Annotated in this window: 103 protein-coding genes and 5 pseudogenes (2 of these 108 cut by a window edge); 66 read left to right on the forward strand and 42 right to left on the reverse strand. The window is 61.9% G+C overall.

Annotated elements, in window-relative coordinates; all coding sequences use genetic code 11:
- On the forward strand, nt 1-290 hold the 3' end of the coding sequence (locus PverR02_RS10365) for a flavin monoamine oxidase family protein (protein ID WP_079443261.1). Its footprint begins 946 nt before the window's first position; 290 of the gene's 1,236 nt are visible here — the last part of the coding sequence; the start codon falls outside the window, past its left edge; it ends in the stop codon at nt 288-290.
- Between the two features lie 130 nt (nt 291-420).
- On the forward strand, nt 421-1,005 hold the full coding sequence (locus PverR02_RS10370; RefSeq protein WP_079443262.1) for a DUF4174 domain-containing protein: 585 nt from the start codon (nt 421-423) through the stop codon (nt 1,003-1,005).
- 3 nt (nt 1,006-1,008) lie between these two features.
- Here the strand turns inward: PverR02_RS10370 and PverR02_RS10375 are convergent, their stop codons facing one another.
- Together PverR02_RS10375 and inhA are read right to left on the reverse strand one after the other, a co-directional pair.
- A complete protein-coding gene (locus tag PverR02_RS10375) occupies nt 1,009-2,463 on the reverse strand; it encodes a mannose-1-phosphate guanylyltransferase/mannose-6-phosphate isomerase (protein ID WP_079443263.1) in 1,455 nt (484 codons plus the stop codon).
- Nucleotides 2,464-2,577: 114 nt separating this feature from the next.
- A complete protein-coding gene (gene inhA, locus PverR02_RS10380) occupies nt 2,578-3,258 on the reverse strand; it encodes an isonitrile hydratase (protein ID WP_017846925.1) in 681 nt (226 codons plus the stop codon).
- Nucleotides 3,259-3,347: 89 nt separating this feature from the next.
- On the opposite strand from inhA, the gene PverR02_RS10385 reads away from it, so the two are divergent.
- Complete coding sequence (locus PverR02_RS10385; protein ID WP_017846926.1) at nt 3,348-4,316, forward strand: GlxA family transcriptional regulator; 969 nt, start codon at nt 3,348-3,350, stop codon at nt 4,314-4,316.
- On the opposite strand, the gene PverR02_RS10390 is transcribed toward PverR02_RS10385, so the two are convergent.
- From PverR02_RS10390 to PverR02_RS10400, 3 genes are all read right to left on the reverse strand, one after another.
- Nucleotides 4,313-5,212 carry an alpha/beta fold hydrolase gene (locus PverR02_RS10390; RefSeq protein ID WP_046483289.1) on the reverse strand — a complete coding sequence of 300 codons (900 nt, stop codon included), beginning with the start codon at nt 5,210-5,212 and terminating at the stop codon, nt 4,313-4,315. The two genes, PverR02_RS10385 and PverR02_RS10390, sit on opposite strands and share 4 nt — an antisense overlap.
- Before the next feature lie 155 nt (nt 5,213-5,367).
- Nucleotides 5,368-7,191 carry a glycoside hydrolase family 15 protein gene (locus tag PverR02_RS10395; protein ID WP_079443264.1) on the reverse strand — a complete coding sequence of 608 codons (1,824 nt, stop codon included), beginning with the start codon at nt 7,189-7,191 and terminating at the stop codon, nt 5,368-5,370.
- Nucleotides 7,192-7,365: 174 nt separating this feature from the next.
- Entirely contained in the window at nt 7,366-8,256 is an 891-nt protein-coding gene (locus PverR02_RS10400; protein ID WP_017846929.1) for a LysR family transcriptional regulator, read from the reverse strand.
- A 167-nt stretch (nt 8,257-8,423) separates the two neighbouring features.
- On the opposite strand from PverR02_RS10400, the gene PverR02_RS10405 reads away from it, so the two are divergent.
- The 5 genes from PverR02_RS10405 to PverR02_RS10425 all read left to right on the forward strand — a co-directional run bounded on the left by PverR02_RS10405 (nt 8,424) and on the right by PverR02_RS10425 (nt 15,433).
- Entirely contained in the window at nt 8,424-9,506 is a 1,083-nt protein-coding gene (locus PverR02_RS10405; RefSeq protein WP_046384115.1) for a 4-oxalomesaconate tautomerase, read from the forward strand.
- A gap of 44 nt (nt 9,507-9,550) precedes the next feature.
- Nucleotides 9,551-10,882 (forward strand): C4-dicarboxylate transporter DctA, encoded by a 1,332-nt coding sequence (gene dctA / locus PverR02_RS10410; protein ID WP_046384114.1) that lies wholly within the window; start codon nt 9,551-9,553, stop codon nt 10,880-10,882.
- 129 nt (nt 10,883-11,011) lie between these two features.
- Nucleotides 11,012-12,316, forward strand: coding sequence for a CitMHS family transporter (locus PverR02_RS10415; protein ID WP_017846932.1), 1,305 nt, complete (start codon nt 11,012-11,014; stop codon nt 12,314-12,316).
- Between the two features lie 91 nt (nt 12,317-12,407).
- Nucleotides 12,408-13,661 (forward strand): OprD family porin, encoded by a 1,254-nt coding sequence (locus PverR02_RS10420; RefSeq protein WP_079443265.1) that lies wholly within the window; start codon nt 12,408-12,410, stop codon nt 13,659-13,661.
- A 98-nt stretch (nt 13,662-13,759) separates the two neighbouring features.
- Entirely contained in the window at nt 13,760-15,433 is a 1,674-nt protein-coding gene (locus tag PverR02_RS10425) for a methyl-accepting chemotaxis protein (protein WP_079443266.1), read from the forward strand.
- A 27-nt stretch (nt 15,434-15,460) separates the two neighbouring features.
- On the opposite strand, the gene tcuC is transcribed toward PverR02_RS10425, so the two are convergent.
- From tcuC to PverR02_RS10455, 6 genes are all read right to left on the reverse strand, one after another.
- Nucleotides 15,461-16,756, reverse strand: a complete 1,296-nt coding sequence (gene tcuC / locus PverR02_RS10430; RefSeq protein WP_104903574.1) for an MFS transporter — start codon at nt 16,754-16,756, stop codon at nt 15,461-15,463.
- Nucleotides 16,757-16,806: 50 nt separating this feature from the next.
- Nucleotides 16,807-17,964: a tricarballylate utilization 4Fe-4S protein TcuB gene (tcuB, locus tag PverR02_RS10435; RefSeq protein WP_046483275.1), complete on the reverse strand. Its 1,158-nt coding sequence runs from the start codon at nt 17,962-17,964 to the stop codon at nt 16,807-16,809.
- Nucleotides 17,951-19,402, reverse strand: coding sequence for an FAD-dependent tricarballylate dehydrogenase TcuA (gene tcuA / locus PverR02_RS10440; RefSeq protein WP_079443267.1), 1,452 nt, complete (start codon nt 19,400-19,402; stop codon nt 17,951-17,953). Before tcuA ends, tcuB begins: the two co-directional genes overlap by 14 nt.
- A 171-nt stretch (nt 19,403-19,573) precedes the next feature.
- A complete protein-coding gene (locus PverR02_RS10445) occupies nt 19,574-20,509 on the reverse strand; it encodes a LysR family transcriptional regulator (protein ID WP_017846943.1) in 936 nt (311 codons plus the stop codon).
- A gap of 175 nt (nt 20,510-20,684) precedes the next feature.
- On the reverse strand, nt 20,685-21,248 hold the full coding sequence (locus PverR02_RS10450) for a cytochrome b (RefSeq protein ID WP_046384104.1): 564 nt from the start codon (nt 21,246-21,248) through the stop codon (nt 20,685-20,687).
- 62 nt (nt 21,249-21,310) lie between these two features.
- Nucleotides 21,311-22,765: an aldehyde dehydrogenase family protein gene (locus PverR02_RS10455; protein WP_079443268.1), complete on the reverse strand. Its 1,455-nt coding sequence runs from the start codon at nt 22,763-22,765 to the stop codon at nt 21,311-21,313.
- 283 nt (nt 22,766-23,048) lie between these two features.
- Between PverR02_RS10455 and PverR02_RS10460 the strand changes: the two genes are divergently transcribed.
- From PverR02_RS10460 to PverR02_RS10485, 6 genes are all read left to right on the forward strand, one after another.
- A complete protein-coding gene (locus PverR02_RS10460) occupies nt 23,049-24,023 on the forward strand; it encodes a helix-turn-helix domain-containing protein (protein WP_046384102.1) in 975 nt (324 codons plus the stop codon).
- Between the two features lie 218 nt (nt 24,024-24,241).
- Nucleotides 24,242-24,910, forward strand: a complete 669-nt coding sequence (locus PverR02_RS10465; protein WP_046384101.1) for a GntR family transcriptional regulator — start codon at nt 24,242-24,244, stop codon at nt 24,908-24,910.
- Nucleotides 24,911-24,984: 74 nt separating this feature from the next.
- Nucleotides 24,985-25,791, forward strand: coding sequence for an ABC transporter substrate-binding protein (locus PverR02_RS10470; RefSeq protein WP_046384100.1), 807 nt, complete (start codon nt 24,985-24,987; stop codon nt 25,789-25,791).
- 12 nt (nt 25,792-25,803) lie between these two features.
- Nucleotides 25,804-26,580: an amino acid ABC transporter permease gene (locus PverR02_RS10475; RefSeq protein ID WP_046384099.1), complete on the forward strand. Its 777-nt coding sequence runs from the start codon at nt 25,804-25,806 to the stop codon at nt 26,578-26,580.
- A gap of 2 nt (nt 26,581-26,582) precedes the next feature.
- Nucleotides 26,583-27,362, forward strand: a complete 780-nt coding sequence (locus PverR02_RS10480) for an amino acid ABC transporter ATP-binding protein (RefSeq protein ID WP_046384098.1) — start codon at nt 26,583-26,585, stop codon at nt 27,360-27,362.
- Nucleotides 27,363-27,384: 22 nt separating this feature from the next.
- A complete protein-coding gene (locus PverR02_RS10485; RefSeq protein WP_079443269.1) occupies nt 27,385-28,995 on the forward strand; it encodes a gamma-glutamyltransferase family protein in 1,611 nt (536 codons plus the stop codon).
- 28 nt (nt 28,996-29,023) lie between these two features.
- Here PverR02_RS10485 and PverR02_RS10490 read toward each other — a convergent pair whose 3' ends face one another.
- The 3 genes and pseudogenes from PverR02_RS10490 to PverR02_RS33065 all read right to left on the reverse strand — a co-directional run.
- Nucleotides 29,024-30,505, reverse strand: coding sequence for an MFS transporter (locus PverR02_RS10490; protein WP_079443270.1), 1,482 nt, complete (start codon nt 30,503-30,505; stop codon nt 29,024-29,026).
- A 66-nt stretch (nt 30,506-30,571) separates the two neighbouring features.
- Nucleotides 30,572-31,327: a methyl-accepting chemotaxis protein gene (locus PverR02_RS33060; protein WP_370737511.1), complete on the reverse strand. Its 756-nt coding sequence runs from the start codon at nt 31,325-31,327 to the stop codon at nt 30,572-30,574.
- Between the two features lie 102 nt (nt 31,328-31,429).
- Nucleotides 31,430-32,623 (reverse strand): annotated as a pseudogene (locus tag PverR02_RS33065) (PDC sensor domain-containing protein); the annotation flags it as partial.
- A 344-nt stretch (nt 32,624-32,967) separates the two neighbouring features.
- Here PverR02_RS33065 and PverR02_RS10500 point away from each other — a divergent pair.
- From PverR02_RS10500 to PverR02_RS10515, 4 genes are all read left to right on the forward strand, one after another.
- Complete coding sequence (locus PverR02_RS10500) at nt 32,968-34,416, forward strand: APC family permease (protein WP_046384094.1); 1,449 nt, start codon at nt 32,968-32,970, stop codon at nt 34,414-34,416.
- Nucleotides 34,417-34,500: 84 nt separating this feature from the next.
- Entirely contained in the window at nt 34,501-35,922 is a 1,422-nt protein-coding gene (locus PverR02_RS10505) for an aldehyde dehydrogenase family protein (protein ID WP_057004876.1), read from the forward strand.
- 11 nt (nt 35,923-35,933) lie between these two features.
- On the forward strand, nt 35,934-37,283 hold the full coding sequence (locus tag PverR02_RS10510) for an aminotransferase class III-fold pyridoxal phosphate-dependent enzyme (protein WP_079443272.1): 1,350 nt from the start codon (nt 35,934-35,936) through the stop codon (nt 37,281-37,283).
- An 89-nt stretch (nt 37,284-37,372) separates the two neighbouring features.
- Nucleotides 37,373-38,695 carry an alginate export family protein gene (locus tag PverR02_RS10515; protein ID WP_174630465.1) on the forward strand — a complete coding sequence of 441 codons (1,323 nt, stop codon included), beginning with the start codon at nt 37,373-37,375 and terminating at the stop codon, nt 38,693-38,695.
- 27 nt (nt 38,696-38,722) lie between these two features.
- On the opposite strand, the gene PverR02_RS10520 is transcribed toward PverR02_RS10515, so the two are convergent.
- Nucleotides 38,723-39,481 carry an IclR family transcriptional regulator gene (locus PverR02_RS10520; RefSeq protein ID WP_046384091.1) on the reverse strand — a complete coding sequence of 253 codons (759 nt, stop codon included), beginning with the start codon at nt 39,479-39,481 and terminating at the stop codon, nt 38,723-38,725.
- Nucleotides 39,482-39,743: 262 nt separating this feature from the next.
- Here PverR02_RS10520 and PverR02_RS10525 point away from each other — a divergent pair, with 262 nt between their 5' ends.
- The 9 genes from PverR02_RS10525 to PverR02_RS10565 all read left to right on the forward strand — a co-directional run bounded on the left by PverR02_RS10525 (nt 39,744) and on the right by PverR02_RS10565 (nt 49,205).
- Complete coding sequence (locus PverR02_RS10525) at nt 39,744-41,285, forward strand: acetolactate synthase large subunit (protein WP_057004878.1); 1,542 nt, start codon at nt 39,744-39,746, stop codon at nt 41,283-41,285.
- Between the two features lie 11 nt (nt 41,286-41,296).
- Nucleotides 41,297-42,787, forward strand: a complete 1,491-nt coding sequence (locus tag PverR02_RS10530) for an aldehyde dehydrogenase family protein (RefSeq protein ID WP_046384089.1) — start codon at nt 41,297-41,299, stop codon at nt 42,785-42,787.
- A 26-nt stretch (nt 42,788-42,813) separates the two neighbouring features.
- Nucleotides 42,814-43,608, forward strand: a complete 795-nt coding sequence (locus tag PverR02_RS10535; RefSeq protein WP_079443273.1) for an SDR family NAD(P)-dependent oxidoreductase — start codon at nt 42,814-42,816, stop codon at nt 43,606-43,608.
- Between the two features lie 12 nt (nt 43,609-43,620).
- Nucleotides 43,621-44,661 (forward strand): WD40/YVTN/BNR-like repeat-containing protein, encoded by a 1,041-nt coding sequence (locus PverR02_RS10540; RefSeq protein WP_046384088.1) that lies wholly within the window; start codon nt 43,621-43,623, stop codon nt 44,659-44,661.
- An 11-nt stretch (nt 44,662-44,672) separates the two neighbouring features.
- Nucleotides 44,673-45,122 (forward strand): VOC family protein, encoded by a 450-nt coding sequence (locus PverR02_RS10545; protein ID WP_026140020.1) that lies wholly within the window; start codon nt 44,673-44,675, stop codon nt 45,120-45,122.
- Nucleotides 45,123-45,137: 15 nt separating this feature from the next.
- The gene (locus tag PverR02_RS10550; RefSeq protein ID WP_046384086.1) at nt 45,138-45,740 is read left to right on the forward strand and encodes an amino acid synthesis family protein; all 603 of its coding nucleotides are present in this window, start codon (nt 45,138-45,140) and stop codon (nt 45,738-45,740) included.
- A gap of 63 nt (nt 45,741-45,803) precedes the next feature.
- Nucleotides 45,804-47,411, forward strand: a complete 1,608-nt coding sequence (locus PverR02_RS10555; protein WP_046384085.1) for a bifunctional 3-(3-hydroxy-phenyl)propionate/3-hydroxycinnamic acid hydroxylase — start codon at nt 45,804-45,806, stop codon at nt 47,409-47,411.
- Entirely contained in the window at nt 47,408-48,187 is a 780-nt protein-coding gene (locus PverR02_RS10560; RefSeq protein ID WP_079443274.1) for a 2-keto-4-pentenoate hydratase, read from the forward strand. The genes PverR02_RS10555 and PverR02_RS10560 overlap by 4 nt, the downstream gene beginning before the upstream one ends.
- Before the next feature lie 76 nt (nt 48,188-48,263).
- On the forward strand, nt 48,264-49,205 hold the full coding sequence (locus PverR02_RS10565) for a helix-turn-helix domain-containing protein (protein ID WP_046384083.1): 942 nt from the start codon (nt 48,264-48,266) through the stop codon (nt 49,203-49,205).
- A gap of 7 nt (nt 49,206-49,212) precedes the next feature.
- Here the strand turns inward: PverR02_RS10565 and PverR02_RS10570 are convergent, their stop codons facing one another.
- The 5 genes from PverR02_RS10570 to PverR02_RS10595 all read right to left on the reverse strand — a co-directional run bounded on the left by PverR02_RS10570 (nt 49,213) and on the right by PverR02_RS10595 (nt 53,622).
- Entirely contained in the window at nt 49,213-50,133 is a 921-nt protein-coding gene (locus PverR02_RS10570; RefSeq protein WP_046384082.1) for an ABC transporter six-transmembrane domain-containing protein, read from the reverse strand.
- The gene (locus tag PverR02_RS10575) at nt 50,121-50,483 is read right to left on the reverse strand and encodes a hypothetical protein (RefSeq protein ID WP_046384081.1); all 363 of its coding nucleotides are present in this window, start codon (nt 50,481-50,483) and stop codon (nt 50,121-50,123) included. Before PverR02_RS10575 ends, PverR02_RS10570 begins: the two co-directional genes overlap by 13 nt.
- A 293-nt stretch (nt 50,484-50,776) precedes the next feature.
- Entirely contained in the window at nt 50,777-51,880 is a 1,104-nt protein-coding gene (locus tag PverR02_RS10585) for an ATP-binding protein (RefSeq protein WP_079443276.1), read from the reverse strand.
- Nucleotides 51,877-52,605, reverse strand: coding sequence for a response regulator (locus PverR02_RS10590; RefSeq protein WP_046384079.1), 729 nt, complete (start codon nt 52,603-52,605; stop codon nt 51,877-51,879). Before PverR02_RS10590 ends, PverR02_RS10585 begins: the two co-directional genes overlap by 4 nt.
- A gap of 189 nt (nt 52,606-52,794) precedes the next feature.
- A complete protein-coding gene (locus PverR02_RS10595; RefSeq protein WP_026140022.1) occupies nt 52,795-53,622 on the reverse strand; it encodes an AraC family transcriptional regulator in 828 nt (275 codons plus the stop codon).
- Nucleotides 53,623-53,807: 185 nt separating this feature from the next.
- On the opposite strand from PverR02_RS10595, the gene PverR02_RS10600 reads away from it, so the two are divergent.
- From PverR02_RS10600 to PverR02_RS10640, 9 genes are all read left to right on the forward strand, one after another.
- Nucleotides 53,808-54,947, forward strand: coding sequence for a tyramine oxidase subunit B (locus PverR02_RS10600; protein ID WP_026140023.1), 1,140 nt, complete (start codon nt 53,808-53,810; stop codon nt 54,945-54,947).
- Nucleotides 54,948-54,978: 31 nt separating this feature from the next.
- On the forward strand, nt 54,979-55,401 hold the full coding sequence (locus PverR02_RS10605; RefSeq protein ID WP_017846980.1) for a RidA family protein: 423 nt from the start codon (nt 54,979-54,981) through the stop codon (nt 55,399-55,401).
- Nucleotides 55,402-55,458: 57 nt separating this feature from the next.
- A complete protein-coding gene (locus PverR02_RS10610; RefSeq protein ID WP_079443277.1) occupies nt 55,459-56,751 on the forward strand; it encodes an NAD(P)/FAD-dependent oxidoreductase in 1,293 nt (430 codons plus the stop codon).
- 34 nt (nt 56,752-56,785) lie between these two features.
- The gene (locus PverR02_RS10615; protein ID WP_079443278.1) at nt 56,786-57,634 is read left to right on the forward strand and encodes an alpha/beta fold hydrolase; all 849 of its coding nucleotides are present in this window, start codon (nt 56,786-56,788) and stop codon (nt 57,632-57,634) included.
- Between the two features lie 221 nt (nt 57,635-57,855).
- Nucleotides 57,856-59,991: a TonB-dependent siderophore receptor gene (locus PverR02_RS10620; RefSeq protein WP_079443279.1), complete on the forward strand. Its 2,136-nt coding sequence runs from the start codon at nt 57,856-57,858 to the stop codon at nt 59,989-59,991.
- Nucleotides 59,992-60,242: 251 nt separating this feature from the next.
- Nucleotides 60,243-60,602 (forward strand): response regulator, encoded by a 360-nt coding sequence (locus tag PverR02_RS10625; RefSeq protein WP_017846984.1) that lies wholly within the window; start codon nt 60,243-60,245, stop codon nt 60,600-60,602.
- Nucleotides 60,602-61,213, forward strand: a complete 612-nt coding sequence (locus PverR02_RS10630; RefSeq protein WP_046384059.1) for a chemotaxis protein CheC — start codon at nt 60,602-60,604, stop codon at nt 61,211-61,213. The genes PverR02_RS10625 and PverR02_RS10630 overlap by 1 nt, the downstream gene beginning before the upstream one ends.
- A 12-nt stretch (nt 61,214-61,225) precedes the next feature.
- On the forward strand, nt 61,226-62,554 hold the full coding sequence (locus tag PverR02_RS10635) for an ATP-binding protein (protein ID WP_017846986.1): 1,329 nt from the start codon (nt 61,226-61,228) through the stop codon (nt 62,552-62,554).
- Nucleotides 62,555-62,556: 2 nt separating this feature from the next.
- The gene (locus PverR02_RS10640) at nt 62,557-62,994 is read left to right on the forward strand and encodes a response regulator (RefSeq protein ID WP_017846987.1); all 438 of its coding nucleotides are present in this window, start codon (nt 62,557-62,559) and stop codon (nt 62,992-62,994) included.
- A gap of 21 nt (nt 62,995-63,015) precedes the next feature.
- On the opposite strand, the gene PverR02_RS10645 is transcribed toward PverR02_RS10640, so the two are convergent.
- From PverR02_RS10645 to PverR02_RS10660, 5 genes are all read right to left on the reverse strand, one after another.
- Nucleotides 63,016-63,822, reverse strand: a complete 807-nt coding sequence (locus tag PverR02_RS10645; protein ID WP_017846988.1) for a CheR family methyltransferase — start codon at nt 63,820-63,822, stop codon at nt 63,016-63,018.
- Between the two features lie 21 nt (nt 63,823-63,843).
- Nucleotides 63,844-64,377 carry a chemotaxis protein CheW gene (locus tag PverR02_RS10650; RefSeq protein WP_017846989.1) on the reverse strand — a complete coding sequence of 178 codons (534 nt, stop codon included), beginning with the start codon at nt 64,375-64,377 and terminating at the stop codon, nt 63,844-63,846.
- A gap of 42 nt (nt 64,378-64,419) precedes the next feature.
- The gene (locus tag PverR02_RS10655) at nt 64,420-66,075 is read right to left on the reverse strand and encodes a methyl-accepting chemotaxis protein (RefSeq protein WP_079443280.1); all 1,656 of its coding nucleotides are present in this window, start codon (nt 66,073-66,075) and stop codon (nt 64,420-64,422) included.
- A gap of 260 nt (nt 66,076-66,335) precedes the next feature.
- Complete coding sequence (locus PverR02_RS31770) at nt 66,336-66,554, reverse strand: hypothetical protein (RefSeq protein ID WP_152031996.1); 219 nt, start codon at nt 66,552-66,554, stop codon at nt 66,336-66,338.
- A gap of 95 nt (nt 66,555-66,649) precedes the next feature.
- Nucleotides 66,650-67,273 carry a hypothetical protein gene (locus PverR02_RS10660; protein ID WP_227778817.1) on the reverse strand — a complete coding sequence of 208 codons (624 nt, stop codon included), beginning with the start codon at nt 67,271-67,273 and terminating at the stop codon, nt 66,650-66,652.
- A 432-nt stretch (nt 67,274-67,705) separates the two neighbouring features.
- On the opposite strand from PverR02_RS10660, the gene PverR02_RS10665 reads away from it, so the two are divergent.
- The 15 genes and pseudogenes from PverR02_RS10665 (at nt 67,706) to PverR02_RS32530 (ending at nt 82,975) form a co-directional block, all read left to right on the forward strand.
- The gene (locus PverR02_RS10665) at nt 67,706-70,603 is read left to right on the forward strand and encodes a PAS domain-containing sensor histidine kinase (RefSeq protein WP_079443281.1); all 2,898 of its coding nucleotides are present in this window, start codon (nt 67,706-67,708) and stop codon (nt 70,601-70,603) included.
- The gene (locus PverR02_RS10670; RefSeq protein WP_017846992.1) at nt 70,603-71,232 is read left to right on the forward strand and encodes a response regulator; all 630 of its coding nucleotides are present in this window, start codon (nt 70,603-70,605) and stop codon (nt 71,230-71,232) included. Before PverR02_RS10665 ends, PverR02_RS10670 begins: the two co-directional genes overlap by 1 nt.
- A gap of 70 nt (nt 71,233-71,302) precedes the next feature.
- Nucleotides 71,303-72,580 carry a methyl-accepting chemotaxis protein gene (locus tag PverR02_RS10675; RefSeq protein WP_372340280.1) on the forward strand — a complete coding sequence of 426 codons (1,278 nt, stop codon included), beginning with the start codon at nt 71,303-71,305 and terminating at the stop codon, nt 72,578-72,580.
- Nucleotides 72,581-72,593: 13 nt separating this feature from the next.
- Complete coding sequence (locus PverR02_RS10680; RefSeq protein WP_017846994.1) at nt 72,594-72,962, forward strand: response regulator; 369 nt, start codon at nt 72,594-72,596, stop codon at nt 72,960-72,962.
- A gap of 33 nt (nt 72,963-72,995) precedes the next feature.
- On the forward strand, nt 72,996-73,313 hold the full coding sequence (locus PverR02_RS10685; RefSeq protein WP_017846995.1) for an STAS domain-containing protein: 318 nt from the start codon (nt 72,996-72,998) through the stop codon (nt 73,311-73,313).
- Between the two features lie 4 nt (nt 73,314-73,317).
- On the forward strand, nt 73,318-75,459 hold the full coding sequence (locus PverR02_RS10690) for a chemotaxis protein CheA (RefSeq protein ID WP_079443282.1): 2,142 nt from the start codon (nt 73,318-73,320) through the stop codon (nt 75,457-75,459).
- 46 nt (nt 75,460-75,505) lie between these two features.
- Nucleotides 75,506-77,002 (forward strand): annotated as a pseudogene (locus tag PverR02_RS33230) (MCP four helix bundle domain-containing protein); the annotation flags it as partial.
- A 60-nt stretch (nt 77,003-77,062) separates the two neighbouring features.
- Nucleotides 77,063-77,902 (forward strand): annotated as a pseudogene (locus PverR02_RS33235) (methyl-accepting chemotaxis protein); the annotation flags it as partial.
- Between the two features lie 3 nt (nt 77,903-77,905).
- Nucleotides 77,906-78,418, forward strand: coding sequence for a chemotaxis protein CheW (locus tag PverR02_RS10700; protein ID WP_227778821.1), 513 nt, complete (start codon nt 77,906-77,908; stop codon nt 78,416-78,418).
- Nucleotides 78,419-78,473: 55 nt separating this feature from the next.
- A complete protein-coding gene (locus PverR02_RS10705; RefSeq protein ID WP_026140027.1) occupies nt 78,474-78,998 on the forward strand; it encodes a chemotaxis protein CheW in 525 nt (174 codons plus the stop codon).
- 21 nt (nt 78,999-79,019) lie between these two features.
- Nucleotides 79,020-79,823, forward strand: a complete 804-nt coding sequence (locus PverR02_RS10710; protein WP_017847000.1) for a CheR family methyltransferase — start codon at nt 79,020-79,022, stop codon at nt 79,821-79,823.
- On the forward strand, nt 79,816-80,337 hold the full coding sequence (locus PverR02_RS10715; protein ID WP_079443284.1) for a chemotaxis protein CheD: 522 nt from the start codon (nt 79,816-79,818) through the stop codon (nt 80,335-80,337). Before PverR02_RS10710 ends, PverR02_RS10715 begins: the two co-directional genes overlap by 8 nt.
- Entirely contained in the window at nt 80,334-81,404 is a 1,071-nt protein-coding gene (locus PverR02_RS10720) for a protein-glutamate methylesterase/protein-glutamine glutaminase (RefSeq protein WP_046384049.1), read from the forward strand. The genes PverR02_RS10715 and PverR02_RS10720 overlap by 4 nt, the downstream gene beginning before the upstream one ends.
- A gap of 371 nt (nt 81,405-81,775) precedes the next feature.
- A complete protein-coding gene (locus PverR02_RS10725) occupies nt 81,776-82,528 on the forward strand; it encodes a hypothetical protein (RefSeq protein WP_079443285.1) in 753 nt (250 codons plus the stop codon).
- Between the two features lie 276 nt (nt 82,529-82,804).
- A complete protein-coding gene (locus tag PverR02_RS32530; RefSeq protein ID WP_226926067.1) occupies nt 82,805-82,975 on the forward strand; it encodes a hypothetical protein in 171 nt (56 codons plus the stop codon).
- A 114-nt stretch (nt 82,976-83,089) separates the two neighbouring features.
- On the opposite strand, the gene PverR02_RS10735 is transcribed toward PverR02_RS32530, so the two are convergent.
- Complete coding sequence (locus PverR02_RS10735; RefSeq protein ID WP_079443287.1) at nt 83,090-84,241, reverse strand: MFS transporter; 1,152 nt, start codon at nt 84,239-84,241, stop codon at nt 83,090-83,092.
- Nucleotides 84,242-84,593: 352 nt separating this feature from the next.
- Between PverR02_RS10735 and PverR02_RS10740 the strand changes: the two genes are divergently transcribed.
- Nucleotides 84,594-85,589, forward strand: coding sequence for a diaminopimelate epimerase (locus PverR02_RS10740; protein ID WP_079444998.1), 996 nt, complete (start codon nt 84,594-84,596; stop codon nt 85,587-85,589).
- A gap of 43 nt (nt 85,590-85,632) precedes the next feature.
- Here PverR02_RS10740 and codA read toward each other — a convergent pair whose 3' ends face one another.
- The 6 genes from codA to PverR02_RS10770 form a co-directional block, all read right to left on the reverse strand.
- Entirely contained in the window at nt 85,633-86,868 is a 1,236-nt protein-coding gene (gene codA / locus PverR02_RS10745; RefSeq protein ID WP_079443288.1) for a cytosine deaminase, read from the reverse strand.
- A gap of 27 nt (nt 86,869-86,895) precedes the next feature.
- A complete protein-coding gene (locus PverR02_RS10750; RefSeq protein ID WP_046384045.1) occupies nt 86,896-88,101 on the reverse strand; it encodes a PucR family transcriptional regulator in 1,206 nt (401 codons plus the stop codon).
- Nucleotides 88,098-89,366, reverse strand: coding sequence for a cytosine permease (gene codB, locus PverR02_RS10755; RefSeq protein ID WP_017847008.1), 1,269 nt, complete (start codon nt 89,364-89,366; stop codon nt 88,098-88,100). The genes PverR02_RS10750 and codB overlap by 4 nt, the downstream gene beginning before the upstream one ends.
- Nucleotides 89,367-89,557: 191 nt before the next feature.
- Nucleotides 89,558-90,181 carry an NUDIX hydrolase gene (locus PverR02_RS10760; protein WP_017847009.1) on the reverse strand — a complete coding sequence of 208 codons (624 nt, stop codon included), beginning with the start codon at nt 90,179-90,181 and terminating at the stop codon, nt 89,558-89,560.
- Nucleotides 90,182-90,212: 31 nt separating this feature from the next.
- Nucleotides 90,213-90,569 carry a 6-carboxytetrahydropterin synthase QueD gene (gene queD, locus PverR02_RS10765; RefSeq protein WP_017736453.1) on the reverse strand — a complete coding sequence of 119 codons (357 nt, stop codon included), beginning with the start codon at nt 90,567-90,569 and terminating at the stop codon, nt 90,213-90,215.
- Nucleotides 90,570-90,646: 77 nt separating this feature from the next.
- Nucleotides 90,647-91,726: a patatin-like phospholipase domain-containing protein gene (locus PverR02_RS10770; RefSeq protein ID WP_079443289.1), complete on the reverse strand. Its 1,080-nt coding sequence runs from the start codon at nt 91,724-91,726 to the stop codon at nt 90,647-90,649.
- A 159-nt stretch (nt 91,727-91,885) separates the two neighbouring features.
- On the opposite strand from PverR02_RS10770, the gene PverR02_RS10775 reads away from it, so the two are divergent.
- From PverR02_RS10775 to PverR02_RS10790, 4 genes are read left to right on the forward strand one after another with little or no spacing between them, the layout of a single operon-like run.
- Entirely contained in the window at nt 91,886-92,188 is a 303-nt protein-coding gene (locus PverR02_RS10775; protein ID WP_057004898.1) for a PepSY domain-containing protein, read from the forward strand.
- Complete coding sequence (locus tag PverR02_RS10780; RefSeq protein ID WP_017847012.1) at nt 92,188-92,499, forward strand: PepSY domain-containing protein; 312 nt, start codon at nt 92,188-92,190, stop codon at nt 92,497-92,499. Before PverR02_RS10775 ends, PverR02_RS10780 begins: the two co-directional genes overlap by 1 nt.
- A complete protein-coding gene (locus PverR02_RS10785; protein WP_046384042.1) occupies nt 92,499-93,167 on the forward strand; it encodes a response regulator transcription factor in 669 nt (222 codons plus the stop codon). Before PverR02_RS10780 ends, PverR02_RS10785 begins: the two co-directional genes overlap by 1 nt.
- Nucleotides 93,164-94,477, forward strand: a complete 1,314-nt coding sequence (locus PverR02_RS10790) for a sensor histidine kinase (protein ID WP_079443290.1) — start codon at nt 93,164-93,166, stop codon at nt 94,475-94,477. The genes PverR02_RS10785 and PverR02_RS10790 overlap by 4 nt, the downstream gene beginning before the upstream one ends.
- A 246-nt stretch (nt 94,478-94,723) precedes the next feature.
- Here the strand turns inward: PverR02_RS10790 and PverR02_RS33075 are convergent, their stop codons facing one another.
- Both PverR02_RS33075 and PverR02_RS33080 read right to left on the reverse strand, forming a co-directional pair.
- Nucleotides 94,724-95,479 (reverse strand): methyl-accepting chemotaxis protein, encoded by a 756-nt coding sequence (locus tag PverR02_RS33075; RefSeq protein WP_370737510.1) that lies wholly within the window; start codon nt 95,477-95,479, stop codon nt 94,724-94,726.
- Between the two features lie 102 nt (nt 95,480-95,581).
- Nucleotides 95,582-96,898: pseudogene (locus tag PverR02_RS33080) on the reverse strand (HAMP domain-containing protein); the annotation flags it as partial.
- Nucleotides 96,899-97,100: 202 nt separating this feature from the next.
- On the opposite strand from PverR02_RS33080, the gene PverR02_RS10800 reads away from it, so the two are divergent.
- From PverR02_RS10800 to PverR02_RS33090, 3 genes and pseudogenes are all read left to right on the forward strand, one after another.
- Complete coding sequence (locus PverR02_RS10800) at nt 97,101-98,420, forward strand: Na+/H+ antiporter family protein (protein WP_164887027.1); 1,320 nt, start codon at nt 97,101-97,103, stop codon at nt 98,418-98,420.
- A 72-nt stretch (nt 98,421-98,492) separates the two neighbouring features.
- Nucleotides 98,493-99,314 (forward strand): annotated as a pseudogene (locus PverR02_RS33085) (cache domain-containing protein); the annotation flags it as partial.
- A 102-nt stretch (nt 99,315-99,416) separates the two neighbouring features.
- Complete coding sequence (locus tag PverR02_RS33090) at nt 99,417-100,172, forward strand: methyl-accepting chemotaxis protein (RefSeq protein WP_371918425.1); 756 nt, start codon at nt 99,417-99,419, stop codon at nt 100,170-100,172.
- 5 nt (nt 100,173-100,177) lie between these two features.
- On the opposite strand, the gene trhP is transcribed toward PverR02_RS33090, so the two are convergent.
- Nucleotides 100,178-101,500, reverse strand: a complete 1,323-nt coding sequence (trhP, locus tag PverR02_RS10810; RefSeq protein WP_079443293.1) for a prephenate-dependent tRNA uridine(34) hydroxylase TrhP — start codon at nt 101,498-101,500, stop codon at nt 100,178-100,180.
- Between the two features lie 160 nt (nt 101,501-101,660).
- Here trhP and PverR02_RS10815 point away from each other — a divergent pair, with 160 nt between their 5' ends.
- Nucleotides 101,661-102,728: an AI-2E family transporter gene (locus PverR02_RS10815; protein WP_079443294.1), complete on the forward strand. Its 1,068-nt coding sequence runs from the start codon at nt 101,661-101,663 to the stop codon at nt 102,726-102,728.
- Nucleotides 102,729-102,731: 3 nt separating this feature from the next.
- Here the strand turns inward: PverR02_RS10815 and PverR02_RS32280 are convergent, their stop codons facing one another.
- The 3 genes from PverR02_RS32280 to PverR02_RS10825 all read right to left on the reverse strand — a co-directional run bounded on the left by PverR02_RS32280 (nt 102,732) and on the right by PverR02_RS10825 (nt 103,790).
- A complete protein-coding gene (locus PverR02_RS32280) occupies nt 102,732-102,905 on the reverse strand; it encodes a hypothetical protein (RefSeq protein WP_046384036.1) in 174 nt (57 codons plus the stop codon).
- A gap of 91 nt (nt 102,906-102,996) precedes the next feature.
- Nucleotides 102,997-103,191: a hypothetical protein gene (locus PverR02_RS10820; RefSeq protein ID WP_017847021.1), complete on the reverse strand. Its 195-nt coding sequence runs from the start codon at nt 103,189-103,191 to the stop codon at nt 102,997-102,999.
- Nucleotides 103,192-103,436: 245 nt separating this feature from the next.
- Nucleotides 103,437-103,790, reverse strand: a complete 354-nt coding sequence (locus PverR02_RS10825) for a hypothetical protein (RefSeq protein ID WP_046384035.1) — start codon at nt 103,788-103,790, stop codon at nt 103,437-103,439.
- Nucleotides 103,791-103,946: 156 nt separating this feature from the next.
- On the opposite strand from PverR02_RS10825, the gene PverR02_RS10830 reads away from it, so the two are divergent.
- Nucleotides 103,947-104,765, forward strand: coding sequence for a shikimate 5-dehydrogenase (locus tag PverR02_RS10830; RefSeq protein WP_046384034.1), 819 nt, complete (start codon nt 103,947-103,949; stop codon nt 104,763-104,765).
- Nucleotides 104,766-104,825: 60 nt separating this feature from the next.
- Here PverR02_RS10830 and PverR02_RS10835 read toward each other — a convergent pair whose 3' ends face one another.
- Nucleotides 104,826-105,476, reverse strand: coding sequence for a YceH family protein (locus PverR02_RS10835; protein ID WP_079443295.1), 651 nt, complete (start codon nt 105,474-105,476; stop codon nt 104,826-104,828).
- 116 nt (nt 105,477-105,592) lie between these two features.
- Between PverR02_RS10835 and PverR02_RS10840 the strand changes: the two genes are divergently transcribed.
- A complete protein-coding gene (locus tag PverR02_RS10840) occupies nt 105,593-106,102 on the forward strand; it encodes a DUF1993 domain-containing protein (RefSeq protein ID WP_017847025.1) in 510 nt (169 codons plus the stop codon).
- 53 nt (nt 106,103-106,155) lie between these two features.
- On the opposite strand, the gene PverR02_RS10845 is transcribed toward PverR02_RS10840, so the two are convergent.
- A protein-coding gene (locus tag PverR02_RS10845; RefSeq protein ID WP_167379478.1) for an IS3 family transposase occupies nt 106,156-107,378 on the reverse strand; the annotation gives its coding sequence in 2 pieces (ribosomal slippage) (nt 106,156-107,027 and nt 107,027-107,378; 1,224 coding nt in all).
- Between the two features lie 118 nt (nt 107,379-107,496).
- Nucleotides 107,497-108,717: a serine/threonine transporter SstT gene (gene sstT / locus PverR02_RS10850; RefSeq protein ID WP_079443296.1), complete on the reverse strand. Its 1,221-nt coding sequence runs from the start codon at nt 108,715-108,717 to the stop codon at nt 107,497-107,499.
- 230 nt (nt 108,718-108,947) lie between these two features.
- Here sstT and PverR02_RS10855 point away from each other — a divergent pair, with 230 nt between their 5' ends.
- Complete coding sequence (locus tag PverR02_RS10855; protein WP_046483161.1) at nt 108,948-110,102, forward strand: MFS transporter; 1,155 nt, start codon at nt 108,948-108,950, stop codon at nt 110,100-110,102.
- Between the two features lie 4 nt (nt 110,103-110,106).
- On the opposite strand, the gene nhaR is transcribed toward PverR02_RS10855, so the two are convergent.
- Nucleotides 110,107-111,009, reverse strand: a complete 903-nt coding sequence (nhaR, locus tag PverR02_RS10860; protein WP_017847030.1) for a transcriptional activator NhaR — start codon at nt 111,007-111,009, stop codon at nt 110,107-110,109.
- A 134-nt stretch (nt 111,010-111,143) separates the two neighbouring features.
- Between nhaR and PverR02_RS10865 the strand changes: the two genes are divergently transcribed.
- From PverR02_RS10865 to selD, 3 genes are all read left to right on the forward strand, one after another.
- Nucleotides 111,144-111,395 (forward strand): hypothetical protein, encoded by a 252-nt coding sequence (locus PverR02_RS10865; protein WP_017847031.1) that lies wholly within the window; start codon nt 111,144-111,146, stop codon nt 111,393-111,395.
- 28 nt (nt 111,396-111,423) lie between these two features.
- Nucleotides 111,424-112,173, forward strand: a complete 750-nt coding sequence (locus PverR02_RS10870) for a TerC family protein (protein WP_017847032.1) — start codon at nt 111,424-111,426, stop codon at nt 112,171-112,173.
- A gap of 96 nt (nt 112,174-112,269) precedes the next feature.
- Nucleotides 112,270-113,215, forward strand: partial view of a selenide, water dikinase SelD gene (gene selD, locus PverR02_RS10875; RefSeq protein WP_079443297.1) — the 5' portion only. Its footprint extends 89 nt past the window's final position; the window shows 946 of its 1,035 coding nt (coding positions 1-946); the start codon lies at nt 112,270-112,272; its stop codon lies beyond the right edge, outside the window.

Consider the following 113,215-nt stretch of genomic DNA (forward strand, 5'->3'; position numbering starts at 1 on the left):
CCCTGGCGTTTTTCACCATGGGCCGCCTGGAAAAGGTCGTGCTGCAATTCGACCAGCGCTGGTGGCCGGTTTCCCGCGATGGTTATCTGCGTTGGTACGATCACCCCGCCAATTGGGGGGAGTGGCTGGATTTGACCGATGCCGTGGGTGCGCCGCTGATTGCCGGGTTGATCGCCGGTGATGCGGTGGACCGGCACTATCGAGGCAAGCTTGACGAGCAAATCGCACTGCAAGCCTGCGAAAAACTTGCGGCCTGGGCCTGCGCAATCAAAGGAAACAATGACTGCTAGCACTCGTCACCCCTTGCGTAGCCGGCGTCCTGACCTACGCTTTCTCAAGGCGGTGTAGGAATCATCCTTGAATTTGGCTGTCGCAGACATGAAACTCAAGAACCCTGCATGGAATTCAAAGGAGGTACGCATGCTCATCCGGTCGCTGACCCTGGCTACCTTGATGGCTTTTACGGGGCCGTTGTTGGCTGCTGATGATATCAACCCGCTCAAGCAGGATTTGGGCAAGGCCCGGCCGCTGGTGGTGGTGGAGCTTGATTCCGGCAATGACACACTGGCCAAGCTCAAGAAACAGCTGGACGAGCCTGCCACCAAGCAGTCCTTTGAAGAGCGCGGCATGGTGTTGTACACCGTGAAGTTCGGCAGCATCGGTGCCGAAGGGGAGAAGTTCGCCAAGGACCCCAAGGACAACAAGAAGCTTGCTCCGCCTGAAACCAACGCGCTGATCCGCGCCCTCAAATTAGGCGCCGGCAGCGGCACCAAAGTGATCCTGGTCGGCAAGGACGGCGAGAAGAAAGTCGAGAAGACCGTGCCGCCGGATACCCTCAACTTAAGCGATTTTTTCAGCGCCATCGACCAGATGCCGATGGCCGAGAAAGAAGCGGCTGCCGTTGCGGAACCCGAACCTGTCGCCCCCGCGCCAGGCAAGAACGCCAAGCCCGCCAAACCGGCGAAACCCGGCAGCAAACCGGCCCCTCAGCCATTGGATGACTGAGGCTTATCCTTCGGCGGGCGCGCGCCCATAGATATCATCGAAGCGCACAATGTCGTCTTCGCCCAGGTACTCGCCGCTCTGCACCTCGATCATCACCAGCTCGATGCTGCCGGGGTTGGTCAGGCGGTGTTTGTGCCCGGCCGGAATGTAGGTGGACTCGTTGGCGTTGATCTGCAATTCCCGCTCGCCATTGGTGATCTGCGCGGTACCGCTGACCACCACCCAGTGTTCGCTGCGGTGGTGATGCATCTGCAGCGACAGTGACGCCAGCGGCTTGACCACAATGCGCTTGATCTTGAAGCGCGCACTTTCCTCCAGCACCGTGTAGGTGCCCCATGGCCGCGTCACCGTGCGGTGCAGGTTGTACGCCGGATGGTTCTGGCGCTTGAGCTCGGCCACGATGTGGCGCACATCCTGGCTGCGGTGGGCATCGGCGATCAGCAGGGCGTCGGCGGTGTCGACGATGATCAGGTCGCGCACGCCCACCACGCCCAATACCCGCCTGGGCGAGTCGATGTAGCAGTTGTGGACGTCATGCAGAATCGCTTCGCCATTGACCTGATTGCCCTGGGCATCGCTGGGGGTGAGCTGGCGCAGGGTTTCCCAGGAGCCGATATCGCTCCAGCCGATATCGCAGGGCACCACGGCCACCTGCGTGGACTTCTCCATCAGCGCCACGTCGATGGACAGGTTCGGCGCGCCGCCGAAGCCATCGGCATCCAGTTCGCGCTGGCGCGAGGTTGTATTCTGCAGGCTCTGGCTGTGCGCCAGCGCGGCCTTGGCGGCCGCCAGCACCTGCGGGGCGTGGGTGGTCAGCTCGTTCACCAGGGTGCTGGCCTTGAAGCAGAATATGCCGGCGTTCCACAGGTGCTGGCCGCCGTCGAGGTAGCCTTGCGCGGTGGCCAGGTCGGGTTTTTCGACAAAGCGTTTGACCCGGTTTCCCGCACTCAACGCGGCGCCTTGTTCGATGTAGCCGAAGCCGGTTTCCGGGCGATCAGGCTCAATACCGAAGGTCACCAGGTAGCCGGCTGCGGCCAGCTCGCGGGCCTGGCTTACGGCCGCGGCGAACGCGCTTTCATTGAGGATCAAGTGGTCGGCGGGCATCACCAGCAACGGTGCGTCGTCGCCGAAGTGCTCCAGCACATGCAGCGCCGCCACCGCCATCGCCGCTGCCGTGTTGCGGCCGAAGGGCTCCAGCAACAAGTCCAGGGGCAGGCGGGCTGTGTTCACCAGGCGGTAGTCATCCAGCGTGCGAAACAGCAGGTCACGGTTGGTGACCGTCAGCACGTTTTCCACCCCGGGCAGGCGGCTGGCGCGCAGGAAGGTTTTCTGCAGCAGGCTCTGGCCATCGCGCATACGCATGAACGGCTTGGGCATGTTCTGCCGGGAGACTGGCCACAGTCGGGTACCCGAACCGCCGGAAATGATGCAGGGAATTAATCCGTCGTGGGTATTCATCAATAAACTTCTTGGGGGGGAAAGGGCAGCCCGCGCTTCGGAATCGAGCTTCGTCGCAATCGCGCTGCCCCGTATCATCGGCGACCCGCCGCGCAGCGGCAACTGCGACGCGTATCAACCCAGGCGCGCTGCCGCCCGCGCAGTGATTTCTGCGCGGACCTTGCGCGACTCTGCCGTGCGTTTGTTGGCCTCTTCCAGCACAGCCTTCGGCGCGGTATCCGGCCGGCCGGCATTGAACGGTGGCGCCGGGGCGTATTCGATCTGCAACTGCACCAATTGCGCTGTTGCTTCGTCGTACAGCTCAGCGGCCAGGGTCAGGGCGAAGTCGATCCCCGCAGTGATCCCGCCGCCGGTGAGCAGGTTGCCGTCACGCACCACGCGCGCCTGAACCGGAATGGCGCCGAGCGGGGCGAGCAGGTCGTGGTAGGCCCAATGGGTGGTGGCCTTGCGCCCGCGCAGCAAACCGGCCGCACCGAGCACCAGCGAACCGGTGCATACCGAGGTGACATAACGCGCGGTGAGCGCCTGGGCCCTGAGGAAGTCGAGGGTCTGCGGGTCTTCCATCAACGGGCCGACGCCGCTTCCGCCAGGGACGCAGAGCACATCCAGGTGTGGGCAATCGGCGTAGGTCATGGTCGGCGTGAACACCAGCCCGGTGCTGGAGGTGACCGGCGAAAGGTCTTTCCACACCAGGTGCAACTTCACATCCGGTAGTGAGCCCAAGACGTCATAGGGGCCGGTGAGGTCCAGTTGCTGGATGCCGGGGAACAACAGAAAGCCGATCTGCAAGGTCATGAATGAAGCTCCGATAAGGGGTGGACGGTTTCACTCTAGAGGCCTAGGCTTTGGCGAATACGCCATTGAACCCACGAATCACGCCAAACATGCCGCGCATCATTCATGTACTCGCTTTTGATAATGCCCAAGTGCTCGACGTGACCGGGCCCTTGCAGGTGTTCGCCTCGGCCAACGACCTTGCGCGCCAGCGCGGTGCGCCGTTGCCCTACGCGGTTTCGGTGATCGCCGCCCAGGCGGCGCCGGTGATGACCTCCGCCGGCCTGGCGCTGGTGGCCGAGCCGTTGCCCGCCGTCGACACGCCTTGCGACACCCTGCTCATCGCCGGCGGCTGGGGTGTCTACGGCGCCGCCGAAGACCTGGCGCTGGTGGACTGGGTGCGCGAAAAAGCCCGGCACACCCGGCGCATGGCCTCGGTGTGTACCGGGGCTTTTCTGCTGGCGGCCAGTGGCTTGCTCGACGGCTGTCGCGTGGCGACGCACTGGACACGCTGTGAAGAGCTGGCGCGCAAGTTCCCGGCGCTGACGGTGGAGGCCAACCCGATTTTCATCCAGCAGGGCACCGTGTGGACGTCGGCCGGTGTAACCGCCGGGATCGACCTGTGCCTGGCCTTGGTGGAACAAGACCTGGGCCGCGCCGTGGCCCTGGAAGTCGCGCGGCACCTGGTGGTTTTCCTCAAACGCCCCGGTGGCCAATCGCAGTTCAGCGTGACCTTGTCATTGCAAAAAGGCGACAGCCGCTTTGCCGAGTTGCACGCGTGGATCGCGGAGCACCTGACCCTCGACCTGACCCTCGCCACCCTGGCCGCCCAGGCCGGCATGAGCGAGCGCAGCTTCGTGCGTCACTACCGCGCCGAAACCGGCCAGACCCCCGCGCGCGCGGTCGAGCTGATCCGCGTCGAAACCGCCCGCCGGCAACTGGCGGACAGCAGCACATCGATCAAACGCATCGCCGTGCAGTGCGGGTTTGGTTGTGAAGAGACCTTGCGGCGCAGCTTCCTGCGGGTCTTGTCAGTCACGCCGCAGGCTTATCGCGAGCGCTTTTCGCCAGCGGCCTAGGCGAGCAATTCCAGGAGTGCCTCAAGGGTCGCTTGCGGCGCTTCCTGAGGGATATTGTGGCCGACGCCGGGCAACACCTGCCGCCGATAGAAGCCGCTGAAGTGCTGTGCGTCGTCATCCTCCAGCGGCGGCGGGCCCACGCCATCATCTGCGCCGCACAGCGAAATCGTCGGCACCGTGATCGGCGGTTGCAGCGCCAGCGCCTGTTCGATGGGCGCCAGTGCGGGATCGCCCGGTGCATACATGAAGCGGTGACGGTAGGAATGAATCACCACGTCGACAAAGTCCGGGTTATCGAACGATGGCGCGCTCTGGCCATAGAGGCTGGGGCCTGCCGCCCAGGAGGGCGACCACAGTGACCACAGCAATTGGCAAAACGCCCGGCGATTGGCGGTCAACCCATCCACGCCACGCTGGGTGTGGAAATAGTACTGGTACCACAACCGATGCTCCGTCTCTGGCGGCCTGGGCTCGAGCGACTTGGCAATGTCCTGGATGTTGTAGCCGTCCCCGCTCACCAACCCGCGCACGCGCTCCGGCCACAGTGCCGCGACAATACAGGCGGCACGCCCACCCCAGTCGTAGCCCGCCAGGGTGGCCCGCGGGATACACAGCGCATCCATGAACTCCAGCAGGTCCTTGGCCAGCGCGGCCTGTTGCCCGGAGCGCATCACCTGCGCGTTGATAAACCGCGTCGGGCCATAACCACGCAGGTACGGCACCCACACCCGACAGCCGCGCTCGGCCAGGGCCGGGGCGATATCGTCATAGCCGCGAGGGTCGTAGGGGAAACCGTGCAGCAGGATCACCGGTTCACCGTCGACGGGGCCGTGGGCTTCATACGCCACATCGAGCATCGAGGTGCGTACATAAAACAGCGCAGGGGCGATGGGCATGATGGGCTCCTATCGGGTGGGCGATGACTGCCGATGACACTACCGCCGATCCGTTAACGCCACAAGGCTGAGAGCGTCGAGGGCCAAGAGTGTCCGGCGTTCAAGTTGCCCGACCCACCGTCATCGCGGCCTCGCTGACCCTCGACGGGTGGCGTTCAAGGCTGCCACACCGTCTTCGCGCCGCTCAACTTGCGGTCCAGAAACGTTGCCGCGCTGATCAGTGCCAAATGGCTCAACGCCTGCGGCGTATTGCCCAGGTGGCGCGCCTGGTTGTCGAACTCTTCGGCGTACAACCCCAGCGGGTTGGCGTAGCGCAGCAACTGCTCAAACTCCAGATGCGCCTTTTCGACCTGCCCGGCGCGGGCCAGGCATTCGACGTACCAGAACGAGCAGGCGGCAAACGCGCCTTCGGTGCCTGGCAGGCCGTCGATCCGGCTGTCGTCGTTGCGATAGCGATAGACCATACCGTCGCGCACCAGGCTTTTCTGGATCGCTGCCAGCGTCGAGAGCCAGCGCGGGTCGGTGGCGGCGACGAAGCGCACCAGCGGCATGAGCAGCATCGAACCGTCCAGCGCGGTGCTGCCGGTATGCTGCACAAAGTGCCCGCGTTCTTCGTTCCAGAAATTGCCCCAGATATCCGCGTAGATCGCCTGGCGCGTCTGGTCCCAGCGCGCGAACGGCGCCGGCAGCGAGCGTTTGGACGCCAGGCGGATCGCACGGTCCAGCGCCACCCAGCACATCAGCCGCGAGTGCAGGAAGTGATGCTGCTCGCCGCGCATTTCCCAGATACCCACGTCTTTGCGGTTCCAGATATCACAGACCTGATCCGCGAGTTCGACCGTGTGTTTCCAGCCGTCGTGGGAAATGGCTTCGCCGTATTTGTTGACCAGATAAATCGCGTCCATCAACTCGCCGTAGATGTCCAGTTGGACCTGGTCGAACGCCTCATTGCCGATACGCACCGGCGTCGCGCCGCCATGCCCGCGCAAGTGCGTCAGCTGAGTTTCGGGCAGTTGCTGGCGGCCGTCGATGCCATACAGGATGTTGATCTTGACGGGCTGGTCGCTGCAGTCGCTGACCCGCCCTCTGAGCCAACGCATGTAGTGATTGGCTTCGTCGACAAAACCCAGGCGCATGAACGCGTAGACCGTGAACGAGGCGTCACGGATCCAGGTGTAACGGTAGTCCCAGTTGCGCTCGCCGCCGGGCGATTCGGGCAGGCCGAAGGTGGCGGCGGCGATGATCGCGCCATGTTTGCGCGAGGTCAAAAGCTTCAGGGCCAGGGCCGAGCGGTTGACCATTTCGCGCCAGCGCCCGCGGTAGTTCGATTGCGCAATCCAGCCGCGCCAGAACGCCACGGTGTGCGTCAACGCCAGGTCGGTGCAGCTGCTGTCGACGCGCGGGTCGTCCTGCCCGCCGAGGACGAATTCGGCGCCTTCCTCCTGGGCCAGGACGAAGCTGGCCACTGCGGCGTTGTCTTCGACCTGCAGTGCGTGGCTGCTCGACAAGCGCAGAGCGGGCTGGCCGTGGGCGGCGAAACACACCGTGCCGTTGTCGAGGCCGGCGTGGGTGGGCGCGCGCGCATAGTCATGACGCACGGCGCAGCGCAGGTGGATCGTCACCTGGCCGCTGACCGCACGCACGCGGCGAATCAACAGGGGCAGGTCGTCCTCCTCACCGATGGTCAACAGGTCAGTGATTTCCACCACGGCGTCATCGCTGAGCCAGCGGGTCTGCAGCACGTTGGTGTCGGGCAGGTAGATCTGTTCGCGGCGGGCGTTGGGCAGGTCTGGCGTGAGCTGGAAAATGCCGGCGTCGGGCGTGTCGAGCAGCGCGCAGAAGATCGACGGGCTGTCGAATTCCGGCCAGCAGAAAAAGTCGATGCTGCCCTTGTCGTTCACCAGGGCGGCGCTGCGCATGTCGCCGATGATGCCGTGGGCGTCGATGGCGCTCTGTGGCTCGTGCTTGAAATCAACCATTGCCGCCGCCGGTCACCAAGGCTACTTGTTGCTGCCGCGAGAGATGCATCCGTTACCCACCGTTGAGTTGCGTTCAGTTAGCTGACTGGCGGGGCAGGGCACAAGTTCACCGAAAACACCACAACTTGGCTGGCGCTCGCGGTAAATGACACACCGCTCGCCAGCAGAACCCATTCACTTCTCCCATTGCTCAAGCAGAATCGAAACAAATTTCTCCGCCGCTGGGGATAACGAGGCTCCCCGGCGGTAAACCAGTCCCAATGAACGGTTCACAATGGGCTCTATCAACGGGATGCTGACCAACGTCGGATGATCCACGGCAGGCATCGCCAGGCTCGGCACGGCCGAGACGCCGAGGCCGGCTTCCACCAGGCCCAGCGACGTCGAAAGGTGTTGCACCTCATAGAACCACTGCGGGCGCCAGCTCAAGCCCGACAAGGCATGGTCGAGCAACATCCGGTTGCCGCTCAGGCGTCCGACGCCGATCAAGCGGTAGTTGCTGAGTTCAGACCAGGTCACCGCGCTACGTTCCGCCAGTTCATGATCGCGTCGACACGCCAATACAAAAGGCTCGTCGACCAATGGCACAAATTCTATGTCGGGGTGCTGGCCGCTCATCATGTTGATGCCGAAGTCGGCTTCTCCGCGCAGCACGGCCTCCAGGCCTTCGTTGGCGCTGAGATCGAGCAGGCGGATACGGATTTGCGGATAGCGCTCGTTGTAGAGGCGGATGACCGAAGGCAGGAAGTAAAAGGCTGCGGTCGGGATGCAGGCAAGGGTGACCCGTCCGCTCTGTCGCTCTGCCAGCTCTCGGATGTTGAGTATCGAGTCGTCGAAGTCGTCCAGCAGGCGGCGTGCCTTGGGTAGAAAGTCCCGACCAACGCTCGTGAGACTCACCCTTCTGGTGGTGCGATCGAGAAGGGCGGTCCCCAAGCCTTCCTCCAGTTTTTTCATCCTCCGGCTCAGCGCCGGCTGGGACAGGTGCAATGCATCGGCAGCCTCGTGGAAGCTCCCGAGTTCGGCGATTTTCACGAACGATCGTATGTCATTTAGCTCATATTGCATTTTTTATAACTCGATGGAAGAGGGCGGCGGCGTTCAATCATCCTAGGTTTGTCATTCGTTAAACGCAATAATCAGGCTGATATTTGCATTGGAAACATTTTTTAAAGCCTGCGACTCTTGCCTCAAGAGCATTAATCAACCCGATTGATCAATAAGAGTCAGTGGTCATGCAACGAATTCCTTGTGTGCTTATGCGCGGCGGTACGTCCAAGGGGCCAGTATTTCTCGCCTGGGACCTGCCTGATGCGATCGAACAGCGTGATGAGCTGCTGCTCAACCTGATGGGCTCCGGCCATGAGCTGGAAATTGACGGCATTGGCGGTGGGAGCCCGCAAACCAGCAAGGTCGCCATCGTCAGCCCATCGCTGCACCCGGACGCGGATGTCGACTATTTGTTCGTGCAGGTCATGGTTTCCCAGCGTCGAGTCGATACCGCACCCAATTGCGGCAATATGCTTTGCGCCGTTGGCCCGTTTGCGGTCGAGCAGGGGCTGGTCAAGGCGTCTAAAGGCCTGACGCGTGTGCGTATTCGCAACCTCAACACGGGGACGTTTGTGAACGCAGACGTACACACTCCCGAGGGGACCGTCAGCTATGAAGGCGACACCGCCATTGATGGCGTGCCGGGGACTGCCGCTCCCGTGCAGCTGACCTTCCTGGATGCCGCGGGCAGCAAAACCGGCAAGCTGTTCCCGACGGGGCAGACTCAGGACCTGATCGACGGTGTCCCGATGACCTGCATCGACATGGCGATGCCGATGATGATCATCGAGGCTGGCCAATTGGGTAAACGTGGGGATGAAAGCCCTGCTGAACTGGATGCCGACAAAGCCTTCCTGGGGCGCCTGGAGTCTCTGCGGCTGCAAGCCGGCCTGGCCATGGGGTTGGGCGACGTCAGTGATAAAGTGATCCCCAAGCCCGTACTGGTGTCGCCGGCCAAGGCGGGCGGCACCCTTCAGGTGCGCTATTTCATGCCGCACAACTGCCACCGGGCACTGGCGATTACCGGCTCTATCGGCTTGGCCACCGCGTGCGTCAGCGAAGGCAGCGTGATTGCTCAATTGCTTGGCGGGGTGAGTGAGCCGCGCTTGAAACACGTTCGAATTGAACATCCCAGTGGCGCAATAGACGTTGTACTGTCCTACACCGGGGCTCAGGGTGAGACAATTCGCGCTTCGGTAGTGCGAACATCGCGCAGGCTGTTCTCCGGTTATGTCTACGCCGCGGCTTCCCAACGACTTGCCGGATAACGTCCTTTAGTCATTGTCGTTTCTGCATCAGCACAATTCTAAAAATGGGTGATGCCATGAAGTTTGTAAAATCGCTCTACGTCCAGATTCTCTTCGCCGTGCTGTTGGGCGTGCTGGTCGGGCATTTCTGGTCACAACAGGCCATAGCCTTGAAGCCGCTGGGTGATGCCTTCATCAAGCTGATCAAGATGATGATCGCTCCCGTGGTGTTCTGCACCATCGTCACCGGTATCGCCGGCATGAGCGACAAGCGCTCCCTCGGGCGTTTGTTGAGCAAGACCCTGTTGCTGTTCCTGGGCCTGACCGTGATCAGCCTGATCATCGGCCTAGTGGCGGTCTATCTGTTCAAGCCCGGTGTGGGCATGAACATCGACCCTACCCAGTTGAGCACCAAGGGGCTGTCGCACTACACCGATTCTGCGGCGAAGCTGGGCGTGGTCGAGTTTTTCATGCACATCATCCCCGACACGTTCATCGGTGCTTTCAATAAAGGTGAGGTGCTGCCGGTTCTATTCATTGCGGTGCTGTGCGGGTTTGCGCTTTCGGCCATTGGCGAGCGCGGCAAGCCGCTACTGGATGTACTGGAGTCCGCTTCGCACATGGTCTTCAAGATCTTCTCCTACCTGATGCGCTTCGCGCCGATCGGTGCCTTTGGTGCCTTGGCGTTCACGGTCGGGCAGTACGGCATTACCTCGTTGGGCTCGTTGGCCAAGCTGATCATGACGCTGTACATCGCCTGCGCATTTTTCGTGTTTGTGGTGCTGGGGAGCATCTGCCGCGCGCATGGCTTCAGTCTGTGGAAGTTGCTGCGCTACTTGCGCGAAGAGTTCCTGGTGGTCCTCGGCACGTCGTCCACCGAGCCGGTAATGCCGCGGATGTTGGAAAAACTCCAGGCCCTGGGTTGCAACAAAGGCGTGGTCGGGCTGGTGCTGCCCACGGGTTACTCGTTCAACCTCGACGGTACGGCGATCTACCTCTCGCTGGCGGCGGTGTTCATTGCCCAGGCCTGCAACATCGATCTGAGCCTGACCCAGACCGTGACCATGCTGGCAATCATGCTGCTGTCCTCGAAAGGCGCCGCCGGTGTCACCGGCTCCGGTTTTGTCGCACTGGCGTCAACGTTGACGGTCATTCACGACATTCCCTTGGCCGGCCTTGCCCTGCTGATCGGTATCGACCGCTTCATGTCGGAAGCCCGGGCCTTGACCAGCCTGGCCAGTAATGCGGTGGCGACCGTGGTGATGTCCCTCTCGGAAAATGCCTGCGATCGCGAAGTACTGATGCGGACGCTGGACGGCAAACCTTCCCCCATTGCCATCTCGGCCCAGGCCCAGAACCCGGACTGGGATGGTGTGACGGTCACGGACCGCGTCTGACCGGTCGCGGCTGCGCCCAGACACCTTAAACACCTCAAATAAACACTCCCCGCCAGGCACAACTGGCGGGCGCGGAGTCGTGCGCCTGTGCATCGGCCCCGTTACTTATAAGAACAAGAGAACTGACTTATGCTCGCATTGCTTGGCTTGGCCATGGTGGTGGTTTTCACCTTCCTGATAATGACTAAACGGCTGTCGCCGATTGTCGCCCTGACGCTGGTTCCGATAGTGTTTGCCGTGATTGGCGGTTTCGGCGGCACTACCGGCAAGATGATGCTCGACGGCTTGAAAATGGTCGCACCGTCGGCCGCGCTCCTGCTGTTCGCGATCCTGTTTTTCGGCTTGATGATCGACGCCGGCCTGTTTGACCCGCTGATTCGCAAGATCCTCAAGCGCGTCAACGGCGACCCGATGAAAATCGCTGTCGGCACCGCGTTGCTTTCGCTGGTGGTGGCATTGGACGGTGACGGCACCACCACCTACATGATCACCTGCGCAGCCATGCTTCCGCTGTATAAGCGCATCGGCATGAACCCGATGATTCTGGCGACCATTTCCATGCTTTCGCTGAGCATCATGAGCGGCATGACCCCCTGGGGAGGGCCCGCGACCCGCGCGATCGCGGCACTGGGCCTGGATGCCGGGGCCTACTTCGTACCCTTGCTGCCGACCATGATCGGCGGCGCGATGTGGGTGGTGTTCACCGCGTTCCTGCTGGGCCGCGCCGAGCGCAAGCGCATCGGTAACATTCAATTGGAGAGCGGCGGCGGTAACTGCTACATCAACGCAATACTCGAGGACACGCCGCACAAGCGCCCGAAACTGGCCTACGTCAACCTGCTGCTGGTCATCGCGGTGATGGTCGCGCTGGTGATGGGGATCATGCATTCCGCGATCCTGTTCCTGATCGGGTTCGTCCTGGCGCTGATGATCAACTATCCGCAACTGGATATTCAGAAGGAACGCATCCTTGCCCATTCGGGCAACGCCATGACGGTCGTATTGTTGGTGTTTGCCGCGGGCATCTTTGCCGGGATTTTCTCTGGCACGAAGATGGTCGATTCTCTCGCGCAGACACTGGTTGACTGGATTCCGCCGTCCTGGGGGCACCTGTTCCCGCTGGTCGTGGCCGTTACCAGCATGCCGCTGACGTTCGTCCTGTCCAACGATGCCTACTACTTCGGCGTGGTGCCTATCCTGGCCAACGCCGCCGCGGCCTACGGCATTGATCCGCTGGAGATCGCCCGCGCATCGATTCTGGGGCAGCCGGTGCATCTGATGAGCCCGTTGGTCGCCTCGACCCTGTTGTTGGTCGGGATGGTCGATCGCGATATCGGCGATTTCCAGAAAGCCACCGTCAAGTGGGCCGTGCTCACCTCATTGGTCATCACGGCGCTGGCTTTGTTGACCGGGGCGATCAGTCTCTTCACCTGATTCAACCCAACCTCCTGTTTTTCACTGACGCGCCTCACCCGCGAGGCGCGCGATCTCCTGCACGCCAAATAACAACAATGAGTAGTTTGCTATGAACACTGTACATACCCAACGGGTGCTGTTTTCACTGCTTGGTTTGTTGCCGCTGGCCAGTGCCAGCGCCGAAGGATTTATCGATGACAGCAAGCTCAAGCTGCAATTGCGCAACGTCTATTTCAATGAAAACTTTCGCGACGAGCATGGCTTGAGTGCCCGATCGGCCAGGACCGCCAAGAGCGAACGCACCGAATGGGCCCAGGGATTCCTGCTGGATTACCAGTCGGGATTCACCCCAGGCACCGTTGGGTTTGGGGTGGATGCCCTGGGCCTGCTTGGGGTCAAGCTCGACTCCGGACGTGGCCGCAGCGGTACAGGCTTGTTGCCGGTTCACGCTGACGGGCGTGCGGCCGACGAGTTCGCCAGCCTGGGCATGACCGCCAAGGCCCGACTGGCCAAGACCACGCTCAAATACGGGACCTTGCTGCCCAAGACACCGGTACTGATCTACAACGATGCGCGTCTGATGCCGCAAACCTACCAAGGCGCACAGATCAACAGCCTCGACATCGAGAACCTCAGCCTCACCGGGGGCCACCTCGATCGATTCAAGCTGCGTGACTCCACCGACAGCATGCCGATTGTGCCCGACGGCTATAGCGGCGCTGAATCCGGAGACTTCAGTTATGCCGGCGGAGAATACAAGCTGGGGAAAAACATTCGCCTGAGTTACTTCTACGGCGAACTGGAGAACTTCTACCGGCAGCATTTTGCCGGCATCCAGCACGATCTACCCTTGGGCGGCGGCGTGCTGACCAGTGATTTGCGCTACTTCAACAGTGTCGATAGCGGCTCTGCCTACGGCGGCAAGATCGATAACAACATGCTCAGTGGGCAACTGTCCTACGCCATTTCCGGGCATACCTTCGGTGGCGGGTATCAGACCCTCAGCGGGGATGCCGGGTTGCCATACATCAGTGGCGCGACCGTCTATTCGTTCAGTAACGCCGGTATCGGTAAGTTTATCGAAGAGGACGAGAAGACCTGGATGCTCAACTACGGCTTCAACTTCGCCGCCCTGGGTGTCCCTGGCCTGACCTTTTCCACGCGTTACCTGAGCGGTAACGACGGTAAGTCCAACACCACGGTCAAGGAATGGGAACGCGATGCCGAACTGGCCTACGTGGTGCAGCAAGGCACCTTCAAAGGCCTGGGAGTGAAGCTGCGCAATTACGTCTACCGCTCGGATTTCTCCCGTGGTCGTGACAGTAATCGGATCTACTTCACCTACGACATCGCGCTCTGGTGATCCACTGCTCGCGGCCACGCGACATTCGCGGCCACGCGACATTCGCGGGCCGCTTTTGCATCGGCGGCTTCATAGGATCGGGGTGAAGGAATCAAATAATGTCGTTCAAAACCAAAATACTGTTGCTGACCTTATTGCCGGTGCTGTTGTTTGCGCTGGTTTTAGGGTTGAGCGCGCGCAGCACGTTGCAGGCCCAGGCCGAGCAGGAAGTCGCACAGACCCGTGAGCGGCTGCTCGAGGAAAGCCGCACCCGACTCAAGGATTACGCGAGCATCGCTCAGACGTCCATCACCGAACTGTATGAGCGGGCGGCTGCCGGGGACCTTTCCGGGCGAGCCTTGGCAATCAGCCGACTGTCCAACGTGAAGTATGGCGATGACGGGTATTTCATCGGCTATGACAGTCAGGTCGTGCGCCTGTTTCGCGGTGACAGCAGCGAAGGCGTCGGCACCAACATGAGTGATCGCAAAGACATCAACGGGAAGTACCTGAACCGCGAGATGGTCGAAGCGGCCAAAAACCAAACGCACTTCGTCACCTATTCGGGTGGGGTCGTCAACACCGATAAGGTGGTGCCCAAGCTCGCTTACAGTTTCTATTTGCCCAAGTGGGACATGGTTGTCGTCACCGCGGTCAATCTGGACAGCATTGAAACCCAGGTCGCCAACGTGCGGGCCGATGTCGAGCTGCGCATACACCACTTGATGCTCAGCATTGCGCTTATCGCTGCCGCGCTGATCGGCATCATCGGGGCACTCGCGCTTCTGCTGGTCAAGCGCAGCTTACGGCCCTTGACCTTGATCCGCGCTCACCTCGATGAAATCGCCGCGGGCGAGGGGGATCTGACGCGGCGGCTGCCGCTTGTGAGTCGCGACGAACTGGGGCAACTGGCCGGTTCGTTCAATGCCTTTATCGAAAAGATTCACAGCCTGGTCAGCCAGATCGTCGCGATGAGCGAACAGTTGACCGGGTCTGTCAGCCATGTGGCCGAGCAGAGCCGGCAGATTGACCGGGCCATGGATCGGCAGCGCCTGGAAACCGACCAAGTGGCCGCGGCGATAAACCAGATGTCATCGGCGGCGCAGGAAGTCTCGGCCAGCGCGCACAATGCGGCAAACGCAGCGGTCGAGACCGACAGGCAGTCCCGTCACGCCAGGCAGATCGTCAACGGCAGTATTGCGCGCATTCAGGCACTGACGGTCGAGCTGGATGAGAGTGGCCTGTCGATGCAGAATCTGCAAAACGACGTGACGTCTATCGTCACCGTGCTGGACGTCATTCGCTCGATTGCCGAACAGACCAACCTTTTAGCCCTCAATGCGGCCATCGAAGCCGCGCGTGCCGGTGCGGCCGGGCGCGGGTTTGCCGTGGTTGCCGATGAAGTGAGGGCGTTAGCCAGTCGCACTCAGCGCAGTACCCAGGAAATCCAAGCGATGGTCGAGCGTCTGGAGAGCGCTACCGGCGGGGTGGTCACGGCCATGCACCAATCCACCGAAGCCGCCCAGGGCGCTAACGCCGAGGCCGACCAGGCGGGTGAGTTTCTGGGCAACACGGTCGAGCTGATCGCCACGATCAATGCAATGAACGCGCAAATCGCAAGTGCCGCGGAAGAGCAAACCGCGGTGGCTGAAGAGATCAACCGCGGAGTGCATCAGATCGCACGCGCCATCGACGCGGTTGCCAACCAGACGCAGCAGGGCGTCCAGACCGTCGATGAGTTGTATGCGATCGGCAGCCGCCTGCAAGGCTTGCTGGGGCAATTCAGAATCTGAGGCCTCCCTGCAGGGATACCGCGCTTATCAGGCGTTGACCGTCACCGCGTTTTGCTTGCGATACAAGATCGTCGTCGCGGTGAACCCGCACAACGCCGCAAACATCAGCCAGTAGGCCGGTGATGCCTTATCGCCGGTTACTTGCACCAAAAGGGTGGATACGGCGGGTGTAAAGCCGCCAAACACTGCGGTCGCCAAGCTGAACGCCAGGGAGAACCCGACGACCCTGACGTTCTGCGGCATCACCTCAGTCAGCGCGGCAACCATTGCGCCGTTGTAAATGCCAAAGAAGAACGAGAAGTACAGCAGCACGCTGAGGAGTCGTTCGAAGCTGGCCGCGGCGGCCAGCCAATGCATGGCGGGGTAAGCGGTGCATAGGCACAACAAAGAGATCGCCAGCAATAACGGGCGCCGGCCGATACGGTCGGAGAGTGTGCCGCCGATGGGCAACCAAATGAAGTTGCTCAGGCCGACGAAGAGCGTGACCACCAGGCTGTCGGTGGTGCTCAGGTTCAGTACCGAACGGCCGAAAGTCGGGGTGTAGACGGTGATCAGGTAGAACGTGGTGGTGGTCATCGACGCCAACAGACCGCCAGCCAGTACCGTGCGCCAGTTGTCGCGCATTGAGCGGAACACTTCATTGGCCGTTGGGTGATGCTTGCGTGCTTTGAACGCCTCGGTTTCCTGCAACGAACGGCGAATGATGAAGATGAACGGGATGATCACGCAGCCGATAAAGAACGGGATGCGCCAGCCCCAGGCAGCTACCTCGGCGGCTGCCATGGACGCGTTGATCGTGTAACCCAGCGCTGCCGCAAGAATGATCGCCACTTGTTGGCTGGCCGATTGCCAACTGGTGTAGAACCCGCAGCGGCCCGGCGTGGCGATTTCAGCCAGGTACACCGAAACGCCCCCCATCTCCGCCCCGGCGGAGAAGCCCTGCAACAGTCGTCCCATCAACACCAATACCGGTGCTGCCACTCCGATGCTGGCGTAGCCGGGCACGAGTGCAATCAATACCGTCCCGGCCGCCATGATCGACAGCGTTACGATCAGGCCCTTGCGCCGTCCCACCTTGTCGATGTACGCCCCCAGCACGATAGCGCCCAGCGGACGCATCAGGAACCCGGAGCCGAATACGGCGAAGGTCATCATCAGCGAAGCGAACTCGCTGGTGGCAGGAAAGAACGTCTGGGAGATGTAGGTCGCGTAGAACCCGAACAGAAAGAAGTCGAACTGTTCGAGAAAGTTGCCGCTGGTGACCCGCAGGATGGCGCCCAGTTTTGAACCCTTGGACGGGGTGTTTTGTGTTGTTGTTTTCATTATGGCTACCGTGGTGATCAATCTTGTTTTTGGAATGACGGTCTTGACGATCAGTCGCTTGCGGCGTTGATGGGGTTGGGTTGACGTTTTTCGATGGAGTACTTGAGCAGCGCGGCGCTGCGGAAGATGCCGTGGGCGAATTTGCTGTAGGGCATGGTCAGGAAAAAAGCCATGACCAGGCCGAGATGGATCGCCAGCAACAGGCCCAGGGCCATGCTTTCGCGAAACGCCAGGAGTGCCAGGCCGCTGGCGCTGACGAGAAACAACAGTGCGATGAAGCCGCGATCCATGGGCTTCTGCTGTTCATCGCCGTGTTCGGCGTTGCGCCGCAGGTTCAACCACAAGAGCCCCGCCGGGCCGACCAGCAACCCGAACCCGCCGACGATGCCGAGCATCACCGGCACGCTCAAGACGGGGTAGGGCGCCGACCAGCCCAGCAGGAAATGGTAGAGCGTGGCCACGCCGGTGGCGGCGAAGCACAGCATGAAGCCGTAGAAGGTGAAGTGATGGAAGCGCCGCCGCCACAAGGTGAATCGATCATCGGCGTTATTGCAGCCCTCGCCGTGGCCACCATCCAGGTACTTGAGCGTGGCCACATTGGCGCTCGCTTCCAGGGCCGCCGATGTTGTTTGCTGGCAGGAGGCCTCGACCGGCGAGACATTGCGCCAAAAGCGCCGCACGCCGATCGCCAATGCAAGCACCGCGAAACCAAACACTGCGCCGAACATCAGGGCCAGGGTGTTATGCGGGAAGATTCCGTAGAAATTCCCCCCGGGCATTGCCGTGAACAGATTGCCCATCATCATCAACGTCAGGCAGAGGAACAGCGCCAGCCCCGCGCCGGATGCCAGCGCCAGGGTCAGCCCGTTGCGCCGGTATAACGTGCCCATCGCTTGCGGCCAGGCGTACTCGGCATACGTGTCGAGGCGGACTTTGGCCATGGCCTTGGGCACATTGATCGCAAATTCATGCGGTGCGGCGTACTGGCAGGCATGCAGGCACGCACCGCAGTTATGGCAAAGGTTCGCCAGGTAATGGATGTCCGCCTGAGAAAATTCCAGGCGTCGGGTCATGGCCGGGAATACCGCGCAGAAGCCCTCGCAATAACGGCAGGCATTGCAGACCGTCATTTGTCGCTGGACTTCACTTTCATCAAGGTTGAGGACGGGAATCAGCGTGCCCGGCGCCTTGGGATCAAACAGCTGCATGTTGCGGCTCCTGGGATGAAGGGGTGATGAAGCCGGCCGCGGCGGCGGCTTGCACGCCGGCAATGCGACCGAATGCGGTGCCGATGGCCATGCCGATGCCGGCGGTGTAGCCCTTGCCCAATACGTTGCCAGCCATCATTTCTCCGGCGACGAACAGGTTCGGGCTCGCCTGGCCGTTGAAGCGAACGGCGGCGGTAGCGTCGGTGGCGAGGCCTAAATAGGTGAAGGTCACGCCCGGCTTGAGCGGGTAGGCGCAGAAGGGGGGCTTGACCAATGGGCGGGCCCAATGGGTTTTGGCGGGCGTCAAACCTTCGGTGCGGCAATCGTCCAGGGCGGTGTGGTCGAACGTACCGACGCGGCAGGCCGCGTTGTAGGCCTGGATGGTGCTGACAAATGGCGCCACCGGGAGCTTCAGCTGGCGCGCCAGGTCTTCCAGCGAGTTGGCTTTGGTGCCCGGAAACACCGGCGGCATGAACCGACCGATGGCTTGTTGGTCGATGATCGAATAAGCCTGTTGACCGGGCTGCCCCGCGACCAGGCGCCCCCAGATCGCATAGCGCTTGGGCCAGAAATCCTCGCCCTCGTCATAGAAGCGCTCGCCGTCGCGATTGACCACCACGCCCAGCGATACACAATCGATACGCGTGCAGATGCCGCCGTCATACAACGGTGCGCGGGCGTCGATGGCCACCATGTGCGCCTGGGTCGGGTCGCCGATAAAATCGGCGCCCAGTTGCTGCATGCGCCGCAGCAGTACGCCGGTATTGAAGCGCGTGCCGCGAATCAGAAAGTTGTCCGAAGGCCACTCGCCGCGCTCGTTTTGCCCCCACGCTTCACGCAGCCATTCGCGGTTGGATTCGAACCCGCCCGCCGCCAGCACGCACGTCCTGGCCTGGATACGTTCGGCGGGCAGACGTTGCCCTTCGGCATCGCGCGCGCTCAGGTGGGCCGCGACAAATGTTCCCCCGTTCAATTCGATGTCGGTCACTTGCGCGTTGTAGCGGATGTTCACGCCCAACCGCTCGGCGCTGCGGTAATACGCGTTCACCAACGCCTTGCCGCCGCCCATGAAAAACGCGTTGGTGCGCGCGACATGCAGCGCGCCGGACAACGACGGCTGAAAATGCACGCCATGGGCGCGCATCCAGTCACGGCAGTTCGATGAGGCGCGGATGACCAGACGAGCGAGCTTCTCGTTGGTCATCCCGCCGGTGACTTTCAGCAGATCCTGCCAATACTCCTCTTCGGGGTAGGCCTCGACCAATACATCCTGGGGCGCGTCGTGCATGCAGCGCAGGTTGCGGGTGTGTTGCGAGTTGCCGCCGCGCCAGGCTTTGGGCGCGCTTTCAAGCAACATCACGCTGGCGCCGGCCTCTCGGGCCATTAACGCCGCGCACAAGGCGGCATTGCCGCCGCCAATGACTAATACGTCGATCATCATCACTCCTCGATCGCGAGGAGGCGTGAACGAAGGGCTCCTCGCGAGTGGCGAGACCTTAGGGCAGCGAGCGTTGGGTCGAAAGGCGCGTTAGCGGTTGGGGTGTTTAGTTTTCGTAAAGGCTTTGCGGGTTGCCGCTGGCCCTGAAGCGCGGGCGAGGGCGGCTGGAGATCAGGGCGTGATGTCTTCGATCCACGAGGCGCCCGGCCATTGATGATCGATCACCAGCTGCCGCGCCACATCGGTGATGACCAGCCGCGCCGCGAGTGCCGCGGGCGCCAGCTCATCATCCGGCAGTGTCGCCAACAGGTTTCGCCGGCCGACATGAGCATCGGCGATTTCCACCACCGAAAGCCCCGACTCGCCTTTGAGCGCCACCGCCGCGCCGGGCTGGATGGTGGCCGCGTGGCCGGCGCGTACAGCGTTCATCAACACGGCCAGGCCATCCACCTCCATGATGATGTTGGGCGTCAACCCCGACCGCTCGAACGCCGCCATCAGCGTTGAGCGCAAACCGTGTTGCGCACTCGGCATCACCAGTGGCAGTTGCCCCAGGTCCGCCATTTGCACAGAGCTTCCTTGCGGGGCATCCGGCAAGTGTGGCGAGCAGATGACAAACAGTTTCTCGTCAAGCAGCGGCGTCACGCTCCAGCGCTTGCCCCCTTCAAGTTGAAACAAAATGGCCAGATCGATTTGCCGGGCATTGAGTTGCGTGGCCAGATGCCCGGACAGCATCTCGATCAGGTGCAACTGAATATCCGGATACCGCGCGCGCATCGCATTGATCAAGGGCAGGGCAAGCACCGTGGCCGTGGTGGGCGGCAAGCCCACGGTGACATACCCGCTCATCCGCCCACGGTGTGCCGCCAGGATCGCATTCTCGGCTTGCCTCAAGCACAACTGCGCATGGTGCAGGAAGGCCATGCCGGCCGGGGTCGGTGTGACGCCGGTGGTCGTGCGGTTCAGCAGGCGGGTCGAGAGTTCGCTTTCGAGTTTGGCGATCTGCTGGCTCAGCGCCGACACGCCCACGTCCAGCTCAAGGGCTGCGCGGCCCAGGCTGCCGTGTTCGACAATGTTGACGAAATAGCGCAGTTGTCTTAATTCCAAGCGTTACTGCTCCACTTCAAATGAGTACCTACCTGTGTAATGGTGGGTCGGGGAACGTCAGCCACCACGCACCGAGCGGGCGAGGCGGCGCGTGGTCAGCCTGAGAGGTAACGCGTCGGCCGTCAACTTCCAGCGTTGGGTTCGCTGCTGGCCGGCGTTGTTGGCGTGCGCCAATTCATAACATGCGGCGCAGCACGTCGCTACGAGGGTCTTTGTCGTAGAAGCGGTGCTTGAGCGCACCGGCGATGTGCAACAGGATCAGCCCGAGCAAGGTATACGCAAGTACCTTGTGCAGCCACTGGAAGACGACGAACCAGTCGTCATTTTTCGCCAGCAGCTCCGGCAGGTTGATCCCGAAAAAGAACACCCCGTCGCTCATCGTGTAGGTGCTCGACATCGAGTAACCCATCAGCGGCACGATCACGAGCAGCGCATACATCACGCGTTGCGCCAGTCTCGACACAAACCGCTCATGCTTCGCCAGCGTTCCCGGCGGCTGTGGCAGCCTGGGGCTGTGCAACCGCAGGGCGATCTGAACCAGCACCACCAGGAACGTCAGCACCCCGAAGGACTTGTGCCAGGGGTAATAGAGCTCGAACTTGCTTGCCACTTCGTCAGGCATGCCGGTCATATGCCAGCCGGCCCAGAGCAGGCCGGCGACGAGTGCGGCGCGCAGCCAGTGCAACATGCGCAGGGACGTCGGATACCGATCGGTGCTCTGTTCGTCAGTCGGGTTCATCGTGGTCTCTCCATGGGTATCAAAGGCCTCAGCGGCGGCGGGGCGGTCAGGCCCGATTTTTTTCAGGTGGGCAGCAGCACGGTGATGACCTTCTCCTCGGTGTAGGCCATCGCGCCGCCGAAACCGCCCTCGCGTCCGATGCCACTGGTCTTGACACCGCCCCAGGGCAGGTTGGCATCCAGCGGGCTCCAGCAGTTGACACCCACGGCGCCGACCTTCACCGCCGCGGCCACGCGATGCGCGCGCGCCAGGTCGGTGGTCCACACCGTGGCGGCCAGGCCGTAGGTGGAATCGTTGGCCAGTGCGACAGCCTCGTCTTCGCTGTCGAACGTGATCACGGTGCCGACGGGGCCGAAGATTTCGTCGCGGGCGATCGCCATCTCGTTGTTGGCGTTGGCGAAGATCGTCGGCCGGACAAACCAGCCGCGCTCAGGCGTCGAAACGCCACCGGCGAGCAGAGTAGCGCCTTGGTCGATGCCCAGTTGGATGTAACGGTTCACGCGATCGAATTGCGCTTTCTTGGCCACCGGGCCCATCTGTACGCCGGGTTCGCGCGGATCGCCGACCTTGACCGCTCGCGCCGCCTCGGCCAGCGCTGCGGCGAAACGCTCGGCAATGCCGCGCTGCACCAAAATGCGCGAGCCGGCGGCACAGACCTGGCCCTGGTTGGCGAACAACCCGAGGGTGCAACCGCGCAGCGCGTCGTCAAAGGGCGCGTCGTCGAAGACGATCTGCGGGCTCTTGCCGCCCAGTTCCAAGGCCACGTGCTTGAACAGCACACCGGCGGTGCGCTGGATCTCGCGTCCCGCCTCGGGGCTGCCGGTGAAGCTGATCTTGGCGACGTGCGGGTGTTCGCACAACGCACGGCCCACCTCGGCGCCGTAGCCGGTGACCACGTTGATCACGCCATCGGGGAAACCCGCTTCCTGAGCCAGCGCGGCCAGGTGCAGGGCGGACTGCGGCGTTTCTTCCGAAGGCTTGATGACCACGGTGCAGCCGGCGGCGAGCAACGCCGCGAGTTTCCAGACGGTGATCATCAGCGGCGAGTTCCAGGGCACGATCGCACCGACTACGCCCACCGGCTCGCGGACTGTGTACGAGAGCGTCTTGGTGCCGAAGTAGCCGCCAGTGGGAATGGTGCGCCCCTCCAACTGGTTGGCCCAGCCGGCGGCGGCACGCAGGTTGGCGACCGCGTTGGGGACGTCCAGCCGGCGCGGTTCGAGCGGCGAACGGCCGATGGCGTCGGCGTCCAGGTCGGCCAGCATGTCGGTGTCGCGCTCTACCAGGTCTGCCAGTTTCACCAGCAGCCGCCCGCGCTGGGCGCCATCGAGCTGGCGCCAGGCGCCATGTTCGAGTTGGCGCTGCGCGGCGGCTACGGCGCGGTCCACGTCTTCGGCCGTGCCGCGTGCGCAGCTGCCGTACACCTGTTCTGTCACGGGGTTGACCAGGGCAATGCGCCGGCCGTCGGAGGCTTCGACGCCAGTGCCGGCGATGAAGTGATTCAAATGTTCAGTCATGTTTGAGGCCTAAGTGATGGAGGACCGGTGTGAACCGCTCAAGCCTTGAAGGAGGCCAGTGCCTCGCGGGGCATCCGCGCAGTGCAAGGATTCAGGTATGCCGATCATCCCTATGGCGCGCCGCTTGCCGTTAGCCCGAATTGGCACTTGAGACGGCTGCCGTGAGCGCGCCGCCCCGCGAATTGAGGCGTGCACAAAGGAATGTGCAGGTTTTGCGCTATGTGCGAATATCGCCGGGAAGAATGCTCAAAAAAAAAGAATATTGGCAGAGGCTTTCGGCACCATGAAAAACCCGCTCATCAGCCACTTTCAAGATATCCATGTGCATGCGGCCACCATCGAGGAATGGAGCCAGGACTACAGTCAATTAACCGCGGGTTCGGCTGAGAGTTCGCTCATGCAACTGTCGACTGCCGGTTGCCATGTGTTTCGCGAGCAGATCAACCAGCGCGTCGTGCAACACGGCGCGGCGCCGCGAGGCAAGATGTGTTTTGCCGTGCCGATCACCGTGCCGGGTTCGGTTCGGATGCAAGGGCGGGAGGTGGACGACAGCAGCCTGTTCTTCCTTCACGGTGGCGAGGAGTTCATGTTCCATATGCCGATGGGCATGGAGTTGTTGTCCATCACGTTCGAGCGTGAATTGTTCGAGCAGGCACTGGCGCAAACGGCGTCGGCGAAGGAGGTCGGCCAGTTGCTGCGTCAGCCGGTGATCAGGGTGTCCACGCAGCGCGTTGCCGGCGCTCGTCGGCGCTTGCTGGCGATGTTCTCCCAGGCCCTGATGCACGAAGCGCTCGACAGCACGCGAGACCGCGAGCGGGAGCAGGCGTTGGAACAGGCCATGCTTGGCGAGCTGCTGCAACTCTTGACCGACCCGGCCTGTGACAAGCAGCAACGCAGCCCAAGTTCCACGGGAAGTTTCATCGTCGAGAAATGCCACCGTCTGGCGACGGCGCAGTTGAACAGCGTGCCCAGCGTGAACGACTTGTGCCAGCGCCTGCAAGTCAGTCGGCGCACCGTGCAGAACAGCTTTCGCGCGGTCGCCGAGACCACGCCCCTGAACTACCTGCGCTCCGTGAGGCTCAACGGTGTGCGCCGGACCTTGATGTCCACCCGCGCGTCGGAGCTCTCGATCGGCGATATCGCTGCCCAATGGGGCTTCTATCACCTCAGCCATTTCGCCGCGGAGTACCACGCGCTGTTCGCCGAGTTACCGTCGCACACCGCACGTGCCGCCATCGCCGTCTGCGCGCGGGCCTGACGATCCAGTTGTTACGGTGCTGCCGATCTGCTCACGGATAGTGCATGGACTGTCCTCTTTAGTAGCACATCGTCCGGACAGAATCGGATGGGCGACTGCGAAGTATCCGACGACTACATTTAAATCAATCACTTAAGTCGACAGGCCAGAACCTGGCACGCCTCGTGCATTTTTGAATTTATGGATAATTGGATACAAAAATGCAAAGGTACCGCCGAATGCAATTTGCCCCCGCTTACGTTGACCGTCAGCCCCTGACTGCCGAGGAAGAGGCCTACAACTTCCTGCTCAATGCCATTTGCGGCGGCCGCTACCGCAAGGGCGACCGCCTGATTGCCGAAGACATCGCCAGTGAAATCGGTATGAGCCGCATGCCGGTGCGTGAAGCGTTCCGCCGCCTGGATGCCCAGGGCCTGGTGACCTTGCGCCCCAACCGCGGCGCCATCGTCGGCGGCCTGGATATCGATGAGCTGCACGAAGTCTTCGAGATGCGCAGCGCCCTCGAAGGCCTGGCGGTGCGTGTTGCGGTCGGTCGTATCGGCGAGCGCCAACTGGCGGCCCTGGAGCGCTTGCTGGACGAAATGGACGACTACCGCGACGAAAGCGCCGTGTGGGTCAGCCGGCACCGCGCGTTCCATGAATACCTGTGCAGCCTCAGCGGCCGGCCGCGGCTGATGAAGCAGATTTCGGCGTTGTACTCACTGGTCGAGGCGCCCATGCGCTTGTGGTTGCAACACGGTGAGAAACCCCTCAGCGCGCGCCAGGAACACGCGGTGATCCTCGACGCCATCCGTGCCGGTGACGCGGCGCGCGCCGAAGCCGTGGTGCGCGAGCACATCGAAGGCACCGTGCCGGCGCTGATTCAATTCCTGCAATCGGAACAATAGAAGCGGGCCCAAGCCCGCCTGTGTGTTGACGTTGAGTCCTGCCCCCGTTATTCAACGAACTGGAGTGTCTGGTCATGCATAAACGCCGCGCCTTGCTGGTGGCTCTCTCTCTCGGCCTCTGTACCCCATGGGCCTTCGCTGCGCCCCAGGTGCCGGAGCGTCTGCAGAAAGTCGATAAGCTCATCTACTGCTCGGGGATGGATTCACCGCCCCTGGTGTCCTTCGACGAAACCCAGAAACCGCGCGGGCTCACCGTCGACCTCGGCGTGGAAATCGCCAAGCGCCTGGGCGACAAACAGGTGCAATGGCGGGTGATTCCGTTCTCCGGGCTGGTGCCGGCGTTGCTCGCCCAGCAGTGCGACATGATTGTCGATCAACTGTTCGACAAGCCCGAACGGCGACAGGTGATCGACATCGTCAACTACATGTATTCCAGCCAGTCGGTGGTGGTGCCCAAGGGCAACCCCAAGGGCATCAAGACCCTGGATGACCTGTCTGCGCACAAAGTGGCAGTGCTCAACGGTTCCACCATCAAGACCCTGTTGGACACCCAGAACGACAGCCTGACCAAGGCCGGCAAGCCACCGATGAAGCTGGTGGTCTACAACACCGACACCGACGCGTTCCAGGCCCTGCGCATCAGCCAGGTCGACGCCTACGGCACCACCGTGGAAACCGCCGGTTACTACGCGGCCATGGCCCCGGACCTGTTCCAGGAAGGCGTGCCGGCGTTCAGTCGCATCCTCACTGGCCTGGGCATGCGCAAGGACGACCCGCAACTGACCGCCGCCGTGCAGCAGATCATCAGCGACATGCGCAGCGATGGCAGCTACGTGCGGTTGCTGGACAAATGGCATGTCAGCAGCGACACACTCGACTGAGGCAAACCTGCGATGAATTTCAATTGGGATGTGTTCTGGCAGTACCTGCTACAGCCCAGCGGGGTGTACCTCACCGGGCTCTGGTTGACCTGCCTGATCAGCGTGCTGGCGATGCTGCTCGGCTGCGTGTTGGGGCTGGCGGCGGCGCTGCTGCGCTTGTCGAAGAACCCGCTGTTGCACCTGCCGGTGCGCTTTTATGTGTGGTTGATGCGCGGTACGCCGTTGCTGGTGCAGATCGTGTTTCTGTACACCGCTTTGGCGGCGGGCGGGATTTTCCGCTTCGAGGACATCGAGCTGTTCGGCCTGATCGTGCCCGGCAATATCCAGGCGGCCATCATCGCCCTGGGCCTCAACGAAGGCGCGTACATGGCCGAGATCATCCGCGCCGGTATCGGCGCGGTGGACAAGGGCCAATACGAAGCCGGGCGTTCCCTGGGCATGGGCTTCGCCAAGCTGATGCGGCGCATCGTGCTGCCCCAGGCCTTCCGGGTGATCGTGCCGCCGCTGGGCAATGAGTTCAACGTGATGCTCAAGAACACCACCCTGGTCAGCGTGATCGGTGTGCAGGAGCTGCTGCTCAGTACGCAGATGATCACCTCGGCGACCTTCCGCGTATTTGAGCTGTACCTGGTGGTCGCCCTCTACTTCTTGACGCTGACGACACTGTGGGGCTTTTTCCAACGCTGGCTGGAGACGCGCTTCAGCCAGTCCGACCGGCCCACCGCGCCGCCGACGGCGTCCAGCCGCCTGTTCGGGCGCAGCACCCTGAAACTGCTGAGGGGACGTTAACCATGGCGCACCAAAGTGAAGAACTGATCATCGAAGCGCTGGATATCCACAAGTCGTTCGGTACATTGCCGATTCTCAAGGGCATCTCGCTGCAAGTACGCCGTGGCGAGGTAGTCGTGCTGATCGGCGCCTCCGGCTCCGGCAAGACCACCTTTATCCGCTGCATCAACCTGCTGGAAGACATCCAGGGCGGGCGCATCCGCGTCAACGGTCGCGCCATGGGTTATCGCGAGCGCAGCGACGGCAGCCTGGTGCGCGATTCAGAGCGTAACATCGCCCGTCAGCGTCGCGACATCGGCATGGTGTTCCAGCGTTTCAACCTGTTCCCGCACATGACCGCGCTGGAAAACATCATCGAAGCGCCGATCCAGGTGCTCGGCACGCCGCGTGCGCAAGCGCTGGAACAGGCCCGTGGCCTGCTGGCGCGGGTCGGCCTGGCGGACAAGGCCAGCCATTACCCGTCGATGCTCTCCGGCGGCCAGCAGCAACGGGTGGCGATCGCCCGCGCGCTGGCGATGAAGCCCCAGGCGATGCTGTTCGACGAGCCCACCAGCGCCCTCGACCCGGAAACCGTCGGCGAAGTGCTGCAGGTGATGAAGGAACTGGCCGAGGAGGGCATGACCATGGTGGTGGTCACCCATGAGATGGGCTTCGCCCGTGAAGTGGCCGACCGCGTGGTGGTGCTCGACCAGGGCGAACTGATCGAGCAGGGCCCGCCGGAACAGATCTTCAGCCACCCCAGCCATCCGCGTACCCGAGCCTTTCTCAGCCGCGTGTTATGACTTTTTTTGAAGAGCCTTTGCCATGTTGAAATTTTCTGCTCACGAGTACCCTTATCCGTCGCAACGCCAAAGCGTCTTCGCCCGTCGCGGCATGGTCGCGGCGTCCCAACCGCTGGCCGCCCAGGCCGGGATCGAGATCATGCAAAAGGGCGGCAATGCCATCGATGCCGCCATCGCCACGGCGGCGGCGCTCACCGTGGTGGAACCCACCGGCTGCGGCCTGGGCGGCGATGCCTTTGCCCTGGTGTGGTGCAAGGGCCAGTTGCACGGCCTGAACGGCAACGGCCACGCGCCGGCCGCCTTGAACATCGAGGCGGTCAAGGCGGCGGGCCATGAGCGGATGCCGCTGTACGGCTGGACACCGGTCACCGTGCCCGGTTGTCCATCGGCCTGGGCGGAGCTGTCGCAACGCTTCGGCAAGTTGCCCTTTGCCGAACTGCTGCAACCGGCGATCAGCCTGGCGCGCGACGGTTTCCCCGTGTCGCCGGTGGTCGCCCATCAATGGCAGATCGCCCTGAACGAATTCAGCCCCCATCGCGACGCGGTGCTGGACGCCTGGTTCGACACGTTCCTGATCGACGGGCGCGCACCACAGGCCGGGCAGATCTTCCGCAACCCGGCCCAGGCCCGCACGCTGGAAGAACTCGCCGCGACCCGCTGCGAAAGCCTCTATCGCGGCGCCTTGGCCGAGCGCCTTGACGCGCACTCCCGCGCCAGCGGCGGCTACCTGCGCGCCAGCGACCTCAAGGATTACCGCGCGCAGTGGGTGGCGCCGATCCATATCAATTATCGCGGCGTGGACGTCTGGGAAATTCCGCCGAGCGGGCAGGGGCTGGTGGCATTGATGACGCTGAAGATCCTTGAAGGCTTCAGCTTCGATCACCGCGACAGCCAACAGACCTGGCACCGTCAGTTGGAAGCGATGAAGCTCGCCTACAGCGACGGCCTGCACTACATCACCGACCCCCAGCATATGCGTGTGGCGGTGGCCGATCTGCTGAGCGACGCCTACAGCACGCGCCGCCGCAGCCAGATCGGTGAACAGGCGCAGCCGCCCAAGCCCGGCGACCCCCACGCCAGCGGCACGGTATACCTGGCCACGGCGGACGCCGAAGGCAATATGGTTTCGTTCATCCAGAGTAACTACCACGGCTTCGGCTCCGGCGTGGTGCTGCCCGACAGCGGCATCGCCCTGCAGAATCGCGGGCAGGAATTCAGCCTCGATCCGGCCCACGCCAACTGCCTGGCCGCGGGCAAGAAAACCTTCCACACCATCATCCCGGGCTTTCTCACCAAGGACGGCCAGGCTCTCGGACCGTTCGGCGTGATGGGCGGCTACATGCAGCCCCAGGGCCATGTGCAGATGGTGATGAACCTGGTGGACTTCGGCCTCAACCCCCAGGCGGCCCTGGACGCACCGCGCTGGCAATGGCTGGGCGACATGAAGGTCGGCATCGAACACGGCGCTTCGCGGGACTTGGTCAATGCATTGGCGCGGCGCGGGCATAAGGTGCAGACCGACAGCGACCTGACCGACTACGGGCGTGGGCAGATCATTCTGCGCGACCCGGTCAGCGGCGTGCTGTGCGGGGGGACCGAGCCGCGGACGGATTCGCATATCGCCGTGTGGTGAGCCGCTGATCGAGCCCAAGGGCGCGGTTTCACTGCGCCTGCCGGCTCAGCTTGACCAGCAGTGCGGCCATCAACAACAGTATCGCCATCGTCACCAGCACGACCACGAAGCCTGCATCAAACGCCGCACGGGCGAACGCCGTCAGCATGGCGGCGCCCTCGGGTGACAAGGTCTCGGCGACTTTCAGCGCGTCGTCGAGGCTCTCGAATGTCATGGGGTTTCGGCTCAGCCATGACGGGATCATCAGGCCTGTCGAGTACGCGTAGATCGCTGACAAGAGGCTGCCTGCCAGTGTCACGCCCACCGCACCGCCCAGTTCGAACGAGACTTCCTCAAGGGAGGCGGCCATGCCGGCCTTGTCGGCGGGCACGCTGAGCATGATGGTGCTCGACGCTGCGGTCAGTGCCGCCCCCATGGTCAGGCCCAGCAGCGCCAGGCTGACGATTTGCAGCGGCACTGCGGCGTTGTACAGCGACACATAGGCCAGCATCGCGGCGGCTGACAGCAGCAATGTCCAGAACAGCATGCGTTGGTTGCCCAGGCGCGGCAGGTAGTAGCCGGCAAGCGGGCCGGCGACGAAGGAACCCAGTGGCAGCGGCAGGATGAACAGCGCCGCGTCCAGCGGCGACAGGCCCAGCACCAGCTGCAGGCGCTGGCTGAACACCAGTTCCATGCCAATCAAGGCGGCGGCGGACACGAGCGCTGCAATCACGGCATTTCTGAATCCGGGCGTGCTGAACAACGACAGATCGAGCATCGGTTGCGTCGCTCGGCGTTGGCGCCGAATGAACAGCGTGAGGCAGAGCGCACCGAGCACGACCGCCACCAGCATGGCGTCGAAGGAGGGCAGGCGTTTGCCGAGTTCCTTGACGGCATACGCCATGCTGATCAACCCGATCATCACCTGCAGCGAACCCAGCCAATCCCAACGTCGTTCTGGGTTTCCTGGGTGGTCGGGGATCAACAGCACGCCGACGAGCAACGCCAGCAGCACAATCGGCACGTTGATCAGAAACACCGAGCCCCACCAGAAATGCTCCAGCAACAAGCCACCCACCACCGGCCCGAACGCCGCGCCCCCCGAGGCCACCGAGGCCCAGATCCCGAACGCCATGGCCTGTTCGCGCTCGTCGGTGAACGTCAACCGGACCAGGGCCAATGTGGCGGGCATCATCATCGCTGCGCCGACCGCCAGGAACCCCCGCGCGCCGATCAATACGCTGGCCGAAGGCGAGAAGGCTGCGATCAGCGAGCACAGCCCAAATACACTCAAGCCCCCGATAAATAGTCGTTTATGCCCCAGGCGGTCGCCGAGCGTGCCCATGCCCAGCAACAGCCCGGCGGCGATCAGCGCATAGATATTGATGATCCACAGTTTCTGCGACGCCGTCGCACCAAGCTCGCGCGTCAGTGTCGGCAACGCGGTGTACAGCACGGTCATGTCAATCACGATGAGCAGCAATGCGCTGGAAATAATGGCCAGGATCAACCAGCGTCGCGAAGCGGTCATGGGCAGGGCTCGATGGGTAAAGTGTCGAAGGCCGGCCACTGTAGCTCAGTTGTGCTGCATTGCCCCTCACACACGGAAATGGCCCACCAGGTTCTGTTGATGGTTGGCCATTTCATGCAGTGAGTCACTGGCCCTGGAGGCCTCGTTCATGCGCGTGGTGAGTGTTTCGCTGATGCCTCGGATGTCACTGACACGCTGGCTGATATCGTCCACGACGGTGCTTTGTTCCAGGGCGGCGCTGGCGATCTGCTGGTTCATCTGCTCGATCACGTCCACGGCCTGGGAGATGTTCTGCAGCGCCGCACGCGTCTGTTGCACTTGGATCACGCTGCTGCCGGCTTGTTCGCGACTCAGTTGAGTGCTGTGTACCACCTCCTGGCTCAGCTGTTGCAACCTCTCGATCACGTTGCGCACCTGTTCGACCGAACTCTGGGTGTTGCTGGCCAGGTGCCTGACTTCATCGGCCACCACCGCAAAACCGCGCCCTTGTTCGCCCGCTCTGGCCGCTTCGATGGCCGCGTTCAAGGCCAGCAGGTTGGTCTGTTGAGCGAGGGTGCAGATCACGTCCAGCACCTGGCTGATCTGGCTGCTGCTGTCGGCGAGGGCGTGTACCTGCTTGAGTGTGGCGTCCAGGCGCTGGTCGAGGTGTTCGATGTTGTGTACGGCGCTGGCGAAGACGGCCTGACCGGAGCGGCTCGCGCTTTCCGCGGCGCTCGCGGCGTCGGCGGCAGAGTGCGAGTGGCGCGCCACTTCCTGGGCACTGGCGCTCATTTCATGCAGCGCGGTCGCCGCCAGTTCCACTTCACGGTACTGGCGCTGCATGCCTGCGCTGACCTCCCGGGCAATGCCCGAGGACGTGTCGGCACTGGTGCGCGTGTCCCGCGAGGCGGATTGGATGTCGCGGATGATCGGCTGCAATTTGTCCAGGAAACGGTTGAAACCGTTGCTCAGTGCGCCCAGCTCATCGTGGCGAGCCACCGGCAGGCGTTGGGTGAGATCACCGTCGCCGTCGACAATCGCATCAAGCAGGCTGGCCACCTTCAGCAGCGGGCGCGTCACGCCATAGGCCGCCAGCCAGATCAGCAGCATGCCCAGGCAACTGGCGAGCAAACCGAGGCCCAGGTTGAGCCAATTGGCCTGGCGGCGTTGGGCATCCAGTTCGCTCTGCATCTGCCGAACGGGGGCCTGCGCCACGGCTTGCGGCACCTTCAGCTGCAACGTCCACGGTGGGCTGCCCGCCACGGTCTGGACGGCCTGACTGATGTCGATGCTGGCGCCCGAGACCTCGCCACTGCGCCCGGCCACCTGGCCCGAGTTTGCGACTATGCTGACTGCGCTGGCGCCCTGGTACAGATCCTGGCGCAGGTTGGCCGCGAGTTTCTGCAGGGTGTCGAGGCCGATGTCCATGCCGACCACGCCGATCGTCGTGCCGTTGGCGATCAGTGGAATCGAAATGCTGCTCATCAGGACTTTGCGGCCCTCCACCTCGCTTTCATAGGGCGCCACCACACAGGTGCGGCCCTGGGCCTGCGGGCAGACGTACCAGGCGTTTTCCGGCTCACTGCCCGCCGGCGCATGGTTGGCGGTGATTTGCGGCTCGGTGAGTACTTCCTGGACCAACTGCCCCGGTTGGCTCTGCGACCAATACAGCGCGAACCGGCCTGTTTCGTTGCCTGCCAACGCACGTTGCGCGGTGAACTGCGCGTCGGCACCCGCCAGCGCATCGGGCAGCAACACCACGTACAGGCCGAGCACTTTGTCGCGCTTGAGCAGTGTCTGGCGAGTAATGTTCACCAGTGTCTCGCGCAGTTGTGTCGCCGAGAGGCGGCCATTGAGGGTTTGTTCGCGCAGTTGCAGGACCTGTTGCGCGAAGCCTTCACCATACAGCGCCGTCTCATTGAAAAAACGCGCGACCTGCTGACCGTGGGCAACCGCCTGGGCCTGCAAGTGCTCCGTGGCCGCTTGCGCCAGCAACTGAGTGCTGCGTGCCTTGAGCAGTTCTGCACTTTGTTGATTCTGGTACTGCGAGGCGCCGGTCAATGCGGCGACAACGGCCAGCAGGCACAGCCCGCTCAGGAGTGTGATGCGCCATTGAATAGTCAGGTGAGCAAAAGGCATGGCTGGGGGTTCCTGCGCGTGAGGGCTCTATGGGCTGTAATAGCCTGGTGGGCGCCGTCGTTTCTTATTGTTGCTAGCCGACATCCGGGCATAGCACGGCGACCCTAGAGTGCAGGGATGAACATCCGGAGGGTTATCCCAAATCGGCGGGGAACGGTGCTGGACGCTGAACTGTTTTGGGGCGGTGCAGGCGATGCTACCGATTTGGGATAGCGAGGGGTTTGTAGGGGGGCATAGGATCGAATACAGCGTGCAAGCCAAAAAATAAAAGCGCTACCCGGTGCCGATAGAGCCTTGATCGGAGCCACCCCACAGCGACTGCCTCATACAATAAGGTCAATAACATGAGTGTATCTATTCAGGTCAACAGCTCCACGGAGTTGAAGCGAGGCGCCCTGGGTGTCGGCTTCATCATCTTTTTCGTGGTTTCGGCGGCGAGTCCGCTCAGTGTCATCGCCGGCGGTTTTCCGATTGGCATCATGCTGGGTAACGGTGCCGGCACCCCGGCGTTGCTGCTTCTCGCCTTGCTGGTGCTATTGGCGTTCTCGGTGGGTTACACCACCATGTCCCGGCACCTCACCAACGCTGGCGGTTTCTATGCCTTCACCTCGCGTGGCCTGGGCGGTTTGGCCGGGGGCTCGGCGGCGGTGTTGGCGATGTTTGCCTATAACATTCTCCAGATCGCCCTGTATGGCATGTTCGGCGGCGTGGTCAGCGGCACCATGGAGAGCGTGGTTGGCCTGGTGTTGCCGTGGTGGTCGTATTCGCTGATGGCGATGGCCAGTATTGCGGTCCTCGGTTATCGCAAGATTGATCTGTCGGCCCGGGTATTGTCGGTCGTGGTGATCGCCGAGTACCTGGCGATCCTCACCCTCGACTTCGCCATTCTCAAGAGCGGTGGCGACAGCGGCGTCAATCTCGACGCATTCAGCAGCCAGCATGTGTTCAGCGGTACGCCGTCGATCGGCCTGCTGTTCTGCTTCGCCGCCTTCATCGGCTTCGAGGCCACGACGATCTACGGCGAGGAAGCGAAAAACCCGCAGCGCACCATTCCGATTGCCACCTACTGTTCGGTGCTGTTGATCGGTGGGTTCTATGCGCTGTCGGTCTGGGCGATGGTGGTGGGCGTGGGCGCGGACAAGATCGTGCCGATGCTGCAGGCATTACAGGACCCCACGACCTTTATCTACGGCATGTCCGATCACTTCGTCGGGCCTTACCTGACCCAGATCATCCGCGTGCTGTTCATGGTCAGTATCTACGCCGGGCTGTTGGCATTCCATAACGCCGCCGCGCGCTACTTCTACGCGATCGGCCGCGACGGCCTGCTGCACAGTCTGCTGGGCACCACGCACCGCGTGCATCAGAGCCCGCATATGGGCTCGGCCTTGCAGAGCCTGATCGCGGCGGTGGTAGTGCTGATCTTCGCCGCCTTGGATGCGGACCCGATCCTGCAACTGTTCGCCTGGTTCTCCAACCTCGCCACCCTGTGCGTGATTTTGTTGATGGCGATGACCTCGGTCGCGGTGTGTGTGTATTTTCACCGGCATCCCGAGCTCAACGTCAGCGTTTTGCGCGGGCGCATTCTGCCGGGGATCTCCTGCCTGGCATTACTGATGGTGCTGGTACTGGCGGTGGCGCATTTCGATGTGCTCACGGGCGCCAGCAAGCTGTTGTCGTACAGCCTGTGCGCCGTCATCCCCCTGGCCCTGCTCGGCGGCATCTTTCTCGCCGCGCGCTTGCGCAAGGTATCGCCCCAGCGGTTCCTGGCGTTGGGCAGCCACAAGCTCTAAGGCATCAACCCGGTACAACTCTACTGCGAACTGTGCGCTTGTCGGTGTCCGACAAGGCGTGCCTGCGTTAAAGGAAAATTGCACATGCACCATTACACGATGCTGATCAACGGGGTTCAGGTTGCCGGTGAAAACGGGCAGTTTGACGTGATCAACCCAGCCACCGGCACCGCATTCGCACAGTGCCCGGCCGGTTCCCTGGCGCAACTGGACCAGGCGGTGGCGGCTGCCCAGGCGGCCTTCAAGACGTGGCGGCACAGCACTCACGCGCTGCGTTGCGAGCGCCTGCTGGCGATTGCCGAGGCGATCGAACAGGATGCCGACGCCCTGGCCCGGTTGATCGTTCTCGAACAGGGCAAACCGCTGGAGCTGGCGTTGTCCGAAGTCATGGGCGCCGCCGCGTGGACCCGCTATGCCGCCGCGCAACAGATCCCCGTGGAACTGGTGGAAGAAACCCCCACCCAGCGTGTCGAGTTGCACCGCAAGCCGCTGGGCGTGGTGGCTTCCATCACACCGTGGAACTGGCCGGTGATGATTGCCGTGTGGCACATCATGCCGGCGTTGCGGGCCGGCAATTGCGTGATCAGCAAACCCTCGAGCCTGACGCCATTGAGTACCTTGCGCCTGGTGGATATCATCGCTCGGCATGTGCCCCACGGGGTGATCAATTGCGTGACCGGTGAGCAAGGTTTCGGCAGCGCGATCACCACCCACCCCGGTATCCAGAAGATCGTCTTCACCGGCTCGACCGCCACCGGGCAAAGCGTGATGCGCGGCGCTGCCGGCAACCTCAAGCGATTGACCCTCGAACTGGGCGGCAACGATGCCGCCATCGTACTGCCGGGCACGCCGGTGGAAGAGGTCGCCGAAGCGATTTTCCAGGCAGCGTTCCTCAACATGGGCCAGACCTGTGCGGCCCTCAAGCGTTTGTACGTTCATGAGTCCCAGTACTCGGCGTTTGCCGATGCACTGACGCGCATCGCCGCACGCCAGGTCGTCGGTGACGGCCTGGCGCCGGGGGTCACGTTTGGTCCGGTGCAGAACCTGGAGCAACTGCAACTGGTCGAGGCACTGGTCGCCGATGCGCGCGAACACGGCGCGCGGGTTTTGTGCGGCGGCGCACGCCTGGAGCGTCCGGGGTTCTTTTATCCACCCACGCTGGTCGCCGATGTCACGGACGGCCAGCGGCTGGTCGACGAGGAGCAGTTTGGCCCGGTGTTGCCGTTGATCGCCTATCAGGATGTGGAAGACGTGCTGCGTCGCGCGAATGCGGGCGACATGGGCTTGGGCGGCTCGGTCTGGGGGCCGGACGTCGAACAGGCGACGGCGTTGGCCAGCCGTCTGGAAAGCGGCGTGGCATGGGTCAACTGCCATGCCCGCATCCAGCCGAACACGCCGTTCGGCGGCAGCAAGATGTCCGGGTTCGGTGTCGAGTTCGGCCTTGAAGGGCTGCTGGAATTCACCGGGCAACAGCTGTTGTTTGTCCACAACCGTGACGCTGAGTAAGGGCCTGAGCCATGTACGAAAAATACAAAACCGCGCAGAAGAAATTCTGGCATCCGATGAGTTCCAGCGCCCCGGCGCAGCGCGCCAAGACCTTGATCATTGCCCGTGGCGACGGCAACTACATCACCGATATCGACGGCCAGCGCATGCTCGACGGCGTGGGCGGCCTGTGGAACGTCAACATCGGGCACAACCGTGCGTCGGTCAAGGCCGCGATTGCCGCGCAACTCGACGAACTGGCGTATTACCAGACCTTCGACGGCATTGCCCATCCGCGGGTGTTCGACCTGGCCGAGCGGCTGACGTCGATGTTCGCCCAGGAGCAGATGACGCGTGTGCTGTTCAGTTCCGGTGGCTCCGATGCGGTGGAGACCGCGCTGAAAATGGCCCGCCAGTACTGGATCGCCAGCGGCGAGCCGGGGCGCACGCGCTTTTTGTCCCTGCGCAACGGTTATCACGGCGTACACATGGGCGGCACGTCAGTGGGCGGCAATGGGGTTTATCACTACAACCACGGGCCGTTGTTGGCCGGATGCCATTTGCTCGACACCCCATGGTTGTATCGCAACCCTTGGGACTGCCGGGACCCGCAAGCGCTGACCGCACACTGCATTCGCCAGCTTGAAGATCAGATCGCCTTGCTGGGCGCGCAGACCATCGCCGCGTTGATCGCGGAACCGGTGCAAGGCGCCGGCGGCGTGATCGTGCCGCCGGACGACTACTGGAAGCGCCTGCGTGAGGTGTGCGACCGCCACGGCATTCTGTTGATCGCCGACGAAGTGGTCACCGGTTTCGGTCGCTCGGGCTGTATGCTCGGCAGCCGCGGCTGGGGTGTCGCGCCGGACATGCTGTGCCTGGCCAAAGGCATCACCGCCGGTTATATCCCGCTGGGCGCAACGCTGTTCAATCAGCGCATCGTCGACGCGATTGAGCACGGCGAAGGCTTCAGTAACGTGATCATGCACGGCTACACCTACAGCGGGCATCCGACCGCCTGCGCGGCCGCCCTGGCGGTGCTGGATATCGTCGAAGCCGAGGACCTGCCGGGCAACGCCGCCAAGGTCGGCGGGCAATTGCTCGAACAGCTGCAAGCACTGACCGAGCGTTACGCCGTGGTCGGTGAAGTGCGCGGCAAGGGCCTGATGATTGCCCTCGACCTGGTGGCGGACAAAACCACCCGCGAACCGCTGAACCCGGCGGCCGGGCAGCCTTTGCGGATCGCTGACGAAGCGCGTCGCGCCGGGGTGCTGGTGCGGCCGATCGGCAACAAAATCGTTCTGTCGCCACCGCTGACCCTCACGGGCGGGGAGGCCGAATTGATCGTCGCTGCGCTGGACACCGCGCTCGCCGCTTGCGGCTAGCCCTTGCGAGCCTGGCGCAGCGCGGCTGCGCCAGTGTTATGCGAATACCTAAGACAGCCTTTGAAGGTGCACCTCAAGGAGTTTCAACCATGCGGTATCCATCCCCTCCCTTTCGCCGCGGCACCCTGGCTGCCACATTGGCGCTTTGCGCCGTCGGCCAGGCCCATGCCTATGAGGTTTACAGCGACGAGAGCCGGCATCTCAACGCCGATATGACCGCCGTATTCGGTCAGTTCAACAGTCGCAAAAACTATGACGGCGCCCCGGGCGGTTCGACCTGGCGCGAAGGCTTCATCAAATACGGCTTGAGCGGCGACCAGGCCCTGGCAGGCAAAGGCACGGCCTATGGCGCGTTCGCGCTGGTCAGTTCCGCGACCTGGGGCGACGGTGATCCGGCCGGCAATACCCTCGGCACCGAACACACCACGAAAATTGAAGACGCTTACCTCGGGTGGCGTTCCGGCGACCTGTTTCCGGCACTGGGCAAGGACGGCGTGGATATTTCCGGTGGGCGCCAGGTGGTCAAGATCGGTCGTGGTTTCCTGATCAACGACGACGGGCCGAACCTGGGCAAGGGCCCGGCGGATGGCGCGCTGAACCGTGGCGGGGCCTTTTACCTGGCGGCGCGGCATGCCTTCGATCAAACCGCGGTCCTGCGCCTGGGCGGGCAGGAGGGCGTGCATGGCAGCGTGTTGTGGCTCAAGTCCGACAACCGCGCCCAGGCTGAAACCGAACTGGCCGCCGGCACCCTGGATTACACCGCCAAGCCCGGCACTCTGGGGTTGACCTGGGTGCATGGCATCGATGTGAACGAGCGCTGGGCCAGCGATTTTCAGCGCCAGCGCAAGGGTATGAACGTCTACAGCGTGCGCGGCGAAGGCGATGCCGGGCTGCCGAACGTCAGCCTGGCATTCGAGTATGCCTGGCAGGACAAAGACGACGGGCCTGAAAAAGCCTGGTACGGCGAAGCCGGCTACACCTTTGCCGACATCGCCTGGGCGCCGAAGCTGACCTATCGCTATACCCGTTATTCGCAGAAGTGGGATTCGCTGTTTACCGGGCTCAGCACGGGTTACGGCACCTGGTTCCAGGGCGAGGTGGCCTCCAACTATGCCGGCCCGTTCAACAGCAACACCGGTATCCATCACGTCGGTCTCAAGGCAACGCCATTGGAGAACCTGACGGTCGGCGCGCTGTACTTTGACTTCGACACGTTGCGCAAAAACAATGCGCTGAACCTCGATGCGCGGGAGCTGGACGTCTACGTCGAGTGGGCCGTCAACCCGCACCTGATCGTCACGCCGCTGATCGGCCTCTACAAGCCGAAGCAGGACTCCACCAGCGGCGGCAACCAGACGGTCGGCAATGGCACCAACCTGTACAGCCAATTCACGGTCGCGGTGCCGTTCTGAGGTTGACGGCCGTCGCGTTCCTGACCCTCAGGACGCGGGGGCGCTCGGTGGGTTGCGCATGTTTTCGGCAATTCGCCGTGTGGTGTCCATCACCATTTCGATCACGGTTTCCTGACGCAGCAGCTTGAAGCTCTGGCTGCTGCCGACGGCGGACAGACTGCCGACCACCTCGTCCATATCCGGCCGGATGATGGGCGCGGCGATGCCGGTCAGGCCCAGGTTGAGTTCGTCGTGGGTCAGGCAGTAGCCGTCCTTGCGGATCTTTTTCGCGGCCTTGGAGAAGCTGGCCCAGTCGTATGGGCTGTCCGGGTCGTTGGCCATGTGTTCTTCGAACAGGCGTTGCAAGCGTCGACCTTTCTGAAAGGCGATCAGCACCTTGGATTGCGCGCCGCGAAAAAACGGCAGCGGGTGTCCGCGGCCAAAGGAGAAGTGGTAGGTGTCGCTGGGTTCGGCGATGTAGGTGTTGATGATGCGCCCGTCATAAAAAACGCTGGCGAACACGGCCAGGCCGGTCTGGGCGGACAGTTCGTGCATCAGCTCGCGCCCGGCGAGGAGGATGGGGTCGTACTGGCGCATCATCCAGTCCAGTTCGATCACGCGCGGCCCCAGGCCGTAGCTGCCGGCATCCACGCGGGTCAGCAGGCCGGCGTCACACAGGTCCTTGACGTAGCGATACACGGTGGCGCGCGACAGGCCCATGCGCTCGGCGATGGTGTCCGGATCGATCTTCAACGTCTGCGGACCGAACAGGTCCAGGACACTCAACAACTTGCTCAGACTGCTCATTTCGTTCCTAGAAAAGGGGATGGCACGCGGGTGAGCACTATAGGCACGCCCGCCCGCGCTGAAAAGACGGCCGGCCCGATGGGGGGCCGTCACGCCACACTATCGCAGTTAAGCGAAAAAGCAATCGTCGCCGCACTTTTCATAACTGATTAATTGGCATTTATCTCATAAGTAGAGATAAATGGTAAAAAACAGCTTGTTTGATGTGATTTTATGTGTGATAAATCTCATCAAAGAAGATGCTCAAGCGAGAGGGCTGATAATGAATGGTGCGCAACTGATAGTGAATGCGGCAGCGGCAAGCGGTATCGAGTACTGCTTCGCCAACCCGGGAACCACGGAGATCCCGCTGGTGGCGGCCATGGCCAGCGCGCCCGCCCTCAAGCCGGTGTTGTCGTTGTTCGAAGGCGTCTGTACCGGAGCGGCGGACGGTTACGGCCGCGTCGCCGGCAAGCCCGCGATGACGCTGACTCACCTGGGCCCGGGGTTTGCCAATGGCATCGCCAACCTGCACAACGCGCGGCGCGCCAACACGCCTATCGTCAATGTGATCGGTGACCACGCCTCATGGCATGTCAACTACGACCCACCCCTGGCCAGCGATATCCAGGCCCTGGCTGGCACCGTGTCCGGCTGGGTTCGCACGTCGCGCACCGCCTCGGCGATCGGTGAGGACCTGCAGGAAGCTGTGCGTGCCGCCTGGCAAGCCAAGGGCCAGATCGCCAGCCTGATCCTGCCGATGGACCTGCAAGCCGCCGCGGTGACGCACAACGGTGTGTTCACGCGGATGCAGGCGCCGATCCGCCGCTTTGCCGGCGACCGTATCGAAGCGGTGGCGCAGGCCTTGCGTGATGGTCAGCGGCTGGTCTTCATCGTCGGTGATCAAGGCTTGTCGGTTGCCGGCCTGGAAGCGGCAGGGCGTCTGGCGCAATTGCCCGGCGTGCGGCTGTTCGCCGAAACCTTTCCCCGGCTCAGCTACCGGGGCGGCGGTCTGCCGGACCTGGACCGCCTGCCGTACTTCCCGGAAGTGGCCATCGAGATCCTCGAGCAGTACGACAAGGTGGTCTGTGCCGGTGTCCCGGAACCCATCAGTTACTTCGGCTACGAAGGTATTCCGTCGCGGCTGGCCGAACGTGAGCGCTTGCTGTCGCTGGCCGAAGTCGGCGACGACGTGGCCGGGGCGTTGACCGCGCTGGCCGACGCGCTGAATGCACCGGCTTATGTGCCGACCCCGCGGGGGATCGAGCTGCCGCCAGGCGAGGCCGCGTTGACGCCGCAGTCGGTCGGCCAAGTGTTGGCCGCAGCGCTGCCGGACGACTGCATTGTCTCGGTCGAAGGGGGCACTTGCGGCTATCCGTTTTTCACCGCCTCCGCCAGTGCGGCGCGGCACCGTGTGTTGACCAACACCGGCGGCGCGATTGGCCAGGGCATTCCGGTCGGGTTCGGCGCCGCGCTGGCGGAGCCCGGTACCCGGGTGTTTTGCCTGCAATCGGACGGCAGCGCGCAGTACACCATTCAAACCCTGTGGAGCATCGCCCGCGAGCAATTGCCGGTGGTGATCCTGATCGCCGCCAACCACCGCTACGCGATCCTGCAGAACGAACTGCGCCGTTTCGGCATGACCGAACTCGACCCGCAAGCCCTCAGCCTGACCGTGCTGGACCGTCCGCGGATCGACTGGAAAGCCCTGGCCACCGGCTACGGCGTGCCGGCCCGTACCGTACACACCAATGCCGAACTGCAACGGGCGCTGGCCAATGCCGCCGCCGATGCGGGCCCTTGCCTGATCGAAATGGCACTGTGAAGGAGTCGATGATGAATCAGCTTGACGTGTTACCCGCCGTCCAGGCGTTCCTGTCTCAACCCGGCCGTCTGTTCATCGGCGGTACCTGGCAGGACGCGGCCAGCGGCCGCCGGTTTGCCGTGGAGAACCCCGCCACGGAAGAAACACTCACGGAAGTCGCGCGCAGCGACGAGCGCGATGTGGATGCCGCCGTAGCCGCCGCCCGCGCCGCATTCACGGGGGCTTGGGCGCAGCAGTCACCGGCCCAGCGCGGCATGTTGCTGTTTCGCCTGGCGGACTTGCTCGACCAGCACCGCGAAGAACTGGCGCAGCTGATCACCCTGGAAAACGGCAAGCCGATTACCAACGCACGCGCCGAGGCGGCCAGCGCGGCCAGCATCCTTCGTTACTTCGCCGGTTGGCCGACCAAGATCGAAGGCAGCACGCTGCCGGTATCGCCGGCCAGCGGCGCACCGATGCTCAACTACACGTTGCGCGAGCCGGTGGGCGTCTGCGCCTTGATCGTGCCGTGGAACTTCCCGTTGAACATGTGCGTGTGGAAGCTCGGCCCGGCGCTGGCCACCGGCTGTGTGGCGGTGCTCAAGCCCGCCGAGCAGACGCCGCTGGTGGCGATCCGGCTGGTGCAGTTGATCGAGGCGGCGGGCTTCCCGCCGGGTGTGGTCAACCTGATCACCGGCCTGGGCGCCGAGACCGGCGCACCGCTGGCGCAGCATCCTGACGTGGACAAGATCGCCTTCACCGGCTCGACCCAGGTCGGGCGGCTGATCGCCCAGGCGGCCACCGGCAACATGAAGAAGGTCTCGCTGGAGCTGGGCGGCAAATCACCGAACATCATCTTGCCCGACGCCGACATCGTGCGCGCCGCCAAGGGCGCCGCCGATGGGATTTTCTACAACCAGGGCCAGGTGTGTACGGCGGCATCGCGTCTGTACGTACACGCCAGCGTGCTGGATCAGGTGCTCGAAGAATTGCAGCGCCACGCTGCTGCCCATGTCCTCGGCAACGGCCTGGACCCGGCCAACAGCATGGGCCCGCTGGTGTCCGCGCGGCAGCTGGATACGGTCAAGGGCTACCTGCAGCGCGGCCAGGAGGAGGGCGCCGAACTGATTTGCGGCGGCGGCCGCCCCGAGCACCTGGAACGCGGGCACTTCATCCAGCCGAGCGTGTTCCTCGATCGTGCCGAGCGTGCCTGCGTGGCCCGCGAAGAGATCTTCGGCCCGGTGCTCACCGTCATGAGCTGGACCGACGTCGATGACCTGGTGTTGCGCGCCAACGACTCGCCCTATGGCCTGGCCGCCGGCCTGTGGACCCGCGACTTGCGCTCGGCGCACCGCCTGGCGGCGCAGCTCCAGGCCGGTTCGGTGTGGATCAACTGTTGGAACGTGGTCGATGCGGCTTCGCCGTTCGGCGGCTACAAGCAATCCGGCTGGGGCCGGGAAATGGGCAAGAACGTTATCGACGCCTACACCGAGACCAAAAGTGTGTTTGTCGATCTCGGCTGAACAGAATAATCACAAGAGGAACTGCTATGGATCTGGAATTGAAAGGCCGCGTGGCGATCGTCACCGGAGGTGGCATGGGCATCGGCAAGGAAGTTGCGCGCTTTCTGTCCGAAGAAGGCTGCAAGGTGGTGATCTGTGCGCGGCGCATGGCGTTTCTCCAGCTGGCCGCCGAAGAGATCAGCGCGCAGACCGGCAACGAAGTACTGCCGCTGTTCTGCGACACCAACGATATGTCGGCCGTGTCGGAAATGGTCGCCGCCGCGCACAAGCACTTCGGCCGCATCGACATCCTGGTCAACGGTGCCGCGGCGCCGTCGGGCGTGGTGCGCAATGACATCGAGCATGCCGGCGACGACGAGTTGCTGTCGGATCTCAACACCAAAGTGATCGGCTACTTCCGCTGTGCCAAGGCCGTGACCCCGCACATGAAGGCGGGCGGTTTCGGTCGCATCATCAACATCGGCGGCCTCACCGGGCGCAGCAGCAAAGTCCTCTCGGGGATGCGCAACCTGGCGATCGCGCACATGACCAAAACCCTCTCCGACCAGTTGGGCGCGTTTGGCATCACGGTCAACCTGATCCACCCGGGCGTGGTCGACACCCCGCACATCCGCGAGCTGTACGAGCGCGAAGGGGTCAAGCAGGGCAAGACCCCGGAGCAGGTCGAGCAGGGCTACATCGACGCAACGCCGATTCGCCGCACGCTGGCGCCCATTGAAATGGGCTGGCTGATCGGCTTCCTGGCGTCCCCCAAGGCTGGCGCGGTGACCGGTGAATCCATCGGCATCGACGGCGGCCTGACCCGTGGCATCTTCATCTGAGGAGTAACTGCGATGAGTAACGGAACCCTATTAGTCGCCACCGTCGGCCAGGCCGTGATCCGTAGCGCCGACGACGGCCGCAGTTGGCATCGTCTCGGCCTCGGGCAGGATCTGGAGTTCGATGCGATCACCCGTTCGCTGAGCTTTCACCCCGGCACGCCGGACGTGATTTATGCCGGCACCGACATTGGTTTGTGCGTCAGCCACGACACGGGCGGCCATTGGCAGCAGGTCGACACGCCGTTCAACGGGCAGACCGTGTGGAAGGTGGCGGTCGACCCGCAGGATGCTCTGCGGATATTCGTCGGCACCGGTGCGCCTTCGCGCGCCGAGCTGTGGCGCACCCTGGACGGCGGCTTGAGCTGGGATCGCGCGCCGGTGGAAATCCCGGAGTTCTGTGACGGCGTCAGTCGTCCACGGTTGCTGGCCTTCGCCTACGACCCCACCGACCGCAACCAGGTGTGGTTCGGCCTCGAGGAGGGCGGGCTGTTCCATTCGCGTAACGGCGGCGAAAGCTGGATGCGCGTCGATGATCGGCTGCTGTGGGACTTCAACTCGGACATCCACAACATCCTGGTCCTGCCCAATCACGGTGAGAAAGTCATCGTGGTGGTTTGCGTCAATGCGGTTTACCGCAGCCTCGATGAAGGGCTGACCTGGACCGGCATCGTCGCCCGCGAAGCGTTTGGCCTGTATTACGCGCGCGCCATGAGTGCGCCATTGGGCACGCAGGATACGCTGTACCTGAGCATCTCCGACGGCACGCCGGGCACCACCAGCAAGATCCTGGTCTCCCATGATGCCGCGCTCAGTTGGCAGGTGTTGCCGCTGCCGCAACAGCCCAATTCCTGTGTGTGGGCTATCGCCTTCAACCCGGCGAACCCTCGGCAAATCGTGGCGGGCACCAAGTACGGCCATTTGTTCACCTCCGAGAACGGCGGTGACGGCTGGCAGAAGCAGTGGCGCGAATTCAGTGAGATCGCTGACGTGCTGTGGACCCCCGCCGTGGCGCAGATCAAGGCGGGGCATCAATCCATCGTCAAGAAAAACTGAGGTAGTGCGCGATGAAAGTCGAAGTCCTTCGTACTCACTTATCGCTATGGGTGAGTGATCCAGATGTGTCAGCACGTTGGTACGCCGACATCCTGGGTATGCACGAAAGTGCCCGTGGCGAGAGCTGGGTGATGATGGCGTTTGGCACCAAGCACCACGACATTGCGTTGATTCGTGCCGAACCCGGCGCCCATCAGGGCGGGTTGGGGTTGCAGCACTACGGATTGGAAATCGCCGGCGACATGACCACCCTGCGCCAGCTCTACGGCATGTTGCTGAGCAAAGGCGTCGAGGTGGTGAAAATCACCGATCACGAAATCGGCCATGGCGTGTATTTCCACGATCCGGATTGTAATCGCATGGAATTCTTTCTCGAGACCGAGCACGACGACGCACTTGGCAAGGCCCGCTTCAAGGCCGCCGGCGCGCCGAGCCGGAACTTTAAACTCGACCCACTTTGAATAGAGGCAGCTCTGATGAAAACCGCGAATTTCGCCAGCTATCACATCCGTAAATGGTACAGCTTCATTGAAGAAACCCTGGCCAACGAAACCGGCCAGTTGGCCGATGGCGAACCTGTGTACAAGTACGCCATCGCCGCAGTGATTGCCAACCCCTATGCCGGCCGCTTCAGCCAGACGCTGGATGCATTGGTGGACGACTCGCCGTTGCTGGGCGAAGAGTTCGGCCGGCGCATCAACGCACTGGCCGGCGAGCACGAGATTGTCAGCTACGGCAAGGCTATCCTGGTGGGCACCGAGGGCGAGTACGAGCACGGCAACGCGTTCCTGACCAACCCTGCCGCCGATCCGATCCGTGTCGCGCTGGGCGGTGGCAAGTCGTGGGTGCCGTCCACTGGCAAACGTGGCGGTCCGGGTTCGACCATTGACGTGCCATTGGCTCACAAGGACGCGCTGTATGTGCGCTCCCATTACGACAGCATGTCGCTGATGTTCGGTGACGGTCCTTCGCCGGACGAGATCGTTGTGATCTGGGCCTTCGCCACGCGCGGACGCCTGCATGCACGGCTCGGCGGTTTGCAGGCGGCGGATGTGCAAGGTCTCGACGGGCTGCACTGAGCCCGGGCGCAAGGCCTTGCGTGGCATTCGATCAACACCACAACAAGAAAGCGGTGACTAGCGATGAAGCAGGACAAAACCCAGGTGGTCATTGTCGGCGGCGGCCCGAACGGGATCACCGCCGCACACTATATGGGGATGTACGGTATCGACTGCGTCGTCCTTGAACTGGCCGACGGCATCCTGCCTTATCCCCGCGCAGTCGGCATGGATGATGAAGCGCTGCGCGTGCTGCAGGGGATCGGCATTGCCGAGCTGGCCGCACGTGACATGATCTGCGATGTACCGCTGCGCTATTACAACGCGCGTGGCGTGTGTTTCGCCGAGGTCAAGCCGAGCGTCGCGCAGTACGGTTGGCCGATGCGGAACATCTTCATGCAGCAATTGCTCGAAGGCACCCTGCGCGAACATCTCGTGCAGCACGCCAGCGTCCAATTGCGCCAGGGCCATGAACTGCTCGAACTGGAGCAGGACGAGCAGGGCGTGACCTTGCAGGTGCGCGATGCCCACGGCGAGCTCTACCAATTGCAGGCCGACTATGTGATTGGCGCCGACGGCGGGCGTTCCACCGTGCGCAAACAGTTGGGCGTCGAACTGCTCGGGCTCACGCATCCGCGCAAATGGGTGGTGGTCGATACGGCCAACGACACCCTGGATGCGCCGTACACCGCCCTGCATGCCGATCCGCAACGGCCCTTCGTGTGCATCTACCTGCCTTATCAGCAGCGGCGCTGGGAGTTCATGCTGCTGGAGGGCGAAGACGAAGCGAAGATGTGCGACGAGGCGACGATTCGTGAACTGATCCGCGGCCATATCGGCGCGGCCGTGGATCAGTTGAACGTCATCCGGATCCGCGCTTATACCCACCACTCCCGCGTTGCGGCGCGGTTCGTCCAGGGGCGGGTCGCGCTGGTCGGCGATGCGGCGCATATTTCGCCGCCCTGGGCCGGGCAGGGCCTCAATTCCGGCCTGCGCGACGTGGCCAACGTGGCCTGGAAACTGGCGGCGATCATTCAGGGCCGCGCGGCGCCGTCGATCCTCGCCAGCTACGACCAGGAACGCCGCGGCCACGCCACCGAGCTGGTGGCGCTGGCCGACAACATGGGCGCCGTGCTGGGGTTGACCAACCCGCTGATGGCCGGCGTGCGCGACTGGCTGTTCCAGGCGGTCAACAGTGTCGACAACCTGCGCTCGCACCTCTTGGAATTCAAGTTCAAACCCAAGGCCACCATCACCCAAGGCCTGGTCTATCACGAGCGTGCCGAGCTGCGCGAAGACGATCTGGTCGGGCAACTGTTCGTGCAGCCTTATATCGAAGATGCCCAGGGCCAACGTCGGCGCCTCGACGACATGCTGGGCAACTCGTATGCCGTGCTGGGTTACCGTACCAATCCCCGGGCGCCACTGAGCGAGGACATGGCCGCGTATTGGGCGCGTTGGAACACGCGCTTTATCCAGGTCAACCGTTCGCGCAGCGGCGTGGGGCGCAACCAGCCGCTGACGGCGATGGACGCGATCAGTGTGGAGGACGTGGATAACCGGCTGGGCGAGTGGTTCTCCAAGGTGCGCGACTGCATCGTCGTGGTGCGTCCGGACCGCTTTGTCGCGGCCATTACCACCCCAGAGCGGCTGGACGGTGTATTGCGCAAGCTGGCGGAGCAACTGTCATGAGCACGCCCGACGATGTACTCGGCCAACTGCGCCAAGCGAGGCTCAGCGCTCATGCCATAGCGCCTTTGGCACCGCAGGCGCTGGACCGGCAGCAAGGCTACGCGCTGTTGCGCCAGACCCTGGAGCGACGCGTGGCCGCCGGGGAGAAACCGAGCGGCTGGAAGGTCGCCTTCGCCGGCCGAGCCGCGCAAGCACGTTTTGCTCTCGACGAACCGGTGTACGGCGGCCTCACGGATGCGATGCAGGCCGAGCCGGGGAGTGCGGTGCCGTTGGCGCGGCTGATCCAGCCCAAGCTGGAGGTCGAACTGGCGTTCGTCTTCGGGCACGCGCTGGCGCCGGGGGACTACCGCGACCAGGACATTCTGACGGCCATCGCCGAGGTGGCGCCCGCGTTCGAAATCGCCGACTGCCGATGGCAAGGCTGGCGTTTCGGGCTTGGCGCCTTCCTCGCCGATAACGCGGCGGCGGGGCTTTACTGTGTGGGGCCGAGGTCGCCGTTCGAGCCGCAACAGCATGCCTGCGTGCCCTATCGTCTGGAGCACGAAGGGGTTCACCTGGGCAGCGGCGATACGCAGGCTCGGGAAGACAACCCCCTGTTCAATCTGTGCTGGTTGGTGCGCCGGCTCCTGGCGGACGGTCACCGTATCGAGGCTGGGCAGGTGGTGCTGTCGGGCGCGTTGCTGGCACCGATCGATATACAGCCGGGAACCTATCGTCTGCAGATGCTTGGCACGGAACTGGCTTTGGTTTTCCAGGCGGACACTGTGCCCGTGTGAATGCCAGCTGCCGTCAGGGATGACTGAGCCCCCTTCAGGCCAATGACCAGACACAGGCCGCCGAGGAACGACGAATATGCTCGCTGAAGTCCGAACCTTCAATGATCCTCAACAGCACGCCGGCTCGATCCAGGGCTGGCAGCAGATCTACGACCAACTGGGCCGTGGCTGTCTCACCAGTGAACTGCGCCAGTTGTCCTGCGATCGCTTCCAGATTTTCCAGGAGGTGCTGGACAAGCGAGTGGTGCAGCATGGTTCCTCGCCCAAAGGCCGGTTGTGCGCCGCCATGTCATTGGGCAGCTCGCCGGTGGTGCAAGGGCAGCAAGTGGACGCGCAGAGCGTGGTGCTGCTGCGCGATTCGGAGGAGTTCGTATTGCATGCTCCGGAAGGCACGCATTTTTTCGCGATCAACGTTGACGCGGTACGCTTTGCCAAACTGGCGGCTTTCGAATTATCCGGCGAGCAGCTTAAACGCCTGACCACTGTGTCTCAGCTGCGTGTGGATGAGGCGTTACTGCTGCGTATACACCAGCGTATTCACCCGTTGTTTCGTCACCTTTTGGAACATACCGACGCGATCAGCGCCGTTTCGGAAAAGATCCTGGAAGATGAGCTGCTCGGCACCTTCCTGGACCTGTTCACCCATGCCAGCGACGAGGTGCGTTGCCGGCGCGGCAATTTCGCCGTCAGTGCCTACCTGGTCCGGCGTTGCCAGGAGTTGATCGTTGCCAGCGGCGATACTCCATTGAGCATCCTCGACCTGTGCGAGCAATTGCGCGTCAGCCGCAGGACCCTGCAGAACAGTTTTCAGGCGGTGACCGGCCTGCGCCCGGTCGAGTACCTGCGCAATCTGCGCCTCAACGCGGTCCGGCGGCGGTTGATCGCGACCGCGGCCAGCGAGAAAAACGTCGGTGAGGTCGCCGTGGCCATGGGCTTTTTTCACCTGAGTCACTTCGCGGCGCATTACCGCGAATTGTTTGGCGAGTCGCCCTCGGAAACGCGCAGGGCCGAGCGCTGACGCGCGATCAGTCTGCCGCTTCGCCAAGCCCGGGGTTCACACGCTTGCCGATGTCCTTGAGCCGCGCCAGTTGGTCGATCATCGAGGGGGCTTCATCCAGGCAACTGACGAAAGTCCACAGGTAAGTCATCACCGCATAGATATGCCCGGCTTTTACGGCCGGCGACAATGCCAGTTGCGTGATGGCAACCACAAACAGCAGCGCCGCCAGGATGCCAATGAACAGGAAGGCGATGGCCTCACGGTCCGACAAGCGGATGCGCAGTCGCGACAGCAGGTGATAATGACGGTGCAGGGTATGCGCGCCGACGGCTTCCACCATGCCGATTTCCTTTTCCAGGCGATTGTTCAAGCGCTCATGCAAGCGCTGGTTACGCCGGGCGAAGCCGGGCATCACGGTGACGCACAGCAGCAGCGCGAGCAGGCATGCCACGCCAACCCATGGCTCGATCACCAGCAACATGCCGGCCGCGCCAATGATCGAGACCAGCGCGGTGGCGATGATCGGCACGTGCTTCTCGAAAAAGTCGACAAAGTCCCGCGCCAGCACCACCCGCGCCGCCGCCTTGGACGTGCTCTGGCGTTCCAGGCGCTGATTGAGGATCACCGGCACCGCAAGATCGGCGTAGATGCGCGTAAAGGTGCGCGTATCCAGCGCGCGCCGCGCCGCCCCCACCACCCAGAACCCCAGCACCACGCCGGCATAGAGCAATGCGCTGGCGGCATCGCCACGGATGATTGAGTCCACGGCAAACCCGGCAAACAGCGGGTAGGCGAGCAGCAGTGCATTTTCCAGCGCCACCAGCGACAAGGTCGCGAACAGCTTGCCGGGGTAGGCCCTGGCAATGGCCTTGAGGGTCTGGCTGGCGGATTGCTGACCGAGCTTTTTGCTTTCTTCGAGCACAATCCTAGGGGTTACGGACGGCATGGGCCACCTGTCGAGCGCATCATGGGAGGATAGATACCGCGGGCGACGCCGAGCAGATAGCGCGCCTCCTCGGTCATCAATAACAAATTGATCTGCACTTCTTCGATAACGATTTCCAGGGCGATCAATATGCAAATGGCCGGCGCTGTAATCAGCCAGTGACAATAAGACTGTGTGATCAACGACGCGCACACACCAATCAACCACAACGCCAATACGCAATGCGGCGCGTACTTCTGCAGGGGAATCCAGAAGCGCTGCAACTTTCGCAGTTTGAGTGTGTAGAGCGTCAGTGACGCTTCCAGCTGTTTGGAGTCAACAAGGGGGCGAGCGGAATGCAGAGTCGGCATAACAATTGTCCGCGTAAAACATTGAACGTCATTTGCCAGGTGTTGCTTCATTATCCCGGCGCCCGTGGCCTGGAAGGGTTTGATTGAACCAGGCAAGATTGATTGCTGTGACTTCGACCCATTCGCCCTGAGTTGGCATCCTTTCGCAGCTCTTGAACGCGATACAACGTCCTTGTGAGTTCAATAAGGCAAAGTGGCGATATTTCGTGGCTCTATTAACTATAAAAATAGAGAGGCGCATGCCATCACCTTTGTCGGTTTGAATATTCAAGCGGGTTTGGCGTTATATGCAGTTACACCTCAGTAGACTCCGTGTAGGTATCCAGGCTTTGCGTTGTTGTTGGCCAACTGAGTTCAAACACGGTGCCGCCGTTATTCGATGTCCGACAGCTCACCGTGCCGCCATGGGCGATGGCAATCGCGCGCACCACGGCCAGGCCCAGCCCACTGCCTCCCTGGGCCCGGGAGCGAGAACTTTCGCCGCGCTGGAACGCATCGAAAATATGCGTCGCGAAAGCGTCGTCCACCCCCGGCCCCTCATCCGTGACTCTCAGGAAGTTGCGCGAGCGTTGGCTGCCGAGTTGCACCCAGACGTTGCCCGGCGTCGCATGCCGACGGATGTTGTCCAGCAGCGCCAGCAACGCCTGGCGAATCCGCGCGCGGTCACAGCGTATCGGGCCTTTGAGCAGGTCCAGGTGCAGCACGAAGCCGGCGCTGCGCAGGCTCGATTCGAACAACCGTGCTTCGGCTTCCAGGTCGGCGGCCAGGTCGGCGTAGTCGGGTTCGAGCTTGAGGTAGCCGCTGTCTCCCAGGCCGACCACGCGCAAGTCTTCAACCAGGCGCGTCAACCCTTCCACTTGCGTCAGCAGGCTGTAGAACTGCGCGGTGTCCGGTTCGAACACACCTTCGGCGAGCCCCTGCAGGCGGCCGCGCAAGATGGTCAGCGGCGTGCGCAACTCATGGGCGATCGCTGCGTTCCAGAACGCCTGTTCTTCGGCCATGCGTTTCAATCGGTTGGCCATGCTGTTGAAGTCATCCACTAATAAGGCGGCTTCGCCCAAGGATTGATCCGGCGCCACTGCGCGGGCATCCAGGTCGCCATCGGCCAGCCTGCGCAGGCTGGCCGCCACCGAGTTCAAGGGCATCAGAATACGCCGGGACAACTTGATCGCCGCTGCGACGCCGACACCCAGGCTGACGCAGGTGATCAGGCTCATCCAGGCCCACTCCATGCCGCTGGGCAGCCACTCATCCATTTCCGCGTCGCTCAGCGGAGCAAACGACCACAGCAACCCATAAAAGACATAGGTCCCGACAATCGCCAGGGTTATCACACACAGGACCACGGCCGACATCGACAGGATAATCTGCCGACTCAAGCTGTTGGCGCCTTTCATGGCAGGCTCCCGAACCGGTAGCCGACCCCGCGGATACTGGCCGGTACGCCTTGCAGTCCGAGGTCCTCGATTTTCCTGCGCAATTTGCTGATATGGCTGTCGACCGTGCGCTCCAGGCTGTCGCTCTCGGGCGAGCAGAGGGCCAGCAACTCGGCGCGGCTGAACACGCGCCGGGGCGCCTTTGCCAATTGCGCGAGTAACTTGAATTCGGTCACGGTCAGGTTCAATGGGTGTTTCTGCCCATCGATGCTGACGCTCACGTCATGGTTGTCGATGTCGATTTCGAAGGCGTCCACGCGCAGCACGCTGCGCCCCGTCAAATAGCCATTGTCGATGCAGCGGCGCAGCACCGCCTGGGTTCTGGCGACGACCTCGGCCGGGTTGAACGGCTTGACGATGTAATCGTCGGCGCCAATACGCAGCCCCATGAGTTTGTCCACGTCCTGGTCCTGTGCGGTCAGCATGATGACCGGCGTGTTGCCGCGGTGACGAACTTCCGCCAGTACCATCCAGCCATCCAGTTTCGGCATCAGTACATCGAGCAGCACCAGGTCGGGCTTGAGCGTTTGATGCAGTTCGAGTGCGCGACGGCCATCCTGCGCATGCGCGGTTTGAAAGCCGGCGCGTTTGAGATAGGCCGTGAGGATGTCGGCGATTTCCGGTTCGTCTTCGGCGATCAGGATCAGTGCCTGATTAGCGGTTGATGCAACGAGTGATTCGGTCATGTTCTGCTCGGTCGATGTGCCCTGTGCTACCGGGCCATGCTGCAACGGCGCGCGGTTTTCTGGCAACGGGTTGGATGATGCACGGCAAGCATGCACTTTCAGCGTAGGTTTTATGGAGAAATGATGGAGACGCAGGTTTATTTTTCGTCGCGCGGGGGAGGGGGGTGAACGCTGCCTGATGCGGCGCGTTCAGGCGAAGCTGATGCGGTCGCTGTAGGCGTTCTGCACAATTTTGCGCTGGTAGTCACAGGGTGTCGTACTGACCAGCTTCTTGAAGTCGCGCAGGAAGTGTGACTGATCGGAGAAGCCCAGGTCCAGCGCCAGTTCCGAGAAGGATACATCGTGCTGGGTGTTCAATGTTTCCAGGGCCGCCTGGCAGCGAATGATGCGACAAAAGATCTTCGGCGACATGCCGGTGTCCTGGCTGAACTGGCGATGGATGGTGCGGCTGGTGTAGCCGCTGAGGTCTTCAAGCTGCTGAATGCGCAGGTCACCGCGATGCACCAGGGCCTGTTGAATCACCATCGCCGTCAGTTTCGAGGTCCTGCCCATCAGGCGCGGGGCCAGGTAGTCATTGAACAGCCTCATCTGCTCTTCCAGCCGTGGGGTTTGCACGATGTTCTCGAACATGCGCTGGGCAAACCCCGAGACCTTGAGCAGATCCAGCTCCTGTTCGGTCAGGTCCGCGGCCAGCACATTGATGAAGCCTGGAATGACCCCCGGTGAAAAGCGCACGCCAAAGTAGTGATGATGCTGGTGCAGTTCGACGCGCTGCGCCTCCAGCGGCGTGCCGCAGATCCGCACGGTGGGACGTGTGGCATCGCAGTCGAAAACGATGTCCACGCAGCCATCCGGCACCGCCAGCACGTCGGTCGATTGGGCGACATCGAAGGCATAGAAATGCGAGATCGCCGGGTGTTCGGAAGGCATCACCGAATACCGCGATGAGTTGAGTACGAACCAGGGTTGTTCGTAGGCGGTTGGGTGCCGCGGCCTCGGCGCACACAGGTTGACCATGACGGAACCTTCGATTGGCAATATGCGCGAATATTCAGGCATTTATCGCGCCAACTCAGGTGCCCGCGGCAAGCGCCGATGTCCGAAATTTACAATACCGCCGATAAGCCCAGCCCGATACTCGGACTCGACAGCGTGGGAGCCGCGCCTACCGCAGCGATATCACCTTCAGCCCGAGAATAATTATGTCCACGACTACAAAAATAGACTTCATCTACCTGTCCGAGCAGGACATGATCCGCGCTGGCGTCACCGACATGCTTGCCTGTGTCGACACCATGGAAGAGATGTTCGGCCTGCTGTATATCGGCGACTACCGCATGGCGGGCCCGAACAACGATTCCCACGGCGCGATGGTGATTTTCCCCAAGGAATCACCATTCCCGAACATGCCCAAACCCACCGCTGACCGACGCATGATGGCGATGCCGGCCTACCTGGGCGGCAACTTCTGCACCGCCGGCGTGAAGTGGTACGGCTCCAACATCGCCAACCGCGACAAAGGCCTGCCGCGCTCGATCCTGATGTTCACGCTCAACGACCCCGACACGGGCGCACCGCTGGCGCACATGTCGGCCAACCTGCTGTCGGCGTATCGCACCGGCGCGATTCCCGGCGTGGGCGCGCGCCACCTGGCCCGCAAGGATGCCAAAGTCGTCGGTCTGCTGGGCCCGGGGGTGATGGGCAAGACCACGCTGGCCGCTTTCATCGCGGTGTGCCCGCAGATCGATACCTTGAAGATCAAGGGACGCGGCGAGAAAAGCCTCAACGATTTTATTGCCTGGGTAAAGCAAACCTACCCACAGGTGACCACGATAAAAGTCGTCGACACCCTCGAAGATGTGGTCCGCGACGCCGACCTTGTTACTTATTGTAGCTCCGGTGAGGTCGGCGACCCCTCGAACTACCCAATCGTTAAGCGTGAGTGGGTCAAACCGGGCGCCTTCATGGCGATGCCGGCGTCCTGCTCCCTGGATGAAGGCATGGAGAGCTCCGAGGTGCGCAAGGTGCTGGATAACACCGGCCTCTATGAAGCCTGGTTCGAAGAATTGCCCAAGCCCGCGCACCACTGCGTGCCGGTGATCGGTGTGCGGTTCATGGACATGATCGCCGAAGGCAAGATGCAGCGCGACGAGCTCGAAGACATCGGCAAGATCGTTGCCGGCGATGCCCAGGGCCGCCGGAACGATGAAGAGATCATCATCATGTCGGTGGGCGGCATGCCCGTGGAAGACGTGGCCTGGGGCACGGTGGTGTACCGCAATGCCATCGCAAAAGGCATCGGCGTGAAACTGAATCTGTGGGAAACCCCCGCGTTGCGCTAAGCCACCCTTATCCATCTGAAGAGGCAACGACATGACCAAAATCATCAAGCTCAAGACCGGTTCCCCGTTTGAAGACCAAGCCAGCTATTCACGCCTGGTGGTGGTGGACAACTGGATCTATGTCTCCAATACCGCAGGCCGCAACCCGCAAACCAAGTTGATCCCCGAGGACATCCTCGAACAGACGCATCAGGTATTCGCCAACATCGAAACGGCCCTCGCCGCCGTCGACGCCAGCCTGGCCGATGTGGTGTGCTCGCGGGTGTTCATCCAGGACCCCAAGGACGTTCCGGCGGTCATGGGCCTGATCGGCGAGAAGTTTCGCGGTGTCGATCCGGCCAGTACCGTGACCTGCCCGCCGTTGGGCTCGACGGTCTACAAGGTGGAACTGGAAGTGACGGCCTATCGCAACGCCTCCAAGGCGCAGGTCGAAGTCATCCGCCTGTCGCAATGACCGCTACGCGGCCGTGCGCTTGCGCGGCCGACCTCAATCGCTCACAGAGTCTTGATCATGGCCCCGACTATAGCGCCCGTGAACACGTCAACCACGTTCCCCTTCGCGACGTCCGTCGTCATCATTGGCGGCGGGATTATCGGCTTGACGGCTGCGCTGACATTGGCCGAACGCAATATCGCGGTGGTGGTGCTGGAAAAAGGCCGTATCGCCGGCGAGCAGTCCTCACGCAACCTCGGCTGGGTACGCAAGACCAGCCGGCACGCCGCCGATATCCCCTTGGCCCTCGCCGCAGATCGCTTGTGGGCGCAGATGCCTGAGCGGGTCGGCGCCGACGTCGGGTATCGGCAAGAGGGCATCATGTTCCTGGGCCGCAACGAGGCGCAGATGGCGATGCATGAAAGCTGGCTGAAATCGGTCGAACATCTGTCCCTCGACTCGCGGTTGCTGAGCCAGCGCGAGATCGCGCAACGGGTGCCGGGCGGCGTGGCTGACTGGGCCGGCGGTATCTTTACGCCATCCGATGCGCGGGCCGAGCCGACCCTGGCCAGCAGTGCGATCGCCAAGGCGGCCATGGCCAAGGGCGTGGTGATCATCGAGCAGTGTGCGGTGCGTACACTGCAGATGTCCGCCGGCAAGGTCAGTGGGGTGGTCACTGAAAAGGGTGAGATTCGCTGCGATCAGGTATTGCTGGCCGGGGGGATGTGGTCGCGGCGCTTTTTGGGCAACCTCGGCGTGGCGTTGCCGACCTTGGCCTTGACCTGTTCGGTGCTGCGCACGCATCCGATGGATGGGCCTACGGAAATCGCCGTAGGCGCGCCGGACTTTTCCTTTCGCAAGCATAAGGACGGCGGTTTCATCATTACCCAACGCGGCAAATTGGACGCCTACCTGACCCTCGATCACCTGTTGCTCGCCAAGCAATACATGCCGCAGTTTCGCGCGCAGCGCAGCGTGTTGAACGTGTCGCTGGGCAAGTATTTCTTTAACGACCTGGCGCTGGCCCGGCGTTGGTCGGCCGACAGTATCAGCCCGTTCGAACGGGTGCGGGTGCAGGACCCGGCCGCCAACCCGCGGCTCAACAACGATGCGATGAACAACCTCAAGGCCGCCTGGCCGGTATTCGAGCAGGCGCGGATTGCCCAGGCCTGGGCGGGCACCATCGACGTGACGCCGGACTCGAACCCGGTGATTGGGCCGGTCGCGCAAATTCCCGGGTTGACCGTCGCCACCGGTTTCTCGGGGCACGGTTTCGGTACCTCGCCAGCGGCCGGCCATCTGGCGGCGGATATCGTCAGTGGGGATACCCCGATCATCGATCCGAGCCCGTATCGTTTCGATCGTTTCTAAGCCGGCCCAAGCCCAGCCTTCATGGAGCACAACGATGTCGCCTGCCAGCTGTTTTTTTACTAATCGCACAGGCTTGCGCCTGCATTTTCTGCAATGGGGCGCGCCGAGCGGCGTGCCTCTGGTTCTGCTGCACGGCTTGCGGGCCTATGCGCAGACCTGGGAGTCGCTGGTGCAGGCGTTGGGCCCCGGTTACTGCGTTTACGCCCTGGACCAGCGCGGTCGCGGGTTGAGCGATTGGGCCACGCCGAGCAGCTACCACACGCAATCTTATGTGGAGGATGTGGAGGACTTCGTCGCCCACCTCGGTTTGCAACGCTTCGTGTTGCTGGGGCATTCGCTGGGTGGCGCCAATGCCCTTGAATATGCACGGCAAAACCCAGGGCGTTTGCACGGGCTGATCATCGAAGACATCGGTCCCGGCTCTTCGAGCCAGGGCGACGGCGCGGCGCGTATTCGCCGTGAAATGAGCCAGACGCCGTTGCACTTCGACAGCTGGGCGAGCGCCCGCGCTTTCTGGCAGGCGTCGCGCCCGGGTTTGTCAGAGCAGGGCCTCGCTTCCAGGCTGGCGCATTCGATGAAAGAGCACGAAGGGCTGATCAGCTGGCGGCACGATCAGCAAGGCATCGCCGAGGCGCGCCTGAGCATCGAGCCGACCGACCTGTGGCCGGCGGTGCGGGCCTTGGACTGCTCGACCCTGTTCATTCGTGGCGGGCGTTCGGACTTCCTGCCCACCGCGACGCTGCAGGCGATGCGTGACAGCAATCGGCAGGTGCAGACGGTGGAAGTCGCGCACGCCAGTCACTATGTCCACGACGATCAGGGCGAGACGTTCAACCGGCTGGTCGCTGACTTTCTCGCCAGCCTCACGACTCCCAGCCCATGAAGGCAAGCGCCAGCACTGCCGTGGCAGGCGGCCATGGCAAAAGCGAACCACTCTAGCGAGTGGTTTTTTTTGCCTGGATTTTTACGCGGTTGATACAAAGCTGATACGCGAAAAGCAGTTAATGAGAATCCATGTCATGCGCGAATGGTTTGGTATATCATGCGCCGCGAATTCTTGGCAGGTTTGCCTGCGCGTCGGCTCATCCATGAGGTCCAACATCCATGCGTCACACCCTGATTTCCCTCTGCGTGCTTCAGGCGTTTACTCCTTTTGCCTGGGCGCAGGTTGCCGCCTCTGAACAAAGCAGCCTCGAGTTGCAGGCGACCACGGTCACCGGCGAAATGGACTACGAGACGGCTCAAGGGCCGGTCAAGGGCTACCGCGCGACACGTTCAGCCAGTGCGACCCGTACCGACACATCGATTCATGAAACGCCGCAGTCCATCAGCGTAGTGCCCAAGGACGTGGTCGAGGACATTGGTGCGACTCGCCTGCAGGAGGCCCTGGACTACGCGGGCGGCGTCGGCCGGGCGAACAACTTCGGCGGGCAAGGGCTTACCAGCTTCACCGTGCGAGGCTTTACCACCGCCGAGTTCTACCGCAACGGTTTCCCGATCAACCGCGGCTACCCGAGCATGCCCGACGCCAACAGCATCGAGCGCCTTGAAGTGCTGCGCGGGCCGGCGACCATGCTATATGGCCGTGGCGATCCCGGTGGCACCTTCAACGTGGTATCCAAGCAGCCGCTGGCCGAGCCCACGGTCACGCTGGGTAGCCAATTGAATGATCAGGGCATGAAGCGCGGCACCCTCGATGCGTCCGGCCCGCTGGATAAGCAAGGCACGCTGGCCTATCGTCTGAACGTGGTGGGCGAGGGCGGCGACACCTTCCGCGACCATGTCTCGAGCGAACGCTACGGCGTGACCCCGGTGTTGACCTGGCAGGCCAATGACGCCACCAAGGTGATCTTCGAAGGCGACTTCATGCGTAACAATCGCCCGCTGGATCGCGGCCTGACACGCTTCGCCAACCAGCGTGGGACGCCGTCCCGTGACACCTTCTGGGGTGAGAAGTACGCCGGCGACCTGCACAACGATAACAACATGGCCCAGTTGCGCTTCGAACATCTGCTCAACGACAACTGGACCCTGGGCGGTGGTTTCCAGTGGCTGGACGGGACGATGAAGGGCAACGGTGTCGAGGCCAACGGCGCGACCAGCCTGGATGCCGATGGCCGCACACTTCAGCGCAACTTCAACTACCGCAAGCTGGAATGGACCGACAAGGACTACCAACTCAACCTGACCGGGCACTTTTCCACCGGCGGCTTTGATCACACCTTGCTCACTGGCATCGAATACGAAGACTACGACTACAAGTCGATCATCCAGCGTTCCGCCGTCTTGGCGGGGACCTTTCCGATCGATATCTACAACCCGGTCTACGGCCAGCCTCGTCCGGCGCTGACCCGCACGCCGACACACGATAAAGAAAACCTCAAGACCTACGCGGCCTTCGTTCAGGACCAGGTGGCACTGACCGAGCGCTTGAAAGTCCTCGCCGGTGCGCGCTTCGAGCGCTTCGAGCACGATTACGAGTCCTACGTACCCGGTGTCAGAAGCTGGAACGCCGCCGACAACGCCGTCACCCCGCGCGTCGGCGTGATGTATGACCTCACCGACACCGTCGCGCTCTACGCGGATGCCGCGCGCTCGTTCAAGCCCAACACTGGCGCCAGTCGTCAGGGCGGCGGGTTCGATCCGGAGAAGGGCAAGTCCTACGAGATGGGCGTGAAGTGGGAAGCGCTTGACCGACAGTTGAGCGTCGATGCGGCGATTTACCAGATCGAGAAGAAAAATGTCCAGGGTCTCGACCCCTTGAACTCCGACTTCAATGTCGCGACGGGCCAGGTCCGCAGCCGCGGCTTTGATCTGAACGTGGCCGGCAACCTGACGCCCGAGTGGCGGATGATCGGCGGCTATGCCTATGTGGATGCCGCCGTCACCAAGGACACCACTGTCCGTACTGGAACGCGTTTGGCCAACATTCCGCGCAATAGCTTCAGCCTGCTCAACGTGTATGAGTTCCAGGACGGCGCGCTCAAAGGCTTGGGCCTCGGCGCCGGTGGCAAATACGTGGCCGAGCGTGCCGGGCAGACGGCCAACAACACGTTCGCGATGGACGCCTACACGGTCGTCGACCTGCTCGGTTACTACAAGGTCAACGAAAAGGTCAGGCTCAACCTGGACGTGAAGAACCTGTTCAATCGCGAGTACGAAGAGGGCTCGTTCTTGAACTTCTACGCCTACCCTGGCGAGCCGCGCACGGTGCAAGTGGGTATTTCCTACACTCTGTAGCGCGGTCAGCGCCCGGCGCGATGTGCCTCGTCGGTTGATCCGGTGGTATGCCGGGCGAAGGTCACGCAGCCACACTTTTTGGCGGCCTGTAGGGAAACCCCTACAGGCTCCGAAAATCCCTCGCGCAATATCAGGATTGGATGATGGCTCTTTGCTAGATGTCGGGTTAGAGTGATTAAAAGGTTCTTGCGAATCTTCGTTTCTGCGACCCCTCCCGAGGCTGCAGGACACTTCATAATGTGGAGTGCATCATGAAAGTCCTAATCGCTGATGACTCATCCATGTCCCGCAAGCTGGTCTTGCGTTCCCTGCCAGAATCACTGACCGAAGATGTTCGCCAGGCCTGTAACGGTGCCGAGGTGATGGAGGCGTATCACGCCGGTTTGGTGGACCTGCTTTTTCTCGACCTGACCATGCCGGTCATGGATGGCTTCCAGACCCTTGAGGCGCTCAAGCGCGAGGACGCGAATGTGGTTGTCGTGGTGATCAGCGCCGACATCCAGCCGCTGGCCAGGCAGCGCGTATCCGATCTGGGCGCTGCTGCATTCGTCGCCAAGCCGGTTACGGCGCAAGCTGTACTCAATGCGTTGCACGTCATAGGGGTACTTTGATGGAAACCTTGGCCGCGCTAACCGAAGACCAACGTGACGCCTTGCAGGAATTGATGAACATTGCCATGGGGCAGGCCGCCGAACGACTGGCCCGGCTGACCAACACCATGGTTACGCTTTCGGTTCCTTTCATTCACCCACTGATCCGGGAGCAGGACAACCTGTTGATTCCCGACCATCTTCGTCGAAGCTCCATGATCGTCACCCGCCAGTCGTTCCTGGGGGAGTTGCGCGGAGAGGTGTTCGTTTGCTTTGGTTCCATGGGGGCCGACAAGCTCGCCGAATTGCTCGGCTATAGCGACGGCGGCCCTGCGCAGCAGGAAGAACTGATGCTGGATGTCACCAACATCCTGTCCGGCGCCTGCATCAGTGGCCTGGCCAAGCAGGTGGCGATACAAGTGAGTTATGACGCGCCGTCGATTCTGGTCCACAGAGAAGAGTCCGCGAACGCACTGAATGAATTGAACCTGAACGAACACCTGGCGATGGTGTTGGAAATCCGTTTCGAGGTGCAGGCTCATCAATTCTCCTGCGACCTGCTGATCTGTATCACCGAACGTACAGCAGGCGTTGTGGTCCGGGCCATCGATCGCTTGCTCTATGAGCTTTGAAGGGGCGTCTTCATGACAGACAACAAGGCAATTTCCCGGGAAACCCTTGAGTCGATGCTCAAGGCCATCAACATGGGCGTGCTGCTGGTCGATCATGACTGCAAAGTGCTGTTCTCCAACCACTTCATGTCCATCAACAGCGGCCGCAGCGCCGAAGAGCTCGTCGGTCGCACGCTGTTCGAAGTGTTTCCGGAACTGCCCGAGGTCTGGACCCGGCAGAAGATCAACAGCGTCGTCACGCTGCAGAACTTTGCGTTCACCTCCTGGCAGCAACGGCCGCACCTGTTCAACTTCGAAAGCACCCGGCCGATCAGTGGCTTGGTCGGGCACATGTATCAGAACTGCACGTTCTTCCCGGTGCAGGACGCCGATGGCGGCAGTCTGGGGGTGGGCCTGGCGATAAGCGATACGACCGATACCGCTGCCCGCCAACTCGAACTGACGCACCTCAACGAGTTGCTGGAAGAGGAAAAGAGCGCCCAGGCGCTGCTGATCGCACGGCTCGAGGAGGCTCAGGCGCAGTTGCTGCAGTCCGAGAAAATGGCAGCGATAGGCCAGCTTGCGGCGGGCGTGGCCCACGAGATCAATAACCCGATCGGCTTTGTGTGCTCCAACGTCAACAGCCTGCGGCGTTACCTGGTGGATCTTTTCGCATTGCTCGACGCCTACGAACAGGCCAGTGACGAAAAACATGCGCAGGCTCATCCCGAGCTTGCGGCCATGCGGGACAAGGCGGATTACGACTTCATGCGGCAGGACATCGACGAGCTGATCGTCGAGTCGGTCGAGGGGCTGGACCGGGTCACTCGTATCGTCAAGGACCTGCGCGAGTTCTCCCATGTCGACAGCTACGAATGGCAGTTGGCCGATCTGCACAAGGGGCTGGATAGCACCCTCAACGTTATCTGGAACGAGATCAAGTTCAAGGCTCAGGTGATCAAGCGCTACGGCGATATCGAGCCTATCGAGTGCATGGGCTCGCAGATCAATCAGGTGTTCTTGAATCTGCTTATCAATGCGAGCCATGCCGTGGGCGTTGATGGCGAAATCATCATCAACAGTGGCAGGGAAGACGGCGGTGTGTTCGTCGAGGTCGTCGACAACGGTCACGGCATCCCGCTGGACATCCAGAACCGGATATTCGAACCGTTCTTCACCACCAAGCCGGTAGGCATGGGCTCGGGCCTGGGCCTGTCGCTGTCGTACAGCATCATCGTCAAGCACCATGGAAGACTCACCGTCGAAAGTGAACCGGGCCGGGGCAGTTGCTTCCGCGCGTGGCTCCCGTTACGTCAGCCCCAGGTACAGGCCCACGCTACCTCTGCCGTTGAAGGATGCTGAGCATGAACACCACCGAGTTGAGCGAAAAACGCTACACCGTCATGCTGGTGGACGACGAAGAAAGTATCCTCAACAGCCTGCGCCGCTTGCTGCGTGGCAAGCCTTACGATTTGCTGCTGGCCACCAGTGGCGCGCAGGCGCTGAGCCTTTTCGAACTGCACCCCATAGACCTGATCGTCTGCGACGCGCGCATGCCGTTCATGGACGGCCCGACCCTGCTCCGTGAGGTGCATAAGCGCGATCCGCACTGCATGAATATCCTGCTGACCGGTTATGCCGACATGAGCATGATCACGCAGGCACTCAGCGATGGGTACATTTTCCGCTACATCAGCAAACCCTGGAAGGATGAAGAGCTTCAGCTCACCCTCGATGAGGCTTTGGAAATGCAATGTGTGCTGCGTGAACGTGACAACCCGAAGAAGCTCATCAGCGAATAGTGGCTCGACAGCTTCGGCGCCTCACGGTTTTTGATAAATCGAAGGCGCCACCAGCTTGAACGCATCGCTGACGCCGTTCAGGCTTTCCGAATGACTGATCATGAAATAGCCGCCACGTCGCAGGAATGGGAGCAGGCGACTGACCACTTTTCGCTTGGTCTCCTGATCAAAGTAAATCATCACGTTGCGCAGGAAAATCACATCGAATTCGCCCAGTTGGGGCAGGGTTTCGATCAGGTTGACTTGCACGAAACTGACCCGCTGGCGCAGGGATTTATCGATCAGGAAGGTGCCTTCCTGCTGGCCGATGCCCTTGAGGCAGTATCGACTGAGCAAGGACTGCGGCAGTCTGTTGGCGCGTTCCATCGGGTAATGCCCGTTCCGGGCCTTGGCCAGTACCTGGGTGCTGATGTCCGATCCGATGACCTCCCAGGGCGTGCTGCGCAGGGTTTCGGCAAGGGTCATGGCCAGGCTGTAAGGTTCTTCGCCCGAGGAGCTGGCCGCGCTCCACACCCTGAAGGTCTTGCCTGGTGACGCGAAGGGTAATACCCGTTCGCGCAGGAACTCGAAGTGCTTGGGTTCACGAAAGAAATACGTTTCGTTGGTGGTCAACAGGTCCAGGGCGAACTGCAGTTCGTCGGGGTTCTCCTTGCCCATTATCATTTTGAAATACGCGCCGTAGCTCTCCAGTTCATGGAACTGCAGGCGCTTGAACAGACGCCCGGCAACCAGGGCTTTTTTCATGGGTGACAAGTGGATGCCCGCTGCACCATAGAGCCAGGACTGGAACTGGGTGAATTCACGATCTTCAAGATTGATCTGTTTCAATCCGAACTCCTTGTTCGTGACTTACAGCTCCTGGAGGCTGGGGCTGTCACCGGCGTCCGCCAGTTGAGACATTTCATCCATCGACAACACCTTGTCCACCTGCAAGACGATGACGAACGTGCCGGCGACCTTGGCCATGCCGCTGATGAAGTCAGGGCGAATGCGCGCGCCAAAGCTGGGGGCCGGCTTGATCTCGTCCGCCGGAATTTCCAGTACCTCTGACACACTGTCCACCAGAAGCCCGATATCCTGGGCCTGGTGGTCCTCGCTGCTGGCTTCGAGGATCACCACACAGCTGCGTCGAGAGACCTTCGTGCAGGGCTGCCCGAACCGTGCCTTGAGGTCCAGCACCGGCACCACGGCACCTCGCAGGTTAAGCACGCCGCGCACGAAGTCGGGCATCATCGGCACCGGAGTCACGTGTCCGTACTCGATGATTTCCTTGATGCCCTGGATATCGATGGCGAACATTTCGCCGCCCAGCAGGAGCGTCAGGTACTGCGCCTCCTGCTTTTGAATCGCCGTCGGCTGTCGGGTATCGGTTAACGCGCCCATGTCGCTCTCCTGCATGAAAAAAGCACCGCGTCCGGTTTGCGCTCAGAACCGCGTGAACTCGCTTTCGTCGGGGCCTGCGCTCTTGAGGAAGGTTTTCTGCGGGACCGCTCGCGGTGCCCGCGCCACCGCACGCGATACGCTGCTTGCCTGGCTGGATTTGCCCAGTGTGACGTTCGATGCCTGATCGCTTGCGTCCAGCCTGAAAAAACTCATGGCCTGCTGCAACTGTTCGGCCTGGGTACTCATTTCTTCGGCGGTGGAAGCGAGCTCTTCGCTGCTGGAGGCATTTTGCTGAGTGACCTGGTTGAGTTGGTTCATCGCCGAATTGATCTGCGCCACGCCGGCTGCCTGTTCTTCGGAGGCGGCCGTGATTTCCTGGACCAGATCGGAGGTCTTGTTGATCGACGGCAGCATCTCGCCAAGCAGATGGCCGGCCCGTTCGGCCATTTCGACACTGCTGGTGGATAGCTCGCCTATTTCCAGAGCCGCCACCTGGCTGCGCTCCGCCAGTTTGCGCACTTCGGCCGCCACCACCGCGAAGCCCTTGCCATGTTCGCCGGCTCGCGCCGCTTCGATGGCGGCGTTCAAGGCCAGCAAGTTGGTCTGGTAAGCAATGTCATCGATGATGCTGATGCGTTGCGCGATTTTTTTCATCGCCTGCACCGTCTGCTGAACAGAGTCGCCGCCGTCTCCTGCTTCCTTGGCCGCCTTGCTGGCCATGCCGTCGGTTATCTTGGCGTTCTCGGTGTTCTGGTTAATGCTGGCACTCATTTGTTCGATGGACGCACTGGTTTCTTCGACGCTTGCGGCTTGTTGGCTGGTGGTCTGGCTGATGGCCTGGGCGGTAGCGCTGACTTCCTCCGACGCGCTGGCCAGACCGTCGGCGGCATTGCGCACCTCACCGATAATCTGCGAAAGCTTGCCAATCATTGCCTGCATCGCCGTGAGCACACGCCCGGTTTCGTCCTTGGAACCACCTTCGATCTTCACGGCCAGGTTACCTTCGGCCAGTTGGCTGGCCACATCCACGGCCCTTTTCAGCGGGGTGGAAATGATGCGTGAAATAAACAACGCCAGCGCGATACCCACCAGCAAAGCCACGAGTACCGCGGCGATGATGGACAGTCGCGCATTGGCGTAGATTTCGTTACCGCGTTGATTGGCTGCCGTGGCTCCGGCGTCGTTGAGGTCGATGAGTTTTACCAGGTCGCTGGAGATCTGTTCGAAGTCCCGTTTCGAATCCCCTTTGAGAATGACACTGGTCTGTTCCTTCAAACCCTGCCGCGACTCGGCCAACAGGTTCTTGCTGGTGTTGAGGTAGCTGTTCCAGCTGGTCTTGAGCGTATCGAACAACGCCTGTTCCGCCGGGCTTGAGATCAGCTCTTTTTCATAGCGCGCCATGCGGGTCTCGACTTCCTTGCGGGCATCGACGATCTCCTGTTCATATTGCGCCTGTTCCGTCGGGCTGTCGGCCATCAGATAGCGCAGTTCCTTGACCCGATAGTTGGCGACAAAAAAACGAATGCCGGAGACAACCCGCACCGAAGGCAACCAGTTGTCGCGCATCTCAGCGGCAGTTTCGTTAACCAGGCCCAACTGGATGATGGCGAACACGCCCGTCATGGCCGTCAGCACCAACACCAGCAAGAACGAAGTGATGAGCTTGGTAGCTATCCTTAAATCGTAGAACCATTTCATTGAAAGGCCTCTCCATGTGCGGTGCGGTTGGCTGAATTGCCGGGTTTGCTATCGTTCGAGGAATAAACAGCGGTTTGCCCAGGCGTTTGCTGGGCGCGTTGTCTGGTTGTCGGTGCGCCAGCCGCTCAATAGCAGGGCGCACGCGCCACAGGCAGCGGCTACGAGCGATAAGTGGAAAAAAGTGCGAGCCTGAGGAAGCGGCTGCAAGTTGCCGTATGACGACATAGGTTCCTCCCTGAATCAGTAAATAGCGATCCTTCTCACATCAGCCTATCGGCTCGGGCCAAGATCAACTTGAGCGCAGAACAGGTCAGTCGTCGGTCAGCGGTAAAATAATTCGGTTTTACCGGGGCGGTAAGTAAGGGCTGTAATAAAAAACGGCCCGGCAGCGGTGATTTATATAATCGGTAGACGACTGACGCAGGCGTGGCGTTATATAAATAGCGCGCAATCGCCGCGTGCGAGTCCTTCAACGTCATGATTGCCTCCTAGTTTCTTTGTCCTATCCAGGTTTCTAAGGCCTTGGAACTCATAGGTTTTTCTATCAAGTAACGCTGCAGAACTTCTTGGTTTTCTACACCTTCTGCAACGACTCGGTAGCCGATATTTTGAAGTTATGCAGAATACGCTCGCAAATTTGCTCAGGGCCCGGCTCATTCATTGAGAATGAAGCCGAATCGCGTCGGACTGATTTTATAAAGCAAGCAATTATTGGGTAGCAGTTTTGTAGGCGCGACGTTATCGTCAGGATCAAGTCTTGTGCAAAGATATAACCCGGTGCCTTGACTATATCGTTGAGGACTTTCGGCGTAATGACGTCGACTGCGTCAATCTCGCATGCGCTGTTTACCCGGACCGTTTGATGTATATCTTCCTCAAACCTCAATCGATTAAACAACCCGGTGGGTTGGTCTACGAAGTTACGAGCGCGCATGTTGCGGATACGCATCATGACCCGTTCAGCGAAGTCATTGAGCATGCCTCTGTCCAATTCGCTCATGGGCGCGCGCGTGACAGTGTCAATAATGCAGAGCTCATCGACGATTGAGGCCCGCGTGACCGGCGCGTTGAAGTACGCCGAGGTGATTGCGGCGATTTTGTCGAAGACTTCGTCGGAGTCGCTGCCCGCGGGGCAAAATTTGGCGACCTCTTTTAGCCTTTCAGCTTCATTCGACGGAATAGGAGCGCCTTCGCCCATGATGACCCTCGCAATTGCTTGGTTCTACCTACAAGGTATCAGGTGATGATGTCATTATGATATCATTTTTTCGTTCGCTGCAACGCTCAACGGTCTGCGCCTCGGCGGTGCGGGTGAGCACAGACAAGAGGTGATGCAAAACCCGCGACGGCCCACGAGTATTGACTTGGATCAGCTCCTGTAGCGCCTTCTCTTCTATCGTGCTGCAACTCTTCGAAGCCTGATATTGGGCTACAGTTCGAGCAAAGGATTGAGTCGTGGGTCTGAAGGCGCTTTAACGCGAGATAGACAAGTTGGCGGTGAGGGGCCGTGCTCTCGTAAAAACGTCAATGTTCAGTCGTTTCCGATTTCCAGCGCTGCGTAGAAGGTTGCTAGGCGTTTTACCTGCCTTGCAAATATCGTTAAGTCCGTTCAACGACCGAGGGCACAGGGATGATGGCTCGCGACGCACAGGCAGTGGCTGACGACGATACGTTGCGAACCCTCGAGAGTGTGCTCGGCTGTCTGTCCATTGCGGTTGTGGCGCTGGACCGCGCCGCTCGGGTTGTCGCCGGCAATCCCGCGTTCGCCCATCTGCAAGTTCAAAACGGTGTTTCTCCGGCAGCGGGCGGCGAGTTCGTCGCCCTCCTGCGGCCCGAAGACCATGGGCTGTTTTATGCGGCGCTGGAAACGGCCGCAGGGAACACGCGGGCTGGTTTCGCGGCGTTGAGCAGAGGGGCGTGCGGGCTGGACTTCTCCCTGACGTTGTGGCGCGATGCGTATTTTATTGTCGAGGTCGTTGCCCGCCAGGGCGCGTCGGCCCCGCCATCCGAAACCGAAAGCTACGCGCAGATCCCGCTCAGGTCGATTTTCGATTCCTCCGGTACCGGCCTGGCGCTGGTGTCGCTGGACGGTCGTTGGCTACGGGCCAATGGCGTCATCTGCAGGTTGCTTGGGTATAGCGAAGCGCAGTTGCAAACCACCACATTCATGGCACTGACCCACCCCGAGGACCGCGAGGTCGGCAAGCAGTTGATCGACGAACTCAAGCGCGGTGCAAGGTCGGGCGCGACGTTGCATAAACGCTATATCCATCGCGACGGGCGGGTGGTGTGGGCGCGGTTGACCGTGGGAATGGTGCGGGACGATCAGGGGCAGCCGCTCTGCTTTGTGTCCCAACTGGAGGACATCACCGAGAACTGGCAGCTGCGCGAAACGCTGGTGGGCAGCGAACTCAAATTTCTCACCCTCGCGGAAAGTTCACCCAACATCATCGTGCGCTACAACCGCAACCTGTTGCGCACTTACGTCAACCCGGCCTTTTTGCGCTTGACCGGCATGTCTTATGACGAGTCGATAGGCGTGAGCCCCGACGAGGACGCGGGTGACTATATCAACCAGCTGCGCCATGTCGTTGCGACGGGCGAAACCGCGCAATTCCTCGACAGTTGGACCTTCGCGGACAGTACCGAGTTGGTCAGTTGTGCGGTCAGCCTGACGGCCGAGCGCAGCCCGACAGGCGAGGTGATCGGCGTGTTGGCGCTGGCCCACGACATTACCGAGTTGTGCAAACAACAGGTCCTGGAAGACGCGCGCTTGGGGATTTTCGAAAAAATGGCGACGGGCGCGCCCCTGGAAGAAACGCTCGGGCTCCTGGTGGACTATCTGCAATTGGCCTTGCCCCATCGGTCCTGCCGGGTGCAGCTGGTAGCGCCGCTCGGCACCGGCGCGGTGATGAATACGGCGTCTGCCGTAGGCTGGTCCGAGCCGATCGTGGACAAACAAGGCCACGTGCTCGGCACTTTCGAGTTGTCCCAGGCGTCCGGCACCGGGCCGGATGAGAGCGACATCCTGCGCGTGCGCCAGACCTGTCATATTGCGGCGATCGCGATCGAACGCTGGCAGTCAGAGTCGTTGCTCCGCGAGCGCGAGCGTCGTTACCGTGACATTTTCGACCATACCCTGGACATGCTTTGCCTGCTGGAAATGACGGCGGTCGGTTGCCTGCGTTGTGTCGAGGTCAACCCGGCGTTGTTGCGCGCGCTGGGCAAACCGCATGCCGACGTTATCGGTGAGCCGCTGGAGTTGATCTTTGGTCGGTTGGGCGCGCAAAAAATCCAGGCGCTCTGTGAGCAATGCACAAGCGCCGGGCGGGTGGTTGAGTCGGATGAGGGCATGGTGCTTCGCAACGAAGTCCGTCAACTGCACTTTACGCTGGTGCCGGTGGCGGATTCAGGGCGTGTGGCGGCGCGGATATTGGTGATCAGCCGCGACATTACCCTGTTGATCAGGGCCCGGCAGAAAGAACTCGGACGCCAGCACGACATCAGCGCACTGGTCGAAAACAGCCCGGACGCTATCGCTCGGTTGAGTGCTCATGGCGAAGTGCTCTACGTCAATGCGCAGTTGCGAAGATGGGTGGGCGGGGCCTGGCCGGAACTGATGGGCATGCCCATGGACGCGGTGGCGCCGCTGAACCACCAGTCTCAGCTGTTTCGCGAATTGGTGGCCCAAGTGATTCAGGAAAATAAAGCGACGGAGCAGGAGTTTCTGCTCTCGGGGTTGAAGAGCGCACCCAAAGTGGTGCTGATCCACTTTGTTCCAGAGGTCGACGGCCAGCGGGTCGTGAGTGTGCTGGCGGTGGGGCGCGATATTTCCAGGCTGCGGGCTGCCGAGCGGCGCCTGGCCAACTCCAATGCACAATTGCGCGATCTGTCGACCCGTCGCGAAACGGCGCGGGAAGAGGAGCGCAAACTGATCGCCAGGGAGATCCATGATGAGCTGGGCCAGCACTTGACGGCACTGCGTATGGGGATATCACTGTTGAGGTTTCAATTCGGCGCCTCGACACCCGAGCTGACCCCGCAGGTCGAGCGGCTGATGGTGCTGACCGACAAGACGATCCAGGTCGTGCGTGATGTCTCCACCAGCCTGCGACCGTCCGCGTTAAACCTGGGGCTGGTTTCCGGTCTTGAGTGGCTGACCACCGAGTTCGTCACCTTGACCCGGGTTCCCTGTGTGTTACACCTGCCGTCGATTCCCCTGACGCTCCCCGATACCCACGTCACCGCCGCGTTTCGCATCGTGCAGGAGTCGTTGACCAATATCGCGCGTTACGCCGAAGCGACACAGGTCAGCGTCACCCTGAGCCCGCAGGAAACCAACTGGCTGCTGGAGGTCCAGGATAACGGCAAGGGGTTTGACCCCGACGCCGTCACCCGGCAGACCCTGGGGCTGGCCGGGATGCGTGAGCGTGGCCTGATGTTGGGCGGCAAAGTGATTGTTTTCAGCCATCCCGGACAGGGCACAACAGTCCAGGCATTCATTCCGATGCACAAGGATACGTATTAATGATTCGCATGCTGATCGCCGATGACCACACCATCATGCGCGAAGGGCTCAAGCAGTTGTTCATGCTGGTCGCCGATGTCCAGGTGGTGGCCGAAGCCGAGAGTGGCACGCAAGTGATCGAGCTGTTGCGCCAGGTCGAGATCGACCTGCTGCTGCTCGATATGAACATGCCGGGTATCAGCGGCGAAATCCTGATCGCCCGCCTGCATACCCAGTACCCGGAGCTGCCGATCCTGGTGTTGAGCATGCATAACGAAATCCACATTGCGCAACGCGCACTGCGCGCCGGTGCGCTCGGCTACCTCACCAAGGACCGCGACCCCGAGACCCTGTTGGTTGCCATGCGACGAGTGGCCAGCGGCCAACGTTACCTGGACCCGGCGCTGGCAGAGCAGATTGCCCTGCAAAGCAGTGGCCTGAAGCAACAGACCTACGTTGAAAGCCTGTCCGATCGCGAGTTTCAGATTCTGCGCTTGCTGGCTCATGGCATGAGCGTCAACCAGATCGCCGAACAGTTGGTCATCAGCAACAAGACGGTCAGCACCCACAAGACCCGGCTCATGGAAAAGATGGGGTTCGGCTCTACGGCGGACATTGTGCGCTTCGCCATGACCTTGGGTATTTCGTGAGCAAGCCCCTTGTGTAGGGATTTTCCTACCTTGGTTGCCGGTATCCCTACCCTGGAATAGGGATGGTCCGATGGCCGTGGTGCCATTATTGGGCCAGTATCCCTCTCAAGCAATCGAACTGCCGATCAACCGGCGACGAGATGCTTCGATTGGGAGACAGACCGTGAGCGAACAGACCACACCCCCCTCGGCTGCTTTGATAGTGTTTCCGGTCGCCTTGGCCGGTCTGCTCGGAGGCCTTGCGGTTGCCTACAGCAATGACTTCAGCGCATGGGCTGTGGCGGCAGGGGGCGCGTTGTTGGTGCTGTGCGTTGGCTTGGGCCTTTGGGCAAACAGATGCTTCCAGGCGCATTGCAACAGCCTGCAACGCCAGCTCGATCAGCCGCCCGAGGTCTCGGCGACATTGGCCGTCGATAACGGCCTGTCAGACGTGTGCCTCAGCGTGCTTCCCGTTTGGTCCAGGCAGATCGAAGCCGCGCGCGTGATCAGCGAAACGTCCATCCTCAAGCTCAGCGAACGCTTTGGCACGCTGTCATCGAACATCAGCCACAGCGTGGCCAGCAACGGCGGGCAAGATGCTTCCCAGCAATTGGTCGACTTGCTGGAAGTCGGCCAGCGCGACCTCAATTCCATCGTGCTGGCCCTGCGCTCCGCGCTCTCCAATAAAGAGAGCGAACTCAAAGAAGTCCTGCAGCTCTCCGGCTTCACCGAACAACTTCAGCAGATGGCCAAGTTTGTCGGTGACATCGCCAGTCAAACCAACCTGCTTGCCCTCAACGCCGCCATCGAGGCCGCGCGCGCCGGTGAGGCGGGGCGAGGTTTTGCGGTGGTCGCCGATGAAGTGCGCAAGCTGTCGAGTATGTCCGGCGAGACCGGGCGCAAGATCAGTGAAACCGTGAATACCGTCAACGCGGCCATTGCCCGCACGGTGCAAATGTCCCGCCACCACGCTGAACAAGACACCTTGACCCTCGCGGATTCGGAGCGTGTGGTCTCGCAGGTCATCGAACATTTTCGCGGTACCGCCCAGACCCTCGTGCGCAACAGCCATGACCTGCAACAGCAGAGCGCCAACGTTGCCGACGAGATTGCCCAGGTGCTGGTCGCCTTGCAGTTCCAGGACCGCGTCAGCCAGATGTTGACGCTGATTACCCGCGACCTGGACAAGCTCCAGCAGCAGTTGGACGAGCGCCAGGCATCGAGCCTGAGCGGGCATACCCTCAGCCCGATGGTCAGTGATCGTTGGCTGCAAGAGCTTTCAACGGCCTACACCATGCCGGAGCAACACGCTATCCATGGCGGTAACACGCACGCCAAGTCCGATGACAGCGAAATCACCTTTTTCTAGAGGAGCTTTTCCGATGAGCAAAACCATTCTGATCGTCGACGACTCTGCCTCCATCCGGCAGGTGGTCAGCATCACTCTCAAAGGCGCGGGTTATGACGTGATCGAAGGCTGTGATGGCAAAGATGCGCTGAGCAAACTGGACGGACGCAAAATCCACCTGATTGTCAGCGACGTGAACATGCCCAACATGGACGGCTTCAGCTTCGTCAAGGCGGCCAAGCTATTGCCGGCCTACAAGTTCACGCCGGTCATCATGCTGACCACCGAGGCCAGTGATGCGATGAAGCAGCAAGGCCAGGCCTCCGGTGCCAAGGCGTGGATGGTCAAGCCCTTTCAGCCGGCGCAAATGCTCACTGCCGTCTCCAAGTTGATCCTGCCATAGCAATGACCAGCGACCGCTGGCCAGGAGGTTTCCATGAAAAGCACCGTACCGATGCTACGTCGAATCCAGGTCATGGAAGGCCCCCTGACGATCTACACCGCCACTGAACAAAAAGACCTGTTGTTGTCGTTGTTTCCGCTGGCGCATGAGGTTGAGTTGGACTTGTCCAATGTCGACGAACTGGACAGCGCCGGTCTGCAACTGTTGATCCTCATCAAACGCGAGTCGCTCAAGGACGGAACGCAGCTGTTGCTGAGCAACCCGAGCGCGACCGTAATCGAAGCAATACGGCTCAGCGGTCTTGACGACTACTTCGCCAATCCGCTTTTCGCCCAGTCGCTTGGAGCATGATCGTATGGCCCAGCCCATGAACATGGATGACGTGCTGCAGACTTTCATTGCCGAGAGTCGCGAGCTCCTGCTGCAAATGGAAGACGCACTGCTGCAGATCGAGAGGTCGCCGCAGGACCTCGACACCATCAACGGCTTGTTCCGCGTGGCCCACACCATCAAAGGCTCGGCCGGCTTGTTTGGCTTGATGCCCATCGTTGAGTTCACCCATGTCGCCGAAAGCGTCCTGGACCGGGTCCGCAGCCTGGAAGTGCGCGTCGACGAGGCATTGAGTGCGTTGTTTCTCGATGCCCGTGACCATATCGGCCAGTTGATCGACCTGCTGGCCGAGGATGGCAACCTTGACCGATTGGACGAACCGCTGCGGGTCCAGGGCCAATGCCTGGGCGAGCGGCTCGCGCAGTACCTGGAAGGCTCGGTGCCGAGTGCTTCGCCCGCTCCAGCCACGTTGCCGGCGGACGAGCCGGGCGCAAGTCCCGGCCACTGGCACTTGTCCCTGCGCTTTGGTCCGGATGTATTGCGCAACGGCATGGACCCGCTGGCGTTCCTGCGTTACCTGAGCACGTTGGGGCAGTTGCTGCATACCGTCACACTGTGCGAGGGGTTGCCGCCGTTTGCGTCGATGGACCCGGAAACCAACTACCTGGGCTTTGAACTCGCGCTGCTCAGCGATGCCTCGCGGGAGGTCATCGACGGGGCCTTTGATTTTGTGCGCGATGACGCGCTCGTCCAGATCCTTGCACCGCAAGCCTCTGTCCAAGCCTGTCGCGCGCATCTCGACGGATTGCCGGAAGACAATGCCGTGCTGCTTGAGCTGCTGGTGCGTTGCGGCACATTGACGGAGTCCCAGGCCCTGCTCGTCACCCAGGAGGGTGAGCATGCTCCAGTCGAGATGCGCGGCGAGCTGGACGCACCCCCCGATTCAGTCGCGCCGTTGATCAAGGCCGGCAAGGGCGCGGCGAGCAACGAAGGCAACCTGATCCGCGTCGATGCCGCCAAGCTGGACCAACTGATCAACCTGGTTGGCGAGCTGATCATCGCCGGCGCCGGAGCCAACCTGGTGGCAGTGCGTAGCGGAATTGGCGAGATGATCGAAGCCACCAGCCTGTTATCGCGCTTGGTGGAAGAGGTGCGTGACTCGGCACTGACCCTGCGCATGGTGCAGATCGGCGCGACATTCACGCGCTTCCAGCGGGTGGTGCGCGACGTCTCCAAGGAACTGGGCAAGGACATCGTGCTGCAGATCGGCGGTGGCGAGACCGAGTTGGACAAGACCGTCGTCGAACGTATCGGCGACCCGTTGACGCACTTGGTGCGCAACGCCATGGACCATGGCATCGAGGCCGTGTCGACGCGCCTTCAACGGGGCAAGCCGGCCCAGGGCACGGTACGCCTGAATGCCTACCACGAGTCCGGCAGTATCGTGATCGAAGTGTCGGACGACGGCGGTGGCCTGGCCAAGGACAAAATCCTGACCAAGGCCCGCGAGCGTGGCCTGGTGGGGGACGGCCAGCTACCGGCGGATAAAGACATCCTGAACTTGATTTTCGAGCCGGGCTTCTCCACCGCCGACCAGGTCAGCAACCTGTCCGGCCGCGGGGTGGGCATGGATGTGGTCAAGCGCAATATCACCGCGTTGCGCGGCAGCGTGAGCCTCGAGAGCGAAGAAGGGCAGGGCACAACGGTACGGATTCGTCTGCCGCTGACCCTGGCCATCATCGACGGTTTTCTGATCGGGGTGGGCAAGGCTTCTTATGTCATCCCGCTGAACATGGTGGAGGAGTGCATCGAGCTGGCGCCTGGACAGGGCGCAGACACCGGTTACCTGGACCTGCGTGGAGATGTGCTGCCGATCCTGCGCCTGCGGGACATGTTCGATGTGCAAGAACCTCGAGGCAGTCGAGAAAACGTGGTCGTCGTGCAATACGCCGGCCTGCGTGCTGGCTTGGTGGTCGATCGCTTGCAGGGGGAGTTTCAAACCGTGATCAAGCCATTGGGCAAAGTGTTTGGTGAGGCCCATGGGCTCGGCGGGTTCACCATCCTTGGCAGTGGAGCCGTCGCCCTGATTCTGGATATACCCAATTTGTTAGGACACGTTGCCAAGGACGCCACCCACCGTTCGATCCCAAGTCCGTTATCGACTTAATGAGCGTCATCAGGAGTTCCTCGCCATGACCGTTATCAGAAATATCATGCTGTTGGTTTTCACCGCAGTGCTCGGCGTTGTCGTGTTGGGTGGTACCAGCCTTTACCTGGCCGGTGAAATCAATACGAGCGCCAGTTATGCCAACGTCAATACCGTGCCCAGCTTGCTGGAAATCGACCGTGCGGCGGCTGCGTTCACCGACCTTCACACCCTGGAATGGCAACGTCTGAACGATTCCGAAAAAAACTTCGTGTCCAGCTATACGCAGAACGTGGCACAGAACTTCAGTGTGATTGGCAAAGCCCTGGATCACTATGAGGCCGCATTGGTCTCCGACGACCATGACGCAGCACTGTTGAAGCAGTTACGTGGCCGCTTGGGTGAATTCGCGACCCTGCAGGCGCATTTCGACAAGTTCATCGACGACGGTGATCAAGCCTCGGCCCGCGCATTGATCGAGGCCAGCCAGCCATTGCAGAGTGCGGTGCTGACGACGATCGGTGAGCTGCGCGAATACAACCTGGAACTGGGGCGCAAGGGCCAATTGGTTGCCACCGCCACTGAGAAGAATGCCCGCTCCCTCATCCTGCTGGTCAGCGCGCTGACATTTTTAGCCACCGCGTTGGTGGGCGCACTTCTGGGGCGCAACCTGATGCGCCAACTCGGCGGCGAACCGGTGGCCGTGCGCGCTTTCGCCGCTCGCTTGTCAGCGGGGGAGCTGGATGCCAAAGCCACGCTCAAGCCCGGTGACACCACGAGCTTGATGGCGTCCATGCAACAACTGGGCGCGAGCCTGCATGGGCTGGTCGCGGAGATAAACCGCATGTCCAGTGAACACGACAAGGGCGACATCGATGCACAGATCGATGCTGGCCGCTTTCATGGCAGTTACCGCTCCATGGCCCAGGGCATCAACGAGATGGTCAACGGCCATATCAGCGTGAAGAAAAAAGCCATGGCCTGCATCCGCGCCTTTGGTGAAGGTGATCTGTCGGCGTCGCTGGAAAAATTCCCGGGCAAAAAAGCCTTTATCAATGAAAACATCGAGCTGCTGCGCAGCAATGTGCTGGCGTTGATCCATGAGATGCAGCACATGTCCAGCGAGCATGAAAAAGGCGACATTGACGTCATGATCGACGTCGATCGCTTCTCGGGTTCGTACCGCGATATCGGTCAGGGCATCAATCAGATGGTCAGTGGCCATATCAGCGTGAAGAAAAAAGCCATGGCCTGTATCCGCGCGTTTGGCGAAGGCAATCTGTCAGCACCGCTTGAGCAATTCCCCGGCAAAAAAGCCTTTATCAACGAGAACATCGAGCAACTGCGGGCCAATATCCTGGCGCTCGTCGAAGACACCAGCCAGATCAGCGACAGCGCGCTGATCGGCAAACTCGATACCCGGCCTGACGCCGCTCGGCATCAAGGTGATTTCCGCCGCATCATCCTGGGGATCAACGGTTCGCTGGATGCGATCATCGTGCCGATTACTGAAGCCATGGATGTCTTGTCGGCGATGTCCAATGGCGACCTGACCCGGACCATCAACGGCGACTATCAAGGCAAGTTCCTGGAACTGAAAAACTCGGTCAACGGCACCGTGGAAAAACTCTCGGAAATCATCGGCGAAGTGCGCGGCTCAGCCGATTCGCTGTCCAGTGCTTCCGAGGAGATCTCCGCCACTGCGCAAAGCATGGCGCAGTCGGCGTCCGAACAGGCCGCGTCGGTGGAGCAGACCTCGGCATCGATGGAGCAGATGTCGGCGTCCATTGCTCAAAATACCGAAAATGCCAAGGTGACCGACGGCATGGCGGGTAAAGCCAACAAGGAAGCCTCGGAAGGCGGTCGCGCCGTGAAGGACACGGTGGCGGCGATGAAGACCATCGCTGAGAAAATCGGCATCGTCGACTCCATCGCTTACCAGACCAACCTGTTGGCGCTCAACGCGGCGATCGAAGCGGCGCGTGCCGGCGAGCACGGCAAAGGCTTCGCGGTGGTGGCGGCCGAAGTGCGCAAACTGGCCGAGCGCAGCCAGATCGCGGCGCAGGAAATCAGTGAAGTGGCCAAGAACAGCGTGGCCTTGGCGGAACGGGCGGGCAACCTGCTTGACGAGATTGTGCCCTCGATCGCCAAGACCTCTGACCTGGTGCAGGAAATCGCGGCCGCCTCGGAAGAACAATCCATCGGCTCCGAGCAAATCAACAGCGCGATGTCGCAGATGAGCCAATTGACCCAGCAAAACGCTTCGGCCTCCGAAGAGCTGGCGGCGACGGCTGAGGAAATGAGCGGCCAGGCCGAGCAGTTGCAGGAACTCATGGGCTTTTTCAGCGTACAGAGCAAGCGCGCCGGGCGGACCGCCTCGATGCCCGTGATCAATCGCGCGGCATCCACGTTCGACCAGGATAGCCGTGCGGTGGAGAGCGGTTTCGTCCGCTTCGGGAGCTGACCCATGAGCGCCACAGCCGTTATGCCGAGCACTTTGGAGTCAGCGCCGCAGGTCGATGAGCCCTTGCAGTACCTGACCTTCTTGGCTGACCAGCAGATGTATGCGGTCAATACACTGAACGTTCGCGAAATCATCGAATACAACCAGGTGACCACGGTGCCGATGATGCCGACATTCCTGCGCGGGGTGATCAACCTGCGCGGTTCAGTGGTGCCGTTAGTGGACCTCAAGGCGCGGTTTGGCAAGGGTGTGACGGTGCTGGGCAGCCGAACGTGCATCGTCATTCTTGAAGCGGCGAAGGAGGGCGAGTCCCAGGTGCTGGGGGTGGTGGTGGACTCGGTCAGCGAAGTGATCGAGATCCTCGATATCGATATCAAGCCCGCGCCGGCCTTTGGTAACCCGATCCGTACCGACTTCATCCGGGGGATGACCAAGGTGCGAGGTGCGTTTGTCACGCTGCTGCAAATCGAGCAGGTGTTGTGTGTCGATGAGATGGCCGGCTTGATGCGAGCTTGACGTATACGACCGCGCCTCCCGGCGCGGCCGCAAAGTAATCGATGCGAGGTGAGTCATGGCGTTATCCATCGCAAGTCCAGGTAAAGCCACGGTCTCGAGCCCTAGCCAATACCTCACCTTCGAGTTGGGGGATGAGATGTTCGCCGTCGGCACGCTCAACGTGCGAGAGATCATCGAATACGGACCGATCACCAGCGTGCCGTTGTTACCGCCCAGCATCCGCGGCGTGATCAATCTGCGCGGCGCGGCGGTTCCGGTGCTGGACCTGGGCGTGCGCTTTCGCGGCGAGCGCACGGTGCAGACCTCGAGGACCTGCTTTGTGATCCTTGAGGTACAGGCCAATGCCGGGGGCAAGCCGGTGGGCATCATTGTGGATGCGGTCAGCGAGGTCCTTGAAATCGCCGATCAGGATATCGAACCGTCCTTGAATTTCGGGACCGATGTCAGAGCGGACTTCCTGTTGGGCATCGGCAAATTGGAGAGCGGTTTTGTGTTGTTGCTGGATATCGGTCGCGTGTTGTCCCTGGAACAGGTCGATGTGCTGGCAACCCTTGATCCCTTGCTGCCTTCAACTGCCTGATTGTTTTTTGGGAGTGTCCTCATGAACGTGATTCTCTCCGATGCGGAGTTCCTGCAGTTTCGCACTCTCATTCATCAAATCGCCGGCATCAGCCTGTCGGATGCCAAAAAACAGTTGGTGAGCGCTCGGCTCGCCAAGCGCCTGCAAGTGTTCAAGCTCAATACCTACGGCGCGTACTACAAAGTGTTGATGAAGGACGCGACGGAACTACAAGTGGCGGTCGATATGCTGACCACCAACGAAACCTACTTCTTCCGCGAGCCCAAGCATTTTGATTTCCTGCGCGATGTCGCACTGCCCGAACTGCGTGGCAGCGGGCCTTTGCGTGTATGGAGCGGCGCCTGCTCGAGCGGTGAAGAGCCCTACACCCTGGCCATGGTCCTGGCGGACAGCCTCGGCGGCCGGCCCTGGGAAATCGTCGCATCGGATATCAGCAGCCGGGTACTGGAAACGGCCCGCCAGGGGCGCTACCCCCTCGAAGGCACGCGCGGCATTCCCCAAGCGTTGCTCAACAAATATTGCCTCAAGGGCGTCGGCGCCAACCACGGTTGCTTCATGGTCGAACCGGCGCTGGCGTCGAGGATCGATTTCCAGGCCATCAACTTGAACAATCCGTTGCCGAAGCTTGGAATGTTTGACGTGATCTTCCTGCGCAACGTGATGATCTATTTTGACAGCGAGACCAAAGTGCAAGTGGTCAAGCGCCTGGTCAGCCACCTCAAGCCCGGCGGCTATTTCCTGGTCAGCCATTCGGAAAGTCTCAATGGCGTGACCGATGAACTGCGACTGGTCAAGCCTTCGATCTATCGGAGGCCGCATGCCTGACACCCCACCGTCCCGCGAGGTGTACCTGAATCCCGGCGAGTGGTTTTTCGGTTCGGGCGCCATTCGGCTGCGCACCGTGCTGGGCTCATGCGTTGCATTGGTGGTCTGGCATCCGCGGCGCTTGTTGGGCGGCATGTGCCACTACCTGTTGCCCCGGCGCGCAGTGAAGAGATCGGCTGCACTGGATGGTCGCTACGGCGATGAGGCGCTCCAATTGCTGCTCGGCCGAATGCACGCGATCAAGGTGCCGCCGACGGAGTTCAGAATCAGCGTGTATGGCGGCGGGGATATGTTTCCGGGGCTGGCGCGTTCGGACAATCACTACGTTGGCCAGCGCAATGTCGAGCAAGCCAGGCACCTGCTCGATTCGCATCAGTTGCGGTGTTACAACTTTCATGTGGAAGGCGTGGGTTATCGAACCGTGGTGTTCGATCTGGCCAATGGCAACATCGAACTCAACTACCTGGCCCTGCATTGGCCACTCAGCAGCCCTCATGGAGAGCGTGCGATATGAGCCTTATCAAAGTACTGATCATTGACGACTCCGCGGTGGTTCGCCAGGTGCTGACGGCGACCCTTGGGCAAGACCCGGCCATTGAAGTGATCGGCGCGGCGGCGGACCCGGTGTTCGCCATGGACAAGATGAACAAGCAATGGCCGGACGTCATCGTGTTGGACGTCGAGATGCCGCGGATGGATGGCATTACGTTCCTCAAGAAACTGATGGCCGAACATCCGACGCCAGTGGTCATCTGCTCCACGCTGACCGAGAAGGGCGCGGCCACCACCATGCAAGCGCTGGCGGCCGGTGCGGTGAGTATCGTGACCAAGCCGCAACTCAATTTGCGTCAGTTCCTGACCGACAGTTCCGATGAATTGGCCGGTGCCGTCAAGGCCGCAGCCCGTGCCAACATGAAACGCATGGTGCCGTCCAGCGAGCGAGCCCCGGTCAAGCTGACTGCCGACGTCATACTGCCGGCGAGCACGCATGCCATGGCGCGCACCACCGAAAACATCGTCGCCATTGGTACGTCCACCGGCGGCACGCAAGCCCTGGAGCTGGTGCTGACTGCCTTGCCCAGGGTGTGCCCGGGAATCGTGATCGTGCAGCACATGCCGGAACACTTCACCGCGGCATTTGCCGAGCGGCTCAACCGCCTGTGCGAGATCGAAGTCAGGGAGGCGAAAAATGGCGACCGCGTCATTCCCGGTTGTGCGTTGATTGCTCCCGGCGGCAGGCACATGTTGCTCAAGCGCAGCGGCGCCCAATACCTGGTTGAAATCGTTGACGGGCCCCCTGTCAGCCGGCACCGCCCTTCGGTGGACGTGCTGTTTCGTTCGGTCGCCCGCAGCGCAGGCGGCAACGCGCTGGGCATCATCATGACGGGCATGGGGGACGATGGCGCTCGCGGGTTGAAGGAGATGCACGACAACGGCGCGCTGACGCTGGGCCAGAATGAAGAGTCGTGCGTGGTGTACGGCATGCCTAAGGAGGCCTTCAAGCTCGGTGCGGTGGAGCGCGAGTTGCCGCTCGAACAAATTCCAGCCGCGATTCTGCAGTCCATGCACCTGCGCCGCTGACGGTTGATGCTGGTGAACCGAGGTTTTTTGCGCGCCTGGGTCGGGTTGGGCGGCGAGGGGGCTGGCTGCGCCGAAACGGCTTGGGAAGGTGATGAGTTCCGTATCTCAGCAGATGCTCTTCCTACCTGGGCGCTGGAAACTTTCAGCGCGATCAGGAACCGACTCCCACAGTTCTGCCACACAGGATAAGCCTGCTTCCGCTGGTTTGCTTGACGATTTGTCGATCGTCGGGGCGCCTGGAGCGCTGAGGCAAGGCGTCTGATCAAACCGAACTGGAGAACTAAATGTCGGCATCAGTATTCATGCAGTCTGTCGCTCACTCCTCTGATGACAAGTCTTTCAGAGACCCCATGTCCATTGCCGAGCGGTCTATGAGCTCATCGGCCAGCCAGAGCCTGTTCTGGGATTCGTATCACTTCGGCTCAGCATTCGGCAGCACGTCGTCGCGCCCGTACTTCGGCCACGGTCATTATCACTCGGGGCCGCCGCAACGTCCGCTGCCCGATAATGTGCGCCCGAACCCCGGCCCACCGCCGCGCCCAACCCCCGAACGGCCGGACCCGCATTACTCCAAGCAAAGCAATCAGCAACTGGCCCAGGCGCTGCTGAGCAATTACGGCGCGTTCAGGGAAGGGCATTTTTCGCGGCAAGTCACCCTCGAAAGCCTGAAAAAAATGGCCGAGCGACCGTTGACCGGCAACCCGCAGATGGACGCCAATATCCGCCTGGCGAAGGAACTGCTGCGGCGTCCCGAGCTGGTACGCGCGCTCGATCGAAACATGAGCACCGGTGCTTCGGATGGCCGCTTGTCCAGGGACGACATTATGAGCGTCATCGGTTCCGATAACCCCTTTAAACTCAAAGACGACAAACAGCTGATCAAGGAAATGCTCGGCCATTTCCAACAGTTGAAGGGCAACGGTCGGGGCGACAGCATCAAGCTCGACAAGCTCAAAGAGTTTGCGGCGCAAGCGTTGACGGGCAACCCCTTCACTGACCATCTCATCCAATTGACCAAGGAAGTCATGGCCCGTTCGATTCTGCAGGGGCGGATGGACAATGTTGACGAGTGGCAGCGCGACGGCAAGATTTCGCGACGCGAACTGCTGAAACTGCTGCGTTAACTCGGGCACAGCCGAATGCCGCGTCACTCGCGGCATAGGTTGGTAAGCGTAGTGAGCAGGAAGCACCACTTCAGTCAGGGAGGAAGGGTTTTACCACGAAGAGATTGCCATCGGCCGTTGAATGGCTGCCGGTGTCTTCACCTACCGAATCAGGTCTGGACTATGAATTCGACATCCTTTGAATCTCAGCCCTCCCAGTACACGGTTGCGAGCCTGGCGATGCCTGCACGGGAAGCAGGCCTCCCAAGCACATCCCGTTCGCAGGCACTCAACCTCATGTCTTCGCCGAAGTTCAGCTTCAGGGCGCCCACCGCCGAAGACTTCGATAAAGGTTCTCGAACATTCACGGAGGAACCGTTGTCCAGCCCTGTGTTTTCCACGCTCGCCGGGTTATGGCACAAGTTGTCTTGCCGTCTGGCCAATGACACCGAGCGGCATCTGGGCTAACCACTGAACCGTTCTGCCAGGCACAGCGCTGCGGACGGGAAACGATAAGGCAGGGAAGAAACGATCAGGCGTACATGAGCTACTTGAAGGATTCAGGCCGCTCATGTCCTTTGCTCATACCCGCAGTATTTTGCCGCTGACCGCCACCGCTGCGAGCAATCCCCCGATCAACAGGAAGGCAGTCGCCAGGCTGCTGCCATGGGCAATGAAACCGATCACCGCGGGCCCCGCGAGAATGCCGGCATAGCCGAGGGTGGTGATGGCCGGCACGGCGATGTGTTCCGGCATGACGGTCTGCTTGCCGACAGCGGTGTAGAGCACCGGGACGATATTTGAGCATCCGGCGCCGACCAGCGCATAGCCCAGCAGGGACATGGCCCAGGCCGGTGACAGGGTCGCGAGGAAGATCCCGGCCGCCGCCAGCGCCCCGCCGGTGACGATCACCCGGGCAGCCCCCAGTCGACGGACAATTCTGTCGCCGGTCAGGCGCCCGGCAGTCATGGTCAGGGCAAAGGCCGCATAACCCAGGCCGGCGTAGGCTTCATCCAGGCCGCGTTCGGCGCTGAGGAACACCGCGCTCCAGTCGAGCACGGCGCCTTCGGCCAAAAACACGATGAAACACAAGCCGCCGATAAACAGCACCACGCCGTGGGGAATGGCAAACGGCGGCCCGGCCTTTTCACTGCCGTAGGGCAACCAGTGGGGGGCGGCCTTGAACAGCGCCAGCGCCATGATGATGATCACCACCAGGGTCGCCTGCAGCGGCGAAAACCCCAGCCCCAGCAACCCGGAGACCCCCGCTGCGCCGACGATGCCGCCCAGGCTGAACAACCCGTGGAAGCCCGACATCATGGTTTTGCCGCTGGCGCGCTCGACGATCACCGCTTGCAGGTTGACCGTGGAGTCGACCGTACCCAGGCCCGCGCCGAACAGGAACAGACCGGCCATCAGCAACGGGATCGAACTGACCGTGGCGAGCATGGGCAACGCCAGGCAGATCAGGACCGTCCCGGCGCTCAGTACGCGCCGGCAACCATAGCGCGAGGCCAGTGCGCCGGCCACCGGCATGGCGATGATCGAGCCGCCCCCCAGACACAGCAGCAACAGGCCCAGGGTGCCCTCGTTGAGTTCGGCGCGGGCCTTGGCATACGGCACCAACGGCGCCCAGGCGGCGATGCCGAAGCCGGCGATGAAGAAGGCGATGCGCGTCGACATTTGCTCCAGCCGCCCGGGAACCACGGGCGCTGGGGTGGGGATGGCAGTCATGGAGAATCCTTGGTTTTGCGTTCAACGAACGATGTCCGGCGCGACATCCTTACACATCAAGCCTGATCGAGCGAGCCAGGTTCACGCGGCGTTCGTGCTGGCGACGGGTTTTATTTTTTCCAGCACGGAACGCTCTGGACACTGGCTGCCACCTAGAGGACATCGACGTGTAGGAGGTGGTCTGGAAGGTGCGTAATCCTCGTGAGAATTGCTGAACCCCAGGCTTCCTGCGGCGGATGACGCACCTTCCAGACCACTTCCCACGCGCCGACCGTTCTGTAATACGCTGCTGCTTCTGTGTGCAGACGATTGGACGGACGAAGCGATGAAGGACTTTCAGCCAGGCGACCCCATGACCCGGTTCTACGATGCCCGCGGCAATATCTATGGGGTGGTCAGCCCGGCCTGTTTGCGTCGCCACGGGGTCGAGGTGCCCGACACTGCGGCCCTCGCGGCGAGCCGGCGCGACGCTTGGGCACTGCCGGCCATTGCCGCCGAATGTGGCTGGGGGCCTTCGCCGCGTCCGGCTGGCGCCAAGGCGCACCGTTGTGATGGGTTGTTGGTCGGGCCGTTCCAGGCGGCGCCGCCGTTCGACCTGTTGATCGTCAACACTGACGGCTCCCTTGCGGAGCGCAGTGGCAATGGCCTGACCATCTTTGCCCAGGCGCTGAGCGATCAGGGCTTGATGACGCAGGGCTGCGAGCTGCGGGTGCATCACGATAAACAGGATGCGAAGTCGCCGCTGGCCACCTATGTCGAACCGGCACTGCACGAGCAGGTGCGTGGGTTCTGGCTGGCGTTGGGGCAGCCGGCGTTCGGCCCGCTGGCGGTCGGCGCGGACCTGCCTGGCGCCGAAGAAGGGGCGTTCAGTCATGTGCCCGCGCTGGCGGCGATCAACCCGGCATGGACGCGCAGCCAGTTTGTGCGGGTGGGCAACCCCCATTGCGTGACGTTGGTGCACCAGGCCGCTGCGCTGCCGGACAATCTGCCGATGCACCAGAGCGCACTGTTCGAGCCCTTGCAGGCGATTGCATTTGCGCCACCTGCCGGGCGTGGCCAGCCCTGTGTGGCCGGGGTCAACTTGCAATGGGCTGCCCAGGCGTCCGGCAATCGAGTGCTTGCGCGGGTGTTCGAGCGGGGAGAGGGGCCGACGGCGTCCTCCGGGACCAGCGCCTGTGCCGTGGCGTGCGCCGCGTGGCGCGCCGGTTGGGTCGCGGGCGGGGAGGTCGCGGTGGTGATGCCGGGCGGTACGGTGCCGGTTCGGTTGCAGATTCAGGATGCGACAGTGCTGAGCGTCAGCCTGTTCGGGGCTGCGCGGCCGCAGCTCGATGCGGGGCCGCGCGGCTGATCGCGTCGAGTCGTATCAGCGGCTGCTCATTGAACCCCGCGTGCTACAAAAACGTCACCTGCGCCGGCTGGCGCTTCATCAACACCTTACCGTTGCGGATCGAGTACAGCGCCAGGCCCTGGCTGCGAATCACCTCGTAGTCGCTGTCGGCCGAGAGGATCAACAGGTTGGCCGGCCGGCCGGGTTCCAGCCCATAGCGATCGCCGAGGGCCATGGCCTTGGCGCTGTTGTCCGTGACCAGGTCCAGGGCGTTTTGCAGGTTGCGGTAGCCGAGCATGTGGCAGATGTGCAACCCGGCTTCGAGCACCCGCAGGATGTTGCCGTTGCCCAGGGGGTACCAGGGATCGACGATGGAGTCCTGGCCGAAGCACACGTTCATGCCGGCTTCCAGCAGTTCGTTGACGCGGGTGACGCCGCGCCGTTTCGGGAAACTGTCGAAGCGCCCTTGCAGGTGAATGCTTTCGGTGGGGCAGGAGACGAAGCTGATACCCGAATGCCCGAGCAGGCGGAACAGTTTGGCGCAGTAGGCGTTGTCGTAGGAGCCCATGGCCGTGGTGTGGCTGGCGGTGACGCGGGCGCCCATGCCGCGGCTGCGCGCTTCTTCGGCGAGCACTTCGAGGAAACGCGAGTGCGGGTCGTCGGTTTCGTCGCAATGCACGTCGACCAGGCAGCCGCTGCGTTCGGCCAGGTCCATCAGGAACTTCACCGAACTCACGCCCTGGTCGCGGGTGTATTCAAAGTGGGGGATGCCGCCGATCACGTCGGCGCCCAGGCGGACGGCTTCTTCCATCAGCTCGCGGCCGTTGCGGTACGACTCGATGCCCTCCTGGGGAAAGGCGACGATTTGCAGGTCGATCAGGTGCGCAGTGTCCTCGCGCACTTCGAGCATGGCTTTGAGCGCGGTGAGGTCCGGGTCGGTGACGTCGACGTGGGTACGCACATGCTGGATACCGTGGGCGGCGAGGGCCTGGATGGTTTTCCTGGCGCGGGCCTTGGTGTCTTCGTGGGTGATGGTGGCTTTGCGTTCGCCCCAGCACTCGATCCCTTCGAACAGGGTGCCGCTCATGTTCCAGCGCGGCTCGCCGGCGGTGAGGGTGGCGTCGAGGTGGATGTGCGGTTCGACGAAGGGCGGTATCACCAGGTTGCCGGCCGCGTCGAGGTCGTCGGGCCCCGCCGTGGGGGCTGTGGTTTGCGGCGTGATGCTGGCGATCCGGCCGTGTTCCAGGTGCAGATCATGCAGGCCTTCACGGTTGCGCAGGCGGGCGTTGATGATGTGCATGGGCAAGTTCCTCTTGGCTAAAAACAATCAGGCAGACAGCCGCCAGATCATCAGCGCGATGCCGATGTCCAGGCGGTCATACGAATTATCCAGCCTCAGCCCGCACAGGGCTTCGATGCGCTGGACGCGGTGCGTCAGGGTATTGCGGTGGACGGCCAGGCGCTGCGCGGCGGCCACAAGGTTACCATTCTCGTGGAACCAGGCTTCGAGGGTCGGCAGCAGGCTTGGGCCATGGTGCAGGTCGTGGCGCAGCAACGGGCCCAGGCGGTCATTGAGAAACTGGTCGAGCAGCGCACGATCGCGCACGCCGCTGAGCAGCTTCAATACGCCGAGTTCGTCATACACGCAGAGCCCGGCGCGTTCGCTGAAGCGCCGCGCGGCGGCCAACGCCTGGCGCGCTTCATCCTGCGCCTGGGCCAGGCGCGCCGGCGGGTGGGCGGCGGCGCTCAGGCCGATGAACAGTTTCAGCGGCGCCAGACGCAGGTTCAGCGGCTTCAACCAATTGGCCAGTTGCTCCCGGTTAGCCAGCGCCGCGACGGCATCGGCGGCCGGCAGCAGCAACGTCCATTGGCCGGCGCGCCCGAGTACCGGTACCGCGGCCGACAACTGCCGCAAGCGCCGGGTAATGCTGTCGTGTTGCCGCGCCAACTGCGCTTCCATCTGCGCGGCCTCACCCTGGGCAAATAACGCGTCGCTGCCCTCCAACTGCAACTGCACGATTTGCCAATGGCCGGCCAGGGGCATGCCCAACTGGGCGGCGCGGTGCAGCAGCAGATCCAACGATTGATAGTCACCGGCCAGCAACCGCTCCAGCACATCGTGCCGCGAGCGGCCCAATTGCTCCGACTGGATCAACGCCGAACCGATCGCCTGGGTCACCAGCACCATTTTCAGTGAGTAAGGCTGTTCGATCAGCGGCATGTCGGCGGCTTCGGCGGCGTCCAGCAAGCGCTGGGGAATCGCCTGGATATAGGCCGGCCCGGTGAGAATCACCAACCCGGCCACCTGACGCAGGCAGGCTTCCTCCAGCAGTTGCAGCAAATTCGCTTCGTCCCGTGGGTGATTGATACCGGTGACGAACACCAGTTCGCCACCCAGCACCCACTCGGCGATGCCGCTGTTCTCTGCGACATACGGCCAGCGCACGGCATTCTCCAGGCCCGCCGCCCCGGCGCGCAGGCACAGGGAATCCAGCCCTGGCAGGGCGAGCACATCGGCAATGGTCAGGCTCATGCCTGTGCGTCAGCCAACGGTGCCCGCACACGCAGTACGGCGCTGAGTAACATGTAGGTCAGCGACGCGGCCACGATCCCCACCAACGGCGCCACCCAGGGCGAATTGAACGCCAGTACGGTGCCCACGGCGTAGGCGGTCAGCCCCGGCCAGTTGAACGCCGGCAGGCGCGCATCGGCCAGGCGCGGATAGCGGCCGCGGTAGCGATAGAAAAAGTCCGCCATGATCACCCCGCCAATCGGTGGAATCACCGTGCCCAGCAGGATCAGGTACGGCACCAGCATGTCGTACATGCCGAGCAGCGCCAGCAGCGTGCCGATCACCGCACCTGCCAGGGTCACCGTCTTGCGGCGGCGGGTGCGCAGCAGGTTGCAACCGGCCACGGCGAAGTTGTAGATGGTGTTGTCCTGGGTGCTCCAGATATTGAGCAGCAACATCGCCATCGCGGCCGTGGCAAAGCCTTGCAGCAGCAACACCTCCACCACGTCGGGCTGTTGATAGACGATGGCGCCATAAGCCCCGATCAGCACCATCAAGCCATTGCCGACAAAAAAACCGATCAGGCTGGCGAGCACCGCGACCTTGGCCGAGCGCGAAAAGCGCGTCCAGTTGGTGGCCTGGGTCGCGCCGCTGACAAAGGTGCCGAACACCAGGGTGATCGCCGTCGACAAGTCCAGTTCCGACGTCGGCACCACCGCCAGCAAGCCTTGCAGCCCGCCGACTTTCACCGTGGCGACCCACATCGACAGGCACAACAGAATGCCCATGGCCGGCACCGCGATGTAGGACAGAATCTCCAACCCGCGATAGCCCACGTAGGCCGTGGCGCAGAACAGCAGGCCAAACAGCACCATCAGCACCAGCACGCTGCCCTGGCTCAGCTCGAAATATTTGCCCAGCACCACGGCGGCGGTGGCGGTGCCCCAGGCGTACCAGCCGATCTGGGTGAAACCGAGGATCAAATCACTGAGCTTGCTGCCGACTTCGCCAAAACAGAAGCGCCCCATCAGCACCGAGTTCAGGCCGCTCTTGAACGCGATGTAACCCAAGCCTGCGGCATAAATGCCCAACAGCAGGTTACCCAAGGCCACGACGCCGAGCATGTCGACGAAACTGAACGCCACGCCCAGCTTGCCGCCGGCAAACATGGTCGCGGTGAAAAAGGTGAAGCCCAGCAGCACCATGGCGGTGGACGCCAGGCCCTTGCGTGCGTGCATCGGGACTTCGCTGAGGGGGTAATCGTTGCCCGGTTCTTGCTGCGTCATGTGCCTTGCTCCCTGAATGAGTGACGCAGGCCTATTGCACCGCGCGTGCCAATTGAGCAGCAGTGACGGGCGCACGGTGGGTGTTGTGCAGTATGCACAGGATTTATCGCCAGACAGGCGCGGAACGCGGGCGGGAGTGGTCGCGGTGCCCAATCGGGCACGAAAGCGGTGCAGCGGTGATACAAATTGGATCAGTCGAACAGCGTCAGCGTGGTTTCGCCGCGATGAAACGCAAAGGCCGCCTCGAGATCGCTTTCGATAGTGCGCCCACGGGACAGCGGCGGCAGGTCGTCGAGGGCGAAAAAGCCCACCTCGGTGGTTTCGAACCCGGCCGTCGGCGCCAGTTGGTCGACCCGTTCACACAGGAAATACAGCTTGTAGAAGTCCCGCACATCCGGGCGATACAAGCCCTTGGCCTTGTGCGTGACGCTGTAGAGCGCCCGCGCCGTCACGGTCAGCCCGGCTTCCTCGCGGATCTCCTTGACGATGTTTTCTGCGGCCGACAGACCGATATCGGCATAGCCCCCCGGCAGCGCCCAGCAACCATCGGTCGCCTCGCGCACCAGCAGAATGCGCTCGCCGTCGATCACCGCGCCGCGGACATCGATCATTGGCGTCGAATAGCGCTGGGCGAAATCCGGGACCAGCCCGCTGATGCGCTCCAGCGGCACATTGCCCAATTGCGCGAGCATGCTGTGGGCGATCTCGGCAATTTCTTCCAGGCGCTCGCGTTCGAAGTCGTCGGTGCAAAAGTGCAGCCCCGTGGAAGCCAATGCCTGCAAGCGTTTGGCCTGGGCCAGCCAGGTGTTTTCCATGGGGCGCTCCCGCAGGGCGTTGACGTGAGGGTTACTCGCCGCGATAGATGCAGCCGCTGGTGCAGGTTTCATGGATGCGAATCGCGCTGAGTTCCGGCAGCAGGGGTTTCAATTCGGTCCAGATCCACTTGGCCAGTACTTCGCTGGTGGGGTTTTCCAGGCCGGGGATGTCGTTCAGGTAGTTGTGGTCGAGGCGTTCATAGAGCGGCTTGAAAATCGCCTTGATCTCCGAGAAGTCGCGAATCCAGCCGGTATGGGGGTCCAGGTCGCCGCTCAGGTGGATCGCCACCTTGAACGAATGCCCATGCAGGCGCCCGCATTTGTGGCCGTCTGGCACGTGGGGCAGGCGGTGGGCGGATTCGAATGTAAATTCCTTGAAGATTTCCACAGTATTTTTCAGCTCGGTCAGGTTTCTGGCAGGCGGCGAGTTTAACAGCTACATCGCGCCTCGCGCATACCGCTGGGTCAAAGCGCCTGCAAGCGCTCGCCCAGGCCACCCTGGTCGGCCAGGTGCAGAAACTCATCGCCCAGGCGCCGGCTCTCGCTCATTGCGGTTTGCCAGTATTTGTTGCGAGTCGCGTCATCGCCCAGAAAGCGCTTGAAGTCGCTGCGGTCCGGCAGTTTGCCGTGGGGCAGGCGGGCCAGGTAGTCCTTCGACGGCGCCAGCAGCAACACGTCCTGCAAGCCTTGTTGATTGCTGCGTCGCCACGGCAGGCCCTTGTCGAACCAGCCGGGGATGACGCGGTCGGTGAAGTGCGGGTATAGCACGATGTCATCGCCGTGGTAGGGCAGGTCGAGATGGTAATCCAGCAGGCCGCCGTCGCGGTAGGTGCCGGCACCGGCGCCAGGCAGGTCGCGCACGCCTTGCATCACCAGGGGAATCGAGCCGGACGCCAGCAGCGCCTGGCGCAGGTTGCCCAGGTTCAGGTTGAGGAAGCGCGACGGAAAATCCCGCAGCGCATGCACCGGCGGCGCCTGGCGCGGGTCATGGATGATCAGCCGCTCGAAATGCCGCGACAGCCGCGCGCGGCCGCGCAGGTTGTCGGCAATCACCGACGACAGGCCCAGGCCCAGCCGCCCGCGGTGGTCATCGGCGAGCAGGCCGTGGCTCTTGACCACCATGATGTTCAGCCGATAGCCGGCGTTGTCCAGTACCCGCGCATCGCGCCCGGCCAGCAGGTCATCGAGCATGCGCCGGCAGCTCTGGCTGACCTCGGCCATGGTCACGCCTTTGGCGAAGCGTTGTTCGTTGTACAGGCGGCCGAGGTCGAGCAGGCCTTGCACCGGGTCGGGCAGGCAGGCGCTGGCAAACCGCCAGGAACCGATGGAGGCACCGATCAGCGCACGTTCGCGTGGCGCTCGGGGCAGCCACTCGCCGAACAGCGCCAGGTCCAGGCCCTGGATGCCCAAGGCCTTGGGCCCGCCTGCCGCACCGGGAAGGATACCGACATCGGCAGGCTTGAGGCCTTGCTCGCGAATGCGCGCAAAGGCGCGTTTGCCGGCCTTGAGGGTCAGGGCGGGAAACTTGATGTGGATGGCTGTCATACCGGTCTCTGTTGAAGCGAGCGGGGCAGTATAGAAAATCTCGCCGGGTGAAGGAAAACGCGGGTGACGCGAATTGCCATGGTGGCAATTCAGTTTCAGTTAAGTTGCCACGGATACCCTGGCGGGTGTAGGACAAATATCGTGAAACGGAGACTCAGCATGAAGCGTCTTACAATGCTGGTCGCCGCCGGGTGCGCGGCCTCTTTGGCGGCACAGGCCCTGGCAGCCGACCCCGACAAGTCACTCCGCGGGCCCGGCACTGTTACTATTGTCGCCTTCGATCAGCTGGACGCCACGGCCCTGGCCTTGCATCCCGGTTCGACCCTGCTGGACACCGACCTGGACGAGGTCTACGGCAAGTACCTCTACGAGGTCGAACTGGAGGATGTCGACGGCATCGAATGGGAGGTTGAATTGGACGCGCTCACCGGGCATGTGCTCAAGAATCATCAGGATACGTAATGAAGGTATATCGACGCGCCGCTGGCTGGGCGGGGCTGGTGCTCCTGGCGTTTTGCTCAAGCCTGTCAGCCCGCGACCTCAACCAGGACGAAGCCTTGGCACTGCGCCAGCAGGGGGTGATCCTGCCGCTCGAGCAACTGTTGCAGCAGGCCATGGCGCGCCACCCCGGCTCGCGGCTGCTGGAGGCCGAGCTTGAGAAAAAGGACGAGCAATATGCCTATGAAGTGGAACTGGTGACGACCGACGGTGTGGTGCGCGAGATCAAACTCGACGCCACCAGCGGTGCGCTGATCAAAGACGAGGAAGACTGATGCGCCTGCTGTTGGTGGAAGACAACGTACCGCTGGCCGATGAACTGCTGGCCGGCCTGCAGCGCCAGGGCTATGCCGTCGATTGGCTGGCCGATGGGCGCGATGCCGCGTACCAGGGCCGCAGCGAACCCTATGACTTGATCATCCTCGACCTCGGCCTGCCCGGCTTGCCCGGGCTCGAGGTGTTGGCGCAATGGCGCGCGGCCGCGCTGGCCACCCCGGTGCTGATCCTCACCGCGCGCGATTCCTGGGCCGAGCGCATCGAAGGGCTCAAGGCCGGCGCCGATGATTACCTGAGCAAACCGTTTCACCCCGAAGAACTGCACCTGCGTGTCCAGGCGCTGTTGCGCCGCTCCCATGGCCAGGCCAACCAGCCGACCTTGCAAGCGGCCGGCCTGCACCTGGATGAAGGGCGCCAATGCGTGCTGCGCGACGGCGACGAAATCCAGCTGACCGCCGCCGAGTTTCGCTTGCTGCGCTATTTCATGTTGCACCCGCAACAGATCCTGTCGAAAAGCCATCTGGCCGAGCATTTGTATGACGGTGAGACCGAGCGCGATTCGAATGTGCTCGAAGTCCACGTCAACCACCTGCGCCGCAAATTGGGCCGCAGCGTGATCGAGACCCGGCGCGGCCAGGGTTACCGGTTCGGCGCCAGTCCTGCATGAAGTCGATCCAGCGGCACCTGAGCCTGGGGCTGATCAGCGTGATGGTGGTGGTCGGCGTGGTGCTGGCGCAAACCAGCCTGTGGTTGTTCGAAGCCGGTTTGCAGCGCTATTTGGAGGCCGGCCTGCGCAACGACAGCGAGAACCTGCTGGTGGCGCTGGTGCGCGGGCCGAATGGCGTGCAACTCGACGAGCAACGCCTGGCGCCGGCCTATCAGCGGCCGTTCTCGGGGCATTATTTCCGTATCGATTTCGCCGACATCCACTGGCGCTCCCGCTCGTTGTGGGACCAGGAGCTGCCACGCCTGCCCGCGGCCGGGCTCAAGGGCAATCTGCAACTGGGGCCGGAAGGCCAGCAACTGTTGGTACTGCGTTCGGACTACAAGCGCTTCGGCCAATTGATTTCCATCAGCGTGGCCCAGGACTACACGCCCGTGCGCGAAAGCTTTCGGCTGATGCGTCAGATCGGCCTGGTGCTGGGGGTGGCGGCCCTGTTGCTGGTGTTGATCCTGCAACGGGTCACGGTCCGTCGTGCCTTGCGCCCGCTGGAAGTTGCGCGCAACCAGATCGCCCAGCTGCAACAGGGCCAGCGCTCGCAACTCGACACCCAGGTGCCGCAGGAGCTGGAACCGCTGGTGGCGCAGATCAACCACCTGCTGGCCCACACTGAAGACAGCCTCAAGCGTTCACGCAATGCCCTGGGCAACCTCGGCCACGCGCTGAAAACCCCGCTGTCGGTGCTGTTGAGCGCGGCGTCGAGCGAAGCGCTCAAGGATCAGCCGCGCTTGCGCACGCTGCTGCGCGAACAGCTAGAACAGGTGCAACAACGCCTCGACCGCGAACTCAACCGCGCACGCCTGGCCGGCGACACCCTGCCGGGCGCCTTGTTTGATTGCGCGAACGAACTGCCGGGCCTGCTGGCGACCCTGAACATGGTCCACGGCGACCACCTGGACTTGAGCCACCACGCCGTCCCTGGCCTGCAATTGCCCTGGGCCCGCGAAGACCTGCTGGAGCTGCTCGGCAACCTGCTGGACAACGCCTGCAAATGGGCGGATGCGCAGGTGCGCCTGAGCATCGGCGAGACGCCGCACAGTTACCTGCTGGCAGTGGAAGACGACGGCCCCGGCATTCCCGAAGCCCAGCGCGACCGGGTGTTCAGCCGTGGTACGCGCCTGGATGAGCAGACCGACGGCCATGGCCTGGGCCTGGGGATCGTGCGCGATATCGTTGAGGTGTGGGGCGGGGTGTTGCAGTTGCAGGAAAGCCAACTGGGCGGGCTCAAGGTGCTGATCGAACTGCCCAAACGCTGAGGTCGATCAAAAATGGGGGGAGGGGGCTTACCCCGGTACAGACCGGAGACATCCTTTACGTTTGAAACCGGAGACATCGTTTACATGTATTAATCATGGCCAGGCGGTGACCAACCGATCAAAAGTGTGGGAGGGGGCTTGCCCCCGATAGCGGTGAATCAGTCGATGTAGCCTTTGACTGACCCACTGCAATCGGGGGCAAGCCCCCTCCCACATTGGATTTCCTTCAGAGTCGGTGTCGGTCACTCACACCTGGAAATGATCCATCAACCCCTGTTGCTGATTGGCCAGGTGGTTCAACGCCTGGCTGACGCGCGCCGATTCGTTGGCCTGTTCCGACAGCGACTCGGTGACATCGCGGATTGTCGCCACGTTGCTGTTGATCTCCTCGGCCACTGCGCTTTGCTCTTCGGCGGCGCTGGCGATCTGTAGGTTCATGTCGCTGATCACTGTGACCGCGGCGCCGATCTGGCGCAGGGCGGTGACCGCCTCGCCGACTTGTTCGACGCTGCTCTGGGCCTGGCGATAGCTGTTGCCCATGGCGCCGACCACATCGGTGGTGCCGCTTTGCAGTTGCTCGATCACCAGGCGGGTTTCTTCCACCGACTCCTGGGTGCGACGCGCCAGGTTGCGCACTTCGTCGGCGACCACGGCAAACCCACGGCCGGCCTCACCGGCCCGGGCCGCTTCGATGGCGGCGTTGAGGGCCAGCAGGTTGGTCTGCTCGGCGATGCCGCGAATCACTTCGAGCACCGAGCCGATCTGCGCACTGTTGGTCGCCAGGCCTTCAACCTGGGCCATGGCGGTGCTCATGTCCGCCGCCAGATGGCCGATGTTGGTGGTGGTGCGGTCGATCACCTGCAGGCCGTCACGGGTGGCCTGGTCGGCATCGCGCGCGGCTTGGGCGGCCTGGGCCGCACTGCGGGCGACGTCCTGGGCGGTGGCGCTCATTTCATGGGAGGCGGTGGCCACCTGGTCGACCTGGCGGTATTGCTGCTCCATGCCGGCGCTGGTCTCGCTGGCGATCGCGGCGGATTGGTCGGCGGTACCGCGGGCGTCCTGCACCGAGCGTTTGACCTCGGCGATGATCGGCTGCAGTTTGTCGAGGAAGCGGTTGAACCAGCCGGCCAGTTGCCCCAGCTCGTCCTGTTTGGCGTAGTCCAGGCGGCGGGTCAGGTCGCCTTCGCCGCTGGCGATGTCTTCGAGCATGTGCGCCACGCTCAGGATCGGCCGGGTCACGCTGCGCGCCATCAGCCACACCAGTCCCAGGCCGATCACGGCGGCGAGCAGGCCCAGGCTCAACTCGAGCAGGGTGCCACGGGCGTTGTCGGCGTCCAGTTGCGCTTTGAGCGCTTCGGCCGGGCCCACCAGGATTTTTTCCGGCACATCCAGCAACACGCCCCACGGCTTGCCGCCGGGGATCGGCGTGAACGGTGCCAGGACCTTGAGTCGATGGTCGGCACGCAGGCTGCTGATCCGCGTACTGCCGGCCAGGGCGCTGAGCAATTGCGCGCCGCTGGCAGTGTCGACCTGGTCCAGGCGCTGGCTGAGCTTGCTCGCATCCGGGCTGTAGCCGGCCAGCAAGCCGGTGGCGCTGAGAATGCTGACCTGGGTCTGGCCGTCATACAGCGTGTGGCTCGCCTGCTGGCTCACCGCCTGCAGGCTGTTGAGGTTGATGTCCACCGACAGCGAGGCGATGACTTTGCCATTCACTATCAGCGGGAACACGAGGCTGGTCATCAGTACGTTTTGGCCGTCGATGACATAGAAGTACGGTTCGATCACACACGGTTTGAGGGTGGTGCGCGGGCAGGTGAACCAGGCGTTGGCCTTTTCTCCACTCGGGCCGACGCTGGTGTCGGACATGTCGCTTTCGGGCAGCGACATGGCGGTGAGTTTGCCGGGCGTCGGCTGTGACCAATAGAGGGCGAATCGGCCTTTGTCGTTGCTGCCCAGCTCTGGCTGGTTGACGAACAGCTCATCCTTGCCGTCCAGGGCATTGGCTTCGAACACCAGGGACAAGCCGAGCAGGTCGGGGTTGGCCTGCAAGGCGGCCTTGACCTGGCGGGTCAAGTCTTCACGGGTGTCGAAGGCGTCAAGGAAGCGCTTTTCTGCCTGTTCGCGCAGGAACAGCACCTGGCGGGAAAACCCGTGACCGTATTGATAGGCATCCATGAACTGCTGGCGGATGCCCAGCGCCTGCGCTTCGCCCTGGGCTTCGATACGCGCCCGGGCCGCTTCGTCGAGCATGTGCATGCTGGAGGCTTTGACCTGCTGCGAACTCTGTTCCATGCGATACAGCGACAGACCCACCAGCAGGGTCACGATCCCCAGCAGGCAGAGGCCGGCGAGCAGGGTGATTTTCCATTGAATGGACAGCTGTCTGAGGGACATCGCGGAGCATCCTTTACCTGAAAACATAGAGAGCCTTTATATCGGCGGCTGTATTTTTTTCTTTATTCAAACGTTCAATTTAAATTTGCAGGCGACGTCGTTTTTTGACATGCGACCGCGCCTGCTGCAAAGTGCGCGCCCTCTAATAAGACCTCCTTCCAGCCTGCACACCGGCAGTCATGCCGGTGCGGGCATGCCTGTATTTTGTTTTTTGCTTGAGGTAACCATGATTAACGCAGTCATCGCCGCGGTCGGCACCATGCTGGTGCTCAGCTTGTCCCGCGTGCATGTGGTCATCGCCATCATCGTCGGCGCCCTGGTGGGCGGGCTGACCGGTGGCCTGGGCATCGACGCCACGCTCCAGGCCTTCAACGGTGGGCTGGGTGGTGGCGCGACAGTGGCTTTGTCCTACGCATTGCTCGGCGCTTTCGCGGTGGCGATTGCCAAGTCCGGCCTGGCCCATGCCCTGGCGGACAAGGCGTTGCTGCTGGTCGATCGCCAGGAAGCCAGCGGCGGCAGCCATGTCAAATGGCTACTGATCGGCCTGCTGTGGGTGGTGGCGATCGCCTCGCAAAACATCCTGCCGATTCATATCGCGTTTATCCCGCTGCTGGTGCCGCCGTTGCTGTACGTGCTGACCAAACTGCAACTGGACCGTCGCCTGATCGCCTGCGTGATGACCTTCGGTTTGATCACGCCCTACATGTTCCTGCCGGTGGGCTTCGGCAACATCTTTCTCAACCAGATCCTGCTGGCCAACGTGGCCAAGAGCGGCGTGGATATCAGCCAGGTCAACGTGACCCACGCCATGGGCCTGCCGGCGCTGGGCATGGTGGTCGGCCTGCTGGTGGCGGTGTTTGTCAGCTACCGTAAAAAGCGCGTGTACGACCTGGAGAAAATCGAGCGGGTCGAACAGGTCGCGGTGCAATACAACCCATTGACCCTGCTGGTGGCCGGCCTGGCGATCGCCTCGGCGTTCATCATTCAGTTGTGGTTGGACTCGATGATCATCGGCGCCCTGGCCGGGTTCCTGATTTTCTCGGTATCGGGCATTGTGCGCTGGCGCGAGACCGACGACCTGTTCACCGAAGGCATGAAGATGATGGCGATGATCGGCTTCATCATGATCGCCGCTTCAGGCTTCGCCGAAGTGCTCAAGGCCACCGGAGACGTGCGCTCGCTGGTGGAAACGTCGGCGGCGTTCATCGGCCATAGCCGTGGGATCGGGGCGTTGCTGATGTTACTGGTGGGGCTGCTGGTGACCATGGGCATCGGTTCGTCGTTTTCCACGGTGCCGATCCTGGCCGCGATTTTCGTGCCGCTGTGTGTGCAACTGGGCTTCAGCCCGCTGGCGATTGTGTGCATCGTCGGCACGGCCGGCGCCTTGGGCGATGCCGGTTCGCCAGCGTCAGACTCGACCCTGGGCCCGACGTCCGGCCTGAATATCGACGGCCAGCACCACCATATCTGGGACACCGTGGTGCCGACGTTCCTGCATTACAACATCCCGCTGCTGGTGTTTGGCTGGGTGGCGGCGATGACGCTCTGACGAGGTCGTCCTACAGAATCCGCGCAACTGGCCGTTAACCTCTCAAGCCGCCACTAATAAGAGAGAAAAGCCATGCGTCTGAGCCTGAAGGTCAAAGTCCTGTGCCTGGCCATCGTGCCGGTGCTGTTGTTTGCGTTGGTGATCAGCCTGACCACGGTGTGGATCCTCAAGGGGCAAGCGCGCAACGAGGTGGATGAGACCCGCCAGCACTTGCTCGACGCCGCCAAGGCCACTCTGCAGAGCTATGTGGAAGTGGCCATGACCACCATCAAGCCGCTCTACGACGCCGCCGCCCCGGGCGATACGGCGGCGCGTGCCGAGGTGGTCAAGCTGCTGTCCAATACCAGCTACGGCAAGGATGGCTACTTCTTCGGCTACGACTCCGAAACCATCCGCCTGTTCAAGGGCAACAGCCCGGACGGCGTGGGCAAGAGCTTCAAGGACAACCGCGACCCCAATGGCGTCTACGTCAACCGCGACCTGGTCAAGGTCGGCAAGGACGGCACTCACTACCTGCAATACAGCTCGACCCAGCCCGGCCAGACCGAACTGGTGCCCAAGCTTGGCTACACCGAATACCTGCCCAAGTGGGACATGGTATTCGGCACCTCGGTCAACCTGGATGGCATCGATGCCCAGGTGGCGGTGGTCGAGGCCAAGGTCAAGAAGCGCATGGAGGGCGTATTGCTGAGTATCTTCGGTGTGGCCGTGCTGGTGCTGCTGGTGATTGCGGCGGCGGGCATGGTCCTGGCCAATACCATCCTGCGTCCGCTGCATCTGATGAAAGCCAACCTCGACGACATCGCTGCCGGTGAGGGCGACCTGACGCGGCGCCTGGCTATCACCAGCCAGGATGAGCTGGGCGATCTGGCCGGGGCCTTCAACCGGTTTGTCGAAAAGATCCACGGTTTGGTGCGCCAGATCACCGAAATGACCGCGCAACTCACCGGGCTGGTGGGCCAGGTGTCCGACCAGGCGCAGCGTTCGGAGCAGGCCATGGAGCGTCAGCGTCACGAGACCGACCAGGTGGCCACCGCGATCAATCAAATGTCTTCCGCCGCCCAGGAGGTTGCGCGCAGCGCCCAAGGCGCTTCCGTGGCTGCGCAACAGACCGACGCCGAGGGCCAGGCCGCCAAGCGCGTGGTGGACGGCAGCATCGCGCAGATCCATGCGTTGGTGAACGATATCCGCAGCAGCGGCGTGTCCCTCGACAGCTTGCAGCAGGATGTGTCGTCGATTGTCAGCGTGCTCGGCGTGATCCGCTCGATTGCCGAGCAGACCAACCTGTTGGCCCTTAACGCCGCGATCGAAGCGGCGCGGGCGGGGGAGGCCGGTCGCGGCTTTGCCGTGGTCGCCGACGAAGTGCGTGCCCTGGCCAGTCGCACCCAGACCAGCACCCAGGAAATCCAGGGCATGATCGACCGCCTGCAAAAAGGCACCGTCGCCGCCGTGGAGGCCATGCGCCGCTCCAGCGATGCCGGGGACGGCACCTCGGCCCAAGCCAACGAAGCCGGGGCGTCGCTGGACACCATGGCGCAGTTGATCGGCACCATCAACTCGATGAACGCGCAAATTGCCAGCGCCGCCGAAGAACAGACCGCGGTCGCCGAAGAGATCAACCGCAGCGTGCATCAGATTGCCGTGGCGGTCGACAGCGTGGCCGATGAAACCCAGTTGGGCGCCCAGACGTCGCGCAGCCTGGCCGACCTCGGCCAGCGCTTGGGCCAACTGGTGGCCCAGTTCAGGATCTGAGGGGGTTACTCGACGTCGCGCATCAACAGGCCGAAACGCAGATCCATCTGCGCCGGCAAGGGCACATACACCGTGTGCCCATCCCCCGGCGCCACCTCGATGGCTTCGCCCTTGGCGTTGTGCAGGGTGGCCAGGTCGAAGTGGAAGTTGCCGGCGGGGGTCATCAGTTCCAGGTGATTGCCCACCGCAAAGCGGTTCTTCACCTTGACCTCCGCCAACTCGCCCCGGCGCTCGCCGGTCAATTCGCCGACGAACTGCTGACGTTCCGACACCGAACTGCCGTTCTGGTAGTTCTGGTACTCGTCGTGTACATGGCGACGCAGGAAACCTTCGGTGTAGCCGCGTTGGGCCAGTGACTCCAGGTTGGTCATCAGGTTGCGGTCAAATTCGCGACCGGCCACGGCGTCATCGATGGCCTGGCGATACACCTGGGTGGTGCGCGCGCAGTAGAAGTGGGACTTGGTGCGGCCTTCGATCTTCAACGAATGCACGCCCATGCGGGTCAGGCGCTCCACATGCTGCACCGCGCGCAGGTCCTTGGCGTTCATGATGTAGGTGCCGTGCTCGTCTTCGAAGGCGGGCATCTGTTCATCCGGGCGGTTGGCCTCCTGCAACAGGAACACCTGATCGGTCGGCGCGCCAATGCCCAGTGTGGGTTCCGGCTGATATTCCTGGACGATATCGCCGGTGACGTTTTCCACCGCCGGCGTGGCCTGGTATTTCCAGCGGCAGGCGTTGGTGCAGGTGCCTTGGTTGGCGTCGCGCTTGTTCATATAGCCGGAGAGCAGGCAGCGCCCGGAATAGGCCATGCACAACGCGCCATGGACAAACACTTCCAGCTCCATGGCCGGCACTTGCTCGCGGATTTCGCCGATCTCTTCCAAGGACAATTCCCGCGACAGGATCACCCGGCAGATGCCCTGCTGTTGCCAGAATTCCACACTGGCCCAGTTCACGGTATTGGCCTGCACCGACAAGTGGATGGGCATCATCGGGAAGTGGCGACGCACCAGCATGATCAGCCCGGGGTCGGACATGATCAACGCATCCGGGCCCATGGCGATCACCGGGGCCAGGTCCTTGAGGAAGGTCTTCAGCTTGGCGTTGTGCGGCGCGATGTTGACCACCACGTAGAAACGCTTGCCCAGTGCATGGGCTTCCTCGATGCCCAGGGCCAGGTTGGCGTGGTCGAATTCGTTGTTGCGCACGCGCAGGCTGTAGCGCGGCTGGCCGGCGTATACCGCATCGGCGCCGTAGGCGAAGGCGTAGCGCATGTTTTTCAGGGTGCCGGCGGGGGCGAGCAGTTCGGGTGCAAGGACGAGAGACATGGGGAGTGGGGCCCAAAAGGCCGCGAGCGTAGCCGAACGCGTGCAGGGATTTATTGATCCAGGTCTACGCTTGCTGCAACAAAAAAGGCACTCCCGGGATTTGCGACGGACTAAGCACGTGGACGCAAGCGCGCGCCCGGCTTTTTGACCTGGATCGGACATGAATCAAACCAACCTGCAATTCAAGACTCTGCTGTTACTGCTGGCCCTGGTGACCGTTGCCTTTATCTGGATATTGCTGCCGTTTTACGGCGCGGTGTTCTGGGCGGTCATCCTGGGCATCATCTTTGCCCCGATGCAGCGGCGCCTGCAGGTGAAATCAGGCTGGAACCGCAACCTGACCTCCCTGGCCACCCTGACGGTGTGCCTGGTGATTGCGATTCTGCCGGTGATCATCACCAGCGCCTTGCTGGTGCAGGAGGGGGCCACGCTGTACAAAAATGTCGAAAGCGGCAAGCTGGACGTGGCCGGGTATATCGAACAGTTCAAGAACTTCCTGCCACCTTATTTTCAGCACCTTCTGGACCGCTTCGGCATGGGCAACCTGGAAAGCCTGCGCGAGAAAATCGTCAAGAGTGCGATGCAGGGCAGCCAGTTCTTCGCCAGTCAGGCGTTCAGCTTTGGCCAGGGCACGTTCGATTTCCTGGTGAGTTTTTTCATCATGCTGTATCTGCTGTTTTTCCTGCTGCGTGACGGCCCGGAGCTGGTGCGAAAAGTCCGCACGGCGGTGCCGCTGGCCGAGCCGCAAAAGCGCCGCCTGCAACTCAAGTTCAACCGCGTGGTGCGCGCCACGGTCAAGGGCAACGTGTTGGTTGCCGTGACCCAAGGGGCGTTGGGCGGTTTGATCTTCTGGTTTCTGGACATTCCCAGCGCGTTGTTCTGGGCGGTGCTGATGGCGTTTTTGTCGCTGCTGCCGGCGGTGGGCGCGGGGATCGTGTGGGGGCCGGTGGCGGCGTACTTCCTGCTGAGCGGGGCGATCTGGCAAGGCGTGGTGCTGAGCCTGTTTGGTGTGTTCGTCATCGGCCTGGTGGATAACGTGCTGCGCCCGATTCTGGTGGGCAAGGACACCAAGATGCCGGACTACCTGATTCTGATCTCGACCCTGGGCGGCTTGTCGGTGTTCGGCCTCAACGGCTTTGTGATCGGGCCGCTGGTGACGGCGTTGTTCATGTCCAGCTGGGCGTTGTTTGTCGAAAGCAAGCCGCGGCTCAAGTTGCCGTTGCCCTAGGCCTCAGGCGCGCAGCCTGAAGGTTGCCGCTTGTTGCTCGGCAGCCGATAACGACGTGAGCGGGCCGCTGACGGGTTCGCCATCGTGCATCAGGTACCAGCAGGCGAGTATACCCAGCTTGCGCAGGGGGGCAGGAACGGCGCTGCCGATGACGGACATGATCTGAATAGTGGGCATATGGACCTCCAATCGCTATGAGGGTCACCTTACGGGGTGCCAGCGTCGAGGAAAAATCACCCGGCTTGATAGTCGACATCAACGCCAGGCGTCACTCCACCACTTGATCGAGCATGTGTACCACTTCTTGCTCATTGAGCAGGCCTTTGCGCACCAGGCTTTCGGTCAGCAGTGCGAGGAATTTTGCGCTGCGGTGGCCTTCCAGGTGCTTGAGTTCGGTCAGTGCGCTGTAGACCTTGCTGGACGTACAGAGTCCGGCTACGTGGTGTGGATTTTGCGTGGGCATGGTCAGCCGTCCTTGTTGTTATCGGGTTCAGAGGTGGGATAGTGAAAGTGAGTCGTGACACAAACATGACAGCGCGAGACCCGGTCGGGCAAGTAGACTTTCGGCTTCGATGATGTGGGATTACGACTCGGCCATTGTCCTTATAACGACCTTGGTACGATCAATCCGCGCGAGGTGCGATAAAACGCCATGCAAAAAAAGGCCCCGCGGGTGGGCGAGGCCGGTTCAGGCAGATCGGTTCAAGCTTACCAACCGCGGCCATAGTAGCCGTGGGGGTGGCCGTAATAGCCACGCGGTGGCCCGTAATACACCGGCGCCGGGCGGTAATAGACTTCTTGTTGCACATACACCGGCGGCGGTGGTGCGTAGTACACAGGCGGCGGTGCGGCGTAAACCGGTTGCGGTTGCACATACACCGGCTGCTGCACATAGACTTCACGGGGTTGGCTGGCAACCACGGAGCCTACGACGGCGGCGCCGACTAACGCACCCAAGACGGCCGGACCACCCCATCCACCACCGTGGGCGGAGGCTTGGCCTGCCATAGCGAGTGCACCGATAAGCAAGGCGATCTTGGGGATTTTACGAATCATGGTCATTCCTCGGTTAGCCCCTGCGCTTGTGGCCTGCAATCAATTGGCTCAAGTAATGTCGCGGGGATACTTTTAAGACAACGTATTTCTGAAAAACAGCACGGCCGATTGGTAAAGATTGTGTAAGGTCTGTACCGATTTGCTTACTTCAAGGAGTTACCCATGCAGATGCACCCCAACAAGGATACCCAACTGTGCATGTCACTGTCGGCGCGTCCCGGGAATTTCGGCCTGCGATTTCATAACCATTTGTATGAACAACTGGGTCTGAATTTCTACTATAAAGCCTTCAGCAGCCAGGATTTAGCCGGCGCGATCGGCGGTATCCGGGCGTTGGGGATTCGCGGTTGCGGGGTGTCGATGCCGTTCAAGGAGGCCAGTATTGCCCTGGTGGACGAACTGGACAGTTCGGTCAAAGCCATCGCGTCCCTGAACACCATCGTCAACACGGCCGGCCATCTCAAGGCCTACAACACCGACTACATCGCCATCGCGCAACTGTTGAAAAAGCATGCAGTGCCGACAGATTCGACCTTTGCCCTGCGCGGCAGCGGCGGCATGGCCAAAGCCGTGGCCAGTGCCCTGCGCGACGGCGGGTATGCCAATGGCGTGATCGTGGCGCGTAACGAAGCGGCGGGCAGGGCGCTGGCGCAGAGCCTGGGTTATCAATGGCAGGCGCAATTGGGCGATCTGCGCCCGCAGATGTTGATCAACGTCACGCCGATCGGCATGACCGGCGGGGCCGAGGCCGATCAGTTGGCTTTCGAGGCTGACGCGGTGGACCAGGCGCAGACTGTGTTCGATGTGGTGGCGATCCCGGCGGAAACACCGTTGATCGTGCGCGCACGTGCCCAAGGCAAGCGCGTGATCACCGGGCTGGAAGTGATCGCGATCCAGGCGCTGGAGCAGTTTGTGTTGTACACCGGGGTGCGGCCGACCCAGGAGCAGTTCGAAAGCGCCGTCGCGTTTGCGCGAGGCTGAACAGCGCGGCCAATCACCTGTAGGAGCAGGCAAGCCGGCTCCTACAGGGGGTTGAGCGTGTCAGGCCTGTTCCAGCTGTGCCAGCCGTTCTTCGAGCGCGGCAATCCGCGCTTCCAGCTCTTCGACGCGCTCGACTGAGACCCCGCCGGCCCCGCGTTCCACCGGGTTGCCGCGCGCCGCGATAATCGCCTCGATATCCGCCGGGTCGCCCAGCGCGTGGGTATAGCGATCCTCGCGTTGCCCCGCCTGGCGCGGCACCAGCACGGCCAGCCCCCGCGCAATCAGGCGTTCCAACTGGTGTACGACCTGGTCGGCGTCCTCGAAGTCATGCATGCGCCCGCTGCGGGTCAGCAGTTCGTTGACCGTCTGCGGCCCACGCAGAAACAGCAGCCCGGTCAGGATCACCTGGGCCGGCACCAATTCCAGCGCCTTGTCGACCCGGTGTTCCCAGCGGTCGGCGCGGCTGCCCATGACCAGGCGGGTGAAACCCTGGCCTTCCAGCACGCGCAGGCTTTGGCCGACCTGGCCTTGACTGAGGTTCATCACCGGCTCGCGGCTGGTCTTCTGGTTGCACGCCAGCACCAGCGCGTTGAGGGTCAGGGGGTAGGTTTCCGGGTTGGTCGCCTGTTTTTCGATCAGGCAGCCCAGGATGCGGATTTCCGTGCTGTTCAGGCGCGGCTCAGGGGTGTCGATATCGTGTTCAGCGGTCATCGCGCTTTCCCTATGCAGTGAACGCACTAGCCTAATCCCGAAAAAATAAAAGACAAGCGGCCGGCATGGCTATAATCGCAGCTGGTTCCAACCCAGCCCTTACCGATGAGACTGTCATGACTATTTCCCTGTACGCCGCTTCCGTCCCAGTCTTCAAGCAAATGCTCACCGCCCTGAGCGGTGTGCTGGACAAAGCCGAAGCCCACGCCACCGCGAAGAACATCGAACCCAACGCCTTGCTGCAAGCGCGCCTGTTCCCGGACATGTTCCAACTGGTGCGCCAGGTGCAGATCGCCGTCGACTTCGCCAAGGGCGTTTCCGCGCGCCTGGCCGAGATCGAAGTGCCGAAATACGAAGACAACGAAGTGACCTTCGCCGACCTGCAAGCGCTGATCGCCAAGGTCCTGGCGTTTATGGACAGCATCAAGCCCGAGCAAATCGACGGCAAAGAAGGCATCGAGATTATCACTCGCCCAGGCACGCCGAAAGAGAAGCGCTTCAGCGGCCAGTCCTATCTGCTGACCTACGGCCTGCCGCAGTTCTTCTTCCACGTCACCACCGCTTACGCACTGCTGCGTCACAACGGTGTGGAAGTGGGCAAGCGTGATTACATGGGCGCTTTCTGAATAACCGTGTGCTGAGTGTCTAGTCCTGAAATAGGTTTACACCTATTTCAGTCTCAAAACGCCCGGTGCACCGCATCGGGCGTTTTGTATTTCAGGGAGAAATGCGGTCGCTCCCCGTTGTAGATCCGCACCGACTCATCCACCATTTTTACTGCGTCTGCCAAGTCTTTGGGGCGATGTAGCAAAAATTCAGTTTTCAAAATCCCGTTTATCCTCTCGGCCATCGCGTTCTGATAACAATCATAACCGTCGGTCATTGAGCACCTGATCCCGTGCTTGATGTGCATCCGCTGGTATAAGTCGGAGCAGTATTGGGCGCCGCGGTCTGAGTGATGGACAAGCGGCTCCTTGGAGCTTCGCTGGCTAACCGCTTTCTGCAGCGCTTTGATCACCGATTCCGTATGCAGGCTTTCATGCACATGATGACCTACGATCTTGCGTGAGTACGCGTCCGTTATCAGGCTGACGTAGGCGACACTTTCCCGCGTTGGTAGATAGGTAATGTCTGCGACCCAAACCTGTTCGGGCCTGCTGGCTACGACTTGTTCCGGACCTGCTTTGAGCAGGTTTGGATGGCGGCGAAAACGATGATGGCTATGAGTGGTTTTATGGTAGGCCCGCTTGCGTGGAACGAGCGCTCGCGCCTCTCTCAAGATGGCAAACAGGCGGTCTCTGCCGACACTTAATGCCGCACCAGCCTCAATGCTCATCAGGTAATGCAGCTTACGCGTTCCTAGCCTGGGTTGGCGTCGACGCTTTTCCAGAACAAAGTCCACCACTTCCTGGTCCTGGCGGACTCGGGCATCAAAAACTCGATTGCGTTTGTAATACGCTTGACGCGAAATACCCATGAACAGGCAAGCCCTGGTAATGCTCAGGTTTTGGATTTGCCCTTGCGAGAGGACTTGCCGGGTCGCTTTTTTACGATGGAAACACCGTAGTCATTTTTCAAGACATTCACGACAGCCTCAAAGAACTGGGCTTTCTGATTGCTCAGTGCCAGTTGCTCTTCAAGCTCTTTGATCCGCTGTTCGGGTGTTAGCGGGAGGTTGGGGTCGGTCATTGGCTTGCTCCGCGGCGCTCGAATTGATGCGCCTTGACTCCAGTCCTGTCGGCCATGCTTGCGTAACCAAACCAGTACCGTGGACCGGCCCTGAATGCCAAAGCGCCGTTGAGCCTCTTTATAACTTAACTCGCCTTTTTCAACTTGGTCTACGACCGATAATTTAAAAGCTAACGTGTAGTCGCGCTGGCTGCGCCTTTTGCCCGTATCCATTGAGTCCTCCTGAAGATAGGTCAGAAGGCGTAAACCTTATTCAGGACGGGACAGAGCACATAAAAAAGCCCGGGGTCGTTCCGCTGTGAACGGCCCCGGGCTTTTTTGCGAGCGCTGTTTAAACCGGTTGCTCTTCCTTGCCCAGGCACGCCGCCGCAGTAAACAGCACATCGGTGGACGAGTTGAGCGCGGTTTCCGCCGAGTCCTGCAACACACCGATGATGAAACCTACGGCCACCACCTGCATGGCGATATCGCTGGAGATGCCGAACAGGCTGCACGCCAGCGGGATCAGCAGTAGCGAACCGCCGGCCACGCCCGACGCACCGCACGCGCAAATGGCGGCGACCACGCTGAGCAGCACGGCGGTGGGCAGGTCTACGATGATGCCCAGGGTGTGTACGGCGGCCAGGGTCAACACGGTGATGGTGATCGCCGCACCCGCCATGTTGATGGTGGCGCCCAGCGGGATCGACACCGAGTAGGTGTCTTCATGCAGGCCCAGGCGTTTGCTCAACGCCAGGTTCACCGGAATGTTCGCCGCCGAACTGCGGGTGAAGAATGCCGTGATGCCGCTTTCGCGCAGGCACATCAATACCAGTGGGTAGGGGTTGCGGCGCAGTTTCCAGAACACGATGGCCGGGTTGATCACCAGCGCCACGAACAGCATGCAGCCGATCAGCACCACCAACAGGTGGGCGTAGCCGAGCAGGGCGCCGAAGCCGGAGGTGGCCAGGGTCGAGGCCACCAGGCCGAAAATCCCCAGGGGCGCGAAGCGGATCACCACGCGCACGATCAAGGTCACGCCGTTGGACAGGTCATCGAGCACCGTGCGAGTGGTTTCGCCGGCATGGCGAATCGCGATGCCCATGCCGATGGCCCAGGCCAGAATGCCGATAAAGTTGGCGTTCATCAGCGCGCTCACCGGGTTGTCCACCACGCTCAGCAACAGGCTCTGCAACACCTCGCCGATGCCGCCGGGGGCGCTCACGGTGGCGTCGTGGGTGGCGAGCACCAGCGGCGAGGGAAACAGCGTGCTGGCGATCACTGCAACCACGGCGGCCGCGAAGGTGCCCAGCAGGTAGAGGAACAGGATCGGCTTGATGTGGGTTTCCTGGCCGTGTTTGTGGTTGGCGATCGACGCCATCACCAGCACGAACACCAGGATCGGCGCCACGGCCTTCAGCGCGGTGACAAACACTTTGCCAATGAAACCGGTGGCCCTGGCGGCGTCGGGCAACACGAAGGCCAGCAGAATGCCGGCGATCAGGCCGATGACGATTTGCGTGACCAGGCTGACGCGCGCGAGTCGTTGGAAAAGGGAAGGGGCAGCAGTCATAAACGGTTGTCTCTGGTTTTTTTAGTAGGACGCAGCATTGCAGGTGGAGCGCGCTGTAGGAAGCGGGTGCGGAGTCTATCATGCTGTAGGAAATGTCCCTGTTGATGCGGCATTCCGTCACCCATTTGCGGCCAATTCGCACAGATCCTGTTAATATCGCCGTCTCTCATCTTTCCTCTTCGTCAGCGGGCCTCCGGGCTTTCGTTGATGTTGTCGTTTCTGGAGTTTTCATGCTGTTTCCCATCCTGCTGCTGTCGGCCGCCGGTTTTACCGTGCTGACCACAGAATTCATTATCGTCGGCCTGTTGCCGTCGATTGCCCGGGACCTGAATGTCAGCGTGTCCCAGGCCGGCCTGCTGGTGACGCTGTTTGCGTTCACCGTGGCGGCGTTCGGCCCGTTTCTCACGGCCTACTGCGCGCGGTTCCAGCGCAAGCGCCTGTTCATCACGATTTTGATCATGTTCGCCGTGGCCAATGGCGTGGCGGCGCTGGCGCCGAATATCTGGGTGATGTCCCTGGCGCGCTTGATTCCGGCGTTGGGCTTGCCGGTGTTCTGGGCGCTGGCCAGTGAAACGGCGGTGGACATCGTCGGCCCGGCATACGCCGGTCGCGCCATCGAGAAGATCGGCTTCGGGATCGTCTGCGCCACCGTCTTCGGCATTCCGGTGGGCACGTTGATTTCCGATATGTTTGGCTGGCGCAGCGCGTTTGCGGTCCTCGCGGTGATTGCCTTGGCCAAGGCGCTGCTGCTGTTTGTCTACCTGCCGGTGACACAGGCGAAGAACGCGCAGGTGACGTTGCGCTCGCAATTCAAGCTGCTGCGCAGTCCATTGATGCAGGGGCATATCCTGCTGTCGATCCTGGTCTTCAGCGGCATGTTCACCGCCTACACCTACCTGGCCGACATCCTTGAGCGCCTGGCCGGCTTCGACGGCACGCTGGTCGGCTGGTGCCTGATGGGCTTTGGCGCGGTCGGGTTGATCGGCAACTCCCTGGGCGGCCGCGCGGTGGATCGCCACCCCTTGATTGCGTCGATGGTGTTCTGCGGGTTCATGATCGGCGGCATGGTCGCGTTGGTGCCGGCGATTCACTCCACCATCGGCCTGGCGGCGGCGATGGCCGTGTGGGGCGTGACCCAGGCGGCGATGTTCCTGGTCAGCCATGTGCGGCTGATGAAGGCTGCGCCGCATGCGCCGGCGTTTGCCGCGTCGCTGAATATTGCCGGTGGAAACCTCGGTATCGGTCTCGGCGCCTTGGTCGGTGGGCATGTGATCGACACCCTCGGCCTGGCCAGCCTGGGCCTGGCCGCGTCCGGGTTCATCCTGGTGTCGATGCTGCTGGCGCTGTGGCTGATGAGCGCCAAACCGCTGCCGACTGGCGCTTGAACCCTCAGGGCAGGGCGGTGAACAGTTCTCGCCTGGCGCCTTCGGTAATCGCCACGATGCCGGGGTGCTTGACCTTGCGTTCCACCGAAATCGCATAGAACGATTCGGTCACTGCCTCGGTCTGGCCAATCAGCGCGACGCCGTACTGGCGCACCACCTCATCGGCGATCACGCTGGGGGCGATAAAGATCCCGCTGCCGGATTGGCCGAATGCCTGCATCAAGGCACTGTCGTCGAACTCGCCGATGATCTTCGGTTGGATCTGTTGCTCGGCAAACCAGCGCAGCAAGCGGCTGCGCACCACGGTCTCTGCCCCCGGAATCAATAGCGGCGCGCCCTGTAAACACTGTGGGAAAACGCCGCGGTGTCGGTCAGCCAATGCTTGGGTAGCGAAAAAACTGATGCCGCATTCGCCCAACTTCTGGCTGTAGCCTTTGATGTCCAGATGCGTGGGCATGGGGCTGTCGGAAATCACCAGGTCGAGGCGCTGGATCGCCAGGTCGGCGAGCAGGCGTTCGAGTTTGTCTTCGCGGCAGGTGATGCGGATCGGCTCGCTGAGCTCCATGGTCGGCGCGATCAGCCGGTAGACGATGGATTTGGGCACCACATCCGCCACCCCGACGCGAAACAGAATCTGCTGCTCATTCGGCTGGGCGCGCAACATCGCCTCCAACTCGTTGCCGGTCTGGAACATCTGCTCGGCATAGGGCAACGCCTGGCGCCCGGCTTCGGTCAGCTCGAGCTGACGGCCGACCCGCTGAAACAGGGCGATACCGAAGGTTTGCTCGAGCAGACTGATCTGCCCGCTGATGGTCTGAGGGGTGAGGTTCAGTTGCTCACAGGCGCGCACGATGCTGCCGGTCTTGGCCACCACCCAGAAGTAATGCAATTGTCGGTAATTGAGCATGCCGGCCTACACTTCGTTAAAACCGAAGTATACGCGAGAAAAATACGAATTTTCCTGAAGTGTTCCCCTGCATAGAATGCATCGCTATCGAGGGGCCACTATTTGGACCCAATGGTTCTAATGAGGAAAACATCATGAAACTCAATTCCCTGGGCGCGGCATCGTTGCTTGCGCTTTCATTAGTAGTGGTCAGCGGTTGTGATCAGGTCGAAAAAAGCGCACAGCAGGTGATGGGCAAGGCCAGCGAATCGGCCAAGCAAGTGATCGATGACACCCACAAGGCCGCCGAGCAGGCATTGAGTGAAGCGACCCAAGGCCTGATCAGTCCGCAGAAAAAAGACGATCAGCCGCAAAACGAGTCTGAATCGACGCGTAAAGAAGCCTAATTTCCCAGCACAACGTCAGGATTGATCTATGGACTACCTTGTACAACTGGCCGCCAGCCCTACCGCCTGGGTCGCACTGGCGACCTTGATCGTGATGGAAATCGTGCTGGGCATCGATAACCTGATCTTTATCTCGATCCTCACCAACAAATTGCCCGAGCAGCACCGGGCCAAGGCGCGACGCATCGGCATCAGCATGGCGTTGGTGTTGCGCCTGGGCCTGTTGAGCACCATTGCGTTCATCGTGCAGTTGACCACGCCAGTGTTTGAGATCCTCGGCCAGGCGTTTTCGTGGAAGGACATGATCCTCATCGCCGGCGGCCTGTTCCTGGTCTGGAAGGCAACCACCGAGATCCATCAAAGCATGGACCCGGAGCCTGAAGAGAAGGCCAGCAGCGGCAATGCCGTGTCCATCGGTTTTGCTGCGGCCATCGGCCAGATCCTGATGCTCGACCTGGTGTTCTCCATCGACAGCATCATCACCGCCGTGGGCATGACCGAGCATTTGCCGATCATGATCGTTGCCGTGGTGACCTCGGTCATCGTGATGCTGGTGGCGGCTGAACCGCTGGCCAAGTTCATCCACGACAACCCGACCGTGGTGATGCTGGCCCTGGGCTTCCTGATCATGATCGGCATGACCCTGATCGCCGAAGGCTTCGGCGCCCATGTGCCAAAAGGCTACGTGTATGCGGCCATGGCGTTCTCGGCGGCGATCGAGTGCTTGAACATCGCCCGGCGCAACCGCCACAAGCGGTTGCTGGCCGCCCGCCAGTAATCGCAGCACCCCAAAAAGGCCGGCTGTGCTCGTAAGAGCCCCGCCGGCTTTTTGCCGTCTGTTAGAATCCGCGCACTTGATAGCTTGAGGTCCACCATGAACGAGCCGATTCGCCTTACCCAGTACAGCCATGGCGCGGGGTGTGGCTGCAAGATTTCGCCCCAGGTATTGGAAGTGATCCTCGCCGGCAGCGGCGCACAGAACCTTGACCCCAACCTGTGGGTGGGCAACGCCTCGCGGGATGATGCGGCGGTGTACGCCATCGACGACGAGCGCGGCGTGGTCTCCACCACTGATTTTTTCATGCCGATTGTCGATGACCCGTTCGACTTCGGCCGGATCGCCGCCACCAACGCGATCAGCGACATCTACGCCATGGGCGGCGACCCGTTGATGGCCATCGCCATTCTGGGCTGGCCGGTGAATGTCCTGGCGCCTGAGGTTGCCCGCGAAGTGATCCGTGGCGGCCGCTCCGTGTGCGACGAGGCCGGCATTCCCCTGGCCGGTGGCCACTCCATCGATGCGCCGGAGCCCATCTTCGGCCTGGCCGTGACCGGCATCGTGCAAAAGCGCCATATGAAGCGCAACGACACCGCCACCGTCGGCTGCCGTTTGTACCTGACCAAGCCCCTGGGCATCGGCATCCTGACCACTGCCGAAAAGAAGGGCAAATTGCGCGAGGCGGATATCGGCCTGGCTCGTGACTGGATGTGTACCCTCAACAAGCCTGGCAGCCGCTTCGGCAAACTGGCCGGCGTCACGGCAATGACCGACGTCACCGGCTTCGGGCTTTTGGGCCACTTGGTGGAAATGGCTGACGGCAGCGGCGTGACGGCACGCATCGAATACGACAAAGTCCCACGCCTGCCCGGGATCGAGGACTACCTGGACCAGGGCTGCATGCCGGGCGGCACCTTGCGCAACTTCGACAGCTACGCGAGCAAGATCGGGCGCCTGCAGGAGCTGCACAAGCGTGTGCTGTGTGACCCGCAGACCAGCGGCGGCCTGCTGATCGCCGTTACGCCCGCGGGCGACGCCGAGT

It is taken from the genome of Pseudomonas veronii (assembly GCF_002028325.1).
In the GTDB taxonomy this organism is placed as follows: Bacteria; Pseudomonadota; Gammaproteobacteria; order Pseudomonadales; family Pseudomonadaceae; genus Aquipseudomonas; species Aquipseudomonas veronii.

Excerpts from the sequence above, each read along its gene's own strand:
- PverR02_RS10370 (WP_079443262.1), top strand. The coding sequence starts at position 421 with ATGCTCATCCGGTCGCTGACCCTGGCTACCTTGATGGCTTTTACGGGG.
- PverR02_RS10375 (WP_079443263.1), bottom strand. The coding sequence starts at position 2,463 with ATGAATACCCACGACGGATTAATTCCCTGCATCATTTCCGGCGGTTCG.
- inhA (WP_017846925.1), bottom strand. The coding sequence starts at position 3,258 with ATGACCTTGCAGATCGGCTTTCTGTTGTTCCCCGGCATCCAGCAACTG.
- PverR02_RS10385 (WP_017846926.1), top strand. The coding sequence starts at position 3,348 with ATGCCGCGCATCATTCATGTACTCGCTTTTGATAATGCCCAAGTGCTC.
- PverR02_RS10390 (WP_046483289.1), bottom strand. The coding sequence starts at position 5,212 with ATGCCCATCGCCCCTGCGCTGTTTTATGTACGCACCTCGATGCTCGAT.
- PverR02_RS10395 (WP_079443264.1), bottom strand. The coding sequence starts at position 7,191 with ATGGTTGATTTCAAGCACGAGCCACAGAGCGCCATCGACGCCCACGGC.
- PverR02_RS10400 (WP_017846929.1), bottom strand. The coding sequence starts at position 8,256 with ATGCAATATGAGCTAAATGACATACGATCGTTCGTGAAAATCGCCGAA.
- PverR02_RS10405 (WP_046384115.1), top strand. The coding sequence starts at position 8,424 with ATGCAACGAATTCCTTGTGTGCTTATGCGCGGCGGTACGTCCAAGGGG.
- dctA (WP_046384114.1), top strand. The coding sequence starts at position 9,551 with ATGGGTGATGCCATGAAGTTTGTAAAATCGCTCTACGTCCAGATTCTC.
- PverR02_RS10415 (WP_017846932.1), top strand. The coding sequence starts at position 11,012 with ATGCTCGCATTGCTTGGCTTGGCCATGGTGGTGGTTTTCACCTTCCTG.
- PverR02_RS10420 (WP_079443265.1), top strand. The coding sequence starts at position 12,408 with ATGAACACTGTACATACCCAACGGGTGCTGTTTTCACTGCTTGGTTTG.
- PverR02_RS10425 (WP_079443266.1), top strand. The coding sequence starts at position 13,760 with ATGTCGTTCAAAACCAAAATACTGTTGCTGACCTTATTGCCGGTGCTG.
- tcuC (WP_104903574.1), bottom strand. The coding sequence starts at position 16,756 with ATGAAAACAACAACACAAAACACCCCGTCCAAGGGTTCAAAACTGGGC.
- tcuB (WP_046483275.1), bottom strand. The coding sequence starts at position 17,964 with ATGCAGCTGTTTGATCCCAAGGCGCCGGGCACGCTGATTCCCGTCCTC.
- tcuA (WP_079443267.1), bottom strand. The coding sequence starts at position 19,402 with ATGATCGACGTATTAGTCATTGGCGGCGGCAATGCCGCCTTGTGCGCG.
- PverR02_RS10450 (WP_046384104.1), bottom strand. The coding sequence starts at position 21,248 with ATGAACCCGACTGACGAACAGAGCACCGATCGGTATCCGACGTCCCTG.
- PverR02_RS10455 (WP_079443268.1), bottom strand. The coding sequence starts at position 22,765 with ATGACTGAACATTTGAATCACTTCATCGCCGGCACTGGCGTCGAAGCC.
- PverR02_RS10460 (WP_046384102.1), top strand. The coding sequence starts at position 23,049 with ATGAAAAACCCGCTCATCAGCCACTTTCAAGATATCCATGTGCATGCG.
- PverR02_RS10465 (WP_046384101.1), top strand. The coding sequence starts at position 24,242 with ATGCAATTTGCCCCCGCTTACGTTGACCGTCAGCCCCTGACTGCCGAG.
- PverR02_RS10470 (WP_046384100.1), top strand. The coding sequence starts at position 24,985 with ATGCATAAACGCCGCGCCTTGCTGGTGGCTCTCTCTCTCGGCCTCTGT.
- PverR02_RS10475 (WP_046384099.1), top strand. The coding sequence starts at position 25,804 with ATGAATTTCAATTGGGATGTGTTCTGGCAGTACCTGCTACAGCCCAGC.
- PverR02_RS10480 (WP_046384098.1), top strand. The coding sequence starts at position 26,583 with ATGGCGCACCAAAGTGAAGAACTGATCATCGAAGCGCTGGATATCCAC.
- PverR02_RS10485 (WP_079443269.1), top strand. The coding sequence starts at position 27,385 with ATGTTGAAATTTTCTGCTCACGAGTACCCTTATCCGTCGCAACGCCAA.
- PverR02_RS10490 (WP_079443270.1), bottom strand. The coding sequence starts at position 30,505 with ATGACCGCTTCGCGACGCTGGTTGATCCTGGCCATTATTTCCAGCGCA.
- PverR02_RS33060 (WP_370737511.1), bottom strand. The coding sequence starts at position 31,327 with ATGCAGCGCCAGTACCGTGAAGTGGAACTGGCGGCGACCGCGCTGCAT.
- PverR02_RS10500 (WP_046384094.1), top strand. The coding sequence starts at position 32,968 with ATGAGTGTATCTATTCAGGTCAACAGCTCCACGGAGTTGAAGCGAGGC.
- PverR02_RS10505 (WP_057004876.1), top strand. The coding sequence starts at position 34,501 with ATGCACCATTACACGATGCTGATCAACGGGGTTCAGGTTGCCGGTGAA.
- PverR02_RS10510 (WP_079443272.1), top strand. The coding sequence starts at position 35,934 with ATGTACGAAAAATACAAAACCGCGCAGAAGAAATTCTGGCATCCGATG.
- PverR02_RS10515 (WP_174630465.1), top strand. The coding sequence starts at position 37,373 with ATGCGGTATCCATCCCCTCCCTTTCGCCGCGGCACCCTGGCTGCCACA.
- PverR02_RS10520 (WP_046384091.1), bottom strand. The coding sequence starts at position 39,481 with ATGAGCAGTCTGAGCAAGTTGTTGAGTGTCCTGGACCTGTTCGGTCCG.
- PverR02_RS10525 (WP_057004878.1), top strand. The coding sequence starts at position 39,744 with ATGAATGGTGCGCAACTGATAGTGAATGCGGCAGCGGCAAGCGGTATC.
- PverR02_RS10530 (WP_046384089.1), top strand. The coding sequence starts at position 41,297 with ATGAATCAGCTTGACGTGTTACCCGCCGTCCAGGCGTTCCTGTCTCAA.
- PverR02_RS10535 (WP_079443273.1), top strand. The coding sequence starts at position 42,814 with ATGGATCTGGAATTGAAAGGCCGCGTGGCGATCGTCACCGGAGGTGGC.
- PverR02_RS10540 (WP_046384088.1), top strand. The coding sequence starts at position 43,621 with ATGAGTAACGGAACCCTATTAGTCGCCACCGTCGGCCAGGCCGTGATC.
- PverR02_RS10545 (WP_026140020.1), top strand. The coding sequence starts at position 44,673 with ATGAAAGTCGAAGTCCTTCGTACTCACTTATCGCTATGGGTGAGTGAT.
- PverR02_RS10550 (WP_046384086.1), top strand. The coding sequence starts at position 45,138 with ATGAAAACCGCGAATTTCGCCAGCTATCACATCCGTAAATGGTACAGC.
- PverR02_RS10555 (WP_046384085.1), top strand. The coding sequence starts at position 45,804 with ATGAAGCAGGACAAAACCCAGGTGGTCATTGTCGGCGGCGGCCCGAAC.
- PverR02_RS10560 (WP_079443274.1), top strand. The coding sequence starts at position 47,408 with ATGAGCACGCCCGACGATGTACTCGGCCAACTGCGCCAAGCGAGGCTC.
- PverR02_RS10565 (WP_046384083.1), top strand. The coding sequence starts at position 48,264 with ATGCTCGCTGAAGTCCGAACCTTCAATGATCCTCAACAGCACGCCGGC.
- PverR02_RS10570 (WP_046384082.1), bottom strand. The coding sequence starts at position 50,133 with ATGCCGTCCGTAACCCCTAGGATTGTGCTCGAAGAAAGCAAAAAGCTC.
- PverR02_RS10575 (WP_046384081.1), bottom strand. The coding sequence starts at position 50,483 with ATGCCGACTCTGCATTCCGCTCGCCCCCTTGTTGACTCCAAACAGCTG.
- PverR02_RS10585 (WP_079443276.1), bottom strand. The coding sequence starts at position 51,880 with ATGAAAGGCGCCAACAGCTTGAGTCGGCAGATTATCCTGTCGATGTCG.
- PverR02_RS10590 (WP_046384079.1), bottom strand. The coding sequence starts at position 52,605 with ATGACCGAATCACTCGTTGCATCAACCGCTAATCAGGCACTGATCCTG.
- PverR02_RS10595 (WP_026140022.1), bottom strand. The coding sequence starts at position 53,622 with ATGGTCAACCTGTGTGCGCCGAGGCCGCGGCACCCAACCGCCTACGAA.
- PverR02_RS10600 (WP_026140023.1), top strand. The coding sequence starts at position 53,808 with ATGTCCACGACTACAAAAATAGACTTCATCTACCTGTCCGAGCAGGAC.
- PverR02_RS10605 (WP_017846980.1), top strand. The coding sequence starts at position 54,979 with ATGACCAAAATCATCAAGCTCAAGACCGGTTCCCCGTTTGAAGACCAA.
- PverR02_RS10610 (WP_079443277.1), top strand. The coding sequence starts at position 55,459 with ATGGCCCCGACTATAGCGCCCGTGAACACGTCAACCACGTTCCCCTTC.
- PverR02_RS10615 (WP_079443278.1), top strand. The coding sequence starts at position 56,786 with ATGTCGCCTGCCAGCTGTTTTTTTACTAATCGCACAGGCTTGCGCCTG.
- PverR02_RS10620 (WP_079443279.1), top strand. The coding sequence starts at position 57,856 with ATGCGTCACACCCTGATTTCCCTCTGCGTGCTTCAGGCGTTTACTCCT.
- PverR02_RS10625 (WP_017846984.1), top strand. The coding sequence starts at position 60,243 with ATGAAAGTCCTAATCGCTGATGACTCATCCATGTCCCGCAAGCTGGTC.
- PverR02_RS10630 (WP_046384059.1), top strand. The coding sequence starts at position 60,602 with ATGGAAACCTTGGCCGCGCTAACCGAAGACCAACGTGACGCCTTGCAG.
- PverR02_RS10635 (WP_017846986.1), top strand. The coding sequence starts at position 61,226 with ATGACAGACAACAAGGCAATTTCCCGGGAAACCCTTGAGTCGATGCTC.
- PverR02_RS10640 (WP_017846987.1), top strand. The coding sequence starts at position 62,557 with ATGAACACCACCGAGTTGAGCGAAAAACGCTACACCGTCATGCTGGTG.
- PverR02_RS10650 (WP_017846989.1), bottom strand. The coding sequence starts at position 64,377 with ATGGGCGCGTTAACCGATACCCGACAGCCGACGGCGATTCAAAAGCAG.
- PverR02_RS10655 (WP_079443280.1), bottom strand. The coding sequence starts at position 66,075 with ATGAAATGGTTCTACGATTTAAGGATAGCTACCAAGCTCATCACTTCG.
- PverR02_RS31770 (WP_152031996.1), bottom strand. The coding sequence starts at position 66,554 with ATGACGTTGAAGGACTCGCACGCGGCGATTGCGCGCTATTTATATAAC.
- PverR02_RS10660 (WP_227778817.1), bottom strand. The coding sequence starts at position 67,273 with ATGGGCGAAGGCGCTCCTATTCCGTCGAATGAAGCTGAAAGGCTAAAA.
- PverR02_RS10665 (WP_079443281.1), top strand. The coding sequence starts at position 67,706 with ATGATGGCTCGCGACGCACAGGCAGTGGCTGACGACGATACGTTGCGA.
- PverR02_RS10670 (WP_017846992.1), top strand. The coding sequence starts at position 70,603 with ATGATTCGCATGCTGATCGCCGATGACCACACCATCATGCGCGAAGGG.
- PverR02_RS10675 (WP_372340280.1), top strand. The coding sequence starts at position 71,303 with ATGGCCGTGGTGCCATTATTGGGCCAGTATCCCTCTCAAGCAATCGAA.
- PverR02_RS10680 (WP_017846994.1), top strand. The coding sequence starts at position 72,594 with ATGAGCAAAACCATTCTGATCGTCGACGACTCTGCCTCCATCCGGCAG.
- PverR02_RS10685 (WP_017846995.1), top strand. The coding sequence starts at position 72,996 with ATGAAAAGCACCGTACCGATGCTACGTCGAATCCAGGTCATGGAAGGC.
- PverR02_RS10690 (WP_079443282.1), top strand. The coding sequence starts at position 73,318 with ATGGCCCAGCCCATGAACATGGATGACGTGCTGCAGACTTTCATTGCC.
- PverR02_RS10700 (WP_227778821.1), top strand. The coding sequence starts at position 77,906 with ATGAGCGCCACAGCCGTTATGCCGAGCACTTTGGAGTCAGCGCCGCAG.
- PverR02_RS10705 (WP_026140027.1), top strand. The coding sequence starts at position 78,474 with ATGGCGTTATCCATCGCAAGTCCAGGTAAAGCCACGGTCTCGAGCCCT.
- PverR02_RS10710 (WP_017847000.1), top strand. The coding sequence starts at position 79,020 with ATGAACGTGATTCTCTCCGATGCGGAGTTCCTGCAGTTTCGCACTCTC.
- PverR02_RS10715 (WP_079443284.1), top strand. The coding sequence starts at position 79,816 with ATGCCTGACACCCCACCGTCCCGCGAGGTGTACCTGAATCCCGGCGAG.
- PverR02_RS10720 (WP_046384049.1), top strand. The coding sequence starts at position 80,334 with ATGAGCCTTATCAAAGTACTGATCATTGACGACTCCGCGGTGGTTCGC.
- PverR02_RS10725 (WP_079443285.1), top strand. The coding sequence starts at position 81,776 with ATGAGCTCATCGGCCAGCCAGAGCCTGTTCTGGGATTCGTATCACTTC.
- PverR02_RS32530 (WP_226926067.1), top strand. The coding sequence starts at position 82,805 with ATGTCTTCGCCGAAGTTCAGCTTCAGGGCGCCCACCGCCGAAGACTTC.
- PverR02_RS10735 (WP_079443287.1), bottom strand. The coding sequence starts at position 84,241 with ATGACTGCCATCCCCACCCCAGCGCCCGTGGTTCCCGGGCGGCTGGAG.
- PverR02_RS10740 (WP_079444998.1), top strand. The coding sequence starts at position 84,594 with ATGACCCGGTTCTACGATGCCCGCGGCAATATCTATGGGGTGGTCAGC.
- codA (WP_079443288.1), bottom strand. The coding sequence starts at position 86,868 with ATGCACATCATCAACGCCCGCCTGCGCAACCGTGAAGGCCTGCATGAT.
- PverR02_RS10750 (WP_046384045.1), bottom strand. The coding sequence starts at position 88,101 with ATGAGCCTGACCATTGCCGATGTGCTCGCCCTGCCAGGGCTGGATTCC.
- codB (WP_017847008.1), bottom strand. The coding sequence starts at position 89,366 with ATGACGCAGCAAGAACCGGGCAACGATTACCCCCTCAGCGAAGTCCCG.
- PverR02_RS10760 (WP_017847009.1), bottom strand. The coding sequence starts at position 90,181 with ATGGAAAACACCTGGCTGGCCCAGGCCAAACGCTTGCAGGCATTGGCT.
- PverR02_RS10770 (WP_079443289.1), bottom strand. The coding sequence starts at position 91,726 with ATGACAGCCATCCACATCAAGTTTCCCGCCCTGACCCTCAAGGCCGGC.
- PverR02_RS10775 (WP_057004898.1), top strand. The coding sequence starts at position 91,886 with ATGAAGCGTCTTACAATGCTGGTCGCCGCCGGGTGCGCGGCCTCTTTG.
- PverR02_RS10780 (WP_017847012.1), top strand. The coding sequence starts at position 92,188 with ATGAAGGTATATCGACGCGCCGCTGGCTGGGCGGGGCTGGTGCTCCTG.
- PverR02_RS10785 (WP_046384042.1), top strand. The coding sequence starts at position 92,499 with ATGCGCCTGCTGTTGGTGGAAGACAACGTACCGCTGGCCGATGAACTG.
- PverR02_RS10790 (WP_079443290.1), top strand. The coding sequence starts at position 93,164 with ATGAAGTCGATCCAGCGGCACCTGAGCCTGGGGCTGATCAGCGTGATG.
- PverR02_RS33075 (WP_370737510.1), bottom strand. The coding sequence starts at position 95,479 with ATGGAGCAGCAATACCGCCAGGTCGACCAGGTGGCCACCGCCTCCCAT.
- PverR02_RS33090 (WP_371918425.1), top strand. The coding sequence starts at position 99,417 with ATGGAGCGTCAGCGTCACGAGACCGACCAGGTGGCCACCGCGATCAAT.
- trhP (WP_079443293.1), bottom strand. The coding sequence starts at position 101,500 with ATGTCTCTCGTCCTTGCACCCGAACTGCTCGCCCCCGCCGGCACCCTG.
- PverR02_RS10815 (WP_079443294.1), top strand. The coding sequence starts at position 101,661 with ATGAATCAAACCAACCTGCAATTCAAGACTCTGCTGTTACTGCTGGCC.
- PverR02_RS32280 (WP_046384036.1), bottom strand. The coding sequence starts at position 102,905 with ATGCCCACTATTCAGATCATGTCCGTCATCGGCAGCGCCGTTCCTGCC.
- PverR02_RS10820 (WP_017847021.1), bottom strand. The coding sequence starts at position 103,191 with ATGCCCACGCAAAATCCACACCACGTAGCCGGACTCTGTACGTCCAGC.
- PverR02_RS10825 (WP_046384035.1), bottom strand. The coding sequence starts at position 103,790 with ATGACCATGATTCGTAAAATCCCCAAGATCGCCTTGCTTATCGGTGCA.
- PverR02_RS10830 (WP_046384034.1), top strand. The coding sequence starts at position 103,947 with ATGCAGATGCACCCCAACAAGGATACCCAACTGTGCATGTCACTGTCG.
- PverR02_RS10835 (WP_079443295.1), bottom strand. The coding sequence starts at position 105,476 with ATGACCGCTGAACACGATATCGACACCCCTGAGCCGCGCCTGAACAGC.
- PverR02_RS10840 (WP_017847025.1), top strand. The coding sequence starts at position 105,593 with ATGACTATTTCCCTGTACGCCGCTTCCGTCCCAGTCTTCAAGCAAATG.
- sstT (WP_079443296.1), bottom strand. The coding sequence starts at position 108,717 with ATGACTGCTGCCCCTTCCCTTTTCCAACGACTCGCGCGCGTCAGCCTG.
- PverR02_RS10855 (WP_046483161.1), top strand. The coding sequence starts at position 108,948 with ATGCTGTTTCCCATCCTGCTGCTGTCGGCCGCCGGTTTTACCGTGCTG.
- nhaR (WP_017847030.1), bottom strand. The coding sequence starts at position 111,009 with ATGCTCAATTACCGACAATTGCATTACTTCTGGGTGGTGGCCAAGACC.
- PverR02_RS10865 (WP_017847031.1), top strand. The coding sequence starts at position 111,144 with ATGAAACTCAATTCCCTGGGCGCGGCATCGTTGCTTGCGCTTTCATTA.
- PverR02_RS10870 (WP_017847032.1), top strand. The coding sequence starts at position 111,424 with ATGGACTACCTTGTACAACTGGCCGCCAGCCCTACCGCCTGGGTCGCA.